Source organism: Pedobacter metabolipauper (genome assembly GCF_004362715.1).
Lineage (GTDB): Bacteria > Bacteroidota > Bacteroidia > Sphingobacteriales > Sphingobacteriaceae > Pedobacter > Pedobacter metabolipauper.
On record NZ_SNYC01000003.1, the window covers coordinates 710972 to 826314 of the forward strand.

Here is a 115343-nt window from a genome sequence, read left to right on the forward strand (position 1 = left end):
ATCAGATGCCTTTTTTTCAAGCATCGCAGACTGCTGCAAAATACCGGAAGGCTTGCTGTAGAAATGAAATGCAACTGCAGTCAGGCTTACAAAAATGGCTATAGAGGCCGCATACTTAAATATTTGTCTTAAGTTTTTGAACCGCTCCCTGGTATGGATGGATGCATGAATCTTCTGATGCACCTTTGACTGATCAAAATCAACCTGGTCAATGTCGACAGGCTGCTTCTGAACCTCATCAAAATACTGTTTGATCTTTTTTTCAAGATCATTGGGTAACTTTCCATTAACAGGCTTCATAGCATACCATTTTTAATTGCGTTTGCCCGTATAATGCAAAATTGGATGGTACCCCCTAAAAGAAATTCAATTATTTTTTTAGCCGGCCATGGAAGCCATCAAAATTAAGAAAGAAAGGAAATGCTTAAGTGACGGACGAAGCCGTTTAAGGGCAATGGTAATGTGATTTTCTACCGTCTTAATAGAAATCCCCTTCAGATCGGCAATTTCTTTGTGTGAACGCTGCTCCATGCGGCTAAGCGTATAAATTTCACGGCACTTCTCAGATAAGTGATGCAGCTCACGATTCACAATGTCCCTGATCTCCTTTTCAATTAACGTATTCTCAGCCGTATGATTTTCAATAATTTCAAAAGCAGAGACATCAACAGTTGCTTTTGCAGAACGGATATATAGAAGTACACGGTTCCTGATTGCAGCGTACAAATAATATTTTAAGGTCTTAATGTGATGATGTTCACGTCTCATCCACAAATCAACAAACAGATCATGCACAAGATCCTCACATACTTCTTTATTACGGAGCAGATGATTAGCAGCCTGAAAAAGGGCAGTCGAATATTTCTTATAGATAAGATCAAATGCAGCGATATCACCATCCACCAGTTGGCGGATCAAATCTTCATCGGAAGGTAGGTGTGTGTGATTATTCAATGCTTAAACTATCAGCTACAAAAGTAGAGAAGCTAAACCTGCTAAAAATTAGCTGAATGTTAAGTTATCGTTAGGATTACTGTCAGAGTGTTGGTGAGTTTATAATTCGGAAAATCCTTGCCGCCGAATTGGTCCAGAGTAATGAGATCATCCGATAATTTTTCACTACAAATGATAGTTTTAGATTGTATTTATCCTTCAATCTAATAAATGTTAGCAGTTTTTATAAATTTCTGAATTGAGTTAAGTCCGTTTAATTGTCCTTTAGCTTTTCAAGTGCTTGCGAATCCTTGGAAGATATTGAATAGTTGCTTCCTATTGCTTTCGCCTGATAATATTCTGCCTTCTTATGCCTAAAAAGATTTACCGAACGTATTATGTATTTCTCCGTTAATTACAATAGTTATTTCTATTTTTAAGTTTACAATTAATCAAACATTCTTCGATTTTTTTGAATTGTTATAATTCCATTTCTATGAGTAAAAGCTACAACCAAAAATTAGAAAACCTGCGAAAAAATCTTAAAAATCAAAGTCTTTCAATATTAATAGGGGCAGGCTTTAGCAAAAATGCCAATAAAGATATGTTTCCAACCTGGTGGGGGCTACTTAAAGACATGGCAGAAAAAATCAATCACAGCAATTATTGCAAAAAATTTTATAATGATACAGGAATGTCATTTACCGATGATCCTGATGGTTATGCAGATTTTATCGATCCTTTTGTAAACCTGTATATGGAAGAATTAGGTTTTTTGAACTTGGTATCAAAGTACATTAAGTTCATGGGATATAGGGAAACCGTTGAGATATACATTGAGGAACGTACGCCCAGGGCGATTATCGAAAAGGGTGTGAAATACCTAGTTGTCGAAAAAGATGGCAAGGAAACTAAAAAAGTTCTTTCAGAGCATGATTTAGCAATTCATAATAAACTCATACAATTGCCGTGGAATAATATTTATACCACTAACTACGACAACCTATTAGAATTTTGTGTTGATCGGGGTGTAAGTGAAGGTTTAGAGCAAAAAATTAAAGAGTACAAGGATGAACTTGGTACCAATCAAAAAACAATTGACGAGTTAACACAAGAACTTACGGTTATTGAGCAAGAATTGGAAATAGTAGTTTCCGCTGAGGAATCAAGTAAAATCGCTCATGCGGATAGCCCTAGTACCAAAACTGCTATCGATTTTAATAATAGCCAAGAATTAATTAATAGACAAAGTAAAGTTAAAAGTGAGATAAGATATTTGAAATCAAAGACAGATAATATAAACGTAAAACTTAACAATCTGGAACGATCGTTGGATCAATGTTATAATGTGGTAAAGCATTCGTCTCAATTAGCGATAAAGAGACATCGCAATATTGTGAAATTACATGGATCGATCAGGGAAAGTGCCGATGAAGAATTTACTTTTGATAACGACTATCATAAAAGGTATGTTATTTCACAGGAGGATTTTGACAGTTACCCTATAAAACATGAAGCATTTACCCAATTAATGAGAATATCATTATTGCAAGGACATTTTTGTTTAATTGGATTTTCCGGTGATGATGCTAATTTTTTAGCTTGGGTTAGCTGGGTAAGAGACATAATTAAGAAAAGCTCAGTTAAACAATCCTCGGAACAGGAGGATAAAATCTATTTTATTGATGTTTTGGAAGATGAGCAAGCAGGTAGGCATAAGCAGCAATTTTACGATAATCATAGGATTGTCCATATTCCATTGATGCATGAAGATACCATAGCGGTATTCGAAGATACCAGTGGTACAAAGATATTCAGAGATTCTAAAACTGTTTTAAATGCTTTCCTTGACTACCTGCATCAAATCCCTGTTATTAATTTACCACAAATTTCTTTTGAAGTTATTGCTAGAGAAAAATATGAAAATTTTGCCGCTGATAAAAAGATATCGTTGGGAAAGGATATAGATGGTAGATTATTAGAAGATATTGTAAAAGATTTTTATGAGGTTAAGGCTCTAAGAATCTATAACAGAATTCCATCGTTATCCTTTCAATATGATTTTGGAAGGTCAATTTTTGCCAGGTCCGCTGGACGAATATCTATTTTTTTGAATGAGAATAAACAGTTGGTTCTCGGGATTTGCGAATTAATGTGCGTCACAATCCGTGATCGATTTATGCCGCACTCTGCTATGATGAAAAGGGAACAATTTGATAAATTTAAGCAAATGGCTAAAGAAATCTCAAATGCCCTATTTGCTGACTACCTGTTGCTCGATATGAAGGATGCAATATGGCGAACAGATAAACTTAGATTTGATACTATTTTAAGTGAAGTATTGCCATTGGTTGACGATAATTTATCTGATGAATTGCAGTTTGTTGTTTTATTATCTAAAGCCTTATTTTTTGAGTTTGAAACCTTGGATAATCAATTAGAGACATATGCATTTAAGAATCATCGCAATTTAAATATCATTGGGCTTGAGTGGATGTTTAATCGGACTGATATAGCCTCGAAATTCAATATTACTCAGGCGACAAATCAAGAAGAATTATATGCTTTGGAGTTTAAAGACTTTTTGATTGGATACGCTGGAGGTCCATCTGAATCTGCTGAGAAAATTAAAAAACTGAAACATGAAGGTCTGAAATCGATATTTAGCAATTTTACCTATTTGACTTCTGACCTTTCAGAAAAGAAAGAGAAACCCCATCCTCATGGAGCGACTCAAAAAATGTATTCAAAGGGAACGACTTATTCGAATATTAACAAGGAGGAACAGGGCTTTCAAATTTTTGGAATGTTAATGGAAACAGGACTTCCGGTTGAGTCAAGAGGATATAGCGTTATGCCACCTGAAAAAATTTATCCTGCCATATTGTCAACTTTTAAATATTACCCTGTATTGGTTCTATTCTATGCACTGCAATATGATGATGAAAAATTCATAAAGTTAATAGGCCAGGACTACAGCTATAATACGAGTATTGATGAAGACCAAGGACTAATATTGAGCAGCCTTTTTAAAACGTATCTATATTCCCGAACATATTGGATATTTAGAAGGAACATTCTTATATTTTTAGCTCAGTATATTAATGTTATTGATTCTAAAAAATGGGAGGATTTTTTTATGTCCGTTTGGGAAGAAAAAAAAGATAATAAGGTATTATTTGATGATGACAGACAGTATAATAAAGAGTTTTTAAAAATTGGAATTTCATTATGTAGCAATGAAGACATCATAGCAAAGATTATCATCGATTGTTTAGATTCTCCAATCAAAACTGGTCAAAACGAAGTGATCAGTTTTCTGTATCAATTTTCTAATAACCCATATTTAAAATTGGGAGCTGACCTTATCAGGCAACGAGTAACTCCCTCAAGGTTAAATGTTTTATTTGAAAGCATTATTAAAAGCCACGATCAATTATTTGTGATTGGTAATTTAAATAGCATTTTCAATGACAAAGACTTAGAAAAAATCAGATTGATCGTTAGTGGAATTGATTTTAATACCATTAAAAGTGAACGGATTTGGAGAATTATAACCTATTACATAAAACAAGACAAGGTCTCGCGTAAGCGTATAGTTGAAGCGATCATAAATAATTCTCAACTTTGGAATACTGGCTTTTTTAAACAAGAAAATAGCGATAAACTTAGCTTGACTTCTGGTATAAGGTATATTCCTTTAAGAGAATTGAGGAAAAGCGACGACGGGAAATATGGATTATCATTGGAAAAAGATGAGGCTGTACGTATTTATAATGCATTAAAGTCGGAACTAAGCAAGATCATTGATTTTTCTAAAGGTGAAAGGGAGTTAACAAATTTTAAATTTATCCTTCAAGAGATGATGTGGTTTTTAGATGATGAAAAAAAGCTTATTGTCAATGAACCAGATTATAGTGAAGTAAGGACTTCAGTTGAACAACAATATTTTTATCAAAAAGGGAATGTAGATTTATGGGAATCCCTTTCTTCTGATGACGGTACAAAGGTTAATTGGGCATTATCAGAAGTATCTAAGGTATTATACGATAACAAAGACTTTAAAGGATGTCGTGGATATTTAAATCTGATAATTTCAAGAGTGCAGTTGAAGAATCTTCCTGGATTAACGATGTGTCTGGAATATCTTGGATTTTGGTGTAAGAACTTTAAGAATATTACGGAAATGCGGCGATACAACGATGCGTTATTACATATTCTAAAGGTATATAAAAATTCATACCCCTGGGATCTTGATCAGGCAGATACGGAACTGAATTTAGTAAAGATTGCAAATACTTTGCGGTATTGGGGCGAAAACGATAGCGTGGTATCTCATTTCACAAGTTTGCTTGAGCAAAGCAGATATAATAACGTCAGAAACCTACGTTACACGATCGATGAAGAGTAACACGTTTTGGGCATCAAACATTCTTATGATCAGAAGAAATTGGTAATTTTTTTATTAGTTTCCGGCAATAAGGAAAGGCTTGTATGGCTTAGACCATTCAGAAAGGGAATCTTTCGGTTCAATAATTTGCCGTGCATATGCTGAAAAACCAAAGAACGACAAGCAGATTAGTATTGCTGATATTTAAATAGATTAGTCATAGGAATAATTGAGCATACATACAAGTAAAGAAGTCTGACCGGCAGTAAAATAAGAAAGAAAATCAGTACAGCATATTTGGAATGATTCAAAATTGTAAGAAATCATTATCTTTACCGCGCTAACCGTTAACTTAACGGCTTCAAATGAAACCCATTAAACAAATAATTTAAACATCAATGAAAACATCAATCAAAATCCTTGGCTTTTTACTTGCAGCAACAACAATTGTATCATGCGGAAGCGAAGAAAAGAAAACAGTAACTACAACAGATTCATCAGCAACAGCAACAGCTGAAGCTGCAGCGCCAGATTTAACGACACCAACTGAGCTGATCTTAGCTGGAAGTGACAAAATGCAGTACAATGTAACGGAACTTACAGCAGTTGCAGGTAAACCAATTAAACTTACGTTCAAAAACATTGGAACAATGCCTAAAACAGCAATGGGACACAATGTAGTGATCTTAAAACCAGGTACCGATGCAGCAGCATTTGCAATGAAAGCATTAGAAGCTAAAGACACAGATTACATTCCAGCTTCAGAAGCAGGTTCAATCATAGCACACACTAAACTTTTGGGTGGTGGTGAAGAAGATGTAATCGAATTTACAATCGCAGAAAAAGGTAACTATGAATTTATCTGTTCATTCCCGGGCCATTCATCGGTAATGAAAGGTATTCTGACCGTAGAATAATAAGATAAACAAACAAGAAGGCCCCCGATAAAAATTATCGGGGGCCTTCTTGTTTTATAAGTAACGTTCTCTATTTAAAACGTTCTCTAACGTTCTCTATTTAACACGTTCAACATATTCTCCGGTGCGGGTATCAACTTTGATCTTATCACCCTGGTTTACAAACAACGGCACTTTAAACTCAATGCCATTCTCAGTAGTAGCATATTTCTGTGCACCAGAAGAAGTATCACCTTTAACAGCAGGCTCAGCATAGGTAATTTCCAGCTCCACAAAGTTTGGCGCCTGGGCCATGATCGGTTCTTCACTTTCAAAAGAAACGATTACATCCATTCCTTCTTTCAAAAACTTTGCGGATGGACCGAATAATGCCTTAGGAACATTGAACTGATCAAAAGATACATTGTCCATCACCACAAAATAATCACCTTCTTCGTAAAGGTATTGGAAATCGTTCGTTTCTACACGGCAAATTTCAACCTGCTCATCAGTTGCTAAACGCGCTTCAACAATTTTCCCGGTTTTGATGTTACGGAATTTACCAAGGTAAAATGCGCCGCCTTTTCCCGGTGTACGATGTAGTATTTCTGTAACCGTTACCAGTTCATTGTTAAAACGTAAAATATTTCCTACTTTAATTTCAGATGCCTTTGCCATAAAATATGATTGTAAAATTTGTGGCAAATATATACGCTTTTTGTATAATTACATCTAAAATGAAAAGATAATGTATGATCTGCACCGTGTAGCTGCCCAGAAATAACGCGGCACCCAACAGTGCTTCAGGTGCCGCGTTGTAAAGGTCAGCGATGTTTATTAATGCCTGTTTAACCAATTGATGATGTAATCTGCATCTTCCTTCCAGTACGGTTGAGCCATGGCGAGGTGGTTACGTCCCGAAAATTCTTTGTAATCAGTAATCGAATCTTTGTCTTTATATTTCTTGAAATTGTCGTAATTTAAAGATGCCGGCATGATGTGATCTTCTGTACCGCTAACAAACAACAGGGGTACATGCGGCCGCTTAAAATCAACCCGGGCATCCTTACCCAGTCCATCTCTGGATACATTCTTAGATTCCGGAACAACCAGGCGGTTGTAGGTTTCTTGCTGCTCGGTTAAAGGCATTCCGTTCGTAAATGTATATTGCCATTGTTTAAAGGTCATGAGGTAAGTCTTTTTAGCAGAACTGAACAAGCCAAGGGCAGGGGTAACCGATTTGAGGAAAGACCATTTAAAAGACAGCACGCCCTGAGGTGCAACAGAGTGATAAGCCACACCGGCAGCACCCAATCCCCGCTGGATCAGTAGCTGGGTAATAAGTCCGCCAAAAGAATGACCAATAATGATCGGTTTTTCAGGGAGTCCTGCAATGATTGCAGCATGGTGGTCAACCAGCGTTTTTAAATGCAGTGAGGCAATGGGCGAATTGGGATGTCCGCTTCTCAATACCGCCGGGGCCGCTTCCTTATGCGGCCATGGTGGTGCAATGACATGGTATCCTTTGCTTTCAAAATAATTAATCCAGCTTTCCCAGCCGATATAGCTCACAAAGCAGCCGGTTACAAATACAATGGTTTTGGATTCAATAGTTTTCATGGTTTGTTTATTTATGGTTTTACAGGGGTTAACTTGTTTAAATATCTGAAATTAATAGCTTATTCCTGAGTAGTTTAGCATAGATTCAATCATATTCTTAATGCTCGCATTGCCTTCTTCAATTTGCACGGTAAATGGACCGCCATTGATCAGGTTCCACAATTTCCGGTCTTTCCTTTCCTGAACCACCAGGGTTGAAATTAAGTCGGCCACTTCCTGCGGATCAGCATGCTCTTCTTTGGGAATAAATGCACCAAGCACGCGCTTTTGATACTCCTGAATGCCCTCACTGTACAGGGAAAGCATCTCCGGATGCGCTGGCACCAGCTGCTTCGTTAAAATATCAGTAGCCGGATAGGCTCCCGCCTGCACAATGGAAACATCTATACCTGACGACCTCAGTTCGTAATGATAAACAGCAGAAAGCGTATCAATTGCAGATTTAGTGGCACTATAAACACCCATGGTTACCACAGGCTGACGTGCAGTTACGCTGGACAGCGAAATGATCAATCCTTGTTTTCTCTTATGGAAATAGGGCAGAACGGCTTTGATCATCCGGTCTGCACCAATCACATTGATTTGAAACAATTGGTTGGTCTGTGCAGCACTTAAAGTTTCACTGAGGCCGATAAATCCCATACCCGCATTGTTGATCAGTACATCAATCTGGTTGTTGCAGTCAGATGCAATTTTGTCAATGGCCTGTACTGCAGATTCCTCGCTGGTTACATCAAGCTCAATGATTTTTACAAACACGGCATGCTCATCAGCCCACTGAAGCAGCTTTTGAGCAGCACCGGCATTGCTGGTATGTATGTTCCGCATCGTTGCGTAAACCTGATGGCCGGCTTTAGCCAGCGTTTGAGCGGTCATCAGGCCAAAACCGCTGCTGGTGCCGGTAAGAACGATGTTTTTCATTTTAAATATTTTTTAAGCGCCAAAGCAGCATGATCAAAAAGAGCTGCCGTTTGCGGCAGATAAGCCAATCCGTTCAGCAGGCCGAAATCATGGATCATACCATCATACCTTAAGGTGGTAACATTTACTCCGGCAGCATCAAGCTTTCGTCCATAAGCCTCACCTTCATCTCTTAAAATGTCGTTTTCAGCAACCTGTATCAAAGTAACAGGCAACCCTTTTAAATCATTGATACCCGCCTTCAGTGGAGAGTAATAGATCTCCTGACGCTGCTTAGGGTCTGTAGCGTACAGGTCATACATCCATTTCATGACCGGAGCAGTAAGAAACCGGTCCGTAGCAAATTGCTGATACGATTCGGTGTTAAAATCCGTATCGATCGTTGGCCACATCAGGATCTGGAGTTTTATTTTAGGACCGTTCTTTGCCTTGGCCATCAAAACCGTGGCAGTAGCCAGGTTGCCGCCGGCACTGTTACCTACAATGGCCAGGTTCTTACCGTCTATACCAATCTCACTGCCATGTTCAGCAACCCATTTTGTACCTTCATAGCACTCGTTAAGTGCCTGCGGATATGGAGCATCCGGTGTACGGGTATATTCTATAAACACGCCGGCAAAACCAGTTCGGACAACAAGATCATGCACCATCCGTTCATGGGTAGGAAAATCACCCAACACCCATCCGCCGCCATGCGTAAAAATAAATACAGGCAATGCGCCCCTGGCACCTGCAGGCTTTACAATGTTGAGCTTTACCGAATAGCCGCCGCTTTTAATCGTCTTTTCAGTCATGGTAACGCCAGATAGATCTACCTTAACTGATTTTTGTGCATTGACAAGTACCATTCTTGCATCTTCAGGCTTCAGCGTTTCGAGACCCGGGCCACCGGTATTGAGCAGTTTTAGAAATTCACGGGTACCCGTACTGATACGCTCGTCGGCAGACCAGTCCCGCACCTGGGCAAAGGACTGGAAACTGGTAACGATCAATAAGATCATGATGATACCAATCAGCATCATCCTTAAACTGGAGTAGTTAAAGTGTAACTTAGTTTTCATGGTTTGGTTTTTAAGGTTAATCAATAAATAATCAACACAGGAATTCAAACCATATGCCGTTACTTCAATTATCTTATAATCATTTGTTTACGGATTTTATTGAAGGCGATACTAGCGGTATTTCGGCAATTTCTAACCAAATATTTAAATATCCGTATTCATCCGGTGCATTCCATCTGCTGAACTGGTATGTGGTAAAACACATTACCATTAGCCATATATCGGCAACTGCTGAAAGGCCTTATCGATATATCGGCAATCCAAAAAAAAACCCGGATCTCAATCCTGGGTAAAACCTTCTTTTTTTGTCATTCTCAGCAGTTTAAGGTATATTGGTATGCCTGAACGCAGGTAGAGGCAGGCATTTTGTTTAATAAGTAAAATATGAAAACAAGAATACTCATCGTTGAAGACGAATTTATTGAAGCCAATAACCTCCAGATGATCCTGGAAAGAAATGGTTATTATGTTTGCACCATTGCAAATTCAGTAGGACTGGCCCTTGAGATCATAAAAAATGAAAGACCAAGCCTCATATTGCTTGACATCTATCTGAAAGGAAAGCAGACAGGAATAGACCTGGCTAAGATTCTGAAAGATAAAAACATCGGTTTTGTATATCTTTCCGCAAATTCAAACAAGGATATCTTTGCAGCAGCAACACGTACCGAACCCTATGGCTTTTTGGTTAAGCCCTTCCGGGAACGCGATGTGCTGGCGGCATTGGGTATCGCACATTATCTTCAGGAACAAAAAAAGGCCATTCTTAACCAGGAATACCAGGTAAATAAAAACAGCGAGCAGACGCACTTTGATGGGATCATTGGTAAAAGCAGTGGTCTGATGACTGTTTTAGAACACCTTAGGATTGTAGCACCAACAGAAACATCTGTTTTGATAACCGGAGAAAGCGGAACAGGAAAAGAAAGGATCGTGGAATGTATCCATGAACATTCGCCGCGAAAAACAAAACCATTGATTAAGGTAAATTGCGCCGCATTGCCGCCAACACTAATTGAATCTGAACTGTTTGGCTTTGAGCGCGGAGCCTTTTCCGGAGCCATAGAAAGACGGATCGGTAAGTTTGAGATGGCACAGGGCGGAACGATATTTCTCGATGAAATTGGTGAACTGCCGCTTGATCTGCAGTGCAAGCTGCTGCGGGTATTGCAGGAAAAAGAAATTGAAAGGATCGGAGGTAACGGGGCGATAAAGATCAATGTTCGCTTTGTAGCAGCAACCAACAGAAACCTGGAAAAGGAAGTAGCAGAAGGCAGATTTAGAATAGACCTGTTTTACCGCCTCAATGTATTCCCAATTCATTTACCCGCATTGAGAGATCGCAGGGAAGATGTTCCATTGCTGGCCAGCCACTTTTTAAACCAGTACTCCAAACTGAATCACAGATCAATAACCACCATTGCAAAACGGGTAATGGAAACACTGGTCAATTATTCATGGCCTGGAAATATTCGGGAACTGGAACACCTGGTAGAACGAAGTGTACTGCTTTGCAAAGGCGATACGATCCAGGAGGTAAACATTCATAATTTACCCGTTGTGCATAACGCAAATAAAGAAGAAGCACAATTAAAAACCATCAGGGAAAATGAGATAGACCATATCATCGCTGCACTTAAAGTCTGCAACGGCAAGATCTCTGGTCCGGGAGGAGCTGCAGAAATTCTTGACCTCCCGTATTCAACCCTAACCTCAAGGATCAAAAAATATGGAATAAAGAAAGAACTGATATTCAATTAAAATCCTGAATTGCTTAAATATCGGCAATTGCTGATGTGGCATCAGGATATTTAAGCAAAAGCTGCAGATCCAGGCATATTCAGCCCTAAAACACTTGTTAATAACTATTTAAAGATCTGGCACTTGCTTTGAAAACAGTAAGCAATAAGAAAAGATGGAAATTAACATCACACCGATCGACACCGCCTGTATCCTTTTGGAAATAAATGGAATGAAGATCCTGACAGATCCAACATTGGATAATGCCGGAAAGCTATATTACCACGGTTATGGATCTGTTTCGCGAAAGACAGAAAATCCGGCTATGACCAAAGAGCAGCTTAAAGATGTAGATCTCATCCTATTGAGCCACCACCAGCATAAGGATAATTTTGATGTCAACGGAAAGGAACTGACCAGTCAGGTCGCACGAGTCATATCTACCAGGAACGCTGCCAAAGTGATGTCAAATGTAACCGGACTGGACGACTGGGAAAGCTGCAGCATCGAAGATCCAAGGGTTAAAAACTTAAAGATCACCGCAACACCTGCGCAGCACCGGCCCTGGTGGATTCCTGAGTTCGTTTCAGGAAAAGTCATCGGTTTTATCATAGAATTTGACGGACAACAGAATGGAGTGATCTATATATCCGGAGATACCGTTTACTTTAAAGGCATCCGCGAAGTGGCAAAGCGGTATCGGGTGGACATCGGGATTTTTCATGTCGGATCGGTTCAATTCAGGTACCTTACGGGACTTGGCCGCTATACGATGAATGGGCGGGATTTGCTTAAAGCCATTCATGATCTACAACCAAACTACATTATCCCAATCCATTATAAAGGATGGACACATTTTAAGGAGAAAGAACAAACCCTGAAACAAGTACTTGCATCCAGCGTAAACCTGGGCAATACCCTCATCTTTGCACCGTACGGTAAGCGGCTAAAAATCAATAAATAATCCTTAAATTTAGTCATGCTAAAGCCTGTAATGCTACGTACCTGTCTGTTGATCAGCTTCTTGTTCACTTTTGTTGTCGGATATGCCCTTGATCCATTGTATGCTGCTTACACAGCGGCAGGTGCCAGGAACGCTGCACAGCAAATCGCTAAAAGTAAAAACAACACCAAAAAGGTAAACCTGCTGATCAACCTGGGATATTACCACCTCAGCAAACCAGGGGAATATAAGTCAGATCTTGATAGTGCTGAAAAAATGTTCAGCCAGGCCTTGCTTTTGAGCAAAAGGCTGAATTATAAAGCCGGTGCGGTCAATAGCAAAATCCACATGGGCATCCTGGCTTACGAAAGATCGCGGAAAGAAGAAGCAACAGCCATTTTAGTGAAAACAGCAGCTGAATCGAAAAAAGCAGGCTTGTTGGAACTGGAAGGAAGATCATGGTTCCAGCTTGCTTTAATGTATGAAGGTGCACGGCGCTTAGCCTACATGACCAGGGCCGTAGTGTATTACACAGCAGCAAAATCAACAGATAAATTATATACGCTGGAATTGCATCTTCAAGCCGCTAAAAAGCATGGAGAATATCGGTTTCTAACGTACTTCCCGGGTAATTTTTACCTGAACCTAACAGAAATCGCCACCATTAGAAAAACGCTTCGTACATTAAAACCGGATGTAACCAAATTAGATCTGATGCTCCGGCTGAGTGCCATATACGTCTACCGTCCGGGTGAGGAGAAAATACACCTGGATAGTGCTAACTATTATGCCAGTGAAGCAAAGGTATTGGCAGAACAGATCAGGAATAAGACAGGAAGGGAAGAAGCATTACTAATGTTCAGTGCAATATCCCTGGAACGGAAACAGGTAAAGCCTGCCATCCAGATTTTAAAAGAATTAAATAATGCAAATAAATACCGTCTGGAAGATTTTTTATCCCGGTGGTATTATAATGAAGGCAACTTTGGTATGGTAGAATCCCGCAGGTCTTACTTAGATTCAATGAAGTATCATGGAGAAAGGGCATTGCATATGGCACGCCTCCTGAAAGATAAAGATGCAGTATTTAAAGCTATGAATGTACTTCTTGGACATGCGGACCTTTACTCCAGAACCTATATAACTGAAAACCCGGAGAAGAACTATCTGTATATCCTCAAACAAACGATTCCCGGCGAGTTCCCCTCCAAAGAATATATGTACATTTTATTATGTGAGCTATTTCTAAACAAGGGCGATTTTTACAACGCGTTAAGCTATGCACAACTGGCAGAAAAGGCAATTGGCAAGAACACAACATCAAGAGATATTTCAATCATCAACGGACACCTGTCAGATATCTATGACCAAATCGGAAATACATCAAAGAGTGTATATTACTGGTCTAAGATGATTAGAGAACCTAAAAAATACGCTTCAGATATTTATATCTACTCCATCATTTTCAGCTACGCTAATTACCTTAGAAAAACCATAGGTGCGCAAAAAACGCTGGCCTATATCACCCAAAAAAACATAGACAGTCCGCCTGCAAACAATTACGACAGGGGCTGGTATCATTTAATCCTGGCAGACTGCTACAAAGATCTGAATCAATTCGAACGTTCAGAAACCAATTATCTGGAGGCCATAAAACTTCGTGAACTGATCCAGAAAGATCCGTTTACGTATTATTACAACCTGGCAGATCTGTATATAAAATACCATAAATATGATCAGGCGGCGTCGGCATTGAATGTGGCTAAAAAAACCAGTACAGATATGGGTGCTACCTATCTGGCTTCATTTTATGCCATGCAGTCGAAAATAGACTCTGCATCCGGAAATATTGGACTGGCTTATGGCAGCTTGCAAAAAAGTAAAAAATGGAGCGATTCAATTTATAATGTCAGCAAGGAACGGCATACCCAGGAACTTGAATTCCAGTATGAAACCCAGAAAAAGGAAGCTACCCTTAAACTCAGGGAAGAAAACATCCGTTATCTGAACCAGGGTGCAGAACTCCTGAGAAACAATGTACGCATTCAGCATTCCAAATTAAATGAAGCGATGCTGCTCGCCCAGAATAAGGCGGTAGATCTCATATTAAAAGAAAAAGACATCAGTTTATTGAATCAGAATGCAAAAATTCAGGGCATAAAACTCCAGCAGGCTGAGCAGGGCAAAAAGGTAACCATTGCCTTTATTGTTTTGATGGGAATCATTATCATCCTTCTTTACAGGCAGTACTGGTTCAAACAAAGATCAAGCAAAGTGATTTTGCAAAAAAATGACCAGCTGCAGCAGTTACTGGCAGACAAGAGCTGGCTGCTCAAAGAAATGCACCACCGGGTAAAAAATAACCTGCAAACCGTAATGAGCCTGCTGGAGTCTCAATCAGCCTACCTGGAAGATGATGCACTTAGTGCAATTAAAAATGGGCAAAACCGCATATTTGCAATGTCGCTGATCCATCAGCGGTTGTATCAGTCGGACGAAGTGAAAACCATCAACATGAATTTATACATTCATGACCTGGTATCTTATCTGCGTGAAAGTTTTAACCTGAACAATATCATCCAGATTAAAATAGAGGTTGAGCCCATTGAATTTGAAGTTGCTGAGGCTGTGCCGCTTGGATTAATCATCAACGAGGTCATTACAAATTCACTCAAATATGCGTTTGGACCAAATGAAAAAGGAGTGATCAGCATTACGCTAAACCACCTGCCGGAACATGAATACCAGTTGATCATGAAAGACAATGGAAAGGGGCTGCCTCGTCATTTTGACCTCGAAACCGTTGCTACACTAGGGCTAAAGTTGATTAAGGGACTGGCAATACAAATCGATGCCACACTCCAAATAGAAAGTGATCACGGAACCAAAATAACCGTATCATCCAACAATTGGAAAAATCAGGAAACCCCGAATGCGATGACCTTAGCGCATACAGGTTAGTGCGGTTATAAAATGGCTTTTATAAAATCAATTATCTGATTTATTTAAAACCAAAACACTAAAAAAGACTTATATTCGTCTAAATACCGCATTTTATATGAGTTTATTCCCATTGGTTAAAGACGAAGAACAAAGGTTAACCGCATTAGAATCTTACCATATTTTTGATACTGAAAGTGAAAAGGAATTTGACGACATTACTTCTTTAGCATCTGCGATATGCAATGTGCCAATTGCATTGATCACCTTTATGGATGCCACACGGCAAACCTTCAAATCCCATCACGGAACAGACATGACGGAAAACCAGAGGGAACTGACCTTCTGTACGCATGCCATGGCATCTGACGACGAGATTACCATCATTCCAAATGCCAATGCCGATGCTCGTTTTGCCAACAACCCGGTAGTAACAGGACCCGCTAAAATTTGCTTTTACGCTGGAGTACCACTGATCAATGAGGATGGATATACTTTAGGAACAATATGTGTATTTGATCAGCAAACACAACAACTTACAAACAGCCAGATCAATGCATTAAAAACACTGGCCAAACAAGTGATGGATAAATTGGAACTGAGAAGAAAGATCAAAGTGCTGGAAAAAACAAACCAGGAACTGATCAATTCCAACGTGCTCATCCAAAAGTTTGCGTCCATGGCCGCGCATGACATCAAAAATCCGTTAAGCAGTATCCTGCTCAGTTCCGAAGCCTTAAAAAACCGCCATGAGAAATCAAAATATGAAGGCTGTGCCAGGCTGATCGATCTGAACATTTCATCCGCTAAGACGCTGTTAAATTTAGTAGATGAGATGCTAACCTATTCCAAATCGCCATCTTCACTAATCATCAATAAAAAGAATTTCAACCTGAATTCGCTGATCCAGAAGATCACAGAGATGCTGATCATCCCGGAAGGAATTGAGATCAGGTTACCTGAAAAAAATCATGATCTGTATTTATCTGTAATTGCATTGGATCAGATCATCTTAAATCTGCTCAGTAATGCAATCCGGTATAATGATAAACAAAAAGGGATCATACAAATTCGCTTCCGGGAAGATCCATCTCATTATAAACTGGAGATCGAAGACAATGGAATAGGGATCCCAGGGGAATACCACGATAAGATCTTCGAAAATAATTTCACCCTGCAGCAGACCGACCGGAATGATCAAAAAGGAAATGGCATTGGGTTATCTACCGTAAAAGATCTGATCCAGATCTTAAATGGAAGCATCCATGTCGAATCTACTGTAGGAGAGGGAACCACATTTTTTGTTTCGATTAAAAAATAGGTCCAGGAAAATCAGCCAAATATATTCTTTTGATTGCTGACGATTTTCCATAATTTTGTAACTCTTCTAAGATTCCTGTAGAGATTTACAAAAGAATGGACTTAAATTCACCTTTAATCGCACCTGCGCTACGTGTTTATCCCGGAGAAACACCCTGGCACCGCAATTGGAAAAAGGCATTTCCTCCCGCATTTCGTGAAGTAAGTTTTTTAGATGAAACCGCTGGGCAGCTGCACAGGGCAGACGTACATACCCCCTGCGGTACCACATTGGAATTTCAGAATTCACCGATCTGTATAGAAGAACTCAGAAGCAGGGAAGCTTTTTATCCAAACCTGGTTTGGGTGTTGAACGGAAAGAAATTTAAGGGATTCCGGATCCTGAAGCACCTGCCGGATTTAGATGACCCCATGCTCAGCGGATATGAGTTTTGCCATACGGATCACCTTTCTATGATTCGGAAATCAGACTTTTTGCAGGGAATAGAAAAGCCCAAAGTCCTGAATTTCTACCATCCTGAAATAAAGGGCCTGAAGTTCACTTCACATTATTATTCATTCTGCTGGAAACAACCGCACCGGGTATGGTATGAAGCGAAGGCACCAATTATCGTTGATCTGGGCGGACATTTTCTATACCAATTGAAACAGAGAAAACAAGCTTCAGGAGATTATCCATATCTGCACATCATCCCCAGACAGGCATTTATAGATCGTTACATCAAATCGTAACCTGTAAATTCTGCACCACTCATTAACGCTGCGACTACTTAACCCTGCAGATATTGATGGCTTTAACCCATTTCTTATGCTCACATTTCGGACACTTATACTCAGCAACTGTAGTTAGAAGTTCGACATTTCCACAGTAGGTACATGCATATTTACCTGGTTCGGAAATAGATTCAATACAATTATCAAATAATGCAGGTAAGATAGGTAAACCATATTTTATCGATTCATCAGGATAATAATATATGCTCAGATTGCCCGATGTTTCGAGGATAGCGGTTTCAACCTGACCAAGATGTGATATGCTTTGCTGTCTCATTTCGGAGAAGAACTCATCATGTGCAAAGGTTTCTTTGCTAAATTCTTCCGTATTAAATTCACCGTCTTTAATGAGATAGACACATTTGCCTTCAACAAGATCATCAAACTTCGGGTTCTTGGCCATGGCATAGGTAGTGATTCGATAGGCCCCAACAATTACAGTAAAGATCACAATGGGAACCATCAGGCCAATTTCCTTGTAAAACATTGGATCACCTGCAGCAGAACCAAGGCTGATAATGACTACCAATTCAAATACGGATAACTGACGAACGCCACGCTTGCCCAATAACCGCAAACCAATAAGAATGATGAAGTACATGACGATGGTACGCAGAGAAATTTCAACCAGGAACTCCCAGTTCTCTTCGCCGACAAGGAAAGCGGTCCAATCAATAGATAGCAGCATAACGTTAATTAGATTTATGGTGAGATAAGCAATAACCCGACCAATTTAAACCTTAGAATACCTCGTTTAGTCCGAGGAAGAATCCGCGGGCGCCATATTTACCAAAAGCATAATCCAGACAAAGGTTGGTCCGGGTGGCTTTATTGAACAATACACGTAAACCGGCACCGCCACCAGGTTGCCATTTATCAAATAATTTTGTGCCCATATCATCATTGGTGGACTGGATATTAAAAAATGATACACCGCTTAGAAACTTATTTCTGGTAATCGGAAAACGGTGTTCTATTTCAGAATAAAAATACTGCGGACCTTTAAAATAACCGACAGTATAACCTCTTCCGCTACGGAAGTAGGCATCTTTACCCGTTCCAGGCAGTTCAAGATATGGAAGTGATCCGCTAACCAGGTAAGAACCCCAGTTCCAAAAAGCAATAACGTGCTCAGGATTGCGTTTGGAAAGACTCCAGTATTTTCTAAAGTCTGTTGTAAATTGTACCGCATTCTTTGAACTCCCCATCCAGCTTTGGTTTATACGGAAACCAGCATCAGCATAAATGCCTTTAAATGCACGGTTTTGATTGTCGCGGTTGGTATATTGAATATTAAAAAGAAGACCATTGGCCATGTAATGATCGCGGTCATACCCATAACGGTCACTGTAAACATGATATGGGGTTAGATCGGTACTAGAACTGCGGTCCTCAATTTTCCTGCGGATATCAAACGATACCCCGGCACCAAAAAATAGGTTTTCTACAATCTGCTTGTAGGCTTTCTCTCTAAAATTGTAAAACTGACCATGCAATACCCGCCCAACACGATCTGGGTTATTCAGCGCCAGGTCTGCCTCATTACCAACAATAGCTGCGCCAATCCCCAGTCCATAATCTGGTGTCACCGTTTTTGCAGCAACAAGACTGCCTTGAAAGTTCCAGGTATTGCCGTTTGTGAACGCATTGTGGCTCAGGTAAAAATAGATAATACCTTTAGTAGTAATGGAAGCAGAAGTAGCAGCAACGGACATATAGGTATTCGGATCATCACCAAGAACCTTACCGCCAACTACTTTAATGCCGATCTGGGCACCGATGCTCGGATTATAAGCAATGCTTGGCATAATGGTAAGGCCAGACTTTTCACTTGCAAGAGAAGGCTTCTTATTACCTTTTTGAAAGATCGTTTTGATCAGATCACCAATGTCGTACTGTATTTCTCCCTTTAATGAATCAGCCTTTAAAGAATCTAAAGGAACAGCAGTCTGACTGTAAGCCAGACCAGGTAAAACAAACAGTAATACCGTTAAAGTCTTCATGATCAAAGAAAACCCTTTTAAGCCAGAACCAGGCTTTGCTTTAAAATAAGATATATTTTTATTTTCCAAATCTAATACACTACGTAAATAAGACCCGCAATTTACTTCAAAAAGTAATTCATCCTGACTTTTACAGATTTAAAAGTCAAAATTTAACAAAAAAAAGACTTGCGATAAAATTCAAACTTCCGTTAGTCTTTCCCTTTCGGGATCAGGAAACAGAAGGAGATCACACCACCATCCTGCTTAATTTTCAATTCTCCGCCATTGCTGGAAATATATTCCCTGCATAAATGAAGCCCTAAACCGACACCCTTTTCCTGATCAGTTCCATAAGAGGAATGAACGATACGGTGTCCGGTCATATTCGAAATATCGACATCAGCAGGATCATCTAACGGATTAGAAACACAAACCTGCACATCATTACCAATCGGATTAAGCGATAACGTAACCAGCTGACCTTTGGAAGTAAACTTAATTGCATTATCGATCAGGTTGCGCAAAACCAATCTGATCTGATTTTCATCGGCATAAACAGGAAAGGAACCTGCTATATGGACCTCCGGTGTAATGTCTTTCTTTCGCATCAATGGAGAATAAACCAGCATCAACTCATCAATGAGTACTTTGAGGTCAAATGAAACCGGATCAGTCACAATACCGCCCATCTGGCTCTTTGCCCAGTACAGCAGGTTGTTTAATGTATTATAAATGGTTTCAATATTCTTCTTATTCTCCTTCAGCATGTGCTGAATGTCTTCCATCGTCAAGGCATCCACATCATTCAGAGAAAGGATACTCATCAAACTATTCAGCGGACTCCGAAGATCGTGGGCAATAATAGAAAAAAGCTTATTCTTAACCGCATTTGAAGATTCGAGCTCGGCAATGGTCTTGGTCAGCAATTCGGTACGCTTTTGTACCAGATCTTCTAAGCGCTGTTTCTGGTCCTGAACAAGCACCAGGTTTTCATCACGTACATCCTGTTCCGTTTTAATAATGATGCGGTAGCGATCACCAAGTGCAAAGGAAAGCAGCAGCAATTCCAGCGTAGACCCAATCGGGATCAGCTGCATCGTAAATTCATTGGTTTCCAAAACTCCGGCTAAACTAAACGTAACGATCCCAACGGTTAACCAGATAAAGAACCAGGCAATAATATAATACTTAGCAGGCTTGTGCCCTTTAACATAAGCGATGATTCCGGAGATCCATAGCACGATGGAGACCGTAAAGGTCATGACCTGGGCAATAGAGGCCGATAAGCTTTTATTGCCGCTAACACTGGTAAAGAATAAAACAATTGCGCAGCAGCCCAAAAAGTAATAGATCTTGAGCATCCATGGAACGGTATGCTCCAGGTTGAGGAACTTCTTACAAAAGATGAGTGAAGTAACCATGGAGAAGCTTAAAAAGACATGCGGATGGTAGCTGAACAAAATCCGAAGTTCATCACCAAACAGAAAGCCATAACCTCTGATATAGATCAGCAGGTAGGAAGAAAGTGTCAGTACATAGGCCGTATAATATAAATAGGTGGTATCCTTCAGACTCGTAAACAGGAATAAATTGAAGAGCAGCAACGCAATCAGCACCCCAATATATACGTATTCAATCCGGTCTTTAATGGCCTTACCACGCATGATGGCTTCAGGAGTAGCCAGTTTTAAGGGGACCAGCATGATGTTGTTGGTCTTAAGCCGCAAGTAAATACTGCTTACAGAATCATTTTTTCCGTCAGGAAGCTTAAAGACAAAATTGCTTTCAATGGTTACGCCAGGAGCCGGATAAGACAGACTGCCGGATTTCATGTGGTTAAGGATCAGTTCCTTACTTAGAATATAACAATCAATGTGTTCAATGTTGGGCGCATCCACAATCAGATATGACCGCGACAAGCTGGTATGGATGTGATTGATCTTAATCCAGGTAGCAGCAGTAGAATTCCCGAAATTTAGGATATCCTGTTTTCCGGGTACAAATTTTCCGGACGCATCAATGGCTTTAATTTGCGCCAGTGAAAGTTTGGCACTTTCATCTTTAAAATAAGTGATGCTTTTACCGATGTTCTCATAATCAAAATTTAAATCATGGGTAACAACCTGGGCAGAAGCACTAAAAAACAAAGAACAGAAACAGAATAAAAAACAGATCGGGAAACGCATAGATAAATTTGATACGTAAAAATAATATAAATATTTTGACAGTTTCAATAGCTATCTCAACAATCCTTCATTGTCCTTTAGTAAAACGCCGGAAAGTTTTCGCTGAAAAGCTTCCTGAATAAGATAAAAGATCTTACTGGCTGCAGGTTCATGAGCCAAACCTGCCGCTCTGATGTTCGAAACACAGTTACGGGAATCATCAGTTAATCCGCGCTTTGGCCCATAAGTTAAATAAGCACCCAAACTATCAGCAGCACTTAAACCGGGCCGCTCACCAATAAATACAATGGATAATTTTGCCTGCAGCTGTTCTGCAATACCATCAGCAATGGCTACACGTCCTTGCTGGATCAGACAAATGGGAGCGAGGCTGAAATTTGCATGTACCAGTTTAGGAATTAAAAGATCCAGTAAGCCGGCAATATTTTCATGGATAGCCAATGCAGAAAGACCATCCGCAATACAGATCACCACATCGAAACCAGTAATCTGACCGGCTAAAAGATCTTCAGACTGTGTACTAAGCTGCCTGCCCAGATCTGGTCGCTGTAGGTAATGTGCACGGTCGGCAGCCATGCTGTGTAATTCGATAACCGGTAAGTTAAACGGAGCCAGTTGAGCTGTTAATCCAGGAATATCCATAGAAGAATACACGGCGTCCCTGGCATGGGCATGGGCCATTTTAAAATCAAGCGATTCAGTAACCGGAATGCTGGTACCCGTTCGTCCAATAGCAATACGGGCATTCGTAAAGCCCTTTAAAAAATGTAACGTATTTAAATCTGCCATAAACTATCCATTTTTTTTAAAAGCGCAGGATCAGGATCCATCAATGATCCACTAGGATCGGTGATCCCTTGTTTAATCAGCCATTGCTCAAACTCGGGAGCAGGTTTTAAACCCAGCATCTTCCTTACATACAACGCATCGTGAAAAGAGGTGGACTGATAATTCAGCATAATATCGTCAGAACCGGGAATACCCATAATAAAATTACAGCCGGCAACACCAAGTAAGGTGACCAGGTTATCCATATCATCCTGATCGGCCTCTGCATGATTCGTATAGCACACATCAACACCCATAGGCAATCCCATCAGCTTTCCGCAAAAATGATCTTCAAGGGCGGCACGGATAATTTGCTTGCCATCGTATAAATATTCCGGACCGATAAAGCCAACCACCGTATTTACCAGCATGGGATTGTATTTCCGTGCAATAGCATAAGCACGCACTTCGCAGGTCTGCTGGTCTACACCATGATGGGCATTTGCAGACAAGGCACTTCCCTGACCCGTTTCAAAGTACATCACATTGCTGCCAACCGTACCCCGGTTTAAGGATAAGGTGGCTTGATGCGCTTCATCCAGTAAAGTCAGGTTAACACCAAAACTGTTATTGGCCTGTTCGGTGCCGGCAATTGATTGAAAGCAAAGATCTACAGGGGCATTTTGATTGATCAGGTCAATGGTTGTGGTAACATGGCTAAGGATGCAGGATTGTGTAGGAATCTCAAACTGTTCCCTTAAACGATCAATCAACAATAAAAGCTTCATAACGGCCGCCGGACTATCGCTTGCCGGATTTATACCAATCACAGCATCACCGCTTCCATAAAACAATCCATCAATAATTCCGGCCAGTATCCCTTTAGGATCATCCGTAGGATGATTGGCTTGCAGACGGGTAGAAAAATGCCCTTTTAATCCAACGGTATTCCGGAACCGGGTAATCACCTCACATTTTTTGGCCACAGCGATCAGGTCCTGATTTCTCATGATCTTAGATACGGCGGCAACCATTTCAGGCGTGATCCCGGCTTCAATACCTTTTAAAACAGCATGATCGGTTTCATCTTTTAAAAGCCAGTCCCGGAAACCGCCAACTGTTAAATGGCTGATCGGATTAAAGGCTTGTAAGTCGTGTCCATCAACGATCAGCCGGGTAACTTCATCCAGTTCGTACGGAATAACAGCGGTGTTCAGGAAATCTGTCAAAGGAACATCAGCCAGTGTAATCTGAGCGGCAACACGTTCTTCATATGTTTCAGCACTTAAGCCTGCCAGGGCATCACCCGTACGGAAAGGGGCCGCCCTGGCCAGTAAAACCCGCAGATCATTAAACAGATATACTTTTCCACGGATAGTATGTTGATAGGGCATTATTAGTCGGTATGAATTAGAATTTGAACCTTGTGTTTGCCTAAAATTACGAAGATCAAAGTAACAATCGCCAAACCGGCAAAGAAAATCAGGCTGATCTGCACATTATAATAAACAATAGCCACCAGGCATATACTGGAGATCAATAAGGCAATGGCTGGAAATACCGGGTAGAACGGGGCCGTAAAAGGACGCTCCATCCGGGGCTCTTTTACGCGAAGGATAAAAAGGCTGATCATGCTCATCATATACATCACAATGGCACCAAGAACGGAAAGGATAATGATCTGGCTGGTTGTACCCGTAAATAATGCGGCAAATGAAATCAACCCGCCAAAGACCAGCGCCCAGTGCGGGGTTTTAAACCGGGTATTCACCTGGGCCAGTTTTCCAGGCAGGTAACCACTTCTGGCCATCGCATATACCTGGCGGGAACCAGCGAGGATGGTACCATGAAACGACGCAATGAGGCCAAATAAACCAATACTGGCAAAGATCTGGGTTAATGCGCTCGACTTTCCCAATACAATCGAAATGGCTTCAGGCAGCGGATAGTCAATCGCACTCAATTTACGCCAGTCGGTAATGCCGCCGGTAAGGATCATTACACCTAAGGCCAGGAAGATCAGCGTAGCCAGGCTGGAAATATATCCTCTGGGGATATTTCTTTTAGGGTCTTTTACTTCTTCTGCCACCATAGCCACCCCCTCAATGGCGAGGTAAAACCAAACCGCAAAAGGCAAAGCTGCAAAAACACCAGCCCAGCCAAATGGCATGGGCGAAGTCATAAAATTATCCAGCTTAAAATGCGGACCCACAATGCCCATAAAAAGCAGCAATTCACCAACGGCAAGCAGGGTAATGAAAACAGAGAATGTGGCCGATTCCTTTACCCCAGAAATATTCAGCAGGATAAAAGCCACATTAAAAACCAGGGCAGCAGGAATGACTGCAATTTGCGGATATAAAAAATGAAGATAACTGCCCAGGGCAAAGCCAATAGCAGGAGTGGCGAATAGAAAATCAACCAGCGTAGCATAACCAGCAATCAATCCGCCAAATGGCCCCATAGCCCGGTACGCATATGCAAAAGCGCCACCAGCATGAGGAATAGAAGTCGTTAGTTCGGTATAGCTAAAGATAAAAGTGATATACATTAATGTAATCACAAGGGTAGCAATCAGGAAACCAATGGTTCCGGATACCGCCCAGCCGAAATTCCAGCCAAAATATTCACCAGAAATGACCAATCCAACAGCAATTGCCCACAAATGGATTGGTTTTAATACTTTTTTTAGTTGGGCAGCCTGTAATTTTTCCAAAATTCAGCAGATTTTAAATAGAATTGTTAAGATAAATAAATAATTGATATGGAAAACAAGAATAAAATCGAAGAGGTGATATTATTTGACATTTATGGAAACATAAATTATTTTATATTAGCGAACTTCAAAAATTAAGCAGACCATATAATAGAATAACAGATTAAGATGGAACCAACGGAACATTTCATTATAAATATCATTTTTACAAAAGTTAACCCCATATTAGATCAAATTTAAACACTCACTCATGAATCTAAAATCATCGCTCTTTTTCCTGCTCTTTATTTCTTCAATTACTGCATTTAGTCAAACTCAAACTGGTTTACTAAAAGATCCGGAATGGAAAGTGTTTAATAGTATGGACAGCAAATCCGGGGCAGTATTAAGGCTGTCAAATCATACTACTGCAATGATTGTAAGCATAGCGCAAGAAGACTTTGCTGTGCTGAACATCGATGATAAACTTACTCAAAAATGGTTCAAACCTTTAAGTGGATATCCACTAAGTATTGGGAAATTTAAAAATAATATTTTAGTAATTGCTGCAAGTGATAAATCTCTTTTAAAACGTTTCAGCGGGTCATACAAGGCTTATATTTTAGATGAAAAGACAGGAAATGTACTGCTTGAAAAAGTCATTTACGAGGGAAATCCTGATTTCATAGAAGATCCTGATTTCTTCTTTGCAAAGGACGGTTCTTACATGCGTATGTCAGTTAGACTCACTTTAATGAAACGCAATACAATTAAGCTCTTCAATACAAATACAAAAGATTTCCGGACCACACAAGGTTACAGCATCATTGATTTTGACGACCAGCTGAATCAAAGACAAAAAATTAATCCTGAAATGCCTTTTGGTGACGTATGGACAACTTCCAGCGGTACTGATGGGAGCTTCTTTATAGCTGCTGTCGATCAAAAAGAAGGAAAAATAAATACATCAACCTACATGTCAAGTAGCGCCAAGCCTCTGAAATCAGTATCTATACCATTCGATGTAAGAAAAAATTCAGACATTGAATCTATACTTAGTATTTCGGGAAATCAAACATTCACAAATTATTTAAGCATAGTTTATACAAATCTTGAAAAAGAAACAACTTTGCTCACCGCTAAAATAAATTTTAAAGACGCAACATTCAAGACCACAACTGAGGTTTTTGACAATAAACACTTTAAAGAGCTGGAGAAAACTTTTATTCCTGCTAATAAAAAATATGATGATCTGCAATTCAATAAGAAAGGATATTTGAATGTCAGTCATATGGAAGAGTATGATAGCAAATTAATGGTCAGCATCTCTTGCGGTTATATAATGGTTTCCACCAATAGCAGTGCTAGTGTAACAATTGATGGTTCTTTGTTATTGAATTTTTACGATCAGGAATTGAAAGAATTATATCATCAATTTATCCCAAGGACATATATAAGTCCAGATGGTGAAGGTGCAAAGGTTGCTTATTTCCCGAAAAATAACACATTGAGAATAATTGCAAACATGAAAGCCACATCATTAAGCAGTGTCTCGTCAATATATGCCGAGATGGATCTTTCAACCGGTAAAATGCTTAAAACAAATAAGATTGCCGATGAGGACATTAAAAAAGGTTATTATGCCAATACAAAATCAGTGATTTGGTTTGACGAGTCCTGCATTTTACCTTATCTCGACCGTCAAAGAATCTTATCAAGTAAACTTGGCCTCCAAATACAGCAACTGAGTTTTTAAAATTTTATCCTTAGACCAAACAGACGGTTGACTACTCATCTATATTAATTTTATAAAACAATTTCATCCATTTCCATATTCTAATTAATATAAAAAGATACGACTATGGAAACTAAAGATCAGGAAAATACCCAAAATAAACCAGCTGAAACACATCCAAAACCTACTGAAGATGTGCAATTAGATATTGAGACCGTTACACCGGATACTGAAAAAGAAGGACTCCCGAACGATCAGAAAAACAACAATCCTACTCCAAATCAGAAACCAACTGATCAAGATTCCAGTAAAGAAGAGAAGCCTGATGACATAAATTCAGATGAAAATAAAGAGGGTAGTGCAGAAGGGACAAAAGAACCTGAAACAGAAAACAATGACGATCAACCCGCGGACGACATCGAAACCGTAAGCCCGTAATCCTAACCGGCAGATTAATTCTTAAATCCCAGGTACTCCATAAGGACAATGCAAGTCAAAGCAACAGCCTTAATGGAGTGCCTGGGATTTCTTTTTGATGTTCTTTTATAATCGCAAATTTCCTGCAAGCCAAATTATCATTCCCAAACCAAGCCCACCAGAAACCTTAAAACATCTACAAAACTTGGTAATTAATAATAATGTTATTATGTTTGTACATATATAATTTAATTACCAAATATACACCTGTCATATCTCAATAACGGGGATACTACAGATTCGATTAGTTAATCCATTTAGAAATGAAAACTATTATTTTTTCTATTTCTTTAAGATCAAACACATCCTATATTGATGATAAGCATACTTTTGCCTCATTTTTTCCTTTTTTAGCGAAATATCAAAGCTTACTTCACCGCACTCATCTACCACATTTTGCTTCACAACAAACTCTTTTTTCAAGTTTACATCCAATACAACTATGTATGTACAAATAAAAATATCAATCAACCAACCGTATATATTTTAACCTAAATCCATCATGAAATGAAAAAATCGTGTACCCTTAAACCCAGGAAAATGCAAGTCTGCATCTTCTTATTGTCGCTATTTTTAATAGCAGCACAAACCACTGGTTTTGCCCAAACACCCGGGAGCATAACTGTTAAAGGCGTTGTTTACGATGCCGCCAACCGACTGATCACTTTACCTGGTGTAGGAGTGCTGCTGAAGGGTGGAGATAAAAGTACAGTAACAGATGCCAATGGGAAATTCCAGATCCAGGTGCCATCCGCACAATCGGTATTGGTATTCAGCTATGTCGGTATGCAGCCTAAAGAAGTAACCGTTGGTACTCAGCTGGATCTTTCCGTATATCTGGAAGCCGATTCTAAAGCATTGGATGAAGTATTAGTAACCGGTTACGGTACGCAGAAAAAATCTGACGTCACCGGATCTGTCGGTGTAGTAACCGCCAAAGAATTACTCAATGCCCCGGTAACAAATGCACTGCAGGGCTTAAAAGGAAAAGTGGCAGGGGTAAACATCTTCCTCAACTCAGGATCTCCCACAGGAAGTCCAAGGGTGTTGATCCGCGGACTTGGAACCATCAACTCCTCATCAGATGCCTTGTATGTAGTGGATGGGGTAGTGATGGAAAATATTCAGGTACTTAACCCAAATGACATAGAACGCATCGAAGTATTAAAAGATGCGTCATCAACAGCAATCTACGGCGCACGCGGTGCAAATGGAGTCATCCTGATCACCACAAAGAGAGGGTCAGCAACAGAAGGAGTATTGGTTGGCTTTGATACCTATGTAAGTGCAGGCGTATTGCCAAAAAAACTCCAGATGCTCAATTCAAAAGAGTATTTAGAAGTAATCAGAAGAGGTTTTGAAAATGACGCGAAGTACAGACCAACAGCGGTTCATCCTGTATTCAGCACCAGCGACCCCAGGTTATTTGATGCAAGCGGAAACCCATTATACGATACCGACTGGCAGGATGAAGCCACGCGTACTGCAGTGTCGTATAACCACCAGCTCTCCGTACTCGGAAAATCGGAAAAATCTTCCTTTGGCGCATTCTTAAATTATGCCAATACCGAAGGGATCATGCTCAACAGCTGGCTAAACCGCATCAATGGAAAGATAGCCTACGATGCAAATCCAAAAAAATGGCTGTCGCTGGGATTAAATGTCCTGGTAAACAACACCAAAGCCAATGAAACCCAGGAAGATGGCGGGGGACAAGCACCACGAAGGTCTATGCTCGAAATGCCGCCAATATTCCCGGTCAAATTTCCGGATGGATCATGGGCAAACAGCAGCCAGATCACTGACCCCTTTGCCTTAGAAGCCATAGCCAACCCGGTACATGTACTAACTACCCAGGACAGGCTGAGAAAGCTAAACCAGATCTTTGGGAATACCTATGTAACCTTTCACATCCTTCCCGGACTCGATCTCAGAACCCAGTTCGGCTTCGATAAACGGGATAACCTGCTCCAAAACTATAATCCCAACGACCTGGTGAATATTTCATCCCCATTGGGGTCTGCATCCATAGAAAACCAGCATTCTTTTTACTGGCAGGAAGAAACCTACCTAAACTTCAATAAGGAATTCGGTGATCACCGGATCAACTCCGTGCTGGGATTAAGCTGGCAGGAACGTACCTACGAAGGCGGAAGTATTTCTGCACAGGGGTTTTCTGATAATTTCTTTAAATTTAACAGCATCCAATCCGCAAGCTTACCAGGAGCCCCAACATCCTCATTCGACGAATGGTCAATGAATTCCTATTTCATAAGAGGCAGCTACAGCTACAAAAACCGTTATTTAGCTACCTTTACCGGACGGATTGATGGCTCATCACGTTTCGGTGAAAACAGTAAATATGGGGTATTTCCATCGGTAGGATTGGGCTGGGTAGTTTCTGAAGAACCTTTCCTGAAAGATATAGAAAGCATCAATGAATTTAAGATCAGGTCCAGCTACGGAATAACCGGAAATACAGAGATCCCAACCTATCAATCACTGGGAACCATTTCCTCGTCCACCACGCTAATCAATGGTACGCGGGTATCCACCAGTTTCGTAAACCGGCTTGCCAACCCCGATCTGGAATGGGAGAAATCAAAACAGTTCGATATCGGCTTTGACCTCGCCCTATTCAACAGGAGGATTACCCTCGGCTTTGACTATTACCACAAGCTGACTACAGACCTGCTGCTGGATAAACCACTGCCAACCTCCTCTGGCTTTGGATCTGTAAGGGACAACATCGGATCGGTATCCAATAAAGGAGTGGAAGTGCTGTTGAGCGGAAGCCCGGTTCGTAATATCGACTTTACCTGGCAATCTACCCTAAACTTTAGCTACAACAAGAACAAGATCGAAGCCCTTGGCGCAAATGGAGAAGATATCTTTCCTGGTCCGTCGTTTGTTTCCGGCAGTCAGACCATTCTGCGTGTAGGCGAAAGTTTAAGTTCTTTCTGGGGTTACAGGAGACTTGGGACCTGGGGAACAAACGAAGCCGCAGAAGCGGCACTCGTAGGAGCAATTCCCGGTGTAGCAAAGCGAAGCACAGAGCGCACCGTGATCGGTAAGGGCATTCCGGATTGGAATGGCAGCTTTATCAATAATTTCAGGTATAAAAACATCGACCTGAGTGTAGACCTTCAGTTCGTATATGGCGTAGAGATCCTTCAGCAATTCCTGCACTCTACAGAAGACCGCACCGGTTATGCCAACGGGTTTAAATCTACCCTGTATGATAGCTGGACAGAACAAAATCAAAACACCATGATCCAGCAGATCCGTAACGGTCCTTATTCCGGGCAGAATAGTGAAGTAGATGACCATTGGGCAGCCAACGGATCGTATTTGCGCGGAAGCGCAATTACCCTGGGCTATAACCTCGGACAGCAGCAACTGACCAAATGGAACATTAAGAACCTAAGGATCTATGCCAGTGTACAAAATGCATTCCTCATCAAATCGGATGAGTTTAAAGGATACGATCCGGAAGCCACTTCATACGGGGATAACCAATGGGGACAGAATATCTATTTCCATCAGTATCCAAAACCAAGGACATTCACCCTCGGGGCAAGCTTTCAGTTTTAACCCAAACAGATCGAAATCATGAACTACAAGAGCCTAAAAAATACGACCATGAAAACTTCAACTATCGTTTTAATGCTGGTCATCCTGTTAAGCACTTCCTGCAAGAAATTTCTGGAAGAGGTACCGAAAGATGAAATCTCCAGCAACCAATATTTTAAAACACCGGATCACGCCGTAAATGCAGTCAATGGATTATACCGGACAGGAGCACCCCAACTCTATGATGGTACCGGAAGCTTATATTCCGGATCATGGATGATGTTTACCCCATACATTACCGGCTACATTGACAATGAGTATAAAGGACAGGAGATCCATGCCCAATATGCACAGAACATCACCTTTAATGGCGACAACCTTTCCAGCTACCTGCAAAGTATCTGGAGTTCGTTGTACGCAGGTATAGCGCGTTCAAATACCGCAATTAAATATACGCCAATAACTGTAGGCATTACGGATGCCCAGTCCAGGCGCTTGCAGGGAGAAGCCAAATTCTTCAGGGCACTGGGCTATTTTAACCTCGTCCGGATGTTTGGCGGTGTCCCGCTGATCACCGAACCCTATGAAAGTCAGGAAAACCTTTCGGTAGCCAAAAGTACAGCAGAACAGGTATACAACCAGATTGTAGCAGATTTGGAATATGCGGTTAATGAAGCCGGACTCGCCGATGTATCAATGGCCAATAACGGCTCCCGCATCACCAAAGGAGCAGCAGCAACATTACTGGCAGATGTATACCTGACAATGAGTGGGTTTCCGCTTCAAAAGAACAACTATGCGAAAGCAGCAAGTGCCGCGAGACTGGTAACTACAGGCGGCAAATACCAGCTGACCACTCACGGACTCAATCCGGACAATACGGTATCACTGACCAATACCGCCTATAACAAACTGCGCGTAGCAGACAGATCAGCTACAGAATACATTTACTATTACGAGTTTGCCGTTGGGATTGCCACATCATCCTATTCAAATTGGGCATTTCCGGCCAGTGCAACCTCAGAAACCAAATTCTCGGTAAGCGTAAATACCTACGGACCAACAACCAAGTTCCTTCAGGGATACGATGCCGCTAATGATTTAAGAATTCAGGAAAAACAATATTTCCATTCTTCATTAACCCGAAGCAACTCCACAGTGCTCAACTTTCCAGCGGCACCCTATATGTGGGTAGACAATGAAGCGGCATTCTCTACCGCCAGTTCAGGTAAGGATTTTCCGGTGTATACTTATTCCGATGCATTGCTGATCGCCGCAGAATCTATCGCACTTTCCGAAGGCGTAACCGCCGAAGCCGTAAATTACCTGGCGGAAGTTAGGGGAAGGGCATACTGGAAAACAGACCCCGCAGTGATCAAAGCACAATTAATGCTGCTATCAGCAGACAATTTTGTAAAAGAAGTATGGAAGGAGCGGTACAGGGAACTGATCTTTGAAGGAACATTGTGGTTCGACATCCTTCGCACACGTCAATTTCCGGTGCCATTAAATGGAAACATTACTTATGAACCGGTAGTCGGCCATGCAAATGGAACAGGCGCCATCATAAATTCCAGGAACCTGCTGCTACCCATATCCAGGGATGAATTACAGCGCAATAAAAGCCTGGTCCAAAACCCGGATTATTAACGTATTTTAAAAAAATTCAGCGTACTGAACCATCAAATACCTAAAGTGGAATCCTAAACTTGATCAGGGATCAACTATGCTTTGCCGCCCGGAATTTGGGCGGCATTTTTATTGTGTAACCGTTTTTATTTAATGTAAAACTACCCCTACGGGTAGTAGTAAATCGCTTTCAGATCCGGTAATTTTGAATAATCCATTTTTCCCCACCTCACCTGGCAGTGTTGCCGCTGCCGCCTATGACATTCGCCATGTGGATGGGGATTTAAAAGAAGATTAATTAAACCCGAACCGATACCTCTTGATCATGAAATTACATACCCAGATTCTTCTTATCCTATTGGCCATAAGCGGAGCCGCCATTCCGGTAAAAGCGCAGTTGGATCCGCTCGGTGCACAATACTATACCAATCAGTATATCGCCAATCCCGCACTCGCAGGAGATACCACTGGCATAAAGATCAATGGCGTATACCGTCAGCTCTGGAACAATGTACCCGGAGCACCATCAACCCAAAACCTGACCGCAGACTATGGTTTTAAGAAAGTAGGGGTCGGAATAAACATCAACAATGAAAGTGCAGGACTCCTGAAACAAACCCGTGTAGTAGGAACCTATGCGTACCACATCCCAATGAAAGACCCGAAACAACAATTACATTTTGGCGTCTCATTTGGTTTCTCCAATCAGCGTCTGGAAACTTCAGATGTTGACGGAGACGAAGGAGACCCTTCTGTAGGCATGTACAACAACCGTAAAACATACCTCGATGGTGATTTTGGGATCGCCTATACCAGCAACAGGTTCAGCATTCAGGCGGCTGTTCCAAACTTAAAGAACTTCTTTAAAAAGGAAACCTTAAACCAGGCCGAAGTAAATACTTTCTATACCGCAGTTAGCTATAGGTTTAGCTTGTATGAAGGTGATAACGGAATATTACTGGAACCAAAAATGGCCTATCGCGGGATTCAGAATTTTGACAACATTTGGGATGCAGGTGCTCAGTTAAGTATGGTAGACCGCCAGATCATGATCAGTACCATTTACCACAGTACACACAGTACGACATTTGGACTTGGTATGGATTTTAGAAGAAAGTACCTGTTTACAGCCATGTATACCTCACAGACAGCTGCATTGGCCGGTTATACCAATGGAAGCTTTGAAGTAAACCTGAGAATAACCGTTGGTAAATAATTTCATCGATTTATAATTCGTATTAACTAAATTTTATACATCTTAAATAATAAATTTGAAGTGTTAAGGAAAAATGATCTGCAAAAATAATTACCCGGCAAAAGTAACCACAGCCGCTGCAAAGAATACTGCAATCGCAGCAGTTGGTATGGTTTTACTATGCATCTTTTTCCTTTCCATCCAATCTGCGCAGGCACAATATCAAATCGTTAAACCAGCCATCTCAGGTAAACAATACCCACCTTCTGTAGTTCGCGTAGGGCAAGATAGCCGCGGGTTTATCTGGTACCTGACCCACGACGGACTTTACCGTTATGACGGACAATCTTCCAGCTATTTCAAAAAGGAACTGGTCAACCTCGGTTTCACGGGTACGCCTGATGATATGCTGCTGGACAGCAATGACCGGCTATGGATCGCCTCCAAAAGCTGCGTGGCCTGGCTCGATCTTAAAAACTGGAAATTACATAAGGCAGATAGCGCACTCATCAAGTCAAAATATGCAGACGATATCAGCAGCATACAACAGCTTCCAAATCAGAAAGTAATGATCGTTTACCGGAGCGGTTACTTAATTTTTGGGAACACTGCAGGATTTACCGCATTTGATGGTTTTTATAAAATTGTCATCAACGCCGGCCATCGGTTTACATTCGATAATATTATCCACTGGAAAAATGCCTATTGGATGGGCGCTACCAATGGAGAACTGTTCCAAATCGATACGACCTTAAAACAACCGGCAAAAAAGATCACCATCGAAAAAGGAACCGCCATAGTAGCCGTTATGCCTTTTAAAGACAACCTGATCTGCAAGACAATAAACGGACTCATCTATACCTATGACGGACATAACCACAAACTGATCACGGATGGATACCTCGCCGTACGTTCAAAAAAATATCCATGGCACAATAAGATCTTTCCCTCAAATTATGAATACCTCTACTACAATAGAAAATCCAGTCCCAAAGAACTTTCCCTCTTTTCCGACGGCATTTTTAAACGGGAAGTGCTTCTTAATGATACCGCAGGGATTTTAACAGATCTCTACATCAACAGCTTTGTCCACACCAAAAAAAATGGAACGGTTATCCTTGCCACCAGCAGCGGCATATATATCTTGTTTAAGCAGCGGGCAGTGATCCCTAAACTTAATGGCAAGAGCGTTAGAGGAATCTATCGCTTCCCGGATGGGGATATCTATTATGCCAGCTATTCGGGAAGCAGGCTCATCACCAAAACTAAAACGTTTGTTTTCGATACCGTCAGAATTGCGTACTGCATGCTCCCGCTAGATGACCATCGCCTGCTTTTGGGTTACGAAGGTGGCTTCATGGAAGTTTTTGATAAGACAAAGAGAACGCATACCAGGTTCAGCTATACCCGCTCTAAACTTGCCGGAGAACAGTTTTCCAGGTTCATATTTACCGCAACAACAAGAAAGGGCAAGTATTATTTAGGTACCGGAAATGGAGTATTGGTACTCGATTCTGCCAGCAAAAAGTTATCTGCACTCATAGACCAGCAGGGAAATCAGATCACCTCCAAACTTCAGATCAAGAAATTGGTCTGGATAAAGAACAAACTTTATCTGGCCTCACAAAGAGGGTGCTTTACCTGGTCCGGTCATTCCTTAAAAAAACTATATCCAACAGGTACAAATAAAGGCTCCAGTGTGTACGACATGGTGCCTGGCGATAAAGGCATTTGGATTGCAACGCTGAATGAAGGATTGATCCACCTGTCTGCCACAGGAAAAGTAATCCGGAGACTCGACACAGACCATGGCCTTAAAACAAACGTGATCTTCTCGCTGCTTGATGCCGCAGGAACCTTAGTTGCAGGCACAGACCGCGGATTGGTACTGATCAAAAAAGACAGCGTCAGACTGATTGGAAATGATGATGGTCTTCATCAGTTTGAATTTAACCATGGTGCTGCATTCTACGACAGAGAAAACAATATTGCGTACATGGGGGGATTGGAAGGATACAGTCTGCTCGATCTGAACCGGAAATGGTTTGCAAATGCACCGCTAAAAAGATTATATGCCTCAACAATTACCTTAAGCTCCGGCGATCCGGGCAAAAGCATCGACATCTACAATTTGCCCTATCTGAATAATTTAAAGATCAATCTCAAACCCAAACAGGAATACCTGTCTATTTCTATTGCAACGCCAATGAGTTACCTGTATAAATACGACCTGGAATACCGGCTGGTTGGTGTGTTCGACCAGTGGCAGCGACTGGAAGAAGGGCAGCCCATTTCCTTGCTCGGATTGGCACCAGGTAAATATCCATTGCTCGTACGTTCCGGCGGATCCATCATGACCGGAAAGGTGCTGATGCTGTTCATCAATAAGGAACCTGCTTTTTATCAGACCTGGATCTTCTATGTGATCCTGGTGTGCATCGTATCCGGACTGTTTTATCTCAATTACCGCGGACGAATAGAAAAGGCCAGGAAAGAAAGCTTGTTGCGTGCACGTATCGCAAGTGATCTCCACGATGAGGTAGGCAGTGTGCTCACCGGTATATCCCTGCAGGCAGATTTTTTACTGTATAGCGGTGAAGACATCAACCGTAAATATCTGAAACAGATCGGTGAATCAAGCCGCGAAGCCATCAGCATGATGGGGGACATCGTTTGGTCCATAGACTCCAGAAATGACAATACCGATGAATTGCTGGATAAAATGCGTGATTACCTGTTGAGCATCCTGCAGACGCAAGGCATCCAGTCGGAGTTTGAAACCAATCCCACATATCCGCACATCCCACAATTGATCCGGCAAAATACATACCTCATTTTTAAAGAGGCCATCAATAACATCAGCAAACACGCTTCCGCAACCCTGGTCAACGTAAGCCTCAAATACGAAAACAAACTGCTGACACTAAAAGTAAGGGACAACGGTATTGGATTTCCCAGTTCCTATAAAGCCAGGGGGCAGGGGATCCGCAATATGAAAATGCGTGCCGGGCGCATGAAAGCGACATTAACGATCAGCGATCCCGGCCCTGGAATGCTGATCGAGCTGGAAGTACCATGCTGCTAAAATCCAATATAGTTAAAACTACACCAACGGGTAGTACATTCTCCATTTTTAGTTACTAAATTGAACCATGTATCAGATCGCAATAATTGAAGACAATGTAAAGATTCAGCAGGTGCTGAGTGACTTTGTTTCCGTACAGCCGGATATGGAACTGGTATTAAAATCCAGTTCCTATGAAGAGTTTATCCACGACTGGAGGGGAAGGCACCTGGACCTGGTGCTTTGCGATATCGGATTACCCGGAAAGTCAGGTATCGATGCCGCCTGGTATATCAAGGCACGTGATGAAAATACGCTGATCCTCATGCTGACGGTATTCGAAGAAAAAGAAAAGATCTTTGCCGCGCTATGTGCCGGAGCTTCCGGATACATCCTTAAAAGTGCCTCCCTGGAAGAAATTCAAAAGGCGATGAAAGAAATCCTGGGCGGAGGGGCAGCCATGTCGCCGAGAATAGCCAGACAGGTAGCTGATTTCTTTTACCGTAAACCTGCAGAGATCAATGCAGAAGCAGAATTAAGTTCGAGGGAAGTGGAGATCATTGCGCTGATCCGGCAGGGGATGAGCAATAAGGAGGTGGCAGATAAGCTGTTCATCTCGCTGGATACGATTAAATACCACATCAAAAATATCTACCGGAAGCTTCAGATCAGCAACCGTTCCGAATTGATCTTAAGATATCAGGACAATTAACATCGGTTCTGCAGAGACATGGGCAATTAACCCGGTTAACACTATTTTTTCAAATTTTTAATCATCTGAATGATCTTTTTGGTCTCTTCCGGATAGATCCGGATCAGATGGGTCCGTACCTGGTAAGGGTGGATCAGTTTATTTTTATCCTTAACCTTGATCGTATTGGAAGACTGCATAGGCATGTGACAGTCCACACACTTATTTTTGCTCAGCATAAACTCCTTCTCAGTCAGCGACGGATGTTTCTTACCGGCATCATAATGACAGGACTGGCACTTTTGATTATAGATGGTTAAAGAAAGTTTGTTTTGATGGGTATCATGGCAGGTACCGCATTCCAGCTGACTGGAGATAAAACATTTACTACCTGCCAGGAGTTCAACCTGATTTCCGTGAACATCCTGCTGAACTTTCGGATCTGGCCGCATGTAATCCACTTCCCTGTAATTTTCAAGCGTATCACCCGGCTTAAAGAAATAAATGTTTTTAACCATCATCGCTGTGCTTCCAGAATGACACATGGCACAGGCATCGATTTTCTGTGTCCTGGTCAGCGACAGGTATGATTTCATATACCTGGATTTAAGACTATCCGGATAAGCCGTATGAAAATTAACATGATTGGCTGAAGGCCCATGGCAGCGTTCACAATCTATCCCCGTGATCAGGGATGCCTTTTCCAACCGGACGTTCCTTGAAAAGGAATGATTTTCTTGTGCTTTGCCATCGATAAATGAAGTATGGCATTGCAGGCATCTTTTTACGATACCACGATTAAAATCCGGATGGGCTTCCAGGTAACCCGGACTTGCGGTAAAGCGGTTTAAATTTTTAAAATAGGTAGCAGGCAGTTCAAATAAAAAATCACCACGCCAGGTTAAATAGGTCTGGGCATTTTTAGTACCGATCACCAGATCCATTGCAGCCGATGTCTGCTCAGTTCCATTGGAATAACCCACCTGAAAAAAGTCCTTTCCGCGTTTTTCAAATCTAACCTGCTGAAAATTTCCATAATCGTAATCCAGTTGTTTCTGATCCGGGTTAAACATCAGGGAGGCCGGGTTTACAGGTGCCGAAGTTTTAAAATGGGCATTCTGCATATAATGCTCAGAGAGTACGGCATGACACTTTTTACAGGTCTCAGAACCAGCATACATTTCTCCGCGCGGATCAGGCTTGTCTTCAGAGAAAAACAGGCTGATTGCCACCATAAATAATGGAATTGATAAAACTGCAGCAATCAGAAGGGTTCTTTTTTTGTAGTACATTTGGTTAGTACCTGCAAATTAATATTAATTATATAGAAATGCAGAACAATTGTTTCTTTTTTGGGTAGTATACGTTATAAAGTAATTAGAAATTTTTTTATAATTGTTAAAAAGCGCTTAAGTTACACCAAATGGATACGTACGGCAATCTTACAGATCGGGAAATACTCGAAATTTTATCTCTGTCACCTAAAGCGATAGCAGTCTACACCACTCAGGATATTATTATCCAGTCGGCCAATGACGCCATGATTACTTTTTGGGGAAAGGACCGGACTATTATTGGTAAACCATTAGAAGAAGCTGTTCCCGAACTAAAGGGCCAGCCGTTTATAGGTCTGTTACAAAATGTATTGAAAACCGGGATCACCAATTCCGGAAGGGCAATTCCTGCAGAACTCATGAGCAATGGTAAACTTCAGATCTTTTATTACGATTACGAATACCGGGCCATAAAAGATGAACACGGAGTGCCTTACTGTGTCATGCATACTGCAGAAGATGTAACAGCATTGGTGTTAAGTCTCCAGAAATTGGAGATTGCGAGGCAACAGGAAGAGCAGCTTGAATTGGAGCAAGGGGTAAATGAACAGCTTGCCACAGCAAATGAAGAACTGAATGCGATCAATGAAGAGTTACAGCAGACACAGGAAAATCTCCAGCTATTAAATGCAGAACTTGAAGAGCGGGTTTTAGAGCGTACAAAAGCACTTTTTGAAAGTGAAAGCAATATGCGGTATATGATTGCTGAAGCGCCGATTGCGATTGCTGTATTTAAAGGAAGGGATCTGATCATTGATACGGCAAATGAGAAAGTGCTGGAAGCCTGGGGTAAGACCGTTGAAATTATTGGGAAACCGCTTCAGGTTGGTGTTCCTGAACTTCATGGTCAGGACTTTCTGAACATTCTGGATGAAGTATTTGTTAGTGGAATTCCATTCTATGGTAATGAGGTCAAAGCACTGATAGAGAAAAATCAAGTCATAGAAGAAATCTATTCCAATTTCGTTTACCAGCCACTCAAAAATGAGCAGGGGCAAACCACACACATCATGCTGATTGCGCATCTGGTTACAGAGCAGGTGATGGCAAGAAAAAAAGCGGAGGATGCCGAGGAAATGCTTCGGGTATCAATCGAAGCGGCGAATGCCGGTACCTGGTATTTGGATACGCATACCCATGAATTCAGAGCATCACCGCGCTTAAAGGAACTGTTTGGTTTTTCAGGCAATGAAACTGTTTCATACGAAGCCGTAACTGCACGCATTCCGGAAGATTACCGTTTAAAAGTTAAGGCCGGAGTAAAACGTACCATAGAAACTGGAGAGAATTATTATATAGAGCATCCAATACTTAGTCAGAATGATCAAAAACAAGTTTGGGTAAGTGCCATTGGAAAATTATATACCAACAATAGTGGAAACCCGCTTCATTTTTCAGGAATGATACTTGACATCACGCAGCAGAAAGAAGATGAGATCCGAAAGAATGATTTTATCGGCATGGTGAGCCATGAGCTTAAAACACCATTGACCTCATTAAGTGGCTACATCCAGCTGCTGCACAGGAATGCAAAAAAAGCAGCAGATAATTATAGTGCAGATGTACTTCAAAAAGCAACCGGACAGTTAAAGAAAATGACCGGAATGATCAATGGCTTTCTAAATATCTCCAGACTGGAATCTGGTAAGATCCATTTACAAAAGCAGCAATTTGACATGGATGCATTGGTACAGGAGCTGATCGGAGAAACCAAACTTTCTGCTTCGGGACACACCATTACCTTCTTACCTTGTCCGCCTTTAAATGTTTTTGCAGACAAAGAAAAAATTGGTTCAGTAATTTCAAACCTGTTGAGTAATGCAGTTAAGTATTCACCACACAAGGAAGAGATTACCGTGCATTGCGAGTTGGTTGGCGACCAGGTTCAGGTTAGCATTAAGGATGAAGGACTTGGTATCAACCAATCAGATACCAAAAGACTTTTTGAGCGTTTTTACCGGGTAGAGAACAAAGAAAATCCGCACATTTCAGGCTTTGGAATCGGGTTATATCTTTCTGCGGAGATCATTGAACACCACGGCGGAAAGATCTGGGTAGAAAGTGAAAAGGGGAAAGGCTCAACCTTTCATTTTAGTATCCCTGTTTCAGGTCAATAAGATCATTAAGCGGTTCATTTTCAATCAATTTCCTAAAGTTGATCAGAAATCTGCTCACCTTACCATTTTCTTCATCCTGACCACCACCGCCGGTATGCTGTGTTAAGATTACATTTTTTAAGCCCCATAATTTATGGTCTTCGGGCAGGGGTTCAACCACGGTAACATCGAGAATGGCGCCACCCAACTTACCGGATTCAAGCGCATGGATCAGCGCAGGTTCATCTGTGGTATTTCCACGGCCGATGTTACCATAGATACTTCCCGGTTTCATGGCATCGATGAATACTTTTGAAACGTATTTATTGGCATTACCGGGTAGTGTATTGATCACAACATCTGTTTCCGGTAGAACAGCAAGGATGTCATCAAAACGATGCAGGTCAGCCATACGATTTTCCCTGGCAGTCAGGGTAATCTGACAACCAAACCCGGTAAGCATTTTTTTAACGGCTAAGCCGATCGCCCCAGCACCCAGGATCATGACTTTCTTATCGTCAAGGCCCTGCAGGCCAGATCTCATTTGTACACCCATCCATTTCTTTTGGTCCTGTAATCGAACCAGTTCATGAATGCCTCTACACAAGCTTATTAATCCGCCAACTATGGTCTCCGCACACCTTACCGCAAACAGATCGCCCATGTTGGCAACCGGAATGCTGAGCGTAACGTCTTCATACTGGTTAAAACCAGCAGAATCAAGCTGCCAGAAAATCAGGTTTGGCAATTCACCATTAAGCAGATCTGCCGGAGGGTTTCCAAGCAGAACCTCAGCAGATTTGACAGCGTCAGTAAGTTCATTTTCAGAAAGATCTGATTTGAAGATCAGTTCTGTATACTCTGGTAATTCTTGTTTTAAGATTTGTTTCTGTTCGTTGTATAAGTTAGAATAGACTAGAATTCTCATGTAGTAAGCAGGTTTCCGGGGTTCCCCTGGAATCTTTTAAATTGTTGATGAAACGATTGCCGCCATTTCCTGGTAAATGCTAAGATTGGCGTGCCGCTTGTAAATATAGCACTTACGATGGCTGCGGGATGATTTCGTTCATTGTTTTGAAGAAAATTACCCGAAAATGTTTCAATTACACTTTGAATATTCATCACAGTTACACAAAGGCATCCGGGATGGGTATCAAATTCCCAGGATTGGGCTGGAATAATTTTAACGCCTTTAGGTTGTTTTGTAGAAACCAAAGTGCGTTTAGAAACACAGTTCTCCAGATCAAATAAGCAAACACCAATATTAATGCTGAAGTAAGAAGAATTTAGCGTCATTTTTAAATCTTTTGGGATTTTCAATTCCGGCAAAGAGATTCTAATTATATTATTGTATTGCTCAACATTGATAGAAGCCAGAAGCAGGTCTTTTAGCGGAGATGCATTGTTAAATTCAAAGCCGATCAGTCTTTTAAAGCTATCCTCTGTAAAATTATAAGTTTTGGTTTTTTCATCACGTGCTTGCTTAATGATCTTATAAACATCAGCGTTCAATGTATAAATCATTCCACCGTCATAGAATTCAGTGATGATCTGATTAAAATTATCCCGGATTGAACAGGCCAGTCCACTGGCCATACCAAAGATACCGTTATTAACGACCGTCCCTTTTCCAAGTTTTCTTTTCTTGGTCTTTTTTACATGTTTTCTGGAAACCTGCTGTCTTTTACCTACAACTCTAAAAATCAAATCCCCAACGAGGCCTTTAAGGAATTTACCGAAAAATATTGCCATAATCTTACGTTTTAAAATGAACCGATATCAGAGGTACAAGGGTTCGATATTGCACTACCCTGAATACAAGTTAAATATAGGTTAAATCCATGTTTCTTCCAAGTATTTACGGGAATACTTGGATAGAACTTGGATAACACTTGGATAACACTTGGATAACACTTGGATTCAATGTACACGCATGTGCAGGATGTCTGCCTTCAGACTATGTCCTGTCTTACAGAATCTTACTGGATTTAGCATTTTGTTAATCTTGAAATTGCTATACATTATACTGTTGTCCGCTGTTACGCACAAGCCAATAGAATCACAAATCAAACCTGGATTATTTTGCTATATGGTGGTATCCGATAACTATATTTTGATAATTTTCAGAGAAAATAAACACACAAAAATTTTCAGTAAATAATAATTGTTTAATGGTGAATAATAGTTACTTTTAAAAACATTAACATTCTATTCCGATGCGCTCTAAATTCAACAGTTACCCATGGGTAATCAAACGCTCAAACTTCATTAACAGCAATCAGGTGTCTACATTTTTTTTGAGATTTTCTGGAAGGATTATATCTGCCAGAGGTGATATTGATTTTAAAATTCTTCATCGTAACTCTGAATTCTTTCTAAAGTTATATAAACCCTTTTCTAGCGTAGTCTCATGAACAAATTTCAATTGAAATCCCTTTCTCTTTTTATTTCTATTATGCTATTTTCTATTGGCTTTAGCTGGGCTCAAGTATATAATTTAGGGAATTCCTCGGGTACCTCTGCCTGGTATAAGTTGGGCACCTTGTCTTTACCTCAGCATGGGGCAGATGCGATCATCAAAATTACCGCTGCAGAAGGATATAATGCAACATTGAATCAATTGGGTGATTGTGTCATTCGTTTCAGAACCAGTAATGATGTAGATAGTTACAATGGCTTTTACGGTACAGGTTCGTTTTATAATACAGGCAGAATGAAAGTTGTGTCTGCAGTTAGAATTATACAGGTCGATCGGAGTACATGGGATCTGTATACTATTTTGCCTGTTTTTACAGGCCAGTTCGCTAATCTTGTACTTACGGCTACCGGCGGTTCGTGGACAAAAAATTTCACGTTAGTCAACCCGCCGACCAATATTCCTTTCTTAGAGTTAACAGAAGAACTTATATTCTCTTCCAGTATTTATTTCAATGGAAATGTTGGAATAGGTACTATTACACCAAGGGAAAAATTATCTGTTAATGGAAAGATCAGAGCCCATGAGATCAAAGTGGAAACAGCAAATTGGCCGGATTACGTTTTTGAGAAGACCTACCAGCTGCCTACGCTTCTGGAGACACAAACTTATATTAAAAAATACGGGCACCTTCCGGGTATACCATCGGCGCAAGAAGTTAATACTGATGGAATTGATTTGGGTGAAATGAATGCCAGGCTCCTTCAGAAGATTGAAGAGTTAACCTTACACCTAATCGAAAAAGAGGAAGAAGATAAACGGATTAAGGAAGATCTCCATGAACAGAAGTTGATCATTCAAAAATTAATTATTCAGGTAAAAGAAATAACAGGTAATAAAAACAAATAATATGAACCACACGAAAAGGGTAATTGTAGCATTAACACTATTTATTGGCACAGGAGCATCTGCTCAAACTACTAATACATTTCCTGCGAATGGTAATGTTGGAGTTGGAACCACAACGCCAGCAGAAAAGCTCGATGTGGTTGGAGCGATCCGTACAGACAGAATAAGGACGGGATTATCGCTGTTCTCTACAAATAGCAGAAGTTCATTTAACTCTTTTAATACCGGGAATGATCCGAATCTTACTGGTGGGTGGATTGCAGCAGATTTTGGTGGTAATGATAATGCAACCGACCGTTTGGTTATTGGCGTTGGATATGGCGGAAAAGCTGTTATTGGAACACATAGTTATAACTTACAACAATGGGGAGGACCTTTATTGATTAATCCTCTAGAAGGCAATGTTGGTATTGGCAATACTAACCCGCTGTATAAACTAGATATAGGAGGTAACAGTAATACAAATGGGCAGGCTTGGTTTAGTTATGGAAGCCATGCAATGGCTGGCTATACCTGGGCCGATGCATCATTAGTCACAAATAGTATTGAAATAGTTAATACTAGTGGAGCCGCAATAAATACATCACCCACTCTTGCATTTCACAGGTATGGTAGTGGAGGGCCTCAATTCAGGCTTGCCGGAGATGGGTCTAATGTGCTGTATCTGGAAAGTGCGGGGCAATATTCTGCAAGAAATCCAAACCCGTATGGAGGTGGCCCAAATGATTATTTCACAAGGTTTCATGTTGATGGCGGGTTGACAACTGTAGGGAACATGGGTGTAGGTACAACAGATACTAAAGGATATAAGTTGGCTGTCGCTGGAAATATGATCGCTGAATCGATTAAGGTGAAACTACAGAATGCCTGGCCGGATTATGTGTTTGATGCAAATTATAAACTGGCAACACTTCAGGAAACAGAAAAGTACATTAATAAAAATGGGCATCTGCCTGGTATTCCTTCTGCTGAAGAAGTAAAGGCTAATGGAATAGATCTGGGAGAGATGAATGCCAAACTCTTAAAGAAAATAGAAGAGTTAACTATGTATATGATTGAAATGAAGAAGGAAATGGAATTACTAAAAGATAAATCAAAATAACCTCTAATGAAAAGAAAATTTTTATTACTGCTAGCCTCAATTACATGTAATATTGCTTATTCTCAAAATACAATTTCAGGAACTGGAAATATAGGCGCAAACACTACAACTCCTTTAGTTAAATTCCATATTCTAAAGAATAATGTATTTGGCGATCCTACGAGCACTTCTTCAACAATTGATAATTTGATGTTAATTCAAGTACCTTATCAAGGGAGTACTCCGGGAACATACAATGGCACAGGTTATAAATGGGGAATACAATTTTGGGGTAGGAACGATATCGGTACATTGGATCAATCCAAAACCGGAGGTATTTATGCGGTTAGTGAAGACGGTAGTGCTGGATTTAATAGAGCTGTCGGTTTAGCATTTCACACTACTTCATTTGATCTTACCAGTACAGAGCGTTTAAGAATTACTGCAAATGGCAATGTTGGAATCGGTCTCCCTACTTCAAACGCTAAATTAACCGTATACAGAGAAATAGGACTAGGCGCGACACTGAATAATACCAGTTTAATAACTTCAACGGGTGGTCTTGCAGGAACATCCAACCAATTTTTTGAAAATAAATGGCTCGTTAGAAACGCAGCTGGGAACGATTGGACCACAATTAGCCTACACAATGGTATATCGGTAGATGCTTCTTTTGCAAATCCAAGGCTCGATACAAAAACATGGTGGGAGCGTGATCCATTAAAAAATATACAATCCTGGGGAGACAATGGTGATACTTATTTAACTATAAAAGCAGGCAATGTAGGCATTGGAACTGTAACTCCTCTAGAAAAACTTTCTGTGAATGGAAAGATCAGGGCCCATGAGATTAAGGTAGAGACGGCGAATTGGCCAGATTATGTATTTGAGAAGGAATATAAAATTACTCCGCTTACTGAACTTGAAAATTACATTAACGATCACAAACACCTTCCAGAGATACCTTCTGCACATGAAGCAGAGCTAAATGGGGTAGACCTTGGTGATATGAACAAATTACTGCTAAAGAAAGTAGAAGAACTTACTCTGCATCTGATTGAGAAGGACAAAGATCTGAAGCGCCAGGAAAAATTAAATACCAGTCAGGAAGATCGCATTTCTAAACTGGAAGAAGCTTTAAAGTTCTTACTAAAAAAATAAAACAATTCTAATCCCATCATTATGAATGCTAAAAAATTAATAATTTTATTATTGCTGTCTGCTTCTTCGCCATTTGCTAATGCCCAGGTATGGGGTGAGAATGATTCCAGAACAGAAGAGCGAAGTGATGCAGGGGCCGTTGGGGCTGCTGGTGCAAAGTCGGGCTTTTTTCAAACTGCAAGCCCTATAAACTATCCCACAAATGCTACCAGCTGGTGGCACTTGCTGGATATCAGACATACCAATACCACTAATAATTTTGCCATGCAATTTTCGGGTAGTTTTTTTGACCAGGAACTATATTTCAGAAAAACGAATAACAACGCTACTACAGCCTGGAGCAAAATTTTACTAGAGAACAATGGTAAGTTAGGCTTAGGTACTTCATTGCCTTTGGCTAAATTAAGTGTGCTTGGGACTGGGACATTCTCAAATTCTAACATTGAGGCTGGTGCTGATTTTTTTGGATCAGACTATAGAAATCGAATTGCCTTAGGGAATACAAATTCTGTGTTAGGTGGATCCAGAAGTAGTGCAATCTTATTTTACGGTAAAAGCACAAATGGTACTTCTTATCAAAATCAGTGGGAGATAGGTACTGATTCGCATGGGAATGGAACATTAGATCTGTATTTTCACAATGTAGCATTGGGAAGCAGCTCTTTGTATATCAATGCTGCAGGAGATATATGCATAGGAACCGAAAATTCACGCGGTAATAAATTATCTGTGAACGGCAAGATTCGTGCACTGGAAATTAAAGTTGAGAGTGCAAACTGGCCGGACTATGTATTTGGCAAGGATTACCAATTGCCTACACTTCAGGAAACAGAAGAACATATTAAACTGAAAGGGCATTTACCAGGAATTCCAACGGCAGAAGAAGTAAAGGCTAATGGGATAGATCTGGGGGAAATGAGCGCAAAACTTTTAAAGAAAATAGAAGAACTGACGATGTATATGATTGAAATGAAAAAAGATATTGAAATAAAGGATAAGAATCATCAAAAAGAAATTGATTACTTAAAATCTAAGATCAAATAATATGAAAAAACTTTATGTACTTATAATGCTCACTTTATTATTTAAGGCTTCCATCGCTCAAAATACTTTTCCTACAAGTGGAAATGTTGGTGTTGGTACAACAAGCCCCACATCAGCACTACATATTATAGGAAAGACCAAAATGCAGAATAACTTAAAGTTATTTAGTAATGGAGATGACGCTTTTGGCGAAGGGGTCGTAATTTGTCGCGCCAACAGGCTGGTCTGGATTACGATTTGCAAAAACAGATCCTGTTCTTGGGCAATATAATGGTGCTTGGGCTTTGGGATATTCTACTTCTACAGAAAGTGACTTCACAATTTCAAATTTTTATGATAATACACAATATGATAAATTGTTTGTAATCAGTGCTGCAACAAGAAATGTTGGTATCGGAACGTCTAACACAACTGAAAAGCTTTCTATAAATGGGAAAATCTGGGCTAGGGAAATCAAAGTTGAAAATATCAACTGGCCGGATTATGTCTTTGTCAAAGACTATCAGCTCCCTACACTTCTGGAAACAGAAAAATTCATTAAGGAAAAAGGCCATCTGCCTGGTATTCCTACTGCAACAGAAGTTAAAGATAATGGGATTGACTTGGGGCAGATGAATGCGAAGCTTCTTGAAAAAATGGAAGAAATGACTTTGCATATGATTGAAATGAAGAAGGAAATCGAAATGCTAAAATCTAAAATCAAATAATATGAAGCATCTTTATATACTTGCAGCACTAATCTTTTTAACTCATGGGGTATTTGCACAAGCTACAAATACGTTTCCGGCAAATGGTCCTGTCGGAATAGGAACTGTAACTCCTCCAACTTTACTTTATGTTTCTGGTGATCATCAGACCACTAGCTTCGGTCTTCATTATGGGCATCCTGATCCGTTAAATAGTGCTGATTTAAGATTATGGGCCAGTGAGCCTGGTGCCACCTGGACAGGTACGGGAATTGGCAATAATGTCTCCAACAGTCCGGGTATCCTGAGAATTAATACTTCTAAAGGCGCTTCTTATATGAGATTGCTGGAACAGGAAATCAGATTAAATGTAGTTAGAATAGATGGAACCGATGTTAACGGCATGACAATAAATGGTTATGGAAATATTGGATTCGGAACGACAGCCCCAGATCAAAAGCTTGTTGTTGGTGGGAATATCAAAGCTATTTTGGATCAGTCTACATTTCCGGATAAAAATGTTTTTAACATCATGAGCTTAGGCGTTTCCGGAGCCTCTGGCGCCAGGAACTGGACGCTAAGAGGGGTATACCAATATGGGAACGGTGTCGGTGTAAATGCAGCAGGAGGTGATCTCGACATCATTAAATCTTTAGATGGGAACACGATCCTTGGGACAAAGTTTGACGGAACAGCACTTGGGAATATTGGTATAGGAACTACAACTCCTGGAAGTTATAGATTAGCTGTTAATGGAAATATTCGTGCAAAGGAAATTAAAGTAGAGAGTACTAACTGGCCTGATTATGTTTTTGTTAAGGACTATCAACTTCCAACGCTTCAACAAACAGCAGAATTTATTAAAGACAACGGTCATTTGCCTGGTATTCCAAACGCAGAGGAAGTTAAAGATAACGGAATTGACCTTGGTGAGATGAATGCGAAGCTTCTTAAAAAAATAGAAGAATTGACACTTCATGCTATTGATCAGGAAAAGAGAATCTCTACTCAGGAGAAGGAGAGCGCAGCGCTTAAAGCCCTTGTGTTAAAAATGTCAGAAAAATTTTATAATAAATAAATTATGAAACAAATCTTATTGCTAATGAACCTAGTTTTACTGTGTTCGACTGGGTATTCTCAAAATAGTATACCGCTTAATGCAGGAAATGTTGGAATTGGAACCACAAGTCCCCAAGGTGTTTTACATGTCTCAGGTCCAGGCATATTCTTAGATGCACCATATATTCTTTCAGGCACGGGTTTAATTATTGCCGCAAATACTGGATCACGTTCAAGCACCTCAGGTGCACAAATAGAGTTTGCCATTCCAGCCAACACTGACGGTACAAATAGTTGGGGACAAGCCAGGATAATTACAGTTGCAGGTTCTAATATAAATGCGAATGCTACAGGTAAAATGATCTTAGGAACAAGAAGACACTACGACAAACTTGGAACTGGCAAACAATGGTACTATGGTGAAGATATTGTTATTGACGGAAATGGATTTGTCGGTATTGGCACCTTGAATCCTCAGGAAGCACTATCTGTGAATGGAAAGATCAGAGCTCACGAGATCAAAGTAGAAACTGCGAATTGGCCTGATTATGTATTTGCAAATGATTACCAATTGCCTTCACTCTTAGAAATTGAGAAACACATTAAACAAAATGGTCATTTACCAGGCATTCCGTCTGCCGAGGAAATAAAGACTAACGGTGTTGACCTGGGAGACATGAACGCGAAGCTATTAAAGAAGATAGAAGAGCTTACACTTTATATCATTAGTTTAGAGAAACGTGTTAAGTCAATTGAAAGCAAAGAAGTTACTTCAGGTAATTGATTCGAATAAAAACAGAAATAGTATACCTCAATTTTGATACATACATAAATGATACAAAAAATTAAAAATATTCTCATCCTCTCAGTTGCATTGATTTGCATATCGAATGTTACAGAGCTCTCCGCGCAAGCACTAAAACGATCAGAACTATACAAAATAAATCAGGTTCCCCCTAATGCCGCGTCATTAGGTAAATTTGGTGAACATCCTGTTGGTTTTTATACCGGCACACCAAGTATTAACATTCCAATTTATGAACTTAACATTGGCCGTATAAAATTACCCATTGGACTTTCGTATCACGCAGGTGGAATTAAAGTAGAAGAAATGGCGTCTTCAGTAGGACTTGGATGGGCTTTAAATAGCGGTGGCGTAATTACCCGATCAATTAAAGGTATGCCAGATGAAATAACACCTCCAGGCGGAATGAGTTTTTTAACGACAAATGTTACTGTGGACAGTATGCTCAATAAAATTAATAATTCAAGTCAAGGCCCGGCAGTTAATACTATGCTTAAAAGCATAGTAGGTTCACATTTAGACGCTCAGGCCGATATATTTTATTTTAATTTCGGCTCTTTTTCGGGTAAGTTTATGTACGATCAAAAACAAGCTAAGTTTTTGAGTATTCCTTATACTAAACTAAAAATTGAATTCAATTATCAATCTGAAAGCTTATCTAGTTTCACGATCACAGATGAAAACGGATTGGTTTATAGTTTTGGTGATCAGGAATTTAGTACCCGGGGAGAAAATCAAAGTTTGACGACAGCTAACAGTTGGTATTTAACGAGCATCTTTGATCCTGCTTCAAATGTATACGTCACTTTTAACTATGAGACTTTTAACGTCACTTATGCTACACTTAGTACAGACGTACATTATAAAGGATTAGCTTTTCAGGCAAGCGCGGAATCTAAACAAGATACATATCATACACTTAAGCGGTTAAAAAATATCATTTCCAACCAGGGACAAATTTTATTTAACTATGCATTGTCGCGATGTGACGTACTGGGTGATCTTGGGTTAACATCAATAAAAGTTTTAAATACAGATAACAATGTTACCAAAGATATTAGATTAAATTACGATTACTTTTATGCTCCGGGATACAATGCTGGGAATCTCAATTGCAATAATTCATTAGATGCTTTAAATCGCCGTCTAAAGCTTCTATCGGTTGATGAATATCCAAGTATAGGCAGTTCGTCAACTCCTCTATCTCATAGAATTGATTATAGCGACATTACCTTACCTTCAAGATTATCAAGGTCCCAGGATCATTGGGGCTATTTTAATGGGCAACCTAATCTATACCTTTATCCTCCTTTAAATTTTAGTGGCCCCTATACTAACGAACAATTGCCTGGAGGAAACCGGGAGGCTTCGCCTTCCAGTTCACAAGCGGGTATCATACAAAAATTGACCTATCCAACTGGTGGATATACTACTTTTGAATTTGAGAATAATACCTCAAATTCTCTTAACGCTCCTATGCCTTCTAAAGCTGATGGTGTTTCGTTGGCAATCGAAAGTAATTACTCAGAGATAAACTTTACACTTTTATCTACATGTTCAACTTCTAATGGAAGTTACGTTACGCTCTCTAAGTCAGGTTTAGAAACCATTGAGGTTCCATCTGGGTTTCCTGGTATAGTTGCCCAGATAAAACTTGTAAATACAGATACAAATGTTGAAGATATTCTATTTCAGCTTGGAGGAGATAAAGATGTTGGAAGCATGGAGCCAAATACATTTCTTTTGCCAAATGGTAATTACAAATTGATATTGGATTGTACTACTAATCCTTATAGTTCTTCTTATGCTATTTTTCAGGCTACTATGATCTGGCCTGAATGTTATAACCTAGCTGAAGTTGAAAATACAAATAAGAATGTTGGGGGATTGAGAATTTATAAGATTAAGAATTTTGACTCAAATAATACAATTATTGGCACCAAAACTTATAAATACAATAAAGAGGACAATCCTCTACTAACAAGCGGAGAAAGTCATTTTTATCCAACTTATATAAGAGGCATAGGTTATACTGAGAATCTAAATGCTCAAACTATTTTACCATGTATTAAAAGATATGCTCAATCAACATATCCTCTGGTTAGCGAAAATGGTAAAGGAGTAGGTTACAGCAATGTGATTGAACTAAATGGAGAAGATGATTCCAATGGTTATACACAATACAAGTATACTAATTTTAGTCAGTATGACGATGAGCAACACAGTGATTATGAGGTAAGTGAACCTGTAAGTTTTCAATGGCTAAGGGGATTAGAACTTGAGAAAAAGATCTTTAAGAAAAATGGATCACAAAATGAACTTGTTTATTCCATGAATAGTGAATATAATACAGACCTTATAGTCCGAAAAACAGTTAAAGGTATCCGCGGAGTTTATATGTATGACGGCAGTCCTGTTGAAATGCCTGGAGAGGACATGAGCTTTCTCGGAGCTGTATATGCCGGATGGGAAGAATATCCGACCTATTCAGATTTTGTACACTTAAAAAAAACAACGGAAAAAACTTATACCGGAACAAGTTTTGTTGAAAATATAAAAACATATACTTACAATGATAGAAACCTAATGCCTTCCATCATTGAAACCAGGTCAAGCGATGGTAAGATCATGGCTTCTGTTATTAAATATCCCACTGATTATACAGTTACTGGCGCCACAAACTTAAAAAGTACGAGCATAAGAAATCTTCTGGAATTAAATTTTATCAGTCCTGTTATTGAAGAGTTTACTTATAAAACGCTGGCGAATGAAAGCAAGTTATTAACGGCTGCTAATTATTATTCGTACAGATCTGATCTACCACTCGTAGATACCGTTTTCAGCCTTAATTTACCTTCAAGTCCAATTCTCAATTATCAGGGAATTCAAGCAAATGCAACCACTTTTAGTAAAAATACCAATTATAGGCCTGAGATCATTTTTGAAAAATACAACACTGCATTTATTAACAATAACCTGGTCCAACAGAAAAGATTCGCGGGGCAATCTGAATCCATCATTTGGGACTATGCAGCAGCATACCCTATAGCGAAAGCTTTGAACGCTGTTTATGAAGATATAGCATATACCTCTTTTGAAGCTGAAGGAAAAGGCAATTGGAATTACACAGGAGTCCCTATTTTATCGACTGCAGCTAGTGGGAATAAGGTTTATCAGTTAACGAGTGGTTCAATGAACAAATCCGGATTAACGAGTGGAAGAAAGTATATTGTTAGTTATAAAACTCAAAATGCAACACCATTTGCCATTTCTGGAACGGTTGGAAGTGCTGTTAGCGGCACATTAACAAATGGTTGGTACCATTTTACACACCAGGTTACAGGAGTTACATCTGTTCAATTATCAGGATCTGGTATTATTGATGATGTTCAATTGTTTCCAGCAGATGCTCAAATGACTACTTATACCTATACTCCGCTACTTGGTATGACAAGTATGACGGATGCAAAAGGTCTGACTACCTATTATGAATATGATGAATTTCAACGATTAAAAAGTATTAAAGATCAAAACCTGAATGTCATAAAAAGTTACACTTACCATTATAAACCATAAGCTCCCGGTGATGAAAAATGAATTATTAATACGTAAAATTGTATTGAAAACAATTATAACCGGGTCTTTACTGCTTGGTTCAATTCAAGGATATTCTCAAAATATCAGTTTGTCTGCCTATACTGGACAAACTGAAATTAAGGCACCCGGAAGCATAACACTACTACCAGGTTTTCACATTCCTGCAGGAAATAACGTACATATTTTTATTGGCCCAGGGTGCGAGCTAATTCCCGTTAGTTTTAGCAGCAATCAGAATTATGTATTGACCAATGTATATAAAGTTCCGGGGGTAAACAGTTTAAATCTAAGTACTCCCCGTGCAACTTGTGAAGTTAACCAGGTAGTTAGCTACTTTGATGGTTTGGGTCGCCCGACACAAACGGTAAATGTACAGGCAAGTCCGGGTTTTAAGGATCTGGTTCAGCCATTTGCATATGATGCATTTGGAAGAGAGGCTATCAAGTATCTGCCTTATGCAGATCAAAACAGTAACAATGGAAGTTACAAGACAAATGCAATTGGTAACCAGGCAACTTTCTTTGCTGCACCTACAGCCGGCGTAGTACAAACTTCGTATGCTTTTAGCCAAACAGTATTTGAGGCATCTCCTTTAAACCGGGTATTGGAACAAGGAGCACCGGGTACATCCTGGCAGCTTTCTGCAGGACATACTCTGAAAATCGTTTATGGTACCAACAATACCTTAACGGGTTATGCAACTACGGGTTTTGCCGTCCGCCTTTATTCTGCTGTTCCTGTTACTACAGTTGGCGAAGAATATAAAAGGACACTTTCTGGCACTGGTCATTATGCAGCCAATCAACTGACGCTTAATATCAGTAAAGATGAAAACTGGGTAACTGGGGATGTTAAGGCAGGCACTATCGAGCAATATACCGATAAAGAAGGGAGGGTAGTCCTTAAAAGACTTTTTAATAAGACACCTACAAATACGATAGAAGTGCTTTCTACCTATTATGTTTACGATGATCTGGGGAACCTGAGCTTTGTGCTCCCTCCGGGTGCCAATCCCGATGCTTTGACAGTTCCGGTTCAAACTGCATTGGATAATTTTTGTTATCAATACCGGTACGATGGCAGGGGCAGGGTGATTGAAAAACGAATTCCTGGCAAAGATTGGGAGTTAATGGTATATAATAAACTGGATCAAGTGGTTATGATCCAGGATCCTTTACAGCGCGCAAAAAGTCCTCAGGAATGGAATTTCTCCAAATACGATGCTTTGGGACGTGTGATTTTAAGCGGACGCTATATAGATGATTTACATAGTAACCAGGCAAATACCAATTACAGGACACAGTTTCAAAGTATTGCAGAAAGTGTGGGTCAATCAGAAGATAAAGATTATAGCAATGCGGTAACCGGTTCAAGCAACAATGCAATTCCGCAGGGAAGTATTGGCGACTATTATGCCATCAATTATTACGACGATTACAACATCCTTAACCTTCCTTATAACCAGTCTGCAAATTACAGTACCAAAACCAAGGGACTGCTCACAGCTACTAAAGTAAAAGTAATTGGAACTGCTGCAGATTACCTTTGGACGGTTAATTATTACGATGAAGAAGGCAGGATTGCTAAGGTTTACCAGCAGCACTATATTTCTGGAGCGGTTAATATCGCCAACTATGACGAGATTACCAATACCTACAATTTTGCCGGGGAGCTGACTGCCAGTACTAGGGAGCACAGAAATGGATCTGCCGTTACTTCAATAGCGAACAGGTACGAATATGATCATACGGGACGAAAGAAAATTACGTTTGAACGCATCAATAACCAGGCTGAAGTCATATTGAACAAACTGGATTATAATGAAATTGGACAGTTATTGAAAAAAGGTTTGCATAGTACCGATAATGGTACTAACTTCATACAAAACAGTACTTATGCATACAATGAACGTGGCTGGATGAGTAAGATCAATGACCCTCTAAATATTACTGCCAATAGTGTTTTTGCTATGGAACTCAGCTATGCCAATAAAGCAGACGCTTATAACGGAAATATAGGGTCAATCAGCTGGCAGACCAAAGTTCCGGCAGGATTGGGGCTTACTCAACAGCTTCAAAGTTTCGTTTATGATTACGATAAGCTTAACCGCTTAAAAAAAGCAGGATATACAACCTCTGGAACAGTTGATAAATTTAATGAGGAACTGGCTTATGACGTGATGGGCAACATCAGTTCGTTAAAACGTAAGAATGTAGTTTCCAGTACCGTTTATTTAAATAATTTCAGTTATAATTATGAATTCGTTACAGGTATAAAAGGAAACCAACTAAAGACGGTTACAGATGCGGGTACTGCTGCTCAAACCAGTTCCTACACCTATGATGTAAATGGAAACCAGAAAACAGACAGCAGAAAGGGGATCAGTATTGCTTACAATTACTTGAATCTCCCGCAAACTGTGAGTAAAGCCAGTACCAATGAATCGATAAATTATGTTTATGATGGGTCCGGGAGAAAACTTAAGAAAGTATCTGGTGGCAATACCCGTGACTACATCGGTGGCATAGAATATAATAATGGAGTAATAGAGTTTATTCAAACTGAGGATGGCAGGGCAGTTCCGGGTACTACTTACAGTTATGAATATATGCTGAAAGATCATTTGGGAAATATAAGGGCCACAGTAAAACAGAATGGGGATATTATCCAGGTTCAGGATTACTATGCTTTTGGGATGGAGATGAATGCGAATAATACAGTTACTCCAAGTCCCAATAATCAGTATAAGTATAATGGGAAAGAGAAACAGGCAGAACTTGGTTTGGACCAGTTAGATTACGGGGCTAGGTTCTATGACCCGGCGATTGGCAGGTGGAATGTGATTGATCCGTTGGCGGAGAAGATGAGAAGGCATAGTCCTTATAATTATGCGTTTAGTAATCCTATTAGATTTATAGATCCAGATGGAATGATGCCACTTGATAAACCTACTAAAAAAGAGCTTAAGCAACTAGCTGGAACAACTGCAGGTGGAATAATTGGCGGAGCTCTAGCTGCTGGAGGTACAGTAGCATTGGCCGGAACGAGCACAGTTGTTGGTGCACCAGCAGGATGGATTGTAGGTGGAGGAATTGTAGTTGGTGGTTTAATAGGTGGGAGTGCTGTATATTTGTGGGATACTCTTCATAGTGAATCAAGTGATGCTGGAGAGTCTCCAACTAAAAATGAAAAATTACGAGGAACAGCAGAAATTGGTCAAGAAGCACATCGTCAAATCCAGAAGGAGTTGAAAGAAGCAAATCCAGATACGGAAGTTGAAGTTACAATTCAATTAGAGGATAGAAAAGTTCGTAAAGATGTAGTTCTTCCAGATGGGACTGTTGGTATCATTAAACCAGATACTGAATCAGGAAAGAAATCAGCAGAAAAACGAGATCTGTTAATGAAGAAGAATAATTACAAAACTGAAGTTTTCTTATATGATCCTACAAGTGCAAAATGGCAACCTAATTCTCCAAGCTATATAGGTCCTAAAACAAAAAAATAGTTATGAAATTAAGTAAAGCAAAGTTAATAAAAGAGACAAAAGATGAATTGAATAAACTTGGTTATCAGGAAATGAAAGATAAGTTTATTGGCGCAGACGGCTTATTTGCTAAATTATTGGAAAATGATCTGTTTTTAACATTGGGATTTACAATATCTAATCTTTACGAAGCTAGGTTTACTGCATCTTTTTATCTTTCAAAAACAACAATCTGGGCAGCTTTATGGGGTGATATTCCTAGGGATTGTTACAAAAGAATTGGACATTTCTTGACGAGAGATGAACGGAAGATGCTTTTAAAGAATGAAGACGGGAATACAAGTGATGTTTGGTGGAATTATAACGATGACTCTATTGAAAGTTTCATTACTGCAATTAAAATTACAGAACAGAGATTCTTGAGTCAACCAGGTATATTAGATAAAATTGAAAGCAGTTCAATCGTATATAAACTTCAGTCCTTATCAAAGGAAGTAATTAGAAAATATTTAAATATACAATCAGAAAACCTAGTTTATGATTTCACTTCAAGAAAGAAAGTTGATATTGATGTTGAATGGTTTGAATTAGCTGAAGAAGTATTAATCGAAAGGAATGAGATAGTAAATCCATATACAATTAATAGATTAGCTGCTGATGCCTGGAGACAAAATTATCTCAGAAATTTACAGTCTACTAATACCATTCACTTAGAAAATGGACCAAAGTAAATGTATTTTAAATTGTCAAAACTGGAATAATTGAATATAGCTCGTAACATTACTGATTAACGGTTAAAATATAAAGGGAAGAATAATTCTTCCCTTTATATTTTAACCGTTAATTTGTTTAAATTAGCCCATATTTATTTGCTATATGCGCTCTATGATAAACCTCAAAAATACAATCCCAACAGCTGCAGCACTTTTCTTATTCTCCCTGCTTGGCTGTAGTGAATTTATTGAACCTAATATTGAAAAAAGAGAGGTCGTGTTACTTGCTCCGGCAAACGCGTCTGAAAGCAACCAATACAGCCAGACATTCTGGTGGGAAGAGGTTGAAGATGCCTTACAATACCGCCTGCAAGTAGTTGCACCAAATTTCGTGAACACATCACGCTTAATCCTGGATACCGTAATTAAGACCAACAAATTCAACTATACCCTAGATCCAGGAAATTATGAATGGCGTATCCGCGCAGAGAATGGAAGCAGTCAGTCGCCATACAAAACAGCTTCTTTTGTCATTCAGCCAAGTACCATTGAAGAACAGCAGATCCAATTGCAATCTCCAGCCAATAGATTGGTGACCAATCAATCCAGCACGGTATTTTCCTGGCTTAAGCTATTTGGTGCCGATAAATACCGCATCCAAATTGATACGGCAAACTTTGAAGATGGCAATGTGCTGTTTTTAGACAAAACCACGCCCAACCTGGAATATACCGTGGCATTTACCAAAGATAAAGTATATCGCTGGCGGGTTAAAGCGGAGAATGCAACAATGGAGTCCAAATGGTCGGTGATCCAAACCATTACTTTCGACAAAACGCCTCCGGGAGAGGTTTTTCCTGCTTCGCCAACCGATCAACAGTCTGTCGCCAGAAATCCCACCCTAAGCTGGGAAGCAACTGCTGATGCTAAAAAATACCAGCTTTATATTTTTAAAAGTGATGGCACGTCAATTTATAGTCCTACTTTTCCGGTAACAGTAACCGGGTTAAGCTATGTATTTACAGAAGGTAAAAGCGGCGAAAGTGTAACCTGGCAGGTAAGAGCCATTGACGAAGCTGGAAATGCAGGAACATTTAGCAAAATAAGAGGTTTTTCAATTCAATAGTCATGGAGCCGGTTAAGAATAAAAAGCTTACCTATCTATTGATTTGTGCCGTGGCAGCGGTTTGGGGAATTGTGCTGTATCGTATATTTTTCAATGAGCCGGAAGAGGATTATACCATAAAAAACAATACAGCCAAAATTGAGCGCGAGCCTTATGATCAATTCCTTGTTAATAATGACACGTTTAAACTGGCAGTGAACTATAGAGATCCATTTTTGGATAAAAATTATGCAGCACCTGAACCAGTGGTCAAGGCAGCTACTCCATCGGCCAGCAACTTTAACCCACCGCCAATGCCGGGAATGGTGGATTGGAGCAGCATCAAATATTCGGGTTACATCGTTAACCCAACCACAAAGAAACTGGTTTCTATTGTCATTGTAAACGGCAGAGAGCATATGATTGAAGAGGGTGGAACCTTTGACGGTCTTAAGCTGTTAAAAAATAAGAAAGATTCAATATTGGTAAGCTGGCAGGGTCAGCAGAAATACATTAAACAATGATCAAATTCAATTTACGCTTCTATATCGTTTTAATCGCGAACATACTGGTGTGCAGTACCGTTTTTGGGCAATTTGCAACCAAAGATCTATTGACCCATAAGGTAATGATTACCCATCCGGACCATACTGAAGTTACTTTTATTGAGCCGGTAAAAAAACAGAAAATATACGATGATAAATACTATTACTGGTATTCATCCAATCAGATCAACATGACCCAGGGTGGCTATAGTGGTTCTCTATTGAATGGAGATTACAAAGATTTTCACCAGAACAAAAACTTAAAAGTATCTGGTAAATTTAAAGCCGGATTAAAAAATGACATTTGGAACTTATGGAATGAACAGGGAATACTACTTGATAGCTATTCCTGGCGCAAAGGGAAAAAGAGCGGCAACTACTCCAAATACGATTCTACAGGAAGAACCATTGAAACCGGCAAATACTGCAACAACCTGCTTCAGGGTAAACAAACGATAGTGGAGGGCGACAGTATCAGGGTGATCTATTATAAAAAGGGAAAGGTAAAAGAACATAAATCATTCCTGCCTAAATTTATCAGGGACATCTTCTAACCCTATGGTTAAAGCAGCTGCGCTATACATTGTTATCGTCATTTCGTTACTCATTGCAGTGATCTCCGCATCTTTGCTCACCGTCGCTTTTTATTACCGGCTGGAGGTTCAGAAAAAAGCCCGAATGGACAAGCTGCTGGAAAATGTACAGTCAGGTACTGCTATCATGCTCTCGGAAGGCTTTACAAAGTATGATGAAGAACTTATCCTTGATCTGTATGGTGATGAGAAAGACAGTGTAATCCTCAGCAAAACCAAATGGGGCGTTTTTGACCAGTTTGCATTAAAAACGTTTGAATTGAAAGATACGATTAAACGGTCTTTCTTCAGCGGCACTATTTTTACAGATCAAAATGCAATTTATCTGGCCGATGAAGACCGCCCCATATCAGTAAGCGGTAAAACAACAATTACCGGAAACGGACAATTGCCCAAAGCCGGATTGAAACAGGCTTATGTAGACGGAACGCCTTACCTGGGCAAAGAAATGATCTATGGAACAATCTCCGACAGCGGGAGGGATCTGCCGCCATTGGATGAGACTGCCATTAAAAAAATACGTCTGTACCTGGATTCTTCCGGTGGACTGGATTTTAACATCAAAGATTCCGTTTCGAACTCCTTTCAAAACAAAGAACTGATCTATCACCTTGCTGATCTTCAGAAAATAGGAGCCGTTAAAGTGAGCGGAAAGATCATCCTGATCTCTGATACCACCATCAACATCAATGCGGATACCAGGCTGGAAGACGTTCAGGTGTATGCACCTGCCATAGTTGTAGAATCTGGTTTTAAAGGTTCCTGCCAGCTGTTTGCAACAGACTCCATCGCCATTGGCAAGGATTGTGTGTTTGAATACCCGTCCTTTGCCGGCGTTTTTAAACCGGAAGATGGTAAAATGCAGTCTAAAGTGAGTCTGGGTGAAGGAAGTAAATTCTCCGGGATCTTACTGAGCTATGAAAATAAACGGAGCGACCTGCAAACGATGGTTTCCTTAGGAAAAAACTGCCTGGTTAACGGGGAGATATATGCTACGGGTTACATCAAACTTGAACGCGACATCACCATTCAGGGTAAGGTATCTGCCAAGCGTTTTATGCTGCAAACCCCGCAAACGCTTTATGAAAATTATCTGATCGATCTGGTGCTCAACAGGAAAATATTGAGCAAATATTACCTTAGTTCTACGATCTTTAAGAGAGAAAAACAAGAACAAAAAATCTTAAAATGGCTTCATTAAAAACCAGTCAGGTACGGGCGTCTACCTTAATTGAGGTAATTGTGGCCATGGTGATCATTATGGTGGTCTTTGTAATTGGCATTGGCATTTATACCGATGTGATCCGGTATGCACCTTCTATACAACAACAACAAGGTAAAGCTTTAGCATCTGCGATCATTCTGGAAAGTATTGATCAGAACAACTGGTCTGATGCGACAACGAATGCCGAACAGATCGTATTGCAGAAGCGGGTTGTTCCTTATGAAAATTTCCCGGGGCTGCTGCTGATTACCGTTACTGCATCTGCAGAAGGCAAGGAAATAGTTAAAGAGAAGAGGATTGTTAAACGTACCGGGGATGCAGCTGAATAAAAAGATCCCCGCCTTTACCATTATGGAGGTAACCATCTCTATGCTCATTGCCGGGATCTGTATTGGTATTACATTTACTGCATACCAGATTATTAGCGGTACCTACCGTAACTTTGATAAAAAACAGGAGAAGATCGCGCTTTTCACTACCGTTGATAAACTCCTGAAGCAGGATTTCGTAAATGCCCGCAACATTCTAAAAGCCGATGATGGCCTGGCATTTCAAATGGAACAGGGAACGATCAGCTATAGCTTCAACAAGGATTATGTCGTCCGCGATCAGTTCGCCTTACATGCAGACACCTTTAAACTTCAAATCAATGCCCCTGTCTTTTTGTTTGAAGGGCAATCACCTGATAACGGAACATCCGTTGACCAGTTTAATTTTACTACCTTAGTCGACGGGATCTTAATACCACTGCAATACCATAAAAGTTATAGCGCACAGGATTTATTCAACTGATTATGCCTTCAATAGACGTTTCCCGCTACCAGAAAAAAAAGCAGCCCGTAAAAGGCAACCCGAAAGATCTGCTTGCTTTTTTAAATACCGACATTAGCTTTGGCAGCAAGCAGGTGCCAGACAAAAAGAAAGAGAGTTTATACGTGGAACTGAGTACGTTATTGCTTTCTGGTATTGATCTAAGGACCTCTCTGGAGCTGATCCTCGTAGATCAGGATAACGAAAAAGATAAAGTGCTGTTTGAAGGGATCCGCCAGCGGATCCTATCCGGACTCTCGTTGTCTGAATCTTTAAAGGTAACCGACCGCTTTAGTGATTATGAATTTTACAGCATCCGGATTGGTGAAGAAACCGGTAAGCTGGGAGAGGTATTGACTGATCTTGCCAAATATTATAAGAGTAAGATCCAGCAACGTAGAAAAATAGTGAGTGCCGTAACGTATCCGGCCATTGTTTTGATCTCTTCCTTAGGTGCGGTATTCTTTATGATCAAATTTGTTGTTCCGATGTTTGCCGATGTCTTTCTGCGTTTTGGCGGTAAGCTGCCCTGGATTACCGGAATGATCATTAGCTTCTCGGGTTGGTTTGACCGCTACTTTCTTTTTCTGATCTTATTTGTTGCTGCATTGATCGCGATCTATGCCTTTCAGCGAAAGTCTGAGTGGTTTAGAAAGGCATCCGCTCAGCTGATCTTAAAGATACCTGTTGTGGGCGACCTGGTTAAAAAGATCTACCTGGCCAGGTTTGCCAATACCATGCGGCTGCTGGTAAGTACAGATACACCCTTGCTGAGGTCTATTGCATTGGTTCGGCAAATGATCAATTATTATCCGGTAGAGACTTCCCTGTTAAAGGTAGAGCAGGATATTCTGCATGGTGAATCCTTACATAAAAGTCTTTCAGCCTTTCCATTCTATCCGGCTAAAATGATCCAGCTCATTAAAGTGGGTGAGGAGGTGAACCGCATGGACTATTTCTTTGAAAAGATTGCTTCTCAATATACAGAAGAGGTAGAGTACCGGACCAATACCATCAGCAGTTTAATGGAGCCTCTGATCATTATATTTTTGGGTTTGGTGGTTGGGGTGATACTCATTGCGATGTATTTACCCATGTTCCAAATGAGCAATAGCTTTTAACGTTAAAATAATTGATAATAGTTAAAAGGTTATGTATAGAATGTCTTATTTTAGAGGATTAAATTGATAGAGATGAACGCTCAGTTATTAAAGAGAAAAGTCAGCGCATATACCCTTACTGAAATATTGGTTGTACTGGTTATTATTGGGATCCTGGTTTTACTGGCTTTACCAAATTTATTACCATTGATTACCAAGGCAAAGAGCACAGAAGCTAAAGTACAGCTTGAGTATCTTTCCAAGCTTGAGAAGAGCTATTTTTATGAAAAATCCAAATACAGTTCAGATCTGGCCGAGGTTGGCTTTATCCAGGAGAAACTGACATCCGATGGTAAAGATGGGAAAGCCAATTATAAGATTGAAATTATAACAGCTACCAATACCGCATTTTTAGGGCGGGCGACTGCCATTGCCGACTTTGATGGCGACGGTACTTTTAATGTTTGGGAAATTGATCAGGACAGGAATCTGAAAGAAGTGGTGGCGGACTAATGATCATTTTACAAGTCACGGCTTTAGCAGGGCTGTTATTTATTTTTTATCAGGATATGATTTACCGGGCAGTATACTGGGTCTGTTTTCCTTTATTAGCTGTTGTATTTGTTATTCTAAAGTATAGGCTTACCGATACACAGCAAACTGTTTCAGATGCTGCGTATTGTATAAGTTTCTTACTGGTGCAGCTGTTCATATTGTGGATCTATTTTTTAATTAAACATAAAAAGCCTGTTAATATCGCCAATGGCTACCTGGGATGGGGAGATATACTCTTTTTACTTACTGCTGCCTTTTACTTATCTCCTGTTAACTATGTGATCTATTATATTTTAAGTTTAATCCTGGTTTTAACTTATGTGGTGCTCAAAACATCGCTAAGTAAAAAGACGGACAAACACATTCCGCTTGCCGGCCTGCAAGCCGCAATTTTAGCCTTGTTCCTGATCATCGATTACATTTCACCTAAACTGACCCTCTATGCCGACAACTGGATTTACTTTTGATCCTGCATTTATCCACGCCATCAGCAAGGAGCAGGCCTGGCATTACCGGGTTTTGCCAAAGCAGCTCAGTACATCGGCTCTTGTTTTGCTATGTGATGAAGGTATTGATGTGCTTCAGTTAGGTGATGAACTGGAAATTGTACTCGGTAAAAGCGTTACTTTAGAAACCCAGTCTGCTGCGTTGATCAGCATGCTGCTGAATAAGCATTATTTGAAAGACAATGGCCAGCATCAGTTTCAAAATATGGTTTCGGCAATTGAAGGTGAAGGATTTTTGAATGACCTGATCCGGGAAGCCCGCAGTTTAAAGAGCAGTGACATTCACATTGAGATCTATGAGGAACGCTGCCGCGTAAGGATCCGTATTGATGGCATGATGGTAGAACGTTATATACTTAAGCGTACTGAATACCCGGCACTGATCAATAAGATCAAGATCATGGCGAACCTGGATATCGCCGAAAAGCGGCTTCCGCAGGATGGCCGGATCAACTTTAAAAATGGGGAGGAACAGTTTGACATCCGGGTATCGGTTTTGCCTACCCTTCATGGGGAAAAGGTGGTATTGCGTTTGCTGAATAACAATGCAGCAAACATTGATTTAAACCATGTTGGTTTTTCAGATTTCGACCTGGCGAATTACCTGCAGGGTGTTAAACGGCCAAATGGAATTATCCTGATCAGTGGACCAACCGGATCCGGGAAAACAACCACCCTGTATGCTACACTGAAATACCTGAATAAGGAAACCCGGAATATACTGACCATTGAAGATCCCATTGAGTATACACTACAGGGAATTAACCAGGTTCAGTTAAAGGAAAGCATAGGTTTAACCTTTGCTTCTGCATTACGGACGTTCTTAAGGCAGGATCCGGATGTTATTATGGTTGGAGAGATCCGTGATCCGGAAACGGCGAACATGGCGATCCGGGCAGCCTTAACCGGTCACCTGGTATTGTCTACCGTCCACACCAATTCTGCTTGGGGAACGGTATCCCGATTAATGGATATGGGCATCCCATCTTTCTTAGTTGCCAATACCCTGAATACTTCAGTTGCACAGCGGCTAATCCGCCTTTTATGTGAAAACTGTAAGGAAGAATCAGAATTTCAGGACAATTTATACCCTAAACAGTTTAAACCATTTGCCCCAATTCAAAAACATTACCTGGCTAAGGGCTGTGAAAAGTGCTATTATACGGGCTATAGCGGTCGTAAAGCCGTTTATGAAGTTATTCCCTTAGATCAGGAATTAACTGTTGAAATAAAGCAGGGCAATATGTATATTAACCCCTTGTTAGAAGCCCGCGGAATTAAAAGCTTAGCAGAAAATGCTTTCGCTCTTTTTGCCTCCGGTAATACCACAATAGACGAAATCTATCCACTGTTATTTATTAATTAATGAACGCTCTACCTGTCCATAAATGCGCGCTCGCATGCTTACTCTTTTTAAGCTTTATCTTTATACAGATCACACCTGTTTGCGCGCAAACACAAAATTCAACAGAGCGGATCCGGCTTGTAGAAGAACGTTTGAGAAACCTGGCCATTACTGTTCCCGGGTTGAACCAAAAAGTTCAGATCAGCTTATCCAATGCATCAGCCCAGGAGTTTTTAAGGGCACTTGCCCAGTCCAATAACCTGAACATTAATATTGATCCAAATCTGAGTTTTAAGGTCTTTAATAATTTTACGAATGAAACGGCACTGAATGTCCTGGTTTTTCTGGCCAGGGAATATGGGCTTGACATCAACCTGATCGGCTCGATCATGTCAGTAACGCGTGTACTGGAAAGCAGACCTGTCATTATACCCAAAGATATTAATGCAAGTTATAATGCACCAAACAATACCTTAAGTGTATCATTGAATGGAGATACACTAGGGCTGGTAGCTAAAAAGATCACCACCATATCCGGTAAAAATGTGATCGTTCCTTTCGCGTTGCTTAATAAAAAGGTAACGGCTTTTTTATCAGATGCGCCCTTTGAAACAGCATTAGAGAAACTGGCCTATGCCAATGATTTGAAACTGGTTAAGACCAATGACAATGTATTTGTTTTTGAAGCATTGGCGGATGGGGAAGAGCTGTACATCAACAGTGATAAAAATACGGCAATCCGCAGAAATCCAAAGCCCTTAAATGTGGCAGGCAATTCTGCTCCTGGCAATTTCAGGATCTCTAACCGGATTTTACAGGGACAGAAACTAATCAGTGTTGATGCGGTAGGTGTTCCTATTGCCGACCTGGTAAAAAATGCAGCACAGGAGATCAATGCGAGTTACTTTTTATATTCCGATATTAAGGGAAATATTACATCAAGGGTGAATGATATCCCTTTTGATAATTTGTTAACCTCAATATTTCAAGGTACAGAATATACGTACCGGATAGAAAATGGGGTTTATATGATCGGCGACCGTAAGATTGAAGGGTTGCGGGCACATAAACTCGTTCATTTGCAGAACAGGTCTATCGATACGATTCAAAATATGATCCCTGCCGATTGGAGAAGGGGCGTAGAGATCAAAGAATTCAGGGAGCAGAATACCATCTTGTTATCCGGTTCATCTCCGCAGATCAATGAAATTGCAGATTACATTAAAGAGCTGGATAAATTAGTACCCATGGTCTTGATTGAGGTTACACTGATTGATATTCGTAAGGGGCATGCGGTTAAGACCGGTATATCTGCTGGTGTATCCGACAGTGTTAAGACTGGCGGAACCTTGCTGCCCGGATTGGATTATACGTTTGGCGCAGGTTCTATCAATGATTTTCTTGGTAGGCTGGGCAAAAACAATTCCATTAATATTGGACGGGTTACGCCCAATTTCTATGTACGGTTAAGTGCTTTGGAGAATAACAGCAATGTAGAGATCCGGTCGGTTCCTAAATTGTCTACCTTAAACGGACACGTTGCTAATTTAAGCATTGGAAGCACGAGGTATTACAGTACGAGAACTCAAAATGTAATTCCTTCACTGACTACACAAACAGTGGTGACGGAACAGTTTACCGCTGTGGACGCGAACCTGGAGATAAACATTAAGCCGGTTGTTTCCGGTGATGACCAGGTTACGATGAATATTAAGGTAAATATCTCTGACTTTATTGGAGATCCGCCATTAAATGCACCGCCACCCACATCGACCAGTAAATTTGAATCTATTATAAGAGCGAAGAACGAGGATATGATCGTGTTGGGTGGATTGGAACGTACAGAAAGCAGTGAAAGCGGCTCCGGTGTACCATTATTATCCAGGATATTTTTCTTAAAATGGTTGTTTAGCAGCAGGAGCAAGGCCAACAATAAGGTGATTACTGTTGTTTTTATTAAGCCAACGATCATTTATTAGGATGTCTTCTTTATTCAGCATCGACTATGGTTTAAGCAATTGCTCAGGAGCCTCGGTACATCTGGATCCTGATGGAACGTGTACCATAAACCTGCTTAAACTATCTGTTGAGAAAAAGCTCATTCAGGTGGGTACAAAAAAGACCTATACGGGTTCTTTAGAAAAGCTGAAAATAGATTCCCTATCAGAACCTTTGTCCGTTAACATTACCGGTAAAGGTGTATTGATCAAGAAAACACCGAGGCTGGATTTGGTTTCCGAACAAAGTCTGCAGCAGCTTTTTCCGGCCATGAAATTGTCTGAATTTTATGTTCAGCATTTCCCTTCAGGCACACATTCTTTTGTTTCTGTTGTCCGAAAAGAGATTGCCGATGCAGTGATCGCATATTTCAAGAAACAAGGAGCAGAAGTATTGATCTTAAGTTTGGGGGCTTTTGTGGCAGATCAGGTGATTCCACAAATCAATTTTTATGATGATGTGCTCCGCTTTAATGGGCACCAGCTAACACTGGATGCCGAAAAGAACTGGCTCGATTACAGTTATGCTGCAGGAAACAAGTCTGACTTTCCATTAAAAGTTGATATAGAACCAATGCCGGAAGAATTCTTACTGGCCTATGCATCTGCGTTTCAACTGTTGCTGCATGACAAGATCGACCTGATTGAAGTTGAAGATGAGCAATTAAAATACAGGCTTAATGATCTTTCTGCAAAGCTGAAATTTAAAAAGCTAAGCATGTTCCTGTTGATATTCTTTTTTGCGGTATTGCTCATCAATTTCCTTCTTTTCAGCAGCTATAATTCGAGCAACCAGGAGATGGTCAGTAAATCGGGCAAGAAAACCTACCTGATTGAAAATCGCCAGAAGATGGAAGATGATGTAAAGAAGAAAGAAGCACTGGTTACCGGACTGGGTTGGAATAAGGGGTTTTATTATGCTTTTTTATGCGACCAGATTGGCAGCTCTATGCCTAAAGAACTGATCTTAACGGAATTTTTAATCAATACCTTATCTGTCGGGACAGATGGACTGTCTAAAGTGATCAAACCTGAAGCTGGCAAGATCCAGATCAAAGGACAAACCAATAGTGTATATGCGATCAACGATTGGATCTTTGCACTGAAACAAAAGGATTGGGTTAAGGATGTTCAGCTGGAAAGGTATACGGCAGATGATCAGAAACAGGCACAGGTGTTTACGTTAATCTTAAGCTATTAGACATGCTGAATAACTTTACCTACATTCAGAAAAATAAAATGCTGCTTCCGGTATTCGTGATCGGTTTGCTGCTGTGCTGGTTTTTAGCAGTTAATAAAACGGTTGATGCAATATCTTTAAATCACAAACTCAACAATGAACAGCAGGAGGAAAATGACCTTTCCTTTAATCCGGCTTATATCCAGCGTAAATCTGCTGCACTTGACCAAATCTTAAAAAGTTACCAGGTAGGAGATCAGTGGAATGATCAGCTTTGGATGCAATCGTCTGCCATTGCTGCGAAGCAGAATGTAGCCGTTGATTTTACATTGAATAAACCGCCAGCAGAAGTGGATACAACTAGTGTAGGCAGTAACCAGAGTTTATTTTTTTATGGCAATTACGTCCAGCTGGCAAAATTGATCGATACGCTGGAGCGAACTCCTGGAATTGGAAAGATCGCGGCGCTGCAGGTTAAATTGAAAAAGTCAGATCTCTCAGCGGGCGAAGTAGGAAAATGTGTGCTAAGATTAGATTTTAAAGGGTTAAAGAAATAGAAAGTAATAGTAGGTGATTTTTAAATTAATAGAAAAATAAAATAGTTAAAAATACTTTATAAATAACTTCAAATAAATAAAGATTATTTATACATTACAAGTGGTAAATCAAATATCTAAATATACTACTAATGCGATCAAAAACTCTCCAAGCCGCAATACTTCTAAGGCATTTTAGTACTCTCTTCTTTATTTTAACTATCCCATAAGCTTTTAAGAAGCAATTGTTCATTTCCCTAATTTTTCTTTTCCCATAAAGATTAATAATGCATTCTATAATCAATGCGACAACATTTCACTGCCCATATCTCTTCAATAAACCTCTTATGATGAAAATTCACAATTACATTTTAACATTATTATTGTGGCTGGTATTTCACTTGCCAGCTCAGGTAAATGCACAAGTCACATATAATAAGCGGGGCGGAAGTCCGATCGGTGTCGCTCCGCAGCCTGGAAATCTTTCAAATGGTGCAAGCCTGGACAACGTAGACTATTCTTCGGGCACTTTGAAAGTTGGAATACCTCTTTATGAGATAAAGGTAAACGACATTGTTGTTCCTATCAGTCTAAACTATAGTGCACTTGGTTTAAAAGCTGATCAGAAAGCAGGTTGTGTAGGGATGGGATGGGAGCTTAATGCAGGTGGAAAAATTACGACTATAGTAAATGGTCTACCAGATTACGACAGCAAAGGCCTGGCAATAAATAGCAGTTCCAATCCTATGCTGCAGTTATCAAACACATCCGGTTTCGATATTGCAAATAATACGGATCACCGGACTTTCGCGTTACAGTCGATCAACAATCAAACAGATGCGGCATGGGATGTTTACAGCTACAGTTTGCCCGGATCAAGCGGCAAGTTTATGGAGTCAGGAGGGAATTTACTTACATTTCCATATGACCCATTATTCAAAGGGGGCTTAAGTGAAATCTCACACGGAGATGGCTTAAAGTATTCATTTTCACCTGGTGATAGAAAGAAAACAAGTAAAAGGACTTTCTATACCAAGGACTATCAGCCAGAATATACGGTGAACTGGGCAGAGCCGGATTATGCTCCCTATTACAGCAGCAGGAATCTGGCAATGATTACTTCTGTAAAATATCGTGATACCGTTTCTTTCAATTATGATAGTTTTACCGTAGGCTCAAAGCCTTATCCAAAGATTACAACAACAGTTTCTGTTCCATTGGCCAGAGATGTCAATTTTGTAGGAAGTTCCTGGATAGCTGATCCATATTATGATATTAAAGAACCCAGTTATTCTCAAACTGAGGTTTCTTCAGAAGAATCTACCAGATTAAGAGAAATTAATTTCCCTGGTGGAAGAGTACTTTTTAATTATGAAGCCGATTATATGGGAGAGGATGTGCTTCATGATATAACTATTCAGCAGAAAAATGGAAGCACCTACACCTTACTCAAAAAATACACCTTTATTTATCAGATGACCTATGCCCATTATTTAACATCAATTGTCGCCAGTGATAATAGCAATAACGAGGTTTATCATTGGCAGTTTAATTACAATAGCTATATGCCGGTTAACCAGGCTATGGGGGCGGCTGAAACCAATGCACAAGACAGGTGGGGCTTTTATAATGGAAAAACCACAAATATGACGCTGGTAGAAAAACCATACGAAAATCTTTCTCTGCAGACTCGGTCTCACTATCCCATTTACAACCTGGGATATCACGGAGGTGAAGAAGCCGTAAATATGCCTTCAAAAAGCCGTGAAGCTGCATTAATTTTAGGAAGCACAGCCAGTTCAATACCTTTTGCTGACAGGGAGTTTGTTTTTACAGAAGCTTTAAAAGGTACATTAAAAAGCATTCAAACACCTACTGGTGCATTGGTCGAGTACGAATATGAACCACATAAATTTCAACACGAACGAAAATACCCATCTACTTCAAACAATATCCTTACCGGTGGAGGAATCAGGATAAAGTCGATTAGCCATAGAGATAAAACCTCAGAAAAACTACTCTTAAGAAAAGAATATAAGTATGGCTCGTATTTTGGAAATACCGCTATATATTCGCCTGTATCGCTCCTTGAAAATGGTTATGGCATGGTGTCATACCCGGCCAATGTGGCAACTACGAAAGCCATATACAGTACTTCAACCAATGCCGCAAGCCTTACGGTAGAGAATTTATCACTACTGTCTCATGCGACAAATGACATGAGCTACTCGGGAGGAAGTTATGCATTATATCCGGTTGTATCAGAATATCTAATCAGAGACTCAACTACTATTTTTCTTGCAAATAAATATAGCGGCAAGACCGTCTACTTTTCAAATACACCCGGACTGGATATTTTACAGGCCGGATATGGAAGTTTAGACAATATAAATATAGACCTACCGATTAATATTGGTGTGAGTAGAGATAACAAAAATGGGAAGGTCTATAAAAAACTCATCATGAAAAGTGATGATGTTAACTGGATACCTGTTGAGAGTCACCATTATGAGTATGCCAGATTTGTTGCACCTGTTCCCGCTATCCCCCAAAAATCATATTCTAGTTTTCCTTCGATAAGTGGGATTAAAGCTGCACATTATACGACTGCAAATTATTTTTTCTGTATAAGTGTTTATAGTTCAAGTACAAACCAGTATACTCTTGAATGCAATACGGTACCAGCTGACAATTCGAGCCCAATAGATCCGCTTTATTTCGCTAACATCGAATTTGAAAGACCTGATTCTTATTACCCAAACAAATATGCCGCTAACGTATTTGCTGCCCATGAATACTCGGATGTATACAAGGTTCTTGATGAAGATTTATTGACTTATGGTGTAAATGTGGAGTTACCGTCCTCTATAAAGAATTCATTTAAATACAATAGCTATTTGCAAACAAAACTAATAGAATCAAATTACAACAATGAAATTACCAGGAAAAGAATAAAGTACCCATTGGACTATGCATATAGTCCTTTAGGATTGGGCGTAACAACCTTAAAAGATTCCTATTTGGTAACGCAGCCCGTAGAGCAATTGTCGACTGCTTTAGCAGGGAATTCAGAGCATGTATTGGGAGGTGTAATCAACTCATACTATGACAAGTACTACGCTGATGAGCTGGTCAATGAAAAGGGTATTCTTCAATTAAATACAGGAGGGAAGCCATTGCCTTACGATACACTTAGCGGTGTTGACCTTAACCTTTATGAATCAAGAAAAAACTTTGAGCAGTATGATAATATTGGGAATTTGCAGCAATTTTCAGAAACAAATGGCTCAAAGAACTCAGTGATATGGGGGTATAACAACAAGTATCCAATTGCCCATGTTTCTAATGCTCAATTCTCAGATATCGCTTATAGTAGTTTTGAGAGTATGGATAAAGGGAACTGGAATTATTCAGGAGCAGTACAGAACATATTAGCACCAATTGGTAAATCATCTTATCAACTTTCAGGAGGACAACTTAGTAAGTCTGGATTAAATTCTGCGAAGACGTATGTCTTAAGTTACTGGTTAAAAGATGATGCTGCTGCGACAGTTGGCGGAGGAAGCGTAACTGCCGCTGTAATTAAGAGAAGTTTTATGGGTTGGAAATATATTGAACATCGGTTTTCAGGAACAACTATTGTAGGAATTTCCGGTTCAGGTTCTATTGATGATGTCCGTTTATATCCTGTAGAGGCGAGTATGTCTACTTACACTTATGAGCCATCTGTAGGGCTTACCAGTTCGACAGACGCAGGAGGAAAAACCAGTTATTACGAGTACGATACTTTTCAGAGAGTCAGACAAATTAAGGATCAGAATGGGAATATTTTAAAAAGGTTGGCATACAATTATGGATACTAAAATCAAGAATATGAAAACTATTTGCTATACTTTTTTATCATTGATATTGTTGTTTGTTGAGGTAAATGCCCAGACCGACATCAGACTGGTGAGCCACAGTGCACCAGTTGTAACATCGACAGGCAGTATTACACTTCAGGACGGATTTTCTGTTCCTTCAGGATCCTCATTTCATGCATACATTACGAATACCACAACAGAGATAACTCCCAGTCAGCACAAGCCTTATATTCTTTCTTTTGTATCAAGAAAGGCAGGTGTCTGGGGATCGTCAATTCCTAATCCAGGAGTTTACGATATGAATGCCAATATCCAGTATATGGATGCATTAGGAAGAATAGACCAGGAAATTGCAATTAAAGGAAGTGCTTCACTAACCGATGTAATCACACCTCATGTTTATAGCTTATCGGGTCGTGAAGAAACCACGTATTTACCTTACCCTGAATATTTGGGTTATTCTTCTGTTGTATATGCCCCTGGATCTTATCGTGGAGCAGCTGATAATAGTCAGGAGTATACTTATAGTAATCCTCCCAGTGGTATGAGTTCTTCTTATGCCTTCAGTTACTATCCTTTTGCCCGTTCCAGGTACGAGAATTCTCCATTAAACAGGGAGCGGGAGCGCGCATTTGACGGTGCAAGCTGGCAGTCTGGAGGCCAAACTATTAAAATTGATGATGATATTAAGAATGTAACAGATACGGTAAAATCTTTAAAAGTAAGTATCAGTCCGGTTACGGGTGTACGTTCAATTGTATATGGAGATAACGTTTGGATTGGTTTTGGGTTACTGGTTAAAATTGTAAAAGATGAAAACTGGATTTCGGAGATGGGTTTAGCTGGTACATCAAGGGAATATTCAAACCTTTATGGCCAGGTATTACTCAAACGAATGTACTATAAAGATGGAACGGCGATTAAAGCTGCTTCAACTTACTATGTATATGATGACTTTGGGAATCTATGTTATGTGATGCCTCCAAAATTTGAACCTACTTTATCAAGTGTAACTAATAGCACGCTTTTAAACGAACTTTGTTTCCAGTATAAATATGACAGTCGTCAACGGGTGATAGAGAAAAAGATTCCTGGAAAAGATTGGGAGTACGTAATCTACAACAAACTTGATCAGGCAGTAGCTACTCAGGATGCTAACCAAAGGATAACAAACAAATGGTTGTGTACTAAATATGATGCTCTTGGCCGTGTAATTATCACAGGAATAAAAACGATCTCAAAAACAAGGCTTGAATTCCAAGCCGAGGTTAATTCACAAAGTATTGAATGGGAGAACAGGGATTATAATTCGACAACCATTGGTTATAGTTCGGTAACCTATCCTTCAACACTTGATTCTTATTTAAGCATTGACTATTACGATGATTATAATCTTCCAGGAGGAAATCCCTATCCGGATGCACTTTCCAATGGTATCAGCAAAGGACTGCTTACAGGAAGTAAAGTAAATGTACTAGGAACTACGAATATGTTGTGGGCTGTACAATACTATGATAATGAAGGTAGAATTTCTAAAAGCTATAAGCAGCATTATAAAGGTGGGCTTGTTAATACTGGCAACTATGATGAAGTAACAAATACCTATGATTTTACGGGATCATTGTTAAGTTCAGATCGTCGTCATAAGGTAGCCGCAACAGAGGCACTCCGAATATTAATGGAGCATGAATACAATGAAAAGGGGCAATTGACAAAAACCTGGGAGACTTTAAATACCACAAAAGTATTATTATCCAAACTAGAGTATGATCAGTTGGGTAAAATGCAATGGAAAAAATTGCACTCAACGGATGGTGGATCTTCAACTTTCTTAAGCAAGACTAAATACTGGTTCTTAGACAGGGGCTGGTTGCGAAGCTTGGAATCCGCGTCTTTTACAACTGAACTCTATTATGACCACGTAGGAAATATTAGTCAAAACGAATATCATTCTGCTAGAGCCAACGGAAAATTCAATTACACTTATGACAATTTAAACAGGTTAACTAATGCAAACTATTTTAAGTTCCAAAATGGCGGGGCGGTAGATGATAGCAGGCTGGACGAGACTATTACTTATGATAAAAATGGAAATATTATTACCCTTAATCGTGGTGGCTCGGGCAATGGATTAATGAGTTACAATTACCAAAATAGTAGTCTCAGCAACAAATTATCGACTGTTACTAAAAACGGCAGTGCATTCAGAACTTATACATACGATTCAAATGGGAATTCACTTACAAATGGTGTAAGTAAAACAATCGATTATAATATATTAAATCTTCCCTCGGCGGTTAAAACTAGTGGCACAGGTGCAGTAATTTCGACTTACATCTACAGTGCTGCAGGCGAAAAATTACGCAACACAGGAAGCGATGGCACAAGAGATTATATAAATGGTATAGTTTACCGCAATAATATTCTGGATTTGATCCAAACCCCAGAGGGTAAAGCAATTCCAAATGGAAGTTCATTTCAGTTCATTTATGATCTAAAGGATCATTTGGGTAACACCAGGGTTTCTATTGACAAAGGACCAAGCAATGATACAGCACGGGTTGTTCAGGCAGATGAATATTATGCATTTGGACTACATGCACCAGCATTTGATGGTGCAAACAATAACAAGTATCTTTATAATGGAAAAGAGAAACAGATTGATTTGGAGAATCAATATGATTATGGTGCGAGGTTTTATGATCCGGTGATTGGAAGGTGGAATGTGGTTGATAAATTAGCTGATAATCCAAATCAGTTTAGCAAATCTCCTTATGCCTATACTTGGAATAACCCTATAAATTTGACGGATCCTGACGGTAATTGTCCAGATTGTCCAGATTTTGATGATCCTTTGGGAAATGGAATGTCTATTGTAGAGAATCAGGCTTACAGCATAAGAGATGCAACTTCTTCCGCAACCGTAACTATTCTTAGTTATTTGGGTAATTTCGCAACCAAAGGCGGCATACCCGTTATGAAGATGGAGTTTACTTACGGTGAAGCGGGCAGGAAACAAAGAATAGTACCTTTAGAAGGAAATAAAGATGCGGGGGTGCTGTTGGCAGCACTTGATATGACCAGATTAATACCTGCGGGAGGTGTCGAAGGCGGTCTATTAAGCAAGTCTAACTTACCCAAATCAGCAGCTATCGAAACTGTAAATAAAGTAGTACATGGAAATTCGAAAGAAAGCCTTCTTGAAACTACGCTTTACAGACTTGAAACCTATTTAGGTGAGTATCTTAAAATGGGAGTAACGTCAAAAGCTGTTCCTGAAAAAAGATATTCAAAAAAATTCATGGAAGGTAAACGAATGGTTCCAGTAGATAGAGGTGTAAGAATTAACATGTTATTAAAAGAAAGAAAAATTGTTGAAGTTGATCCGGGGCCACTAAATTTTGAGCCGTGGGCAGGATCTAAAAAATTAAAATTTAATTGATAGGATATTACTTAAATACAGGTGATGAACAAGGTTCAGAAATGTTTAGTCCATATGTCTGGGGCGACTCAGGGTTGGGGCAATTAATAAAAAGAAGAACATCAGGTAAGTCGTATGGTTCTGATTTGGATTTATTGCTAATAAAATTTTATATAGAGGGTAAATTTAGCAGTTACCTTCCACTCGAACCAAAACTTGGTAATTATACGAGTCGCAGTAAAGATATTGGGATAGATATAGCTGTGACCAAGGAATTATTTCATAGCCGAAATGAATTCGAGCGAAGAGAATTTGTCGTAGACAGCACATTAAATGCAGTCGAACTGATAAGAGATAAACTAAAGAAAAAAAAGCTGAATATCGACTTTGATGCCTTAATTAGTGACCTTAACGAGATTTCAGCAGATTATCTAAAAAAGAAAGAACCTTATGGTATTTAGAAGAATACCAAATTACTAAGAGGCTTAGTCAGCCCAGCTGAAAGAAGAAGGTTGTTACTTAAAAAAGCACTTAAAAGTAAGGGCGAAGAAGTATTTAACCATTTTCTAATGCTGCAGTTATAAATAATAAACCCAGCAATTTAAAGAAAAATCCATGGCATATCAGATGTGTGGCTATTATTTGAAAGATCAAGAAAATATAGACATTAATATCATTTCCTTAAATATAATTTGGATGTACAGTTTCATTTGCTAATATTTGTAGTAATCCCAATATCAATGATGACCATTACTGTACTTGCAATCTTAGAACCCGATCCGATACCAGCACCTCCTTTAGCGAAAGTTATGAACGAGCGGCTAAAGCGTTTAGCAAATGAACTTGAACATGAGCTTTCCAGAAGCATGGACGAAATTGATTCTGAATGCGAAGACCTGGTAGTATACATCAGCTATAACAGCAAGTACACCATTAGATGGAAGATCGTTAATGATGTACCTCCAAAGATTGAAGCTGAAGTGGCCAGACAATGCGCTAACCTCGGTTATAACCTCTGGAAAGGAAGTACCATTTATAACTTCAATGCCCGTAATTAGACCACACAATTAAAACCCGTTAGCTTTTTCTTTTTTCAGGATGGATGCTGTTGATGTAATCACTGGGAGACATTCCGAACTGCTTTAAAAACTGCCTTCCGAATTGCGTCTGTGATGTGTAACCTACCTTCTCCGCAATTTCGTAAATTCTTAAGATCCCGTCATTCAATAGTTCCGCAGCTTTTTTTAGCCGGGTCAGATTGATCAGTTCATTCGGACTTAAGTTCGAGATCGATTTGATCTTCCGGTATAGGGTAGGGCGGCTCATATTCATATTGTCCGACAAGTGGCTCACGTCAAAATCAACATCTTCCATATGTACATTGATTACCTGCTGCAGTTTCTCCAGGAAGATCTCATCCGCTTTAGAATGGGCCATGCTTTTAATATGGATCAATGGAGAGCTTGAAAAGTAAGCTTTTAGCTTATCCCTGTTCTTGATTAATGAGGAAATTTGAACCTGTAAAAATTCAGGAGAAAATGGCTTTTCTACATAGACATCTGCGCCAAGCTCCAGACCTTCAATCTTAGACTCCAGGGTATTCTTTGCCGTAAGCAATACCACAGGGATATGGCTGGACTCAATCCCGGACTTAATTCTTTTGCAAAGTTCAAAACCATCCATTTTAGGCATCATCACATCGGTGACAACCACTTGCACTACATGTTCATCTAAAACTTCAAGCGCTTCTAAACCGTTCATAGCGGTCAGCACTGTAAATTTTTCACTTAAATCTTCGTACATAAAATCGAGGATATCTTCATTATCATCGACAATCAATATGACAGGTTTCAAAATTTCTTCAGTTTCAGACGGAGGGATCTGATTTAAATTTTTTTCCATTTGCCTTTGAGGTTAAATTCTATAAGCTGATGTATCGGCAGCATCAAAACAAATATGTTGAATCCGTCCTGATCGATTTCCAGTAAAAGTTGTCCTTTATGCAACTCTGCCAAAGCCCTGGATAAGGGTAAACCAATTCCTGTTCCCGGCCTGATCTCTGCTTCCTTTGCTCTGAAAAAAGGTTCAAAGATCTTATCGTGCAGTTCATAGGGAATAATTTTACCGTCATTCTTTACCTTAATCTTCAAAAAGTCGGCCTTATTTTCATCCCGCAATAATTCTACCACAGTATGGGATTCACCATATTTAAGTGCATTATCAATCAGGTTACTCATGATCTTATGGAAAGCTTCCAGGTCTACATAGGCATCCAGACGGTCTTCCTGAAGCTTTAGTTCAAGCAATATATCTTTCTGTTCTGCAAGGATCTGGAAGTCTTCGATCATATCCTTTATGGTTTCTGACAAATTAGCCTTCACAAAGTTTAATGAAAACCCACTGGTTTCTGTTTTCCTGAAATCGAGTAACTGGTTGGTGAGGTTTAAAAGACGATCCGTGTTCTTGTTCATGATCCTCAGATTCTTCTCCATATCCGGCAATTCAGAAACCCGTTTGATCACTTTTTCCATAGGCCCTTTAATCAGCGTTAAAGGCGTTCGGATCTCATGTGCCACATTCGTGAAGAATTCAATCTTGGCCTGGTAGATCTCCCGCTCTTTCTCATTTTCAAAGATCGCCATCCGCCGTGCGTTTTTTCGCTCAATCCATTTGTGGTATTCCCGTATCACAAAGAAGATCATGGCAGACAGGATCAGCGTATAAATGGTAAGGGCAGTCGTACTCGCCAGATAGGGCGGACGGATCTCCAGATCAAGTACGGTCTCTTTACTGTTCCAAATACCACTGCTATTGGATGCTTTTACCCGGAACCGGTATTTTCCGGCCGATAAATTCGTAAAGTAGACCTTTCTGTTTTGTTTTAGATAAATCCAGTCGTGGTCTATACCTTCCATCTTATAGGCGTATTCCGTCATGATGGGAGACGTATAACTCAATGCCGCAAAATCAATGCTGAATGAGGATTGGGTACTGCTTAGAACCACGCTTTGGGTAGTTAAGATCGATTGACTTAAGGGCGAGTCTTTTGCGTTGATCGCAGCTTCTTTTGTGTTCACCTGAAAACCTGTAATGTAGACCGGTGGTATGAAAGTATCTTTCACAAAGTTTGCCGGATTAAAACGGATCAATCCATTCACTGTACCAAAATACATCTGGCCATCCCCATCCTTATAGGAAGAATTATAATTGAACTGATCTCCTGTTAATCCGTCTGACTTTCTGAAGGTTTTGAATTCTTTGTTTACTGGGTTAAAACGAAATAGTCCTTTTGATGTACTGATCCAAAGATTCGATGCCTTATCCTCCTGGATTGAGTAGGTGACGTTACTGGGCAATCCATCGCTGATGGTATACCGGTCAAAATTATGTGTCGCTGGATTTAGCCTGCATAAACCAGATTCTGTGGTTATCCAAAGATTTTTACGGCTGTCCACCATAACCCGGTTTACCCGGTTATCGATCAGGCTCTTTTTATTTTTAGGATCATTGGTATAAAACCCTTTCCTTCCCGTAACCGGATGGTAATAATATAAGCCGTCGCGAATAGTGCCAAGCCAGATCATTCCAGTGCTATCCTGCATGATGCTGGTATAAAATATATAGTCTGGTACCTGGGCCACAGGATCAAAGTTGTCTTTACTTCTGTTGTAGGTATATAACCCTTTTGTAGTCGCGATCAGGATTTGACCGGACATTGTCTTATAAAACGAATAAATGAAATTACTTTTTAAGTCGTTCGCACCTGTACCTGCATTATAATGGCGGATTACTTTCTCTGTTTTAAGATCCATGACATCCAGACCATGTTCAAATGTACCAATCCACAATTCATTACCCACGGCCAGCAGTCCGTGGATATTGCTGTTGATGATGCTGGTCCTTAAACCATCCGGCTTAAAATTGCTGATATTTCCGGTTTTGACATTGAGCTTATTCAGGCCGGCATCTTCCGTTCCAATCCATAAGTTACCCCGGTTATCCGGGCAAATTTCCCGTACTGCATTTCCGCTGATCGAATTCTCAGCTTTTTTATAAAAGAACTTTTCGAATAGGGCATAGGGTTTTGCGTAATAACTGATGCCTCCAAAATAGGTTGTTGCCCAAATACCACCTTCTCTATCCTTTAAAAATGAATAGATCGCATTATCGGAAAGGGAGTAGGGATCATTGACCTGTTTCTTTAAGTTGATTATTTTTCCGGGAATATTATTTACGATAAAGATGCCGCTTTCTGTAGCGATCCAGACCTCTGATTCAGACACGCGTACAAAATCACGTGCATAAATTTCCGTTTGATCTATATTATAGATCAGCACATCTTCATAAGTATGTGTAAGGGTATTAAAGCGCTTTACACCCTGGTTGGAAGTTCCGATCAGGATCTGTCCCTTACCGGCATAAAAGATCTTCTCAATCCAGTTGGATGGAGCAGGCCGGGAATGGTTAAACAGATAGTAACTTTTAAAATCATCTTTAACCGCATCATAACTGCAGATAAACCCATCTGCAGTTGAAAACCATAAGGTACCCTGATCATCCTCGCAAATGGATGTGGCCTCGAAAAACCGGGCTTTTGGATAGGCTTTAATCGTTTTATGGACAACATCATACTTATAAATACCTAAACCAGCAATGTACCAGAGGTTATGGTGTTTATCCATATGCATGGTCTTAACATCCTCTTTCAGACTTCCTTTAACGTGGCTAAAGGTTTCTGTGGAAGGATGGTAAGTGTACAGTCCCCGTTCAGTGCCAATCCGGAGTACCCCATCCTTATCCTCATAGATACAAAGAATGAAACTGCCCCCAAGGCTGTTTGGATCATCGGGATCATGACGGTAAATCTTAAAGGTATATCCATCAAAGCGGTTTAAGCCATCTTTGGTACCAAACCACATAAATCCTTTTTTGTCCTGCAAACTCGAAAGCACAGCATTGTTAGACAGGCCATCTTCTACCTGGTATCTTCTGAAATAGAAGGGCTGGGCCTGGAGTAGTTCTACAGAAAATAGCAGGAGAATAAATAGAATTCTTTTCAAGTTTTTATTTGGCTTGTTCAAATATATAGGAAACAATAGTTCGTACTACCATATGAGATTAATTTATATTTAATAGAGACATATTGAAGAAATTATGATACAAATGCTCGTCCTGTCCAGTTCTTAATTTTTCATATTTGGGCATACCAAAATATAACCGTATGAAAAGAAGTTTATCCACTCACAGGGGTTCATTCCGCTGTCTTTCAATTCTATTTAATTTCCTGGTATTGCTTATTTCTTTTAACGCTATGGCACAGACACCACGCACCGTTACCGGAACGGTAACTGACGACATGGGTGTTCCCATGTCTGGTGTTAGTGTTAAGGTTAAAAATTCGCAAACCGCTACCAGCACTGATGTTGGCGGGAAATTCAGCATTGCCGTACCCGATGGAACGGCCATCCTGCAATTTATTTATGTGGGTTTCCAGTTACAGGAAATCACGGTTGGCGATAAAGCCACATTTAATGTAAAGCTCCTCCCTTCTAATCAGGACCTGGAAGAGGTGTTGGTTACAGGTTATGGTACTCAGAAAAAAGAGGCCGTTACCGGTTCCATTGCTTCTATCAGCGCCAAAGATATTGCCAAAGTTCATGGTGGTGCTACGGTTAGTACCGGATTGGCGGGTAAGATTGCCGGGGTTTCCTTCCGGCAGGCCGACGGCAGACCCGGAGCTGGGGCCAATATCCAGATCCGTAATATGGGCGGTGCATTATATGTAATTGACGGGATCCAGCAGGATGAAGGTCAGTTCAATAACCTGTCGCCAAATGATATCGAAACCATCACCGTTCTGAAAGACGGTTCTGCTGCAATCTATGGCAGCCGCTCTGCAAACGGGGTAATCATTGTAACCACCAAAAGAGGGGCACAGAACAGTAAGAATACCATCAGGGTAGATGCCTATACCGGTTGGCAGAACTGGACCCGCTTTCCTGAAACTACAAATGCCTATCAGTGGATGCTTGGAAAGGCAATTGCCGATGTCAACGAGTTTGGAAGTACAACAATTACCCAGTCTGAACTGGATAAATGGCAGCAGGGTACTGAATATGGCTATCAAAGCCAGAACTGGCGCGATCTGATCGTTGAGAAAAATGCTCCTCAATATTCCATCAATATGAGCGCTTCCGGAGGTACAGACAAGATCAACTATTATTTGTCCGGAACCCGGATAGATCAAAAAGGTGTATATGGAACTTCTAGAGAGTTTGAATTTAACCGGACCAACATCCAGAGTAACGTAGATGCAAAGATCACCGACCGTTTAAAGGTGGGTGTTCAGATCAACGGCCGTTTAGAAGTAAGGGACCAACCGGGCGTTCCCGGCGGTGACGATTACGGAGCAGCAAAATTTGCATTGTTCCGCAACAGGCCTACTGAACTGGCCTACGCAAACAACAACCCCCTGTACCCAAATAATATCGGTCACAACACCGAACAGTTTGCAGTTCAGTCAAAAGAAATCTCCGGCTATTGGCGGTCAGACTGGCGGGTATTGCAGACCAATTTTACCGGCCAGTACGATACACCCTTAAAGGGACTGTCATTAAAAGGACTGTATTCGTATTACCTCGCTGATAACGTAACCAACGGACACGAATATACCTATAGTGTATATACCTATTTACCTGCAACCGACACCTATCGTGAAGATGTAGGAAGTTCTAACCCGTATCGCGAACGCGGTTTGACCAAGCAATTTAATATTGCTTCACAGATCCAGGCCAATTACTCCAGGTTATTTGGTAAACACGCGGTAGACGGGATCTTCCTGGCAGAGCGGATTGAGCGCAGGCGGTTATATACCTTCCAGCATGCTGTTCCGCAAACCAACGTGATACCTGTGCTAAAATTCCCGACACTGGATGAACAGGATTATCAGGATGCCATTGATGAAGAAGCCAGACTTGGCTATGTATTGAAGCTGAACTACAATTTCGCCAATAAATATTATGTAGAATTTTCAGGCAGAAGAGATGCTTCATGGAAGTTTGCACCCAGCAAACGGATCGGTTATTTTCCATCCGGATCTGTCGGATGGCGCGTTACGGAAGAGGACTTCGTAAAGAACCTGCTTGGCGACAAGAGCATTCTGAATGAATTTAAGCTAAGGGCCTCTTATGGAATCTTAGGTGATGATAACGTAGGGATCGGGCCGTTTGATTACCTGACCGGTTACCGGTTTACCAATAATTCGGTTATCCTGGGTGGAAACAACGTAACTCCGCTCCGTGACCGCGGACAGCCGATTGACAACATCACCTGGTTTGAGAGTAAGATCTTTGATGTTGGAGCGGATTTTGGCTTCTTCGGTTCTAAATTAACAGGTACCGTAGATTATTTCTACAGAAAACGTACCGGGTTAAAAGGAACACGGGCAGATGTGGTAGTTCCGCGCGAGCTTGGATATGATCTTGCACAGGAAAATTTAAATAGCGATGCCCAGTATGGTGGGGAAATTGCATTGAACTACGCCAATAACATTGGTGAGTTAAACTACCGTGTTGGTGGTAACTTCATGCTTTCGAGGGGCAAGAACCTGAATTCTTACCTGCCGAGGTTTAACAACTCCTGGGACCAGTACCGGAATTCCGGTGAACAACGCTTTAAGGACATCTTCTGGGGTTACGAGGTAACCGGACAGTTTGAAAGTCAGGAGCAGATCAATAATTACCCAATTAATATTGACGGCAGGGGAAACTCAACTGTCCTTCCCGGTGATTTAATCTATAAAGATGTAAACGGTGATGGGGTAATTGATGGTTTTGACGAACGTCCGATTGGTTTCAATACTGGCGGACAGCCGAATATGGTGTTTGGTTTCACTCTGGGCTTCTCCTGGAAAGGACTCGACCTGAGTGCTGATTTTTCTGGTGGCGGCATGTACACCTGGAACCAAAACTGGGAACAGCGCTGGGCATTCCAAAATGGTGGCGCACTATTACAGGACTTCTTTGATGACAGCTGGTCACGCGCCAACCCATTTGATGTAAACAGCGCCTGGCAGCCGGGAAGATACCCTGCCATGCGGTATAATAACAACTCATTGAGCAGTTACAACAAAAATTCTACGTTTTGGGCACACAACCTAAGATACCTGCGTGCACGTACCATTGAACTTGGATACGCACTTCCTACCAAATGGATGCAGAAAGCCAATGTACAAAGTGTACGGATCTTTGCCAACGGTTACAACCTGTTCTCTATCGATAACGTTAGAAAATACGGTATCGATCCGGAGATCCAGGATGATAACGGGTTGCAGTATCCACAAAATAAGGTTATTAATTTCGGAATTCAGGTATCACTTTAAATCGTAAAGACATGAAAAAATATATAATAGCGACGGGAATCCTTGCGATGCTGACCTTGGGACAAGCCTGCAAAAAGGATTCAGACTTCCTGGAAAAGCAACCTACTGACAATTTAAGTGTAGCTTCTGTATGGAAAGACAAAAATCTGGTACTAACCCTGGTTGGTGATTTATACGATCGATATCCCGATTATCAGAATATAGAAGCCTGGTGGGATTTCACCAACTTTGATGAAGCATTCGCCTCTGCTGGTGGTGATTATTTCAGACATCAAAATACAGAATACAACTACGATTCCTGGAATTACTGGGATTATGGCTTTATGCGTGAAATTAACCTGTTCATTAAAAGAGGTGGTGAATCCACAAATCTGCTGGCTAAGGAAGATACCGATCGTTTCCTGGCAGAAGCACGCTTTGTAAGGGCAGGGGTATACTTTGAACTGGTGAAACGCATGGGTGGTGTTCCTTTACTTTTGGAACCGCTTACTTATGATTATAGTGGTGATCCAACTCCTTTACGTGTTGCACGCTCCAAAGAATCAGAGATGTATGATTTCATCATTAAAGAAATGGAAGAGATCAAAGTCCTTCTTCCTGATAACAACGCAGATCCTTCCAGGGCATCTAAAGGTGCTGCGCTGGCGTTAGAATCCAGGGCGGCGTTATATGCGGGCTCGATTGCCAAATATGGTGCAGCAACTCCAGAAGTATCGTTACCTGGTGGAGAAGTTGGAATTCCAGCTTCCATGGCAAACGGTTATTACCAGATTGCATTGCGGGCTGCTGAAGAGATCATCACCGGCGGTAAATATTCGCTCTACAAAAAGAACACGAACCTTCAGGAAAACTTTGCTGCACTATTTATCGACAAGGCTAATCCGGAAGTGATCTTTGTGAAGGACTATAAATTAAAGACCAAAAAGGCGCATGGTTTTACGATTGACAATCAACCAAGATCCATTGCAGAAGAGGCACAGGGCGGACGTTTAAATCCATCGTTAAACTTGGTTCAGTCGTTTGAAATGCTTGACAATTCATTTGCGCCGTTAGCCAGCGTTTCCGGAAGCAATCCAATTTACTATACCAACCTTACCGACATCTTTGCCGGCAGGGATGCCCGCCTTGGTGGTACCGTGATCTTGCCCGGAACTCAGTTTAAAGGTAAGAACATCGATATCTGGGCTGGTTATCAGCTGGCTTCAGGTGCTATTGTTACCGGTACCAACTTTGCTGAAATAAAGACCAATGTACTTCCTGGAAATACCGGTGCCGTACAGGTTGTTGGCGGAGATGGTCCGCTGGACGGGGTTGAATTCAGTGCCCAATCCGGATTTTATGTACGTAAATTCCTGGATCCGGCTGCGGGGTCTGGCCAGATCGGCACCCGCAGTGAGGTTCGCTGGATCCGTTACCGCTTTGCTGAAGTATATCTGAATGCTGCTGAAGCTGCTTTTGAGCTAAACAATACGGCTAAAGCTGCCGGTTACCTGAAAGAGGTGAGGGACCGCGCTGGTTTAACCACCGCCCTAACTGCCGGACAGATCACGTTTGACCGCATCGTTCACGAACGCCGTGTTGAGCTTGCCTTTGAAGGACACCAGCTTTGGGATATGAAAAGATGGAGACTGGCCCATAAAGTATGGAACGGTACCGCAAATACAGCGGCAGATTTTACCACGGCAACCAACATCGGTAGTTCTGAAAAGGTAAATACCATGGTATTCGGATTATGGCCGTATAAATATTATGCACCGGGCGACCCTAATGATGGAAAATATTTGTTTAAGGTAGTTAAACCTTCCCGTGTTACTGCAGCTCACCGCTTCCGGATGGGCAACTATTATTCGCAGTTTAACCAGGATATATTAAACGGAAATCCATTAATCATTAGAAATCCAAACCAATAGTTTTTATAAAATATTAGATATGAGAAAGATATTTCTAAATATAGCACTTGCCTCCATTGTATTTTTGGGTTCATGTAAGAAGGATAATTTCGATGCGCCGGAATCTGACTTTTCAGGGCGATTGCTTTATCAGGGGCAGCAAATCCACGTTCGCCATGCAGGTTTTGGCGCCGAACTGTGGCAAAAGGGATTCGGTAAGTTTGGCGTGATCAATGTAAACTTCAACCAGGAAGGGATGTTTTCATCCAAACTGTTTGACGGCAATTATAAATTTACGGTCAGCAATTCGCAGGTTCCTTTCTTGTGGCCAAAAAATGCAGCGGGCAGGCCAGATTCCCTCGATGTTAACCTGAGTGGCGACAAAGTAATGGATCTTGAGGTCAGACCTTACTTCATGCTGCGCAGTCCGGTCATTACCTATAGTGCCGGTGCTGTTAACGCAACCTGTTCAGTAGAAAAGATCATTACTGATGCTAATGGCAGAGACTTGGAGCGTGTAACACTTTACGTGAACAACACGCAATTTGTGGACGACCAAAGCACAAACAATAAAGCGAAACAGGATCTCAGTGGCGCGGCAATCAGTAATCCGGCCAATTTAACGATGAGTGTAGCAATGCCTACGTTTTCACCGGTTCAGAATTATGCGTTTGCAAGGATCGGCATAAAAATAAGCGGAATAGAGAATATGGTGTTTAGCCCGGTTGTTAAACTGACCTTCTAAAGCATCAGATGGTCTAAAAAATTAGCCGTCATTACTTTTGGTAATGACGGCTTTTTTATGTGATTAAAATTGTATTTTAAAGAGTTTTCCCGGCTTAAACCAGTACATAGCTGGTAAAGGATGCCAACCTACGACTTTGGAACAAACAATACCGCGTCTGCAATCACAACACCATTAGATCCGCGGTTAGAGATCTCCACGTAGTTTCTCTTTCCGGCATCCAGCTGATAAGTCCCAACGCGTACCCATTCTCCTGAAGTCTGTCCAACCACACTGATATCTGCATCTTTAATGATTAGTGCATGTACTTGTTTTCCATCATAGACGGTGACCTGTGTAATTGTTGATCTGTTCTTTACTTTTGGATAATACATATACACTTCATATTTCCCTTTCTTTGAGAGCTCCGGTGTATATTTCACCGATTTCTCTATAGCAGGGGATGGTTCTTCAGTGAGTAAATAATCTGCTCCATAACCTCCGTAATTGTGACTTGTCCAATCTCCCTTTTTCTCTGCATGTATTCCATTGTTATCCGCGAGGATCTCCGGAGCGCTTCCATCTGCCAGCGGGTTACTTTTTAAAAAAGCCTGAAGCTTTTTTACATCTATTTTCTGAACGCTGGTATGGTTATCAATGGCCTGTACTGCTGCTATGGCTGCCGACTGACCCAATACCATAAAAACAGGCTCCATGCGAATAGATCCATATGCAATGTGCGTTGCTGAAAGACAAACCGGTACGATTAAATTTGAAGCTTCATTTTCTTTGGGGATGATGGCCCGGTAAGAGATCGGGTAGGGACCAAAACCACCTTCCTCTACATTGCCTTCGTTTTTTACCATCCCATTTACCACGAGGCGGTCGCAGTTGTGGGAATCCATCGTATAGGCGGCCATGCCTACGCCATCTGTAACGGTTTCTTTGCCCTGACAGTGGTGCTGCGTCATGACAAGCTCTCCAATCATTCTCCTGGCTTCTCTGACATAAAGCTGGTGCGACCAGTTTCCGTTGTTCACATACTCATCCTTTGGATATCCCCATTGCTTAATTTCTTCACGAACAGATAGTGGCACCCGGGGGTCATTGCCAACAAAATAGAGTAATCCTTTAGTATAATCGATATGGGCTTTCCAGATCTCTGCACGTTTTCCGTAATCTGCATCGGGATAGTCCCAGTTCATTCCAACCATATCGGTAGAAAATCCATTCCTGTTGTTAATATCAGTCTTTCCGTTTGGCATTTGGCTCCAGATAAATCCATCCTGCAGCGATTTCCAGGGTCTTTTTTCCATCTGCCGGATCAGCAGTTCATATCTTTCCGGCTGATAATTATCTGGTTTGGTAATTGCAATCCGGTTTGACGGATTGTTGCTGAGGCAGATCCGGAAATTATAAGCCTGTACCTTTTTATCACCGGCTCCGCTTTCTGCAAGGGTTCCGGCATTTATGCCCCACAGCAGACCACTTGATGCATCTGCAGGAATACGGTAGGGGTCTATGCCATCCGGGAGCTGGTGGCCATTTTTCAGCTGACTTCCATTAAAGGTCTCCTGATATAAGCTGTTGGCTTCACGGCCAACTGTGTATGATACGCCAGACATGGCCATCAAATCTCCCTCGTAAGAACAATCAATATAAACCCGGGCACGTACCGTTTGAGGTTTAGCATTCAACACGTTTTCCAGCTGGATCTCCTTAATGGTATTTCCATCCTTTTTAACGCTGGTCAGCCTGTTTTCATACCATACGGTGACTGCAGACTTTTTGATATATTCCTGAAAAAGATTTTCCGCTACATGCGGCTCAAAGATCCACTGTTCAAATTTGCCATAGTGCTGACCAATCCGGCGGTAAAAATCCAGTGCCAGACCACTAATGGCATATTTATTACCAATATCCGTCAGGCCCAGACCACCGGAACTCATTCCGCCAAGGTTTTTACCGGGTTCGACCAACAGCACTTTTTTACCAAGTTTTGCTGCTGTGTATGCGGTAATTACCCCGGCAGAAGTACCTCCATATACGCAGATATCATATGAGGTATTTTTTTCCTGCCGGGCGTTTACGTGTTCATATCCAAATGTGGTTAGAAGCACGCAGCATAAAATGTATTTGGCTATTTTCATAGTTAGGGAATTAATAGAAAGGATTCTGGACCAGGTTGGTATTGGTTAGGGTTTCAATATTCGGGATAGGCCACAAATAATCACGGTTCTTATTAAAGGTTCGCACTTCAATAACCCGCATGTCTGCACGGTTGGGTACAGCAGAATAGTCTGCCAATCCATTTTCATCAATTTGCGGTGCAGCAGCAACCAATCCGCGCTGAACCCTTCCATAGAAATTACCGGTCATTGCTTTCTCTGCTATTTTCCATCTCCGAAGGTCGGCAAGCCTGAATCCTTCATTGGCCAGCTCATACATCCGTTCTTTACGAACCAGGCTCCTGAATTCGTCCTGCAGCTTTCCGGTTGTAATTTGCGGCATATTCACACTTGGCCGCGTTCTAACGAGGTTGATGGCCGCATAAGCCGATTCATCCAGCTGATTTAATTCTGCTTTGGCTTCTGCATAGATCAGCAGGATCTCTGCGTACCGGATCTGGATCACGTTAAGCTCAGAATTTGCCCGGTCTAACCGGTCCTGCAGATCAACATATTTTTTCCAGCAATAACCGGTAAACGTAGCAAATGCGTTGAGTGCATCCTGGTTATCAACACGTGTTGCCGGCGTGGTGTTATAATTCCAGCATTTGAGGCTGTCCCTGTGGGTCTCGAACTGGTAGTTGTAAAATACAGATCCCGGCACCGCAATGGTAAACCCTAATCTTGGATCCCTGTTCTTATATGGATCCTGCGGGTCAAAAAGAGGTGATTCGTCAATATTTAGTCCGTCGGTACATGGAAATACATCTACTAAGGATTGCGACGGAACCTTATTGGTAAAACCCAGCCCATTTCTGGACAGGAAGTTATTGGGCGTATTGTGAACCTTGGTGTTTGCGGCTTTTAAAAATTGAAATGCAAAGATGATCTCCGGAGAATTTTGTCCGGCGTAAGAAAACAATGCACCGAAATTGGTATGCAGGCTATAAACCTTCGAATCGATCACCAATTTTGCAGCTTCAGCAGCATCAGCCCACCTGCCATTGTTTAATGCGGCCCTTGCCTTAATAGAAAGCGCAGCTCCGCGTGTTGCCCGTCCAACATCAGCACCGGTATAATTTAACGGCAGATCTGGTGCAGCTTCGGTCATCTCTTTTAAAATAAAATCTACAATTTCTATTTTAGGTGTTTTTGGAAGCTTTGCATCTTCAAGCTTTAACACATTGGTAATCAGAGGAACATCTCCGAAATAGTCAATCATATATTGATATACGTAAGCCCTTACAAATCTAGCTTCTGCCTTAGAACGGTTAAAGATGGCCGCAGTACTGTTGCTTCTTACCTTTTCAATGTTGTCCAGAATAAAGTTACATTTTCCGATTACGCGGAAACCTTCCGTCCAGATCGTTAACGCATAGCCGTTATTGCTGTCGTGATTTCCTTTTCCAAGCGCCTGAAGTGAACTGTTGTTGCGGTCCCAGCCCATATCTGTAGCATCATCAATGCTCAGGTTTGTAGGCATATTGTCTAGCGGGAGATAATTGAGATACTTGTACAATCCGTTGACTGACAAGACCAGCTCGTCTTGATTGGCAAAGTAAGTTTCATCAGAAGGACCGTTTAACGGGCTTTTATCGAGGTATCCTTTCTGACATGCAGGCATAGATACCACAAAAAGGACGGCAATGATATAGGTGTATAAATGAGTTTTCATATGTTGATTATTTAAAAGGTAATGTCTAAACCGAAACTATACAGTTTAACCTGTGGGTAGATGTTTCCGGAACCAACAGGTGCTTCCACATCATATCCTTTCCAGAATTGATCAAACGATAATACATTTGAACCGTTTCCAAAGACCCGCAGCCGACCGATCCCTAATTTTTTGGATAGGCCTGATGGCAGTTCATAACCCACCTGGATATTTTTGATCCGTACATAGGAGGCATCTTTTAGCCAGAAGCTGGAAGCCTGCTCGTTATTCGATTCACCAAAGGCCAATCGTGGAAATGCAGCATTCGGATTGTCGGGTGTCCACCGGTCTTTGTTTTCTTCACGGATGGTTCCGCCAATGGCACCGCCAACATTAAAGGGAAGAATGCCCGGGCCTGAGAGGTATCCATTGGCCTTGCCAACACCCTGGATCAGTACTGAAAGGTCAAATCCCTTATATCCTGCCCCTAAATTTGCGGCGAACGTATATCTTGGAATGGTTGTTCCAATGATGATTTTATCACTTTCGTTAATCAGACCATCACTGTTCTGATCCTTGTATTTAATGTCGCCTGCCTTAACCGTACCAAACTGTGTGGCATGTGCCGCAACATCTGCATCTGACGTGAAGAAGCCCTGTGCCTCATAACCGAATAGTGACTGGATCGGATATCCTTCCCGGTTTACCAATAATCCGCTTTGATTGATCCCGCGTGTATCCACAACTTTATTTTTTACATCGGATATATTGAGGTTTACATTGTAATTAAAGTCACTGATCTTTCCGCGGTAGCCAACACCAAGTTCCCAGCCAATATTATCCACTGTACCTGCATTTTGAAATGGTTTATTTAAACCGATGATCAAAGGCACGTCAAGCTGAAGCAGGATGTCTGTGGTATGTCTTTTATAATAATCGGCTGTTACCGTGAAGTTGTTGAACAGGGTAAGATCCAAACCAATGTTCCGTTCTTCCGTAGTTTCCCAGGAAATATCTTTATTGGCCAATGTATTCAATGCCGCAGTATTTACGATCTGCTTGCCAAGGGTATAGGACTCCAGAACGATAGCCGTTATAGAAGGGTAGGTACCTATGTTTTGATTGCCCAGTCTACCCCAGGATACCCGGATCTTGGCTTCATTGATAAAGCTTTTTAATCCACTCATAAATCCTTCTTCACTGATGCGCCATCCTGCAGATGCAGACGGAAAGACCCCGTATTTGTTGCCTTCAGAAAAACGGGAAGATCCATCATAACGCACATTGGCCTCAAACAGGTACCTGCCGTTGAAATCGTAATTTAAACGACCGAACAGGGATTGCAATGCCCATTCTTCACCGCTTCCGGTGGCTTGCTGGTTTAATGCTGACCCGGCATTAAGCACCGGATAATCCGGCAGGATATAGGTATCACGGAATGCATTGATCCATTCCTGGTAATAATCTTCACGGGATGCGCCTGCCAGCAGCTTAAAGTTGTGGTTTTTAACCGCTTTGCTGGCGGTTAGCGTGGCCCGCATGTTGTTAAAAAAAGACTGGCTCTGGTATTGACTTAACGAAGTTAGCGCAGGGGTCAGATAACTTGCATTTCCATTTGGTAAGTACGATTGAATGGCCTTTCTAAAGTTCTTTCCCGATGACAATGCATATTTAGGAGAATAGGCAGCTTCGGCAACCAGCCAGTTGAATGGTTTATAGTTTACGGTAGCGTTGATGCTCCCAAAAGGGGCACGGGTACGGTTTGTACCCCCATCAATACTTGCTGAGATCGGATTGGAACCATTCCATCCAACACCCCATTTTCCATTCTCATTGATCCCGATCTGGTTGGCCGGTATTCCATTCATCCATTGAAAGATCTCTGTGGAGCCGGCTGCAGGATCTGTAGTAATGGCATTGACATATTGCAGATCAACGCGAGCACTCAGCTTATCTGAAAACGTGATATCTGCGTTGTTTCGGATGGTATATCTTTTAAATCCTGAATTTTGAATGATCCCTTTCTGATCGAACAGTCCAAAGGAACCGAGCATCTTTACTTTCTGGGTACCACCCTGAATGGTTACAAAATGACTTTGCTGTAACCCGGAACCTGTTAGGGTTTCTTTTTGCCAGTCTGTATTTGGATAAAGATCTGAACTGACTCCATTCTGATCGCGGTAATTTTGGATTAATGTTTCTGAATAAAGCGCGGATCTGCCAGTATTGGTATACGCTTCATTAATGAGCAACATATAATCCAACCCATTTACCAGGTCTGGCATATTTGTAGCTTCCTGCCAGCCGATATAATTGTTATAACTGATGCTTACCAGATCCATTTTAGCTCTCTTGGTTGTAATTAAGATCACGCCATTGGCTGCCCTGGATCCATAGATAGAAGACGACGCCGCATCTTTAAGTATAGAGATCGATTCGATCAGGTTGGGATCGATGTTGTTCATGGAACCCTCGATGCCGTCTATCATCACCAACGGCTCTGCACTGCTTGTCGTGAGGCTGCCAATACCGCGGATGCGGATGTTACCGGCATCACCACCAGGCCGGCCGGATGCCTGCTTTACGGTAACACCAGGTGCCATACCCTGCAAAGCCGCAGACGTTTGCCCCATTGGTCGGGTAGCGAGATCCTTACCGGATACTGTTGAAACCGCTCCGGTTAACGTTACTTTCTTTTGGGTTCCATAACCCACCACCACCACTTCGGTTAAACTTTGGTCCAGTTCCGTTAGCCGCACATTGATGGTAGTTTGATTGCCTACTGCAACAACTTTTGTGGTAAAGCCAACATAGGTAAACTGCAGGTTATCACCGGAGCCTGCTTCAATGGAATAATTTCCATTTGGATCAGTTACTGTTCCTGAACCGCTGCCCATAATCTTTACGCCAACTCCCGGAATCGGATTTCCCAATGAATCTGTTACCTTTCCTTTGATGATTTGCAGTTTTTGTGAGCTGCTTTCTGATTTTAAGGGCGTACGGTCATCCTTTCCCTGCTGTTTCTGCAGCACAATGTATTTTTCACGGATCAGCCATTCTATACTTTTACCCTGCAGGGCAAGCCTCATCACTTCATCAAGCTCGGCCTGGTTAAAGTTTACGGCAATTTTTTCTGAATCATTCAACAGGCTGTTGCTGTAAAAGACGGTTAAGCCAGTCTGCTTTTTAATAGATTTGAACAGGTTAGCCAGTGTGATGCTGGTGTTCTTAATGCTGATCTTGTTGATTCCCTGGTTCGAGGCCCTGGCCGGAACAATGAAATAAAGGATAAGGATAGCTGGCAATAACTGCCGGCTAAGTCGGGTAAGTTTTCTAAGCATACATTTATTATATAAGGTTTGCTCTAAGACGCCTTATGGTTTAAAATGGGTGAAGGCCTGCAAAAAATATTACCTGAACGTCAGCACTCCGTCTTTAAGTTCTCCTTTTATACCAGAAGAAAGCTGAAGATTTGACAGCAGGAGATCCAGGGTCTGTTTCTTATCAATTTCCCCGGTAAAGGTCTGACTGGCAAGAGATGAAGACTGGTAAGATACTTTTACATCGTACCACCTGGTCAGTACTTCGGCGATATCAGACAGCGGCTGATTGTGAAACTGATAGGTTCCGTTTATCCAGGAAAGTACTTCTGAAGGATCAAACGGCCTGATCTGAACGGCTTCCTGCAAGATATAAACTTCTTCTCCGGGATTTAGCGGAATAAACCGGTTCCCTTTTTTAGCAGAAACTGATCCGCTGATCAATGAAGTGGTAAATTTACCGGTACTGTAAGCATTCATATTGAACTTTGTTCCATATACATGAACGTCTGCATGGGTTGTATGGACAATAAATTCCTGCTTTTTATTTTTTGTGACTTCAAAATAAGCTTCACCGTCCAGGTATACCTCACGTGTTCCTTTTCCAAAAGTAAAGGGGAAACGTAAAGTGGTTGCAGCATTGATCCAAACGACCGTGCCGTCTGATAATTTGATCTTATAATCTTTCGTGGGCGGAACTACTAAGGTTGCCCACTGGTCATTTTCAGCATCGTTTGCCGTGTAACTCAGTTCATTCTTACCTGCATTGATCTGGGTTTGGCCGACCTGTATAGTTTGTGCTGTAGCCAGATCAATGGTCTTTCCACCTGTAGTTTTAAGGTAAACCTGCTTTAATCCAAACCTGGGGTTTATTTTCGTGAGTTGCTGTGGATCGGGGTTACTTCGTATAAAAAGCCAGGCAAGGGGCAGGGCAAGGATCAGTATTGCTGCTGCTGCAACCTTCATCCCGTTTTTATTTTTGACATGGGTATCCCTGGAGTGTACAATTTTTGGCTGTGCATGATCCCAGGCCTGATCTGCGTCCAGATTCGCCATAAAAGCCTTTCCCTGTTCGCTATTCATTTTTGAGGTTAGTGATTCCCAAAATTCACGCACTTCCGCATGCTGCATAATGGCTTGTTCAGCAACAACATTGTCCTGTTCACTAATTGTTCCGGCAATCTTTTCAAATAAAAGTCCGTGTATGTATTCCTTGTGATCTACCATGCGTGTACCTTAGACTCCTTTATAACCAAAACAGGTGAACTCATGGCTTATATTTATTTAATTTCTGCTGCAGGGTCTTTACTGCGAGCTTTAAATGTGTTTTAATGGAATTTACAGAAATGCCCATTTCTTCTGCAGCTTCCTTATATCTTTTTTCTTCGAGATAGACCAGCTTAAAGGCTTTTTGACGCTGAACAGGCAGTTCATTAAAGATCAAACTTAAGCCTGCTTCATAATCCTCACGCGCGTTATGATCCTGAATATCATCTGTTTCTATATTTAATTTATAATTCTCTAATTTTTTTTCGGTTCTTTTCTTTTGTTCCAGGTAGATCAAACAGCGGTTATGCAGGGCCCGAAGCAGGTAGGCTTTTATGGAAGTATTGATAAAGAGGTAGTTTTGTTTTTGCCAGATGGAAACGAAGAGATTCTGAACAAGGTCTTCCGCATCCATTTCATCTTCAATCATGAAGTATGCTTTAACAGAAAGAAGTTTGTAATATTTTTTAAACAGCAGCGCATAAGCGGAGATATTTCCACCTTTCAGTTCATCCAGTAATATTTGGTCATCCTTCTCCATTAATCTTTTAATGAGACGGTTAAATATATAGTTAAAAGTTAATAAAGCAAAATGACATACTAATTTTGTTGGTGCTTTCGTCACTAAAGATCATTAGTTCAGATATGTTGGTTTAGAATATTGTAGTATTCGATTCCATTTTATATAATTTCTGGCATTGCTTACATACGAAACTGATCCGTTTGTTCTTTCCGGTCTCTATTTTTTCTATGGGATGTTTAAGCGGGCATTGTTCTTTATTATAGGCTTCCCAGTGTTTGCTTAACGTATTTTCTCTTTTCCATTTAAAGAAATCAAAACCGTAGTTTCTGGCTTCGGCAATAATTGCTTTTTTAATGGGAGCGGGGATCGAACCTACTGTACTTAAAGGATGGACCCGGGTACGGTACAGTACTTCATTTTTTATGATGTTTCCTGATCCTGAAAAGATCTTTTGATCAAGCAGTACATCACAGATTAAAGCAGAATCCTGCTGTTTCAATTTTTTCAAAATCTCCTTTGGATCCCATTGATCAGACAGGATATCAACCGACCAATCATATACCTGGTCAAGATCGCCTTCAATTAAGCTAACCAAACAGGTATAGAAATTCAATTCGGCATTTTTAAAGCCCAGTCTGATCTTTACATCCCCATCTTTACGTTCATTGATCCGGTAGGTGCCGAACATCATCAGGTGAATTTTGATCGTCAGCTGGTCGAAACAGATCAGCAAATGTTTGCCCCAGGTCCGGATTGCATTGACTTTTTTACCGATTATCCTGTCCATATCAATGTCTGCAGTTCCTTCTGCTACAATAACTTCTAAACCTTCCAGCTGAAGCGTTTCAATAAGCTTTCTTAAAATTAATAACGATGGTCCTTCAGGCATATACTTGGTAGATTTAATTTTATTTAACCAATTAAAAATAAAAAGGTTTTATCTGCTTAGCAATCCGGAAATATTCTTTGAATTGCTATTATCTGCAATATTTACTATGTTTGTCTAGATAAATCTAATTTTATTTAGACAACAATGCGGTATTCCATTTCTGATTTAGAGCAACTTTCTGGCGTTCAGACGCATACGATCCGAATTTGGGAACGCCGGTATAATGCACTTGTACCGATGCGTTCTGCCGGGAATACCCGTTTTTATGACGATCAGCAATTGAGAAAATTGCTGAACATTGTTAGTCTAAGCCAGTCGGGTTTAAAAATATCCCAGGTTTGTGCCCTTTCTGACCAGCAGATTAATGATTTGCTAAACAAGGAAATGGATTATACGATCTCAGGTGATCCGCATTTTGAATTTTATATTTCGCAGCTGCTCAGCTATGGTCTGGCCTATAACGAGTTTAAGTTTGACGCGCTCATTAACAAATGTGTGCTGGACCATGGAATGACTGAAACCTATAAGAATGTTATTTATCCGTTATTGGTTAGACTTGGATTGATGTGGCGAAAGGATAACATCTGCCCCGCACAAGAGCATTTTTTATCGAATATTATCCGGCAGAAGCTCTATTCGGCAATTAATGAATTACCAGTTGGAGGCAGTTCCGCTTCTTCCTGGCTATTGTTCCTTCCGGAGGACGAAGACCATGATATTGGCTTGCTCTTTGCCAATTATATACTGCGGCTTTCTGGTCAGCGGGTGATCTACCTGGGCGGAAAAACGCCGTTTGATTCTGTTAAAGATGCGATGCAGCACAATCAAATAGATCACTTAATGTTGTTTATGACCCGGTTAAGACCTGTAAATGATGCGAGTGCCTATCTTGACGATCTGAGTGATTTTTTTGCCGATAAGAAGATCCATCTCGCCGGAAACACCAAACTGATCCATGAACTTCATCTAAACCAGAACATGGATTGGTTTAAGTCTTTATATGAATTTGAAGAAACCATTAAAAACATCCTCGAATGCCAGATCAACTAAACGACCTTACCCCTAAAATTGCCATCATTGGCTCTGGCTTTGCCGGCATCAGTGCAGCGGCGTACCTGGCTAAAAAGGGGTACCAGGTTGATGTTTATGAAAAGAACGCAGAAGTTGGGGGCCGGGCAAGACAGGTAACTACAGAGAACGGGTATGTATTTGATATGGGCCCGAGCTGGTACTGGATGCCGGGTGTATTTGAAAAGTTCTTTGCCGACTTTGGCTATACGGCTGCTGATTTTTATGAGTTGGAATTATTGGATCCGGGTTTTTCTGTTGTATTTGCTGAAGATGATGCGCTGGACATTCCGGCTGATTTTGAAGCCCTGTGCTCAGTGTTCGAATCACTCGAACCCGGAAGTGCCATTAAACTAAAACAATTTCTGGAAGAGGCTGAATTTAAGTATAAGGTAGGAATGGAAAAGCTGGTGTATAAGCCAGGCCTTTCCATTTTAGAATTTGCAGATCTGGACTTGATCAAAGGGATCTTTAAACTGCAGGTCTTTACTTCTTTTAGCGATCATGTTAAAAAGTTCTTTAGCCATCCAAAGCTCATTGCCTTAATGGAATTCCCGGTATTGTTTCTTGGGGCAATGCCTGAAGATACACCGGCATTATACAGTCTGATGAATTATGCAGGCTTAAAACTCGGTACCTGGTATCCTAAAGGTGGTTTCGGGACGGTGATCCAGGCTATGCGGACGGTAGCCGAGCGGGAAGGTGCAGTATTTCATTTCAATGAAACAGTTACTAATTTAAAAGTAGAGCACAAAAAGGCTACTATTTTAAGTACCAATACGATAAGTAAAAAGTATGAAGGTATTATTGCAGCTGCAGATTACCACCATGTGGAGGAAAAGATCCTTGGATCTGAATACCGGAACTATGATGAAAAATATTGGGACCAGCGCATCCTTGCACCATCATCACTGATCTTTTACCTGGGTGTTACGCATCGCGTGCCGCGCATTGAACACCACAACCTATTCTTTGATGAAGACCTTAAGCAGCATGCTTACGAAATTTATAAGGATCCCAAATGGCCATCCAAGCCGTTGTTCTATGTGTGTTGTCCATCAAAGACAGATCCATCTGTTGCACCTGAAGGCCATGAGAACCTGTTTATCCTCATGCCGCTGGCTACCAATGTGGAAGATACCGATGCCTTACGGGAGGATTATTTTAATCTCATCATGGACAGGCTTGAAAAGTATACTGGCGATCCCATCCGGCAACACCTGGATTACAAGAGAAGTTACTGTATTACCGACTTTATTTCTGATTACAACTCGTATAAGGGCAACGCGTACGGTTTAGCAAATACATTGATGCAAACGGCTAATTTAAAGCCATCTTTAAAAAACAATAAGATTGAAAACCTTTTTTATGCCGGGCAGCTAACCGTTCCCGGTCCTGGTGTTCCGCCTTCTATCATTTCGGGTAATGTTGCTGCCCAACAGTTGATCAAATACCTTAATACCTAACTATGAAATCGTTATTCGATAAATTATCTGCAGATTGCAGCAGGATTACCACCAAGCGTTACAGCACCAGCTTTTCACTTGGCATTTATTTCCTGAGTAAGAAATTTCATAATCCAATTTATGCCATTTATGGCTTTGTACGCCTGGCAGATGAAATTGTAGATAGCTTCCATGACTATGACAAAAGCTTTTTACTGAAAAAGTTTCGTCAGGACTGCTTTGAGGCCATTGCCCAAGGGATCAGTTTAAACCCGGTACTGAATTCTTTTCAGCAGGTGGTTAATGAATACGGCATTGAAAAAGACTTAATTGACCTGTTTTTAAAAAGCATGGAAATGGATTTGGAGCCACATGATTATGATCATGATAAATATGAACAGTACATTTTAGGTTCTGCCCAGGTGGTTGGCCTGATGTGCCTGCATGTGTTTACTGAAGGCGACAGGGAAGAATACGAACGGTTAAAATTTGCAGCAATGAAGCTAGGCTCTGCGTTTCAAAAGGTAAACTTTTTGAGGGATGTAAATGCCGATTACCACAACCTGAACCGGAACTACTTTCCTAATGTGAACCTTTCCAGGTTTGACAATGCAGAAAAGAAACTGATTGAAAACGATATTGAAGAAGAATTTAAAGCCGCATTAATTGGAATAAAGATGCTTCCTGCGTCATCCGGACATGGTGTATACTTAGCCTATATCTATTATAAGAAATTATTTAATAAGATAAAAAGTGCCTCAGCTGAACGTGTAATGTCTGAAAGGATCAGAATCTCCAATCCCCATAAGTTCGGACTGATGTGTGATTCAATCATCCGCTATAAAATTAATGTGTTATGAGGATTTATGCGGTATTGCTGTTTCTTTTTATTTTTGCCCCTTCAGCTGAGCTTGAGCTCTCTGAACTAAGAGACTTGTTCTACCGTTCGGCTACAGACAAGGATTCTGCAGAGCAGTTTAGTAGGTTACTTTCACCGGTACATACTAAATCATCCCCGCTGTTAGTTTGTTATAAAGGGGTTGCTGAAATGATGGAGGCAAAATATGGATATAACCCGTTCAGTAAGTTTAGCCGGTTTAAGAAAGGCAGATCATATATTGAACATGCCATTAAACAAGATCCTGAAAATCCGGAAATGCGTTTTCTGCGCTTTTCCATTCAGACAAATCTACCATCCATTCTTGGCTATAACGACGATATTGATAAAGATAAACTGTTTTTACTGAGTAAGGTAAATGAGTTAACTGATGTAAACCTAAAACAAAACGTGATCGGTTATTTAACCGGATCTAAATACTGTACTGCTGAAGAATTGAAAAAGATTAATAAATGATGGAAAGCGTAATCCTTGTTGACCAGGAAGATAATGCAATTGGAACGATGCAGAAGATGGAAGCCCACTTACAGGGTGAACTTCACCGTGCATTCTCTGTTTTTATATTTAATACGAGTGGTGAACTGTTGCTGCAGCAGCGGGCATGGAACAAATATCATTCCGCAGGAATGTGGACAAACACCTGCTGCAGTCACCCGAGAGCAGGTGAAGAGAACATGGATGCGGCAAACCGGCGCTTAGCCGAGGAGATGGGAATGACCTGTACCTTAAATTATGTCTTTAACTTTACCTATAAGGCGGAATTGAAGGACGGCATTTCGGAACATGAATTTGACCATGTATTTTTTGGCATTACCGATGTGCTTCCGGTTCCAAATCCGGATGAAGTTGCCGGTTTTAAGTATTGTGATATGAAATCATTAGCTATTGAAATAGAAACTCATCCTGAAAAGTACTCTGAATGGCTAAAAATTTGTTTTGATAAGGTTATGGAAAGTTATACTAAACTATTTTAATGGTATGGGGATTCTTATAAATATTTTGATTGTATTGGCTACGTTCATTGGTATGGAAGCTGTGGCCTGGTTAACACATAAATATCTGATGCATGGTTTGTTGTGGGTGCTGCATAAAGACCATCACAACAAGGAATCTGAGGGTTTCCTGGAAAAGAATGATTCTTTTTTCCTGATCTTCGCCATTCCCGGCATCTTATGCCTTGCCGCAGGAACCTATTACCACAACGAGGTTGCGCTGATGATCGGGATTGGGGTTACCATTTATGGTGCTGCCTATTTCTTTGTTCACGATATCTTTATCCATCAGCGTTTTAAGATCTTTAGAAATGCAGACCATTGGTATTTTAAAGCCATCCGCCGTGCGCATAAAATGCATCATAAACACCTTAATAAAGAAGAAGGGGAATGCTTTGGAATGTTGTGGGTACCTTTTAAATACTTTTTGGAAACCAGGGGCAAGTAAAACCTTTATGCCGGTTGGCTGTTTATCATTTGAGTTTAACCTATCACTTAATTATGAAAGAGTCACCAAATACTAAATTTACGATCCGTGTTCAGGCTGAAGGCTTAACGAAGGAAGATATTGCGGTTCATTATGCAGATACTTCTGACGGTACCCCTTACTATGTGTGCAAAATTGATGGTCATGAGGTACAACTTCGTAAGGACGACGAAAAGTGGGAGCAGATCTGGGGTGAATTAAACCAGGAACAGGTAGATGCGTTGGGTGCGGAGATCAATAAGCATTTGGTTTAAGACCTGCTTTTCTCAAGATGTTTTCCGTCAAATAACCGGGATGGATCTGCGATACAGTCGTTTACTTCTTTTACCAATTCTTTGAGTTCAAATGGCTTTGCCACAAATGCATTGCAGCCATAACTGCCCAGAGACAGCAGCACTTGTGAATAGGCTGACAGAATGATTACCGGAATGTGGCTGGTTTGACTGTTACGCTTAACCTGTGCACAAAGCTCGCCTCCGTTAATACCAGGCAGTAAATAATCAACCAGGATCAGGTCTGCATTAAAATCTTCCAAAACACGCAAAATATCATCTGTTTCCTGCAGGCATCGTACCTGAAAGCCTTCATGTACAAATATTTCTTCAAGTAGTTCTAAAAGGTCTGTATCGTTTTCAATGATGAGGATATTCCTGGATCTTGCTTCTGTTATTTGGGACGCGGCTGTCATTATATCGTGTAATAGGATGTATTATAACAAACGTATGATCCTATGGTTTTATTTTTATATACATTTTTTATCTAAGTTTGGACAAATTATTAAGCATGAAATATAGCCCTCCTCAATTCAGGACTGTGAATGTGACCCGTTATGTAACCCCGTTGCGTGAAGGCGGATCGATGCCGGCTATTGCGGAAGCCGACGATGAATTTCTGTATGTCCTCAAATTTCGCGGTGCCGGCCAGGGTTTAAAAGCGCTGATTGCCGAAATTATAGGAGGGGAGATTGCCAGGGCACTGGGTTTTAAGGTTCCGGAGATTGTTTTTGCAAACCTGGATGAAGCTTTTGGACGTACCGAGCCTGATGAAGAGATCCAGGATCTGCTGAAAGCCAGCATTGGCCTCAACCTGGCCCTGCATTATCTTTCTGGCGCAATAACATTCGATCCGAATGTAACGGTAGTAGATGCAAAGCTGGCTTCTCAAATTGTTTGGCTGGACGCTTTACTGACCAATATGGACCGTACTGCACGAAATACCAACATGCTGATCTGGCACAAAGAATTATGGCTGATCGATCATGGTGCATCTTTATACTTTCATCATGCCATGCAGAACTGGGAAGAACAAGCCCTTCGTCCGTTTACGCTGATCAAAGATCATGTACTGCTGCCTTTGGCATCAGAGCTGGAAGCTGCAGACCAGGAGTTCAAATCTATACTGACCGATGAACTGATCTTATCTATTGTGGACCTGATTCCTGAAAGCTGGCTTACAGACGAGTCCGGTGAACGCACAGTTGACCAAAGACGGGAGGTTTATGCCGGGTTTTTAACCTCAAGAATTGCCAATTCAGAAATTTTTGTAAAAGAAGCACAAAATGCAAGAGCAGCAATTATTTGAGTATGCCGTGATCCGCATCGTTCCCCAGGTGGAACGGGAAGAATTCATCAATGTGGGTGTGGTACTGTATTGTAAAAAAAGCGGGTTTTTAAAAGCTGTTTTTGAACTGGATGAAAACAGGCTGTCTGCATTTAGTGCTGCACTTGATTTAGCCGTGATCCGGCAGAACCTGGCGGCGTTCGAGCAAATTTGTTTGGGAGGCAAAAAAAGTGGTCCGATTGGGATACTCGATACCGCATCCCGCTTTCGCTGGTTAACCGCAACCCGCAGTACGGTACTTCAAACGTCGAAAGTACACCCTGGATTTTGTTTTGACCCTGAAAAAACTTTGTTCAGACTACATAAAGAATTGGTTCTTTAATCTTAACTTTATCTAAAGGATTATAACGGGCAATGATGAAAGAAGAATTTTATCTTCATATCTATGAAAAACAGGACCTAACGGATGCTGTGCCTGCGAATGCGGTAATTTCTGACTGGGCATTAAATGTATTGAACTTAATGTTCCCGGCAAGGACTAATGTTAAAAAACAATCCCTTGAAAAAATACGTTCCAGTTTTACCAGACTTGAAAATGAGCTAACCGCCCTGTTGAATGCCACAAAAGCCTGTAGTGATACCGACAATTGTGGAATTGCAAAAACCTTCTTTAGCAATCTTCCCGAACTATACCGGGTCATGAATACAGACATTACCGCTATATATAACGGGGATCCTGCTGCAAAAAGCGAGTTTGAAATTGTACGGGCTTACCCCGGTTTTTTAGCCATCTCTTTATTTAGAATTGCCCATGCGCTGTTAAAGCTCCATATTCCGCTGATCCCCAGGATCCTGACTGAATATGTCCATTCTATAACCGGAATAGATATCCATCCAGGTGCCATACTTGGTGAGTACCTTTATATAGACCATGGAACGGGAATTGTAATTGGCGAAACAACCATTATTGGTGCACATGTGAAGTTATACCAGGGTGTAACGCTGGGCGCATTGAGTGTAGAGAAATTTATGACGGATACCAAAAGGCACCCAACGATCGAAGATCATGTGATCATTTACTCAGGAGCGACAATTTTAGGCGGGGATACGGTTGTTGGTACCGGCTGCATTATTGGTGGTAATGTTTGGCTCACTAAAAGCGTCCCTGCGGGATCTACCGTTTACCACCAGCCTGAACTCAGGTTTACAGAAAGCAGAAAAACGAATTAAGCATGGCAAACCTCATCGACCTTATTGGCAACACCCCATTGGTCAAAATCCAAAAGCTCACAAAAAATCCCAACGTCCAGATCTATGGAAAGCTGGAAGGGAATAATCCCGGCGGAAGTGTAAAAGACCGGGCTGCGCTAAATATGATCCGTACTGCAATGGAGCGCGGGGACATTCATCAGGGAACAAAGCTGATTGAAGCTACCAGCGGCAATACCGGTATTGCCCTTGCGATGATTGCCAGCATCTATGGGCTGGATATTGAACTGGTGATGCCATCAAGTTCTACACGGGAACGCACGTTAACCATGGAAGCCTTTGGTGCCCGGGTTACTTTGCTCGAGTCTATTGAGGTTTGCAGGGACTATGCAGACGAAAAGGGTAAAACACCTGGCTACTTTATTTTAGACCAGTTTGCGAACCCGGATAATTACCTGGCTCATTATAAAACTACCGGTCCGGAGATCTGGAAGGATACCAGCCAGCAGATTACCCACTTTGTTAGTTCTATGGGTACAACCGGAAGCATTATGGGAAATTCCATGTTTTTAAAAGAGAAGAACCCCAATATTCAGATCATCGGTTGTCAGCCAACGGAAGAATCATCCATTCCGGGAATCAGACGCTGGCCGGAAGCGTATTTGCCAAAGATCTTTGATCCGAAGCGGGTAGACCGGGTGATCGACGTTTCTCAGGATGAAGCAACTGTCATGGCGCGTAAAATGGCAAAAGAGGAAGGCATCTTTGTAGGTATGAGCAGCGGTGGTGCATTGTCTGCAGCATTAAAAGTTGCGGATGAACTTGAATCCGGACTGATTGTGTTTATTGCCTGTGACCGTGGTGACAGGTATCTGAGCTCTGATCTTTTCGGATAAAACAATCCTTGTCCAACGATAACGATTGCGTAAATATTTTCGCTGGAAAGCCTTTATTCTTTGCAATTATTATGTAGACTTGTTTAAGCCGAATAAACCACGCATGAACATTTCCAAGTCTACTTTAAATTTTATTGACCCTGCTATTGTCATAATTCCGGATGCCGGTGTATTTGATCTTCCTGAGAAAGTACTTCAATTTGGTACCGGTGTTCTTTTACGCGGTCTACCTGATTTCTTTATCGACAAGGCAAACCGGAACGGCACGTTTAACGGCCGGATCGTGGTGGTTAAATCTACCGGCAAGGGTGATGTTACTGAATTTGAGCAGCAGGACAACTTGTATACGATCTGCATTCGTGGTGTTGTTAATGGCGGGAGTGTAGAAGAAAATATCCTCTCTTCATCCATTAGCCGGGTAATTGCGGCTGATCAGGATTGGAATGCCATTTTAGAAGTGGCCCGGCAGCGGGATTTAAAGGTCATTGTTTCAAATACGACAGAAATAGGCATTCAGCTGGTTGAAGAAAGCATCAACCAGGATCCGCCTGTTTCTTTTCCTGCTAAGCTACTGGCCGTTTTATATGCACGTTATCAGGCACTTGGTGATCATCCGGATGCTGATATGGTTGTTATTGCTACCGAACTTATCCCGGACAACGGTACGAAGTTATGCGCCATTGTTGCACAGCTGATTGAATTTAATCAGCTTGAAGTTGATTTTACAGACTGGATGAATGCCAGGATCATTTTTTGCAATTCTTTGGTAGACCGTATTGTGCCCGGCAAGCCGGATGCTGAAGCCCGTTTAAAACTTGAACAGCAATTGGGTTATTCTGATGAGCTGCTCATTATGGCCGAACCTTATGCGTTATGGGCCATTGAAGGAGCTGAAAAAGTTTCAGCCTTGCTAAACCTCGAACAGGCTGATGCCGGGATATTGGTTAAGCCGGATATTGAAATTTACAGAGAGCTCAAGTTAAGGCTCCTTAACGGATCGCATACGTTAGCCTCTGGTATTGCCTTCCTTTCCGGAATTGATACCGTGAGCAAGGCTATGGACGTGCCAGCGGTTAAGGATTACATCCGCCAGGTTATGTTTGATGAAATCATTCCGGCCATTCCTTATCGTGTTGATGACGCGGAAGCTGCAACCTTTGCCAAAGTAGTGCTGGACCGTTTTGCAAATCCATACATCGCACATCCCTGGATCAATATCACCTTTCAATATACCATGAAGGTAAAGATCAGGATCCTGCCGGTTTTAAGCCGGTATTATGAGGTGTATGAACGGGCACCCCGGATGATTGCATTTGGATTTGCAGCCTATTTACAATTCATGAAATGCAGTAAAAAAGAAGGAGCAAACTACTTTGGGAATTTCGGGGGCACCGAATATCAGATCACTGATGATCAGGCTGGCTATTTTTACAGTATGCGTGCATTAGATGCGGATGCTTATGTGAAAACGGTTCTGTCTGACCAGGAGTTCTGGGAAACTAACTTATTGATCTTAAACGGATTTATTACATTGGTTGAAGAATATTATGATTATATTTCATCCCGGGGAATCCAGGAAGCCTTAGCAAGCGTGAATTAAACCTAACCAAATACCAAATACAATGAACGGAAAAAAAGTAACCAATTACAGGTGGACGATCTGTGCTTTACTGTTTTTTGCCACTACAGTAAACTACCTGGACAGACAGGTGCTTAGCTTATTGAAACCCAGGCTTGAGGATATCTTTGGCTGGAGCAACAGTGATTATGCCAATATTGCGTCTGTATTTCAGCTTACTTATGCCATTTCCATGTTATTTGCTGGTCGTGTTATTGACAAGCTCGGCACTAAAAAAGGTTACGCCTGGGCCATAATCATTTGGTCGGTTGGTGCAATTGTCCATGCTTTAGCCATTCCGATTGGCGAAGGGATTGCAACGGTGCTTGGTTTTATTGGCATTACAACCATCTCTGTTTCTATTGCTGGTTTTATGTTTTCAAGGGCTTTGCTTGGTTTTGGTGAATCTGGAAACTTTCCTGCGGCCATTAAGGCTACGGCCGAATATTTCCCTAAAAAGGAACGTTCGTTCTCTACAGGCATCTTTAACTCAGGCACCAATGTTGGGGCTGTTCTGGCTCCGTTAACTGTTCCATATATTGCATCTCACTGGGGCTGGGAATCTGCATTCCTGATCATTGGCGGCATTGGGTTTCTATGGCTGATCTTCTGGTATAAGTATTACGACAAACCCGAAGCGCAGAAAAGAATGTCTGCTGAAGAGTTGAAATATATCAATGAAGAAACTGCTGAAAGCATCATACCCATCAGTGAAGCTGAGGTTCCTGAAACTAAAGTTTCGTGGTTCAAGCTGCTGGAATACAAACAGACCTGGGCATTTGTGCTTGGCAAATTTATGACAGACGGGATCTGGTGGTTCTTTTTATTCTGGCTGCCGGCCTACCTGAAAGACCAGTATGGGATGGTAGATTCACAGATCATGCTTCCGCTTGCTGTTTTGTACAGCATGACCATGATTGGCAGCATCGGGGGTGGCTGGCTTCCTGTTTATTTCATCAATAAGGGACAGGATCCTTTTGATGGCCGGATGAAAGCCATGCTGCTGATTGCTTTTTTTCCGGTGGTAGTGCTTGCCGCACAGCCGCTGGGTCATTTGACCTTTTGGATCCCGGTTATCCTGATCGGAATAGGTGCTTCTGCACACCAGGCCTGGTCTGCCAACTTATTTACTACCGTTTCTGATATGTTCCCTAAAAAGGCAATCGGTTCTGTAGTGGGTATAGGAGGGATGGTTGGCGGTTTGGGAGGTGTACTCGTTACTAAACTTGGTGGTGCCTTATTTGATAAATACAAGGCCTTAGGGCATATTGAAACCGGATATACGATCATGTTTACCATTTGCGCACTGGCCTATCTTGTGGCATGGCTGATGATGAAAGCCCTGGTTCCAAAGTATAAGCCAATTACTGATCTTTAAGGTCAAGGTTAATATTATACAACGATTTGACAGGAAAACACAACTAATTTAATGTATTAATTTTTACATTGCCGTCCCAAATAAACTTGAACACAGTGTATGAACAGATTGAATTTTCTCCTAATCTTAAGAAATGGTTTCCTTTGTTTTTTTCTGCTCATTGCAGGGCAATTTTCTGCGTTTGCACAAGTTCAGAAGCACATTGTCATTGAAACTAAAAATGTAAACCTCATTTTTACCGTAAATAAAGGGAAACTGTATCAAACCTATCTTGGTGAAAAATTACTAAATCCGAAAGATACTTCTTCACTAAAGGCGAGCGGGCATGAGGCTTACATTGGCTCTGGTACCAGTAATCTTTTTGAACCGGCCATTAAAGTAGGGCATGCAGACGGAAATCCATCATTAGATCTTAAATTTTCAGGCGTTACTACTGCGGTTCCGGCACCAAATGTCAATGCTGCTGCAATTACTTTATCAGACCCTAAATATCCCATTACAGTAATCCTTCATATCCAATCTTATTATAATGAGGATATTATTAAAACATGGACAGAGATCAGGCACCAGGAAAAGAAACCGGTTATACTTTACAACTACGCCTCATCCATGCTTCATTTTGATGCGGAAAGCTACTGGCTAACTCAGTTTCATGGGGACTGGGCGGAAGAAGTAAAGATGGAAGAAGCAAAGCTGACCAGCGGCATTAAGGTTTTAGAAAGCAAGCTGGGCACCCGGGCAAACATGTACCAATCGCCCTTTTTCTTTTTATCGCTGAATCAGAAGTCTGAGGAAAATACAGGTGAACTGATTGCCGGCACGCTGGCCTGGACTGGAAACTTTAAGTTCCTGTTTGAAATGGACGAAAAGAATTCGCTGCGCGTAGTTTCCGGGATGAACCCTTTTGCTTCAGAATACAAACTGGATGCCGGAAAACCCTTTGTTACTCCTGAATTTATCTTTACCTACAGCAATACGGGTAAGGGAACTGCAAGCCGTAATTTTCATAAATGGGCCCGGAACTTCGGAATCATGGATGGCGACAAGCCAAGGCTAACCTTATTAAACAATTGGGAAGCCACCTACTTTGATTTTAACCAGCAGAAACTGGGTACTTTATTTGAAGATGCCAGTAAGCTTGGTGTTGATGTTTTTTTACTCGATGACGGTTGGTTTGGCAATAAATACCCTAGAAATGACGATGGTGCCGGTTTAGGGGATTGGCAGGAGAACAAGACAAAACTTCCGGATGGGATCAGTTCGCTGGTAAAGGATGCAGAAAGCAAAGGCGTAAAGTTTGGGATCTGGCTGGAACCTGAAATGGTAAACCCAAAAAGTGAACTGTATGAAAAGCACCCGGACTGGATCTTGAAATTACAAAACAGGGAGGAACATTATTATAGAAACCAACTGGTACTGGACCTGATCAATCCGAAGGTGCAGGACTTTGTGTATGACCTTGTTGATGGGATCCTGACTAAAAGTCCGGGGATTGCCTATATCAAATGGGACTGTAACCGGATGATGACCAATGCATATTCCCCATATCTAAAAGATAACCAGTCGGCCGTTTACATTGAATATACCCGAAGCCTGTATAAAGTTTTGGAACGCCTCAGAAAAAAATATCCGTCATTACCGATGATGCTGTGTTCCGGCGGCGGCGGACGGACAGACTATGGCGCACTTAAGTACTTTACAGAGTTTTGGCCAAGTGACAATACAGACGGTTTTGAACGCGTATTTATCCAATGGGGGTATTCTAACTTCTTTCCTTCTTTTGCACTTTCCAGTCACGTCACTTCCTGGGGTAAACAATCCATCAAGTTCAGAACAGATGTAGCAATGATGGGTAAGCTTGGCTTTGACCTGGATATGAAGCATCTCAATGCTGAAGAACGCTTGTTCTGCAGCCAGGCCGTACAAAATTATAAACGTCTGTATGAGCTGATTGCTAAGGGCGACCAGTATCGGATCATTTCTCCATATGACCAGGACCGGGCAGTGGTAACGTACATTGATTCCCTGAAAAGTAAAGCGGTACTGTTTGCGTACAATCTCAATACCCGGTATGGTGAAGAATTTAACCGGGTTAAATTGCAAGGGCTTGATCCTCAAAAACAGTATAAAATCACGGAGACCAATTTGTATAACCAGTCGAAATCTACATTTAAGGATAATAACAAAACCTATTCGGGTGATTACCTGATGAAGATTGGACTGGAAGTTTCTGGCAAAGCCGCTTTAAGCAGTGCAGTATTTGAAATTACGAGCGTAAATTAATCTAATTGCTTCATTATAAAGTAACTACATTTTTATTACTATGATAGCCAGCGGAGCAGCCTATACCATTCCTTTAAGCAGGCTGGGTTTAAAGGAATCTTCATTAAAAGGACAGGAACTCTTTAACGCACTACCGCTTAAGATCAATGGGGATATTAATTATACGGTGCCCGGATCCGATGCTGCCCTGATTAAGATAAAAATTGACTAATATTTTTCGATATTTTTACGTTTCTTTATCGTAATGGAAAGACGTCTGGCTATAAAACAAATATTGATCGCTGCAGGGGGATTGGTTCTGCTGCCTTCCTGTTTAAAGCATGAGGGTAAATCTTCTATTCTTTTATCTCGTATTGATGTAAGCGCAACGCAGGAAAAGATCCTTGCTGAAATAGCAGAAGTGATTATTCCTAAAACAGACACGCCGGGTGCTAAAGACCTGAACCTGCATTTATATGTTTTAAAGATGCTGGACGACTGTTATGAAAAAGAAGAGCAGGACAAGTTTTTTATTGGCCTTGGTTATTTTAAAGATCTTGACCAGCAGGAAATCAAGGCTCTTGTAATTGCTGCAAATTCTGAAAAGGACGATGTACCCAAAGATCTGTATCCCTTTTATAACCTCATGAAGCAACGCACCATTAGCGGCTACATGAATTCTAAGTATGTAATGAGTAACCTGGTCATCTGGGAATTGGTTCCCGGAAGGTACAATGGCTACTTCCCTGTTAAAACGGCTTAATGATCTACCATGTCAAATCTGAATATAGATAGTATAAAAAAACAAACCTTCGATGCCATTGTGATCGGTTCCGGCATTAGCGGGGGATGGGCAGCTAAAGAATTTACTGAAAAGGGATTAAAAACATTGGTTTTGGAACGTGGCCGGGATGTGAGACACCTGATTGATTATCCGACCACCAATAAGTATCCTTATGAGTTTGAGCACCGCGGAGAACTTACCCTGGCCATTAAAAAGGAAAACCCTGTAGCCAGTAAATGTTATGCTTTCAGGGAAGATGCAATGCATTTTTTTGTGAAGGATAAAGAGCACCCATATGTACAGGAGAAACCATTCGACTGGATCCGTGGCTATCAGGTTGGCGGCAAATCCTTGCTTTGGGCCAGGCAAACACAGCGCTGGAGTGATTTCGATTTTGAAGGCCCTGCAAGGGATGATTTTGCTGTAGACTGGCCCATCCGATATGCTGATATTGCTCCATGGTATAGCTACGCAGAGAAATTTGCGGGTATTTCCGGGAATAAAGACGGACTTGCGGAGCTTCCTGACGGGGATTTCTTACCGGCATACCCCTTAAATGCAGTCGAGGATCATTTTAGAAACTCATTAAATAAGAACTATGGCAACAGGCATGTGATCAGTGCGCGCTGTGCACATTTATCGGAGCCAAAACAAATTCATTTTGACCAGGGAAGGGGTAAATGCCAGAACCGGAAATTGTGCCAGCGGGGTTGCCCGTTTGGTGGCTACTTTAGCAGCAATTCTTCTACATTACCCTGGGCACAGAAAACAGGTAATCTGACGCTTCGTCCATTTTCTATTGTTGAATCGATCATTTACGATGAGAAGTTAGGAAGGGCAAGCGGGGTGCGGGTTATTGATACCAATACGAAAGAAGTTACTGAATATTTTGCGGAAGTTATCTTTGTAAATGCGGCAGCCATCAATACCAACCTGGTCCTGCTGAATTCTATTTCTTCACGCTTTCCGAGTGGCCTGGGTAATGATAGCGGATTACTTGGAAAGTATTTTGCTTTTCACAACTACAGTGCAAGGATCAACGCTGAATTTGACGGTTTACTGCAATACACTACAGATGGTAAGAACCCTTCAGATGGCGGATATATTCCAAGGTTCAGGAATGTACAGAAACAGGAAACTGATTTTAAAAGGGGATATGCTGCAGGTTTTAGCGCCTACAGAAGCACGGATAATGATACTACCGGAATTGGGGCAGACTTAAAGTCGGCCTTGATCAGGAAAGACCTGGGCCCCTGGAGGGTGGGTTCGCACATGATGGGCGAGACCATACCTAAGGAAAGTAATTACCTGAAGCTGGATACAACTCAGAAAGATGCATGGGGAATGCCTTTATTACGCATCAACGTAGATTATGACGATAACGATGCGAAGATGAAGAAGGACTATATTAACCAGATGACAGAAATGTTCACGGTAGCCGGTTTTAAAAACATCCAGGTAAATGATGCTTCACAATCGCCGGGACTGGATATTCATGAGATGGGAGGCGTGCGAATGGGTCATGATCCAAAAACTTCCTTATTGAATAAATGGAACCAGCTTCATGCATGTAAAAATGTTTTTGTCACAGATGGGGCCTGCATGACCTCTACTTCAACACAAAACCCGTCACTAACCTATATGGCCCTTACAGCAAGGGCGGTGGATTACGCGGTTAAACAATTAAAAAGGGGAGATTTGCTCGTTTAAGAATTGTTAACACTAATTTAACATTGAATATGCATCTTTGTATATGTTTTTAACCCTACTTGCCTGTACGTTTTTCCTTTTTGCAGTGATCGCAGCTTTTAAAATGGAAAGTCCCTTAAAAGGAGTATTGTTCATTCTTGCATTGATTGGCGTTTGCGGCGTTCTCTATCTGTTTATCCTATTCCCGGGATTCTCCGGTTTGGCAGTGTCTATTGTTCTTGCTGCATTTATTTTGAGACAAAGTAAAAAGTAATTTCTTTCTTTTCCTTCTGGCTTTCCTCATTTAGGGGTTAATTTTGATGTATTAAATAATTATTCATGGCAGTAACTAAAATATTGTAATAATGATGCTAGGATTTATTTAATAATTATTAAATTTATTTCATAATAACCGACTAACCTCTAAATTAATGTTTTTATGAAATCACTTGGAGAAAAATTTAAAATTTTACGCCAAAAAAAGGGTGTCAATCAACGGTCGATGGCACAATTACTCAAAATCTCGATTCCTGCGTATTCTAAGCTGGAAACCGGAATAACAGATCCCAATTACAGCAGGATTCTTCAAATAGCAGGCTTATACGATATGAGCGTTAAACAGCTTCTGGCTGTTGGGGAAGAAGAAAGCGATGAACACTCGTTGTTGGTTGTTCAGTTAAAGCAAAAAATTACTGAACTGGAAAGTAATGTGATCAGGCTTCAGGGTAAGCTAATCGACTTGTATGACCGTGAAGATAAGCGGAGTAAGCATTAAAGGGTTCTAACCACAACCAAGTTAATCAGCTCTTCACATCTTTTAGTAAGCCACTTGTAATCATCCGCTGTTCCCAGGCTTTGAAATAACCTCGATCCGAATCCTAAGGCTGTAACGCCTGCATCAAGCCAACTGTCAATATTTCCCTTTTCCAAATCTACGCCGCCTGTAGGCATGAATTTAAGGTTGGGAAATAAAGGTTTCACTGCTTTTAAAAAACCTGGCTTTAACGTATCGCCTGGGAATAACTTTACCAATGCTGCTCCCAATTCTTCTGCAAGGTTGATTTCTGTTGGTGTCATACACCCCGGGATCCAGAATACACCGTGATCTGCCGAAACTTTTGCAAGACTGGCTTTAACGATCGGACTTACTATAAAGTCAGCACCCATAGTGATATAGGTTTCTGCTTGTTCTACTGTTTTTATCGTACCTATTCCAAGTTTTAGATCTGGCAAGTGATTGTTCCTGTATTCCAGCAAACGGCTAAAGTTTTGAACGGCATTGGCTCCCCGGTTTGTGAATTCAAAAACGCGGATGCCTCCATCGTAGCAAGCCTTTACAACAGACAAACAAGTTTCTGCATCGTCGTGGTAATAAACAGGTATAACGGGGTATTTTTCGATAACTTCCAGTGCAGTTAATTTCATCTTAATATGATCTTGGTTTAAAAAGAGCCGTCACCAAAGTCGCCCTTCACAAATAATTTTTGATATCCTGATCCGGTTGCCCGGTCAATAATTTCCTGTCCGCTTTGATGCTGT

Annotated in this window: 92 protein-coding genes (2 of these 92 running past the window's edge); 66 read left to right on the forward strand and 26 right to left on the reverse strand. The window is 40.9% G+C overall.

Going from position 1 to position 115343, the window contains the following annotated elements; translation table 11 throughout:
* Both ATK78_RS03100 and ATK78_RS03105 read right to left on the reverse strand, forming a co-directional pair.
* On the reverse strand, positions 1 to 300 hold the 5' end (the start) of the coding sequence (locus ATK78_RS03100) for a FecR family protein (RefSeq protein WP_133574589.1). It extends 645 nt beyond the left edge of the window; 300 of the gene's 945 nt are visible here — the first part of the coding sequence; it begins with the start codon at positions 298 to 300; its stop codon lies beyond the left edge, outside the window.
* A gap of 78 nt (positions 301 to 378) precedes the next feature.
* Positions 379 to 954, reverse strand: coding sequence for an RNA polymerase sigma-70 factor (locus ATK78_RS03105; protein WP_133574590.1), 576 nt, complete (start codon positions 952 to 954; stop codon positions 379 to 381).
* A gap of 475 nt (positions 955 to 1429) precedes the next feature.
* On the opposite strand from ATK78_RS03105, the gene ATK78_RS03110 reads away from it, so the two are divergent.
* Together ATK78_RS03110 and ATK78_RS03115 are read left to right on the forward strand one after the other, a co-directional pair.
* Complete coding sequence (locus tag ATK78_RS03110; RefSeq protein ID WP_133574591.1) at positions 1430 to 5344, forward strand: SIR2 family protein; 3915 nt, start codon at positions 1430 to 1432, stop codon at positions 5342 to 5344.
* 377 nt (positions 5345 to 5721) lie between these two features.
* On the forward strand, positions 5722 to 6240 hold the full coding sequence (locus ATK78_RS03115; RefSeq protein ID WP_133574592.1) for a plastocyanin/azurin family copper-binding protein: 519 nt from the start codon (positions 5722 to 5724) through the stop codon (positions 6238 to 6240).
* 96 nt (positions 6241 to 6336) lie between these two features.
* Here the strand turns inward: ATK78_RS03115 and efp are convergent, their stop codons facing one another.
* The 4 genes from efp to ATK78_RS03135 form a co-directional block, all read right to left on the reverse strand.
* On the reverse strand, positions 6337 to 6897 hold the full coding sequence (gene efp, locus ATK78_RS03120; RefSeq protein ID WP_133574593.1) for an elongation factor P: 561 nt from the start codon (positions 6895 to 6897) through the stop codon (positions 6337 to 6339).
* Between the two features lie 159 nt (positions 6898 to 7056).
* Positions 7057 to 7839: an alpha/beta hydrolase gene (locus tag ATK78_RS03125; RefSeq protein ID WP_133574594.1), complete on the reverse strand. Its 783-nt coding sequence runs from the start codon at positions 7837 to 7839 to the stop codon at positions 7057 to 7059.
* A gap of 51 nt (positions 7840 to 7890) precedes the next feature.
* Positions 7891 to 8760 carry an SDR family NAD(P)-dependent oxidoreductase gene (locus ATK78_RS03130; RefSeq protein ID WP_133574595.1) on the reverse strand — a complete coding sequence of 290 codons (870 nt, stop codon included), beginning with the start codon at positions 8758 to 8760 and terminating at the stop codon, positions 7891 to 7893.
* Positions 8757 to 9821, reverse strand: a complete 1065-nt coding sequence (locus ATK78_RS03135) for an alpha/beta hydrolase (RefSeq protein ID WP_243732421.1) — start codon at positions 9819 to 9821, stop codon at positions 8757 to 8759. The genes ATK78_RS03130 and ATK78_RS03135 overlap by 4 nt, the downstream gene beginning before the upstream one ends.
* 53 nt (positions 9822 to 9874) lie before the next feature.
* Between ATK78_RS03135 and ATK78_RS03140 the strand changes: the two genes are divergently transcribed.
* From ATK78_RS03140 to ATK78_RS03165, 6 genes are all read left to right on the forward strand, one after another.
* Positions 9875 to 10114 (forward strand): hypothetical protein, encoded by a 240-nt coding sequence (locus tag ATK78_RS03140; protein ID WP_133574596.1) that lies wholly within the window; start codon positions 9875 to 9877, stop codon positions 10112 to 10114.
* 91 nt (positions 10115 to 10205) lie between these two features.
* Positions 10206 to 11582: a sigma-54-dependent transcriptional regulator gene (locus tag ATK78_RS03145; RefSeq protein ID WP_133574597.1), complete on the forward strand. Its 1377-nt coding sequence runs from the start codon at positions 10206 to 10208 to the stop codon at positions 11580 to 11582.
* A gap of 154 nt (positions 11583 to 11736) precedes the next feature.
* A complete protein-coding gene (locus tag ATK78_RS03150; protein ID WP_133574598.1) occupies positions 11737 to 12525 on the forward strand; it encodes an MBL fold metallo-hydrolase in 789 nt (262 codons plus the stop codon).
* A 15-nt stretch (positions 12526 to 12540) separates the two neighbouring features.
* On the forward strand, positions 12541 to 15465 hold the full coding sequence (locus tag ATK78_RS03155; protein ID WP_133574599.1) for a tetratricopeptide repeat-containing sensor histidine kinase: 2925 nt from the start codon (positions 12541 to 12543) through the stop codon (positions 15463 to 15465).
* 97 nt (positions 15466 to 15562) lie between these two features.
* A complete protein-coding gene (locus tag ATK78_RS03160; RefSeq protein WP_133574600.1) occupies positions 15563 to 16765 on the forward strand; it encodes a GAF domain-containing sensor histidine kinase in 1203 nt (400 codons plus the stop codon).
* 95 nt (positions 16766 to 16860) lie between these two features.
* Complete coding sequence (locus ATK78_RS03165; RefSeq protein ID WP_133574601.1) at positions 16861 to 17496, forward strand: competence protein CoiA family protein; 636 nt, start codon at positions 16861 to 16863, stop codon at positions 17494 to 17496.
* Positions 17497 to 17530: 34 nt separating this feature from the next.
* Here ATK78_RS03165 and ATK78_RS03170 read toward each other — a convergent pair whose 3' ends face one another.
* From ATK78_RS03170 to eat, 6 genes are all read right to left on the reverse strand, one after another.
* On the reverse strand, positions 17531 to 18226 hold the full coding sequence (locus ATK78_RS03170; RefSeq protein WP_133574602.1) for a DUF421 domain-containing protein: 696 nt from the start codon (positions 18224 to 18226) through the stop codon (positions 17531 to 17533).
* A gap of 52 nt (positions 18227 to 18278) precedes the next feature.
* Positions 18279 to 19541 (reverse strand): BamA/TamA family outer membrane protein, encoded by a 1263-nt coding sequence (locus tag ATK78_RS03175; RefSeq protein WP_133574603.1) that lies wholly within the window; start codon positions 19539 to 19541, stop codon positions 18279 to 18281.
* 191 nt (positions 19542 to 19732) lie between these two features.
* Positions 19733 to 21670, reverse strand: a complete 1938-nt coding sequence (locus ATK78_RS03180; RefSeq protein ID WP_243732422.1) for a sensor histidine kinase — start codon at positions 21668 to 21670, stop codon at positions 19733 to 19735.
* 90 nt (positions 21671 to 21760) lie between these two features.
* The gene (eutC, locus tag ATK78_RS03185) at positions 21761 to 22498 is read right to left on the reverse strand and encodes an ethanolamine ammonia-lyase subunit EutC (RefSeq protein ID WP_133574605.1); all 738 of its coding nucleotides are present in this window, start codon (positions 22496 to 22498) and stop codon (positions 21761 to 21763) included.
* Complete coding sequence (locus ATK78_RS03190) at positions 22486 to 23871, reverse strand: ethanolamine ammonia-lyase subunit EutB (protein WP_133574606.1); 1386 nt, start codon at positions 23869 to 23871, stop codon at positions 22486 to 22488. The genes eutC and ATK78_RS03190 overlap by 13 nt, the downstream gene beginning before the upstream one ends.
* 2 nt (positions 23872 to 23873) lie before the next feature.
* Entirely contained in the window at positions 23874 to 25193 is a 1320-nt protein-coding gene (gene eat, locus ATK78_RS03195) for an ethanolamine permease (protein ID WP_133574607.1), read from the reverse strand.
* 250 nt (positions 25194 to 25443) lie between these two features.
* On the opposite strand from eat, the gene ATK78_RS03200 reads away from it, so the two are divergent.
* From ATK78_RS03200 to ATK78_RS03230, 7 genes are all read left to right on the forward strand, one after another.
* Entirely contained in the window at positions 25444 to 26928 is a 1485-nt protein-coding gene (locus ATK78_RS03200; RefSeq protein ID WP_133574608.1) for a hypothetical protein, read from the forward strand.
* A 105-nt stretch (positions 26929 to 27033) separates the two neighbouring features.
* On the forward strand, positions 27034 to 27345 hold the full coding sequence (locus tag ATK78_RS03205) for a hypothetical protein (RefSeq protein ID WP_133574609.1): 312 nt from the start codon (positions 27034 to 27036) through the stop codon (positions 27343 to 27345).
* Positions 27346 to 27891: 546 nt separating this feature from the next.
* The gene (locus tag ATK78_RS03210) at positions 27892 to 30978 is read left to right on the forward strand and encodes a SusC/RagA family TonB-linked outer membrane protein (protein WP_243732423.1); all 3087 of its coding nucleotides are present in this window, start codon (positions 27892 to 27894) and stop codon (positions 30976 to 30978) included.
* Positions 30979 to 31026: 48 nt separating this feature from the next.
* Positions 31027 to 32607, forward strand: coding sequence for a RagB/SusD family nutrient uptake outer membrane protein (locus ATK78_RS03215; protein WP_133574610.1), 1581 nt, complete (start codon positions 31027 to 31029; stop codon positions 32605 to 32607).
* Positions 32608 to 32911: 304 nt separating this feature from the next.
* Positions 32912 to 33802 (forward strand): PorP/SprF family type IX secretion system membrane protein, encoded by an 891-nt coding sequence (locus ATK78_RS03220; RefSeq protein ID WP_133574611.1) that lies wholly within the window; start codon positions 32912 to 32914, stop codon positions 33800 to 33802.
* A gap of 73 nt (positions 33803 to 33875) precedes the next feature.
* On the forward strand, positions 33876 to 36866 hold the full coding sequence (locus ATK78_RS03225; protein WP_133574612.1) for a sensor histidine kinase: 2991 nt from the start codon (positions 33876 to 33878) through the stop codon (positions 36864 to 36866).
* Positions 36867 to 36933: 67 nt separating this feature from the next.
* Positions 36934 to 37557: a response regulator gene (locus ATK78_RS03230; protein ID WP_133574613.1), complete on the forward strand. Its 624-nt coding sequence runs from the start codon at positions 36934 to 36936 to the stop codon at positions 37555 to 37557.
* 41 nt (positions 37558 to 37598) lie between these two features.
* On the opposite strand, the gene ATK78_RS03235 is transcribed toward ATK78_RS03230, so the two are convergent.
* The gene (locus ATK78_RS03235; protein ID WP_133574614.1) at positions 37599 to 38828 is read right to left on the reverse strand and encodes a multiheme c-type cytochrome; all 1230 of its coding nucleotides are present in this window, start codon (positions 38826 to 38828) and stop codon (positions 37599 to 37601) included.
* A gap of 131 nt (positions 38829 to 38959) precedes the next feature.
* Here ATK78_RS03235 and ATK78_RS03240 point away from each other — a divergent pair, with 131 nt between their 5' ends.
* Positions 38960 to 40987: an ATP-binding protein gene (locus tag ATK78_RS03240; protein WP_133574615.1), complete on the forward strand. Its 2028-nt coding sequence runs from the start codon at positions 38960 to 38962 to the stop codon at positions 40985 to 40987.
* On the opposite strand, the gene ATK78_RS03245 is transcribed toward ATK78_RS03240, so the two are convergent.
* Complete coding sequence (locus ATK78_RS03245) at positions 40962 to 41894, reverse strand: D-2-hydroxyacid dehydrogenase (RefSeq protein ID WP_133574616.1); 933 nt, start codon at positions 41892 to 41894, stop codon at positions 40962 to 40964. The genes ATK78_RS03240 and ATK78_RS03245 overlap by 26 nt on opposite strands.
* Positions 41891 to 42718: a hypothetical protein gene (locus ATK78_RS03250; RefSeq protein WP_133574617.1), complete on the reverse strand. Its 828-nt coding sequence runs from the start codon at positions 42716 to 42718 to the stop codon at positions 41891 to 41893. Before ATK78_RS03250 ends, ATK78_RS03245 begins: the two co-directional genes overlap by 4 nt.
* A gap of 658 nt (positions 42719 to 43376) precedes the next feature.
* Here ATK78_RS03250 and ATK78_RS03255 point away from each other — a divergent pair.
* From ATK78_RS03255 to ATK78_RS03390, 28 genes are all read left to right on the forward strand, one after another.
* Positions 43377 to 44291, forward strand: a complete 915-nt coding sequence (locus ATK78_RS03255; protein WP_133574618.1) for a hypothetical protein — start codon at positions 43377 to 43379, stop codon at positions 44289 to 44291.
* 1 nt (position 44292) lies between these two features.
* Complete coding sequence (locus ATK78_RS03260; RefSeq protein WP_133574619.1) at positions 44293 to 45393, forward strand: hypothetical protein; 1101 nt, start codon at positions 44293 to 44295, stop codon at positions 45391 to 45393.
* Positions 45394 to 45582: 189 nt separating this feature from the next.
* The gene (locus ATK78_RS22855; RefSeq protein ID WP_208112288.1) at positions 45583 to 46533 is read left to right on the forward strand and encodes a hypothetical protein; all 951 of its coding nucleotides are present in this window, start codon (positions 45583 to 45585) and stop codon (positions 46531 to 46533) included.
* 21 nt (positions 46534 to 46554) lie between these two features.
* Entirely contained in the window at positions 46555 to 47577 is a 1023-nt protein-coding gene (locus ATK78_RS03270) for a hypothetical protein (protein ID WP_243732424.1), read from the forward strand.
* Between the two features lies 1 nt (position 47578).
* Positions 47579 to 47848: a hypothetical protein gene (locus ATK78_RS03275; RefSeq protein WP_133574620.1), complete on the forward strand. Its 270-nt coding sequence runs from the start codon at positions 47579 to 47581 to the stop codon at positions 47846 to 47848.
* 13 nt (positions 47849 to 47861) lie between these two features.
* Positions 47862 to 48284, forward strand: a complete 423-nt coding sequence (locus tag ATK78_RS03280) for a hypothetical protein (RefSeq protein WP_133574621.1) — start codon at positions 47862 to 47864, stop codon at positions 48282 to 48284.
* Between the two features lies 1 nt (position 48285).
* Positions 48286 to 49341 carry a hypothetical protein gene (locus tag ATK78_RS03285; RefSeq protein WP_133574622.1) on the forward strand — a complete coding sequence of 352 codons (1056 nt, stop codon included), beginning with the start codon at positions 48286 to 48288 and terminating at the stop codon, positions 49339 to 49341.
* A 3-nt stretch (positions 49342 to 49344) separates the two neighbouring features.
* Positions 49345 to 50106 (forward strand): hypothetical protein, encoded by a 762-nt coding sequence (locus tag ATK78_RS03290; RefSeq protein WP_133574623.1) that lies wholly within the window; start codon positions 49345 to 49347, stop codon positions 50104 to 50106.
* A 48-nt stretch (positions 50107 to 50154) separates the two neighbouring features.
* On the forward strand, positions 50155 to 53703 hold the full coding sequence (locus ATK78_RS03295) for a hypothetical protein (protein ID WP_133574624.1): 3549 nt from the start codon (positions 50155 to 50157) through the stop codon (positions 53701 to 53703).
* A gap of 10 nt (positions 53704 to 53713) precedes the next feature.
* A complete protein-coding gene (locus ATK78_RS03300; protein ID WP_133574625.1) occupies positions 53714 to 57232 on the forward strand; it encodes a DUF6443 domain-containing protein in 3519 nt (1172 codons plus the stop codon).
* A gap of 2 nt (positions 57233 to 57234) precedes the next feature.
* Positions 57235 to 57942 carry a hypothetical protein gene (locus ATK78_RS03305; RefSeq protein ID WP_133574626.1) on the forward strand — a complete coding sequence of 236 codons (708 nt, stop codon included), beginning with the start codon at positions 57235 to 57237 and terminating at the stop codon, positions 57940 to 57942.
* Positions 57943 to 58096: 154 nt separating this feature from the next.
* Positions 58097 to 59050 (forward strand): fibronectin type III domain-containing protein, encoded by a 954-nt coding sequence (locus tag ATK78_RS03310; protein WP_133574627.1) that lies wholly within the window; start codon positions 58097 to 58099, stop codon positions 59048 to 59050.
* 2 nt (positions 59051 to 59052) lie between these two features.
* Entirely contained in the window at positions 59053 to 59553 is a 501-nt protein-coding gene (locus ATK78_RS03315; RefSeq protein WP_133574628.1) for a hypothetical protein, read from the forward strand.
* Complete coding sequence (locus ATK78_RS03320) at positions 59550 to 60128, forward strand: toxin-antitoxin system YwqK family antitoxin (RefSeq protein ID WP_133574629.1); 579 nt, start codon at positions 59550 to 59552, stop codon at positions 60126 to 60128. Before ATK78_RS03315 ends, ATK78_RS03320 begins: the two co-directional genes overlap by 4 nt.
* A 4-nt stretch (positions 60129 to 60132) precedes the next feature.
* The gene (locus ATK78_RS03325) at positions 60133 to 61368 is read left to right on the forward strand and encodes a hypothetical protein (protein WP_133574630.1); all 1236 of its coding nucleotides are present in this window, start codon (positions 60133 to 60135) and stop codon (positions 61366 to 61368) included.
* On the forward strand, positions 61356 to 61721 hold the full coding sequence (locus ATK78_RS03330) for a type II secretion system protein (protein WP_133574631.1): 366 nt from the start codon (positions 61356 to 61358) through the stop codon (positions 61719 to 61721). The genes ATK78_RS03325 and ATK78_RS03330 overlap by 13 nt, the downstream gene beginning before the upstream one ends.
* The gene (locus ATK78_RS03335) at positions 61708 to 62184 is read left to right on the forward strand and encodes a hypothetical protein (protein WP_133574632.1); all 477 of its coding nucleotides are present in this window, start codon (positions 61708 to 61710) and stop codon (positions 62182 to 62184) included. The genes ATK78_RS03330 and ATK78_RS03335 overlap by 14 nt, the downstream gene beginning before the upstream one ends.
* Positions 62185 to 62186: 2 nt before the next feature.
* Positions 62187 to 63323 (forward strand): type II secretion system F family protein, encoded by a 1137-nt coding sequence (locus tag ATK78_RS03340; protein ID WP_133574633.1) that lies wholly within the window; start codon positions 62187 to 62189, stop codon positions 63321 to 63323.
* 72 nt (positions 63324 to 63395) lie between these two features.
* Positions 63396 to 63815, forward strand: coding sequence for a type IV pilin protein (locus tag ATK78_RS03345; RefSeq protein ID WP_133574634.1), 420 nt, complete (start codon positions 63396 to 63398; stop codon positions 63813 to 63815).
* 56 nt (positions 63816 to 63871) lie between these two features.
* On the forward strand, positions 63872 to 64324 hold the full coding sequence (locus tag ATK78_RS03350) for a hypothetical protein (protein ID WP_208112289.1): 453 nt from the start codon (positions 63872 to 63874) through the stop codon (positions 64322 to 64324).
* Positions 64299 to 65729: a GspE/PulE family protein gene (locus tag ATK78_RS03355; protein ID WP_133574636.1), complete on the forward strand. Its 1431-nt coding sequence runs from the start codon at positions 64299 to 64301 to the stop codon at positions 65727 to 65729. Before ATK78_RS03350 ends, ATK78_RS03355 begins: the two co-directional genes overlap by 26 nt.
* Complete coding sequence (locus ATK78_RS03360) at positions 65729 to 67687, forward strand: type II secretion system protein GspD (RefSeq protein ID WP_133574637.1); 1959 nt, start codon at positions 65729 to 65731, stop codon at positions 67685 to 67687. The genes ATK78_RS03355 and ATK78_RS03360 overlap by 1 nt, the downstream gene beginning before the upstream one ends.
* A 1-nt stretch (position 67688) precedes the next feature.
* Complete coding sequence (locus ATK78_RS03365; protein ID WP_133574638.1) at positions 67689 to 68906, forward strand: PilN domain-containing protein; 1218 nt, start codon at positions 67689 to 67691, stop codon at positions 68904 to 68906.
* A gap of 2 nt (positions 68907 to 68908) precedes the next feature.
* Positions 68909 to 69442 carry a hypothetical protein gene (locus tag ATK78_RS03370; RefSeq protein ID WP_133574639.1) on the forward strand — a complete coding sequence of 178 codons (534 nt, stop codon included), beginning with the start codon at positions 68909 to 68911 and terminating at the stop codon, positions 69440 to 69442.
* Between the two features lie 326 nt (positions 69443 to 69768).
* Entirely contained in the window at positions 69769 to 73284 is a 3516-nt protein-coding gene (locus ATK78_RS03375; RefSeq protein WP_133574640.1) for a hypothetical protein, read from the forward strand.
* Positions 73285 to 73294: 10 nt separating this feature from the next.
* Entirely contained in the window at positions 73295 to 76726 is a 3432-nt protein-coding gene (locus ATK78_RS03380; protein WP_166664809.1) for an RHS repeat domain-containing protein, read from the forward strand.
* Positions 76723 to 77166: a hypothetical protein gene (locus tag ATK78_RS03385; RefSeq protein ID WP_133574642.1), complete on the forward strand. Its 444-nt coding sequence runs from the start codon at positions 76723 to 76725 to the stop codon at positions 77164 to 77166. Before ATK78_RS03380 ends, ATK78_RS03385 begins: the two co-directional genes overlap by 4 nt.
* Positions 77167 to 77445: 279 nt before the next feature.
* Entirely contained in the window at positions 77446 to 77763 is a 318-nt protein-coding gene (locus ATK78_RS03390) for a hypothetical protein (protein ID WP_243732425.1), read from the forward strand.
* Positions 77764 to 77782: 19 nt separating this feature from the next.
* Here the strand turns inward: ATK78_RS03390 and ATK78_RS03395 are convergent, their stop codons facing one another.
* On the reverse strand, positions 77783 to 78607 hold the full coding sequence (locus ATK78_RS03395) for a response regulator transcription factor (RefSeq protein ID WP_133574643.1): 825 nt from the start codon (positions 78605 to 78607) through the stop codon (positions 77783 to 77785).
* Positions 78592 to 81765 carry a ligand-binding sensor domain-containing protein gene (locus ATK78_RS03400; protein ID WP_166664810.1) on the reverse strand — a complete coding sequence of 1058 codons (3174 nt, stop codon included), beginning with the start codon at positions 81763 to 81765 and terminating at the stop codon, positions 78592 to 78594. The genes ATK78_RS03395 and ATK78_RS03400 overlap by 16 nt, the downstream gene beginning before the upstream one ends.
* Positions 81766 to 81926: 161 nt before the next feature.
* Here ATK78_RS03400 and ATK78_RS03405 point away from each other — a divergent pair, with 161 nt between their 5' ends.
* The 3 genes from ATK78_RS03405 to ATK78_RS03415 are packed head-to-tail and all read left to right on the forward strand — an operon-like array spanning position 81927 to position 87719.
* Positions 81927 to 85085, forward strand: a complete 3159-nt coding sequence (locus ATK78_RS03405; protein ID WP_133574645.1) for a SusC/RagA family TonB-linked outer membrane protein — start codon at positions 81927 to 81929, stop codon at positions 85083 to 85085.
* 11 nt (positions 85086 to 85096) lie between these two features.
* Positions 85097 to 86995 carry a RagB/SusD family nutrient uptake outer membrane protein gene (locus ATK78_RS03410; RefSeq protein WP_133574646.1) on the forward strand — a complete coding sequence of 633 codons (1899 nt, stop codon included), beginning with the start codon at positions 85097 to 85099 and terminating at the stop codon, positions 86993 to 86995.
* A 19-nt stretch (positions 86996 to 87014) separates the two neighbouring features.
* Entirely contained in the window at positions 87015 to 87719 is a 705-nt protein-coding gene (locus ATK78_RS03415; protein WP_133574647.1) for a DUF3823 domain-containing protein, read from the forward strand.
* A 128-nt stretch (positions 87720 to 87847) separates the two neighbouring features.
* Here ATK78_RS03415 and ATK78_RS03420 read toward each other — a convergent pair whose 3' ends face one another.
* The 6 genes from ATK78_RS03420 to ATK78_RS03445 all read right to left on the reverse strand — a co-directional run bounded on the left by ATK78_RS03420 (position 87848) and on the right by ATK78_RS03445 (position 97518).
* Positions 87848 to 89848 (reverse strand): FAD-dependent oxidoreductase, encoded by a 2001-nt coding sequence (locus tag ATK78_RS03420; protein WP_133574648.1) that lies wholly within the window; start codon positions 89846 to 89848, stop codon positions 87848 to 87850.
* Between the two features lie 10 nt (positions 89849 to 89858).
* The gene (locus ATK78_RS03425; protein WP_133574649.1) at positions 89859 to 91541 is read right to left on the reverse strand and encodes a RagB/SusD family nutrient uptake outer membrane protein; all 1683 of its coding nucleotides are present in this window, start codon (positions 91539 to 91541) and stop codon (positions 89859 to 89861) included.
* An 11-nt stretch (positions 91542 to 91552) separates the two neighbouring features.
* Complete coding sequence (locus tag ATK78_RS03430; protein WP_133574650.1) at positions 91553 to 94861, reverse strand: TonB-dependent receptor; 3309 nt, start codon at positions 94859 to 94861, stop codon at positions 91553 to 91555.
* A gap of 69 nt (positions 94862 to 94930) precedes the next feature.
* Positions 94931 to 96067, reverse strand: a complete 1137-nt coding sequence (locus tag ATK78_RS03435; RefSeq protein WP_133574651.1) for a FecR family protein — start codon at positions 96065 to 96067, stop codon at positions 94931 to 94933.
* 40 nt (positions 96068 to 96107) lie between these two features.
* Positions 96108 to 96647 (reverse strand): RNA polymerase sigma factor, encoded by a 540-nt coding sequence (locus tag ATK78_RS03440; RefSeq protein ID WP_133574652.1) that lies wholly within the window; start codon positions 96645 to 96647, stop codon positions 96108 to 96110.
* A 112-nt stretch (positions 96648 to 96759) separates the two neighbouring features.
* A complete protein-coding gene (locus ATK78_RS03445; protein ID WP_133574653.1) occupies positions 96760 to 97518 on the reverse strand; it encodes a DNA-formamidopyrimidine glycosylase family protein in 759 nt (252 codons plus the stop codon).
* A gap of 144 nt (positions 97519 to 97662) precedes the next feature.
* Between ATK78_RS03445 and ATK78_RS03450 the strand changes: the two genes are divergently transcribed.
* Genes ATK78_RS03450 through ATK78_RS03480 form a run of 7 tightly spaced genes read left to right on the forward strand, consistent with a single transcriptional unit; the run spans position 97663 to position 102662 of the window.
* On the forward strand, positions 97663 to 98568 hold the full coding sequence (locus ATK78_RS03450) for a MerR family transcriptional regulator (RefSeq protein ID WP_133574654.1): 906 nt from the start codon (positions 97663 to 97665) through the stop codon (positions 98566 to 98568).
* Complete coding sequence (locus tag ATK78_RS03455; RefSeq protein WP_133574655.1) at positions 98553 to 100052, forward strand: phytoene desaturase family protein; 1500 nt, start codon at positions 98553 to 98555, stop codon at positions 100050 to 100052. The genes ATK78_RS03450 and ATK78_RS03455 overlap by 16 nt, the downstream gene beginning before the upstream one ends.
* Positions 100053 to 100054: 2 nt before the next feature.
* The gene (locus ATK78_RS03460) at positions 100055 to 100891 is read left to right on the forward strand and encodes a phytoene/squalene synthase family protein (RefSeq protein ID WP_133574656.1); all 837 of its coding nucleotides are present in this window, start codon (positions 100055 to 100057) and stop codon (positions 100889 to 100891) included.
* A complete protein-coding gene (locus ATK78_RS03465; RefSeq protein WP_133574657.1) occupies positions 100888 to 101385 on the forward strand; it encodes a hypothetical protein in 498 nt (165 codons plus the stop codon). Before ATK78_RS03460 ends, ATK78_RS03465 begins: the two co-directional genes overlap by 4 nt.
* Positions 101382 to 101903: an isopentenyl-diphosphate Delta-isomerase gene (idi, locus tag ATK78_RS03470; protein WP_133574658.1), complete on the forward strand. Its 522-nt coding sequence runs from the start codon at positions 101382 to 101384 to the stop codon at positions 101901 to 101903. Before ATK78_RS03465 ends, idi begins: the two co-directional genes overlap by 4 nt.
* Positions 101904 to 101907: 4 nt before the next feature.
* Entirely contained in the window at positions 101908 to 102369 is a 462-nt protein-coding gene (locus ATK78_RS03475) for a sterol desaturase family protein (protein WP_133574659.1), read from the forward strand.
* A 53-nt stretch (positions 102370 to 102422) separates the two neighbouring features.
* Positions 102423 to 102662: a hypothetical protein gene (locus ATK78_RS03480; RefSeq protein WP_133574660.1), complete on the forward strand. Its 240-nt coding sequence runs from the start codon at positions 102423 to 102425 to the stop codon at positions 102660 to 102662.
* Here ATK78_RS03480 and ATK78_RS03485 read toward each other — a convergent pair.
* Positions 102659 to 103096, reverse strand: a complete 438-nt coding sequence (locus ATK78_RS03485) for a response regulator (protein WP_133574661.1) — start codon at positions 103094 to 103096, stop codon at positions 102659 to 102661. The two genes, ATK78_RS03480 and ATK78_RS03485, sit on opposite strands and share 4 nt — an antisense overlap.
* Before the next feature lie 95 nt (positions 103097 to 103191).
* Between ATK78_RS03485 and ATK78_RS03490 the strand changes: the two genes are divergently transcribed.
* The 12 genes from ATK78_RS03490 to ATK78_RS03540 all read left to right on the forward strand — a co-directional run bounded on the left by ATK78_RS03490 (position 103192) and on the right by ATK78_RS03540 (position 114579).
* Positions 103192 to 103989, forward strand: coding sequence for a HipA family kinase (locus ATK78_RS03490; protein ID WP_133574662.1), 798 nt, complete (start codon positions 103192 to 103194; stop codon positions 103987 to 103989).
* Positions 103967 to 104350: a DUF3037 domain-containing protein gene (locus ATK78_RS03495; protein ID WP_133574663.1), complete on the forward strand. Its 384-nt coding sequence runs from the start codon at positions 103967 to 103969 to the stop codon at positions 104348 to 104350. Before ATK78_RS03490 ends, ATK78_RS03495 begins: the two co-directional genes overlap by 23 nt.
* A gap of 35 nt (positions 104351 to 104385) precedes the next feature.
* Complete coding sequence (epsC, locus tag ATK78_RS03500; protein ID WP_133575266.1) at positions 104386 to 105198, forward strand: serine O-acetyltransferase EpsC; 813 nt, start codon at positions 104386 to 104388, stop codon at positions 105196 to 105198.
* Between the two features lie 2 nt (positions 105199 to 105200).
* Positions 105201 to 106073 carry a cysteine synthase CysM gene (gene cysM, locus ATK78_RS03505; protein ID WP_133574664.1) on the forward strand — a complete coding sequence of 291 codons (873 nt, stop codon included), beginning with the start codon at positions 105201 to 105203 and terminating at the stop codon, positions 106071 to 106073.
* Between the two features lie 103 nt (positions 106074 to 106176).
* Positions 106177 to 107673: a tagaturonate reductase gene (locus ATK78_RS03510; protein WP_133574665.1), complete on the forward strand. Its 1497-nt coding sequence runs from the start codon at positions 106177 to 106179 to the stop codon at positions 107671 to 107673.
* Between the two features lie 22 nt (positions 107674 to 107695).
* Positions 107696 to 109069 (forward strand): MFS transporter, encoded by a 1374-nt coding sequence (locus ATK78_RS03515; protein ID WP_133574666.1) that lies wholly within the window; start codon positions 107696 to 107698, stop codon positions 109067 to 109069.
* A gap of 99 nt (positions 109070 to 109168) precedes the next feature.
* On the forward strand, positions 109169 to 111352 hold the full coding sequence (locus ATK78_RS03520; RefSeq protein ID WP_133574667.1) for an alpha-galactosidase: 2184 nt from the start codon (positions 109169 to 109171) through the stop codon (positions 111350 to 111352).
* Positions 111353 to 111392: 40 nt separating this feature from the next.
* Complete coding sequence (locus ATK78_RS22670; RefSeq protein ID WP_166664811.1) at positions 111393 to 111563, forward strand: hypothetical protein; 171 nt, start codon at positions 111393 to 111395, stop codon at positions 111561 to 111563.
* 33 nt (positions 111564 to 111596) lie between these two features.
* The gene (locus ATK78_RS03525) at positions 111597 to 112094 is read left to right on the forward strand and encodes a gluconate 2-dehydrogenase subunit 3 family protein (protein ID WP_133574668.1); all 498 of its coding nucleotides are present in this window, start codon (positions 111597 to 111599) and stop codon (positions 112092 to 112094) included.
* 9 nt (positions 112095 to 112103) lie between these two features.
* Positions 112104 to 113825, forward strand: a complete 1722-nt coding sequence (locus ATK78_RS03530; RefSeq protein WP_133574669.1) for a GMC oxidoreductase — start codon at positions 112104 to 112106, stop codon at positions 113823 to 113825.
* Positions 113826 to 113868: 43 nt separating this feature from the next.
* Positions 113869 to 114078, forward strand: a complete 210-nt coding sequence (locus ATK78_RS03535) for a hypothetical protein (RefSeq protein ID WP_133574670.1) — start codon at positions 113869 to 113871, stop codon at positions 114076 to 114078.
* Between the two features lie 165 nt (positions 114079 to 114243).
* Positions 114244 to 114579 (forward strand): helix-turn-helix domain-containing protein, encoded by a 336-nt coding sequence (locus tag ATK78_RS03540; RefSeq protein WP_133574671.1) that lies wholly within the window; start codon positions 114244 to 114246, stop codon positions 114577 to 114579.
* On the opposite strand, the gene ATK78_RS03545 is transcribed toward ATK78_RS03540, so the two are convergent.
* Both ATK78_RS03545 and ATK78_RS03550 read right to left on the reverse strand, forming a co-directional pair.
* Positions 114576 to 115229 (reverse strand): beta/alpha barrel domain-containing protein, encoded by a 654-nt coding sequence (locus tag ATK78_RS03545; protein WP_133574672.1) that lies wholly within the window; start codon positions 115227 to 115229, stop codon positions 114576 to 114578. The two genes, ATK78_RS03540 and ATK78_RS03545, sit on opposite strands and share 4 nt — an antisense overlap.
* A gap of 17 nt (positions 115230 to 115246) precedes the next feature.
* Positions 115247 to 115343, reverse strand: the 3' end of a protein-coding gene (locus ATK78_RS03550) for a sugar kinase (RefSeq protein WP_133574673.1). It continues 899 nt past the right edge of the window; the window shows 97 of its 996 coding nt (coding positions 900–996); its start codon lies beyond the right edge, outside the window; it ends in the stop codon at positions 115247 to 115249.

What these genes read in the sequence shown, in the direction of transcription:
- ATK78_RS03305 (WP_133574626.1), top strand. Translation starts at nt 57,235, where the DNA reads ATGAAATTAAGTAAAGCAAAGTTAATAAAAGAGACAAAAGATGAATTG.
- ATK78_RS03345 (WP_133574634.1), top strand. Translation starts at nt 63,396, where the DNA reads ATGAACGCTCAGTTATTAAAGAGAAAAGTCAGCGCATATACCCTTACT.
- cysM (WP_133574664.1), top strand. Translation starts at nt 105,201, where the DNA reads ATGGCAAACCTCATCGACCTTATTGGCAACACCCCATTGGTCAAAATC.
- ATK78_RS03410 (WP_133574646.1), top strand. Translation starts at nt 85,097, where the DNA reads ATGAAAAAATATATAATAGCGACGGGAATCCTTGCGATGCTGACCTTG.
- ATK78_RS03215 (WP_133574610.1), top strand. Translation starts at nt 31,027, where the DNA reads ATGAAAACTTCAACTATCGTTTTAATGCTGGTCATCCTGTTAAGCACT.
- ATK78_RS03220 (WP_133574611.1), top strand. Translation starts at nt 32,912, where the DNA reads ATGAAATTACATACCCAGATTCTTCTTATCCTATTGGCCATAAGCGGA.
- ATK78_RS03210 (WP_243732423.1), top strand. Translation starts at nt 27,892, where the DNA reads ATGAAAAAATCGTGTACCCTTAAACCCAGGAAAATGCAAGTCTGCATC.
- ATK78_RS03540 (WP_133574671.1), top strand. Translation starts at nt 114,244, where the DNA reads ATGAAATCACTTGGAGAAAAATTTAAAATTTTACGCCAAAAAAAGGGT.
- ATK78_RS03300 (WP_133574625.1), top strand. Translation starts at nt 53,714, where the DNA reads ATGAAAAATGAATTATTAATACGTAAAATTGTATTGAAAACAATTATA.
- ATK78_RS03135 (WP_243732421.1), bottom strand. Translation starts at nt 9,821, where the DNA reads ATGAAAACTAAGTTACACTTTAACTACTCCAGTTTAAGGATGATGCTG.
- ATK78_RS03510 (WP_133574665.1), top strand. Translation starts at nt 106,177, where the DNA reads ATGAACATTTCCAAGTCTACTTTAAATTTTATTGACCCTGCTATTGTC.
- ATK78_RS03495 (WP_133574663.1), top strand. Translation starts at nt 103,967, where the DNA reads ATGCAAGAGCAGCAATTATTTGAGTATGCCGTGATCCGCATCGTTCCC.
- ATK78_RS03355 (WP_133574636.1), top strand. Translation starts at nt 64,299, where the DNA reads ATGCCGACAACTGGATTTACTTTTGATCCTGCATTTATCCACGCCATC.
- ATK78_RS22855 (WP_208112288.1), top strand. Translation starts at nt 45,583, where the DNA reads ATGTTAATTCAAGTACCTTATCAAGGGAGTACTCCGGGAACATACAAT.
- ATK78_RS03405 (WP_133574645.1), top strand. Translation starts at nt 81,927, where the DNA reads ATGAAAAGAAGTTTATCCACTCACAGGGGTTCATTCCGCTGTCTTTCA.
- ATK78_RS03520 (WP_133574667.1), top strand. Translation starts at nt 109,169, where the DNA reads ATGAACAGATTGAATTTTCTCCTAATCTTAAGAAATGGTTTCCTTTGT.
- ATK78_RS22670 (WP_166664811.1), top strand. Translation starts at nt 111,393, where the DNA reads ATGATAGCCAGCGGAGCAGCCTATACCATTCCTTTAAGCAGGCTGGGT.
- efp (WP_133574593.1), bottom strand. Translation starts at nt 6,897, where the DNA reads ATGGCAAAGGCATCTGAAATTAAAGTAGGAAATATTTTACGTTTTAAC.
- ATK78_RS03530 (WP_133574669.1), top strand. Translation starts at nt 112,104, where the DNA reads ATGTCAAATCTGAATATAGATAGTATAAAAAAACAAACCTTCGATGCC.
- ATK78_RS03415 (WP_133574647.1), top strand. Translation starts at nt 87,015, where the DNA reads ATGAGAAAGATATTTCTAAATATAGCACTTGCCTCCATTGTATTTTTG.
- ATK78_RS03325 (WP_133574630.1), top strand. Translation starts at nt 60,133, where the DNA reads ATGGTTAAAGCAGCTGCGCTATACATTGTTATCGTCATTTCGTTACTC.
- ATK78_RS03240 (WP_133574615.1), top strand. Translation starts at nt 38,960, where the DNA reads ATGGATACGTACGGCAATCTTACAGATCGGGAAATACTCGAAATTTTA.
- ATK78_RS03525 (WP_133574668.1), top strand. Translation starts at nt 111,597, where the DNA reads ATGGAAAGACGTCTGGCTATAAAACAAATATTGATCGCTGCAGGGGGA.
- ATK78_RS03310 (WP_133574627.1), top strand. Translation starts at nt 58,097, where the DNA reads ATGATAAACCTCAAAAATACAATCCCAACAGCTGCAGCACTTTTCTTA.
- ATK78_RS03200 (WP_133574608.1), top strand. Translation starts at nt 25,444, where the DNA reads ATGAATCTAAAATCATCGCTCTTTTTCCTGCTCTTTATTTCTTCAATT.
- epsC (WP_133575266.1), top strand. Translation starts at nt 104,386, where the DNA reads ATGAAAGAAGAATTTTATCTTCATATCTATGAAAAACAGGACCTAACG.
- ATK78_RS03165 (WP_133574601.1), top strand. Translation starts at nt 16,861, where the DNA reads ATGGACTTAAATTCACCTTTAATCGCACCTGCGCTACGTGTTTATCCC.
- ATK78_RS03485 (WP_133574661.1), bottom strand. Translation starts at nt 103,096, where the DNA reads ATGACAGCCGCGTCCCAAATAACAGAAGCAAGATCCAGGAATATCCTC.
- ATK78_RS03455 (WP_133574655.1), top strand. Translation starts at nt 98,553, where the DNA reads ATGCCAGATCAACTAAACGACCTTACCCCTAAAATTGCCATCATTGGC.
- ATK78_RS03250 (WP_133574617.1), bottom strand. Translation starts at nt 42,718, where the DNA reads ATGGCAATATTTTTCGGTAAATTCCTTAAAGGCCTCGTTGGGGATTTG.
- ATK78_RS03230 (WP_133574613.1), top strand. Translation starts at nt 36,934, where the DNA reads ATGTATCAGATCGCAATAATTGAAGACAATGTAAAGATTCAGCAGGTG.
- ATK78_RS03285 (WP_133574622.1), top strand. Translation starts at nt 48,286, where the DNA reads ATGAAGCATCTTTATATACTTGCAGCACTAATCTTTTTAACTCATGGG.
- ATK78_RS03545 (WP_133574672.1), bottom strand. Translation starts at nt 115,229, where the DNA reads ATGAAATTAACTGCACTGGAAGTTATCGAAAAATACCCCGTTATACCT.
- ATK78_RS03335 (WP_133574632.1), top strand. Translation starts at nt 61,708, where the DNA reads ATGCAGCTGAATAAAAAGATCCCCGCCTTTACCATTATGGAGGTAACC.
- ATK78_RS03260 (WP_133574619.1), top strand. Translation starts at nt 44,293, where the DNA reads ATGAACCACACGAAAAGGGTAATTGTAGCATTAACACTATTTATTGGC.
- ATK78_RS03235 (WP_133574614.1), bottom strand. Translation starts at nt 38,828, where the DNA reads ATGTACTACAAAAAAAGAACCCTTCTGATTGCTGCAGTTTTATCAATT.
- ATK78_RS03460 (WP_133574656.1), top strand. Translation starts at nt 100,055, where the DNA reads ATGAAATCGTTATTCGATAAATTATCTGCAGATTGCAGCAGGATTACC.
- ATK78_RS03155 (WP_133574599.1), top strand. Translation starts at nt 12,541, where the DNA reads ATGCTAAAGCCTGTAATGCTACGTACCTGTCTGTTGATCAGCTTCTTG.
- ATK78_RS03290 (WP_133574623.1), top strand. Translation starts at nt 49,345, where the DNA reads ATGAAACAAATCTTATTGCTAATGAACCTAGTTTTACTGTGTTCGACT.
- ATK78_RS03475 (WP_133574659.1), top strand. Translation starts at nt 101,908, where the DNA reads ATGGGGATTCTTATAAATATTTTGATTGTATTGGCTACGTTCATTGGT.
- ATK78_RS03445 (WP_133574653.1), bottom strand. Translation starts at nt 97,518, where the DNA reads ATGCCTGAAGGACCATCGTTATTAATTTTAAGAAAGCTTATTGAAACG.
- ATK78_RS03430 (WP_133574650.1), bottom strand. Translation starts at nt 94,861, where the DNA reads ATGCTTAGAAAACTTACCCGACTTAGCCGGCAGTTATTGCCAGCTATC.
- ATK78_RS03375 (WP_133574640.1), top strand. Translation starts at nt 69,769, where the DNA reads ATGATGAAAATTCACAATTACATTTTAACATTATTATTGTGGCTGGTA.
- ATK78_RS03535 (WP_133574670.1), top strand. Translation starts at nt 113,869, where the DNA reads ATGTTTTTAACCCTACTTGCCTGTACGTTTTTCCTTTTTGCAGTGATC.
- ATK78_RS03350 (WP_208112289.1), top strand. Translation starts at nt 63,872, where the DNA reads ATGATTTACCGGGCAGTATACTGGGTCTGTTTTCCTTTATTAGCTGTT.
- ATK78_RS03440 (WP_133574652.1), bottom strand. Translation starts at nt 96,647, where the DNA reads ATGGAGAAGGATGACCAAATATTACTGGATGAACTGAAAGGTGGAAAT.
- ATK78_RS03320 (WP_133574629.1), top strand. Translation starts at nt 59,550, where the DNA reads ATGATCAAATTCAATTTACGCTTCTATATCGTTTTAATCGCGAACATA.
- ATK78_RS03170 (WP_133574602.1), bottom strand. Translation starts at nt 18,226, where the DNA reads ATGCTGCTATCTATTGATTGGACCGCTTTCCTTGTCGGCGAAGAGAAC.
- ATK78_RS03490 (WP_133574662.1), top strand. Translation starts at nt 103,192, where the DNA reads ATGAAATATAGCCCTCCTCAATTCAGGACTGTGAATGTGACCCGTTAT.
- ATK78_RS03360 (WP_133574637.1), top strand. Translation starts at nt 65,729, where the DNA reads ATGAACGCTCTACCTGTCCATAAATGCGCGCTCGCATGCTTACTCTTT.
- ATK78_RS03420 (WP_133574648.1), bottom strand. Translation starts at nt 89,848, where the DNA reads ATGAAAATAGCCAAATACATTTTATGCTGCGTGCTTCTAACCACATTT.
- ATK78_RS03175 (WP_133574603.1), bottom strand. Translation starts at nt 19,541, where the DNA reads ATGAAGACTTTAACGGTATTACTGTTTGTTTTACCTGGTCTGGCTTAC.
- ATK78_RS03205 (WP_133574609.1), top strand. Translation starts at nt 27,034, where the DNA reads ATGGAAACTAAAGATCAGGAAAATACCCAAAATAAACCAGCTGAAACA.
- ATK78_RS03190 (WP_133574606.1), bottom strand. Translation starts at nt 23,871, where the DNA reads ATGCCCTATCAACATACTATCCGTGGAAAAGTATATCTGTTTAATGAT.
- ATK78_RS03255 (WP_133574618.1), top strand. Translation starts at nt 43,377, where the DNA reads ATGAACAAATTTCAATTGAAATCCCTTTCTCTTTTTATTTCTATTATG.
- ATK78_RS03270 (WP_243732424.1), top strand. Translation starts at nt 46,555, where the DNA reads ATGAATGCTAAAAAATTAATAATTTTATTATTGCTGTCTGCTTCTTCG.
- ATK78_RS03110 (WP_133574591.1), top strand. Translation starts at nt 1,430, where the DNA reads ATGAGTAAAAGCTACAACCAAAAATTAGAAAACCTGCGAAAAAATCTT.
- ATK78_RS03340 (WP_133574633.1), top strand. Translation starts at nt 62,187, where the DNA reads ATGCCTTCAATAGACGTTTCCCGCTACCAGAAAAAAAAGCAGCCCGTA.
- ATK78_RS03145 (WP_133574597.1), top strand. Translation starts at nt 10,206, where the DNA reads ATGAAAACAAGAATACTCATCGTTGAAGACGAATTTATTGAAGCCAAT.
- ATK78_RS03395 (WP_133574643.1), bottom strand. Translation starts at nt 78,607, where the DNA reads ATGGAAAAAAATTTAAATCAGATCCCTCCGTCTGAAACTGAAGAAATT.
- ATK78_RS03435 (WP_133574651.1), bottom strand. Translation starts at nt 96,067, where the DNA reads ATGGTAGATCACAAGGAATACATACACGGACTTTTATTTGAAAAGATT.
- idi (WP_133574658.1), top strand. Translation starts at nt 101,382, where the DNA reads ATGATGGAAAGCGTAATCCTTGTTGACCAGGAAGATAATGCAATTGGA.
- ATK78_RS03245 (WP_133574616.1), bottom strand. Translation starts at nt 41,894, where the DNA reads ATGAGAATTCTAGTCTATTCTAACTTATACAACGAACAGAAACAAATC.
- ATK78_RS03225 (WP_133574612.1), top strand. Translation starts at nt 33,876, where the DNA reads ATGATCTGCAAAAATAATTACCCGGCAAAAGTAACCACAGCCGCTGCA.
- ATK78_RS03115 (WP_133574592.1), top strand. Translation starts at nt 5,722, where the DNA reads ATGAAAACATCAATCAAAATCCTTGGCTTTTTACTTGCAGCAACAACA.
- ATK78_RS03380 (WP_166664809.1), top strand. Translation starts at nt 73,295, where the DNA reads ATGAAAACTATTTGCTATACTTTTTTATCATTGATATTGTTGTTTGTT.
- ATK78_RS03465 (WP_133574657.1), top strand. Translation starts at nt 100,888, where the DNA reads ATGAGGATTTATGCGGTATTGCTGTTTCTTTTTATTTTTGCCCCTTCA.
- ATK78_RS03130 (WP_133574595.1), bottom strand. Translation starts at nt 8,760, where the DNA reads ATGAAAAACATCGTTCTTACCGGCACCAGCAGCGGTTTTGGCCTGATG.
- ATK78_RS03315 (WP_133574628.1), top strand. Translation starts at nt 59,053, where the DNA reads ATGGAGCCGGTTAAGAATAAAAAGCTTACCTATCTATTGATTTGTGCC.
- ATK78_RS03125 (WP_133574594.1), bottom strand. Translation starts at nt 7,839, where the DNA reads ATGAAAACTATTGAATCCAAAACCATTGTATTTGTAACCGGCTGCTTT.
- ATK78_RS03370 (WP_133574639.1), top strand. Translation starts at nt 68,909, where the DNA reads ATGCTGAATAACTTTACCTACATTCAGAAAAATAAAATGCTGCTTCCG.
- ATK78_RS03150 (WP_133574598.1), top strand. Translation starts at nt 11,737, where the DNA reads ATGGAAATTAACATCACACCGATCGACACCGCCTGTATCCTTTTGGAA.
- ATK78_RS03140 (WP_133574596.1), top strand. Translation starts at nt 9,875, where the DNA reads ATGCCGTTACTTCAATTATCTTATAATCATTTGTTTACGGATTTTATT.
- ATK78_RS03450 (WP_133574654.1), top strand. Translation starts at nt 97,663, where the DNA reads ATGCGGTATTCCATTTCTGATTTAGAGCAACTTTCTGGCGTTCAGACG.
- ATK78_RS03390 (WP_243732425.1), top strand. Translation starts at nt 77,446, where the DNA reads ATGATGACCATTACTGTACTTGCAATCTTAGAACCCGATCCGATACCA.
- ATK78_RS03425 (WP_133574649.1), bottom strand. Translation starts at nt 91,541, where the DNA reads ATGAAAACTCATTTATACACCTATATCATTGCCGTCCTTTTTGTGGTA.
- eutC (WP_133574605.1), bottom strand. Translation starts at nt 22,498, where the DNA reads ATGGCAGATTTAAATACGTTACATTTTTTAAAGGGCTTTACGAATGCC.
- ATK78_RS03480 (WP_133574660.1), top strand. Translation starts at nt 102,423, where the DNA reads ATGAAAGAGTCACCAAATACTAAATTTACGATCCGTGTTCAGGCTGAA.
- ATK78_RS03275 (WP_133574620.1), top strand. Translation starts at nt 47,579, where the DNA reads ATGAAAAAACTTTATGTACTTATAATGCTCACTTTATTATTTAAGGCT.
- ATK78_RS03330 (WP_133574631.1), top strand. Translation starts at nt 61,356, where the DNA reads ATGGCTTCATTAAAAACCAGTCAGGTACGGGCGTCTACCTTAATTGAG.
- ATK78_RS03515 (WP_133574666.1), top strand. Translation starts at nt 107,696, where the DNA reads ATGAACGGAAAAAAAGTAACCAATTACAGGTGGACGATCTGTGCTTTA.
- ATK78_RS03295 (WP_133574624.1), top strand. Translation starts at nt 50,155, where the DNA reads ATGATACAAAAAATTAAAAATATTCTCATCCTCTCAGTTGCATTGATT.
- ATK78_RS03365 (WP_133574638.1), top strand. Translation starts at nt 67,689, where the DNA reads ATGTCTTCTTTATTCAGCATCGACTATGGTTTAAGCAATTGCTCAGGA.
- ATK78_RS03160 (WP_133574600.1), top strand. Translation starts at nt 15,563, where the DNA reads ATGAGTTTATTCCCATTGGTTAAAGACGAAGAACAAAGGTTAACCGCA.